General features: G+C 40.1%; 93 protein-coding genes and 1 pseudogene (1 of these 94 only partly in view). 39 read left to right on the forward strand and 55 right to left on the reverse strand.

Annotation, left to right across the window (positions count from 1 at the left end; all coding sequences use genetic code 11):
- Positions 1–964, forward strand: partial view of a pyridoxal-dependent aspartate 1-decarboxylase PanP gene (panP, locus tag AC1EU0_RS15350; protein ID WP_480303443.1) — the 3' portion only. The gene continues 680 nt to the left of window position 1, outside the view; only the last 964 of its 1,644 coding nucleotides appear in the window; the start codon falls outside the window, past its left edge; its stop codon occupies positions 962–964.
- A 60-nt stretch (positions 965–1,024) separates the two neighbouring features.
- Here the strand turns inward: panP and AC1EU0_RS15355 are convergent, their stop codons facing one another.
- The 13 genes from AC1EU0_RS15355 to trmJ all read right to left on the reverse strand — a co-directional run bounded on the left by AC1EU0_RS15355 (position 1,025) and on the right by trmJ (position 14,684).
- A complete protein-coding gene (locus tag AC1EU0_RS15355; RefSeq protein ID WP_480303444.1) occupies positions 1,025–2,404 on the reverse strand; it encodes a hypothetical protein in 1,380 nt (459 codons plus the stop codon).
- 351 nt (positions 2,405–2,755) lie between these two features.
- Positions 2,756–3,751, reverse strand: coding sequence for a hypothetical protein (locus AC1EU0_RS15360; protein WP_480303445.1), 996 nt, complete (start codon positions 3,749–3,751; stop codon positions 2,756–2,758).
- A gap of 129 nt (positions 3,752–3,880) precedes the next feature.
- A complete protein-coding gene (locus AC1EU0_RS15365) occupies positions 3,881–4,888 on the reverse strand; it encodes a hypothetical protein (protein WP_480303446.1) in 1,008 nt (335 codons plus the stop codon).
- Between the two features lie 543 nt (positions 4,889–5,431).
- Positions 5,432–6,703, reverse strand: a complete 1,272-nt coding sequence (locus AC1EU0_RS15370; RefSeq protein ID WP_480303447.1) for an O-acetylhomoserine aminocarboxypropyltransferase/cysteine synthase family protein — start codon at positions 6,701–6,703, stop codon at positions 5,432–5,434.
- A 782-nt stretch (positions 6,704–7,485) separates the two neighbouring features.
- A complete protein-coding gene (fdx, locus tag AC1EU0_RS15375) occupies positions 7,486–7,824 on the reverse strand; it encodes an ISC system 2Fe-2S type ferredoxin (RefSeq protein ID WP_121839902.1) in 339 nt (112 codons plus the stop codon).
- Positions 7,825–7,836: 12 nt separating this feature from the next.
- Positions 7,837–9,699 (reverse strand): Fe-S protein assembly chaperone HscA, encoded by a 1,863-nt coding sequence (hscA, locus tag AC1EU0_RS15380; protein ID WP_480303448.1) that lies wholly within the window; start codon positions 9,697–9,699, stop codon positions 7,837–7,839.
- 124 nt (positions 9,700–9,823) lie between these two features.
- Positions 9,824–10,351 (reverse strand): co-chaperone HscB, encoded by a 528-nt coding sequence (gene hscB, locus AC1EU0_RS15385; RefSeq protein ID WP_480303449.1) that lies wholly within the window; start codon positions 10,349–10,351, stop codon positions 9,824–9,826.
- Positions 10,352–10,371: 20 nt separating this feature from the next.
- Positions 10,372–10,695: an iron-sulfur cluster assembly protein IscA gene (iscA, locus tag AC1EU0_RS15390; protein ID WP_480303450.1), complete on the reverse strand. Its 324-nt coding sequence runs from the start codon at positions 10,693–10,695 to the stop codon at positions 10,372–10,374.
- Between the two features lie 15 nt (positions 10,696–10,710).
- Positions 10,711–11,106 (reverse strand): Fe-S cluster assembly scaffold IscU, encoded by a 396-nt coding sequence (gene iscU / locus AC1EU0_RS15395; RefSeq protein ID WP_480303451.1) that lies wholly within the window; start codon positions 11,104–11,106, stop codon positions 10,711–10,713.
- Positions 11,107–11,118: 12 nt separating this feature from the next.
- Entirely contained in the window at positions 11,119–12,333 is a 1,215-nt protein-coding gene (locus AC1EU0_RS15400; RefSeq protein WP_480303452.1) for an IscS subfamily cysteine desulfurase, read from the reverse strand.
- Positions 12,334–12,420: 87 nt separating this feature from the next.
- Positions 12,421–12,882: a Fe-S cluster assembly transcriptional regulator IscR gene (gene iscR, locus AC1EU0_RS15405; RefSeq protein ID WP_480303453.1), complete on the reverse strand. Its 462-nt coding sequence runs from the start codon at positions 12,880–12,882 to the stop codon at positions 12,421–12,423.
- Between the two features lie 252 nt (positions 12,883–13,134).
- A complete protein-coding gene (gene cysE / locus AC1EU0_RS15410) occupies positions 13,135–13,956 on the reverse strand; it encodes a serine O-acetyltransferase (RefSeq protein WP_480303454.1) in 822 nt (273 codons plus the stop codon).
- 8 nt (positions 13,957–13,964) lie between these two features.
- Positions 13,965–14,684, reverse strand: coding sequence for a tRNA (cytosine(32)/uridine(32)-2'-O)-methyltransferase TrmJ (trmJ, locus tag AC1EU0_RS15415; protein ID WP_480303455.1), 720 nt, complete (start codon positions 14,682–14,684; stop codon positions 13,965–13,967).
- Between the two features lie 298 nt (positions 14,685–14,982).
- On the opposite strand from trmJ, the gene nirK reads away from it, so the two are divergent.
- From nirK to AC1EU0_RS15450, 7 genes are all read left to right on the forward strand, one after another.
- Positions 14,983–16,143, forward strand: a complete 1,161-nt coding sequence (gene nirK / locus AC1EU0_RS15420; protein WP_480303456.1) for a copper-containing nitrite reductase — start codon at positions 14,983–14,985, stop codon at positions 16,141–16,143.
- Between the two features lie 71 nt (positions 16,144–16,214).
- Positions 16,215–17,090: a hypothetical protein gene (locus AC1EU0_RS15425; RefSeq protein ID WP_480303457.1), complete on the forward strand. Its 876-nt coding sequence runs from the start codon at positions 16,215–16,217 to the stop codon at positions 17,088–17,090.
- 13 nt (positions 17,091–17,103) lie between these two features.
- Entirely contained in the window at positions 17,104–17,748 is a 645-nt protein-coding gene (locus tag AC1EU0_RS15430) for an SCO family protein (protein WP_480303458.1), read from the forward strand.
- A gap of 11 nt (positions 17,749–17,759) precedes the next feature.
- Positions 17,760–18,218 carry a copper chaperone PCu(A)C gene (locus tag AC1EU0_RS15435; RefSeq protein WP_480303459.1) on the forward strand — a complete coding sequence of 153 codons (459 nt, stop codon included), beginning with the start codon at positions 17,760–17,762 and terminating at the stop codon, positions 18,216–18,218.
- An 85-nt stretch (positions 18,219–18,303) separates the two neighbouring features.
- A complete protein-coding gene (locus tag AC1EU0_RS15440; RefSeq protein ID WP_480303460.1) occupies positions 18,304–19,056 on the forward strand; it encodes a Crp/Fnr family transcriptional regulator in 753 nt (250 codons plus the stop codon).
- A gap of 106 nt (positions 19,057–19,162) precedes the next feature.
- Positions 19,163–19,966 (forward strand): inositol-1-monophosphatase, encoded by an 804-nt coding sequence (gene suhB, locus AC1EU0_RS15445; protein ID WP_480303461.1) that lies wholly within the window; start codon positions 19,163–19,165, stop codon positions 19,964–19,966.
- Positions 19,967–20,082: 116 nt separating this feature from the next.
- Positions 20,083–21,255: an NnrS family protein gene (locus tag AC1EU0_RS15450; protein ID WP_480303462.1), complete on the forward strand. Its 1,173-nt coding sequence runs from the start codon at positions 20,083–20,085 to the stop codon at positions 21,253–21,255.
- Between the two features lie 92 nt (positions 21,256–21,347).
- Here AC1EU0_RS15450 and AC1EU0_RS15455 read toward each other — a convergent pair whose 3' ends face one another.
- Together AC1EU0_RS15455 and AC1EU0_RS15460 are read right to left on the reverse strand one after the other, a co-directional pair.
- The gene (locus tag AC1EU0_RS15455) at positions 21,348–21,782 is read right to left on the reverse strand and encodes a hypothetical protein (RefSeq protein ID WP_480303463.1); all 435 of its coding nucleotides are present in this window, start codon (positions 21,780–21,782) and stop codon (positions 21,348–21,350) included.
- 147 nt (positions 21,783–21,929) lie between these two features.
- Positions 21,930–22,442 carry a hypothetical protein gene (locus tag AC1EU0_RS15460; protein ID WP_480303464.1) on the reverse strand — a complete coding sequence of 171 codons (513 nt, stop codon included), beginning with the start codon at positions 22,440–22,442 and terminating at the stop codon, positions 21,930–21,932.
- A 162-nt stretch (positions 22,443–22,604) separates the two neighbouring features.
- Between AC1EU0_RS15460 and ggt the strand changes: the two genes are divergently transcribed.
- Positions 22,605–24,338, forward strand: coding sequence for a gamma-glutamyltransferase (gene ggt, locus AC1EU0_RS15465; RefSeq protein WP_480303465.1), 1,734 nt, complete (start codon positions 22,605–22,607; stop codon positions 24,336–24,338).
- A 6-nt stretch (positions 24,339–24,344) separates the two neighbouring features.
- Here the strand turns inward: ggt and AC1EU0_RS15470 are convergent, their stop codons facing one another.
- Together AC1EU0_RS15470 and AC1EU0_RS15475 are read right to left on the reverse strand one after the other, a co-directional pair.
- Positions 24,345–25,601 (reverse strand): NAD(P)/FAD-dependent oxidoreductase, encoded by a 1,257-nt coding sequence (locus AC1EU0_RS15470; protein WP_480303466.1) that lies wholly within the window; start codon positions 25,599–25,601, stop codon positions 24,345–24,347.
- A gap of 14 nt (positions 25,602–25,615) precedes the next feature.
- Complete coding sequence (locus tag AC1EU0_RS15475; protein WP_480303467.1) at positions 25,616–26,656, reverse strand: proline racemase family protein; 1,041 nt, start codon at positions 26,654–26,656, stop codon at positions 25,616–25,618.
- A 175-nt stretch (positions 26,657–26,831) separates the two neighbouring features.
- On the opposite strand from AC1EU0_RS15475, the gene AC1EU0_RS15480 reads away from it, so the two are divergent.
- The 6 genes from AC1EU0_RS15480 (at position 26,832) to AC1EU0_RS15505 (ending at position 32,830) form a co-directional block, all read left to right on the forward strand.
- Positions 26,832–27,743, forward strand: coding sequence for a dihydrodipicolinate synthase family protein (locus AC1EU0_RS15480; protein WP_480303468.1), 912 nt, complete (start codon positions 26,832–26,834; stop codon positions 27,741–27,743).
- Between the two features lie 38 nt (positions 27,744–27,781).
- Positions 27,782–28,780 carry a 4-hydroxyproline epimerase gene (locus AC1EU0_RS15485; protein ID WP_480303469.1) on the forward strand — a complete coding sequence of 333 codons (999 nt, stop codon included), beginning with the start codon at positions 27,782–27,784 and terminating at the stop codon, positions 28,778–28,780.
- A 187-nt stretch (positions 28,781–28,967) separates the two neighbouring features.
- Positions 28,968–30,503, forward strand: a complete 1,536-nt coding sequence (locus tag AC1EU0_RS15490; protein WP_480303470.1) for an aldehyde dehydrogenase (NADP(+)) — start codon at positions 28,968–28,970, stop codon at positions 30,501–30,503.
- A 116-nt stretch (positions 30,504–30,619) separates the two neighbouring features.
- The gene (locus tag AC1EU0_RS15495; protein WP_480303471.1) at positions 30,620–31,291 is read left to right on the forward strand and encodes a GntR family transcriptional regulator; all 672 of its coding nucleotides are present in this window, start codon (positions 30,620–30,622) and stop codon (positions 31,289–31,291) included.
- Positions 31,292–31,320: 29 nt separating this feature from the next.
- On the forward strand, positions 31,321–32,397 hold the full coding sequence (locus AC1EU0_RS15500; RefSeq protein ID WP_480303472.1) for a beta-ketoacyl-ACP synthase 3: 1,077 nt from the start codon (positions 31,321–31,323) through the stop codon (positions 32,395–32,397).
- A gap of 145 nt (positions 32,398–32,542) precedes the next feature.
- On the forward strand, positions 32,543–32,830 hold the full coding sequence (locus tag AC1EU0_RS15505) for a hypothetical protein (protein ID WP_480303473.1): 288 nt from the start codon (positions 32,543–32,545) through the stop codon (positions 32,828–32,830).
- Positions 32,831–32,914: 84 nt separating this feature from the next.
- Here AC1EU0_RS15505 and AC1EU0_RS15510 read toward each other — a convergent pair whose 3' ends face one another.
- Entirely contained in the window at positions 32,915–33,400 is a 486-nt protein-coding gene (locus tag AC1EU0_RS15510; RefSeq protein WP_480303474.1) for a hypothetical protein, read from the reverse strand.
- A 188-nt stretch (positions 33,401–33,588) separates the two neighbouring features.
- Here AC1EU0_RS15510 and AC1EU0_RS15515 point away from each other — a divergent pair, with 188 nt between their 5' ends.
- Positions 33,589–34,644, forward strand: a complete 1,056-nt coding sequence (locus AC1EU0_RS15515) for an ankyrin repeat domain-containing protein (RefSeq protein ID WP_480303475.1) — start codon at positions 33,589–33,591, stop codon at positions 34,642–34,644.
- 18 nt (positions 34,645–34,662) lie between these two features.
- Positions 34,663–35,673: pseudogene (locus AC1EU0_RS15520) on the forward strand (ankyrin repeat domain-containing protein); the annotation flags it as partial.
- A gap of 207 nt (positions 35,674–35,880) precedes the next feature.
- Here AC1EU0_RS15520 and AC1EU0_RS15525 read toward each other — a convergent pair.
- The 5 genes from AC1EU0_RS15525 to nadE all read right to left on the reverse strand — a co-directional run bounded on the left by AC1EU0_RS15525 (position 35,881) and on the right by nadE (position 40,223).
- Positions 35,881–36,498, reverse strand: a complete 618-nt coding sequence (locus AC1EU0_RS15525; RefSeq protein ID WP_480303476.1) for a thiol:disulfide interchange protein DsbA/DsbL — start codon at positions 36,496–36,498, stop codon at positions 35,881–35,883.
- Positions 36,499–36,512: 14 nt separating this feature from the next.
- Positions 36,513–37,334, reverse strand: coding sequence for an NAD-dependent epimerase/dehydratase family protein (locus tag AC1EU0_RS15530; protein ID WP_480303477.1), 822 nt, complete (start codon positions 37,332–37,334; stop codon positions 36,513–36,515).
- A 10-nt stretch (positions 37,335–37,344) separates the two neighbouring features.
- Complete coding sequence (locus tag AC1EU0_RS15535; RefSeq protein ID WP_480303478.1) at positions 37,345–38,547, reverse strand: cyclic di-GMP phosphodiesterase; 1,203 nt, start codon at positions 38,545–38,547, stop codon at positions 37,345–37,347.
- A 360-nt stretch (positions 38,548–38,907) separates the two neighbouring features.
- Positions 38,908–39,381: a DUF2919 domain-containing protein gene (locus AC1EU0_RS15540; RefSeq protein WP_480303479.1), complete on the reverse strand. Its 474-nt coding sequence runs from the start codon at positions 39,379–39,381 to the stop codon at positions 38,908–38,910.
- A gap of 8 nt (positions 39,382–39,389) precedes the next feature.
- Complete coding sequence (nadE, locus tag AC1EU0_RS15545; RefSeq protein WP_480303480.1) at positions 39,390–40,223, reverse strand: ammonia-dependent NAD(+) synthetase; 834 nt, start codon at positions 40,221–40,223, stop codon at positions 39,390–39,392.
- Positions 40,224–40,470: 247 nt separating this feature from the next.
- On the opposite strand from nadE, the gene AC1EU0_RS15550 reads away from it, so the two are divergent.
- Positions 40,471–41,145: a response regulator gene (locus tag AC1EU0_RS15550; protein ID WP_480303481.1), complete on the forward strand. Its 675-nt coding sequence runs from the start codon at positions 40,471–40,473 to the stop codon at positions 41,143–41,145.
- A 47-nt stretch (positions 41,146–41,192) separates the two neighbouring features.
- Positions 41,193–42,482 (forward strand): ATP-binding protein, encoded by a 1,290-nt coding sequence (locus tag AC1EU0_RS15555; protein ID WP_480303482.1) that lies wholly within the window; start codon positions 41,193–41,195, stop codon positions 42,480–42,482.
- A gap of 3 nt (positions 42,483–42,485) precedes the next feature.
- Here AC1EU0_RS15555 and AC1EU0_RS15560 read toward each other — a convergent pair whose 3' ends face one another.
- The 11 genes from AC1EU0_RS15560 to sdhC all read right to left on the reverse strand — a co-directional run bounded on the left by AC1EU0_RS15560 (position 42,486) and on the right by sdhC (position 56,547).
- Positions 42,486–43,184, reverse strand: coding sequence for a 2OG-Fe(II) oxygenase (locus tag AC1EU0_RS15560; protein WP_480303483.1), 699 nt, complete (start codon positions 43,182–43,184; stop codon positions 42,486–42,488).
- 101 nt (positions 43,185–43,285) lie between these two features.
- Positions 43,286–44,233, reverse strand: coding sequence for a magnesium/cobalt transporter CorA (corA, locus tag AC1EU0_RS15565; RefSeq protein WP_480303484.1), 948 nt, complete (start codon positions 44,231–44,233; stop codon positions 43,286–43,288).
- A 192-nt stretch (positions 44,234–44,425) separates the two neighbouring features.
- Complete coding sequence (locus AC1EU0_RS15570) at positions 44,426–46,774, reverse strand: hypothetical protein (protein ID WP_480303485.1); 2,349 nt, start codon at positions 46,772–46,774, stop codon at positions 44,426–44,428.
- A gap of 105 nt (positions 46,775–46,879) precedes the next feature.
- On the reverse strand, positions 46,880–47,752 hold the full coding sequence (gene sucD, locus AC1EU0_RS15575) for a succinate--CoA ligase subunit alpha (RefSeq protein WP_121838966.1): 873 nt from the start codon (positions 47,750–47,752) through the stop codon (positions 46,880–46,882).
- Positions 47,752–48,918, reverse strand: coding sequence for an ADP-forming succinate--CoA ligase subunit beta (sucC, locus tag AC1EU0_RS15580; RefSeq protein WP_480303486.1), 1,167 nt, complete (start codon positions 48,916–48,918; stop codon positions 47,752–47,754). Before sucC ends, sucD begins: the two co-directional genes overlap by 1 nt.
- A gap of 194 nt (positions 48,919–49,112) precedes the next feature.
- Positions 49,113–50,297 carry a 2-oxoglutarate dehydrogenase complex dihydrolipoyllysine-residue succinyltransferase gene (odhB, locus tag AC1EU0_RS15585; protein ID WP_480303487.1) on the reverse strand — a complete coding sequence of 395 codons (1,185 nt, stop codon included), beginning with the start codon at positions 50,295–50,297 and terminating at the stop codon, positions 49,113–49,115.
- Between the two features lie 27 nt (positions 50,298–50,324).
- Positions 50,325–53,144: a 2-oxoglutarate dehydrogenase E1 component gene (gene sucA, locus AC1EU0_RS15590; RefSeq protein ID WP_480303488.1), complete on the reverse strand. Its 2,820-nt coding sequence runs from the start codon at positions 53,142–53,144 to the stop codon at positions 50,325–50,327.
- 179 nt (positions 53,145–53,323) lie between these two features.
- A complete protein-coding gene (locus AC1EU0_RS15595; protein WP_480303489.1) occupies positions 53,324–54,031 on the reverse strand; it encodes a succinate dehydrogenase iron-sulfur subunit in 708 nt (235 codons plus the stop codon).
- Positions 54,032–54,043: 12 nt separating this feature from the next.
- The gene (sdhA, locus tag AC1EU0_RS15600; RefSeq protein WP_480303490.1) at positions 54,044–55,810 is read right to left on the reverse strand and encodes a succinate dehydrogenase flavoprotein subunit; all 1,767 of its coding nucleotides are present in this window, start codon (positions 55,808–55,810) and stop codon (positions 54,044–54,046) included.
- Positions 55,811–56,158, reverse strand: coding sequence for a succinate dehydrogenase, hydrophobic membrane anchor protein (gene sdhD, locus AC1EU0_RS15605; RefSeq protein WP_121838972.1), 348 nt, complete (start codon positions 56,156–56,158; stop codon positions 55,811–55,813).
- Positions 56,152–56,547 (reverse strand): succinate dehydrogenase, cytochrome b556 subunit, encoded by a 396-nt coding sequence (sdhC, locus tag AC1EU0_RS15610; RefSeq protein WP_480303491.1) that lies wholly within the window; start codon positions 56,545–56,547, stop codon positions 56,152–56,154. The genes sdhD and sdhC overlap by 7 nt, the downstream gene beginning before the upstream one ends.
- A 447-nt stretch (positions 56,548–56,994) precedes the next feature.
- Here sdhC and AC1EU0_RS15615 point away from each other — a divergent pair, with 447 nt between their 5' ends.
- Positions 56,995–58,281 (forward strand): citrate synthase, encoded by a 1,287-nt coding sequence (locus AC1EU0_RS15615; RefSeq protein ID WP_480303492.1) that lies wholly within the window; start codon positions 56,995–56,997, stop codon positions 58,279–58,281.
- Positions 58,282–58,342: 61 nt separating this feature from the next.
- On the opposite strand, the gene AC1EU0_RS15620 is transcribed toward AC1EU0_RS15615, so the two are convergent.
- From AC1EU0_RS15620 to AC1EU0_RS15645, 6 genes are all read right to left on the reverse strand, one after another.
- On the reverse strand, positions 58,343–58,486 hold the full coding sequence (locus tag AC1EU0_RS15620; RefSeq protein WP_480303493.1) for an ABC transporter permease: 144 nt from the start codon (positions 58,484–58,486) through the stop codon (positions 58,343–58,345).
- 162 nt (positions 58,487–58,648) lie between these two features.
- Positions 58,649–61,057 carry a hypothetical protein gene (locus tag AC1EU0_RS15625; RefSeq protein ID WP_480303494.1) on the reverse strand — a complete coding sequence of 803 codons (2,409 nt, stop codon included), beginning with the start codon at positions 61,055–61,057 and terminating at the stop codon, positions 58,649–58,651.
- Positions 61,058–61,436: 379 nt separating this feature from the next.
- Positions 61,437–61,613 carry a Trm112 family protein gene (locus AC1EU0_RS15630; RefSeq protein WP_480303495.1) on the reverse strand — a complete coding sequence of 59 codons (177 nt, stop codon included), beginning with the start codon at positions 61,611–61,613 and terminating at the stop codon, positions 61,437–61,439.
- 10 nt (positions 61,614–61,623) lie between these two features.
- On the reverse strand, positions 61,624–62,601 hold the full coding sequence (gene lpxK, locus AC1EU0_RS15635) for a tetraacyldisaccharide 4'-kinase (protein WP_480303496.1): 978 nt from the start codon (positions 62,599–62,601) through the stop codon (positions 61,624–61,626).
- Positions 62,602–62,614: 13 nt separating this feature from the next.
- Positions 62,615–64,423, reverse strand: a complete 1,809-nt coding sequence (gene msbA, locus AC1EU0_RS15640) for a lipid A export permease/ATP-binding protein MsbA (RefSeq protein ID WP_480303497.1) — start codon at positions 64,421–64,423, stop codon at positions 62,615–62,617.
- Between the two features lie 116 nt (positions 64,424–64,539).
- Entirely contained in the window at positions 64,540–66,804 is a 2,265-nt protein-coding gene (locus AC1EU0_RS15645) for a DNA internalization-related competence protein ComEC/Rec2 (protein ID WP_480303498.1), read from the reverse strand.
- 40 nt (positions 66,805–66,844) lie between these two features.
- Between AC1EU0_RS15645 and AC1EU0_RS15650 the strand changes: the two genes are divergently transcribed.
- Positions 66,845–67,351 carry a DUF2062 domain-containing protein gene (locus tag AC1EU0_RS15650; RefSeq protein ID WP_480303499.1) on the forward strand — a complete coding sequence of 169 codons (507 nt, stop codon included), beginning with the start codon at positions 66,845–66,847 and terminating at the stop codon, positions 67,349–67,351.
- A gap of 13 nt (positions 67,352–67,364) precedes the next feature.
- On the opposite strand, the gene AC1EU0_RS15655 is transcribed toward AC1EU0_RS15650, so the two are convergent.
- The 4 genes from AC1EU0_RS15655 to AC1EU0_RS15670 are packed head-to-tail and all read right to left on the reverse strand — an operon-like array spanning position 67,365 to position 71,038.
- Entirely contained in the window at positions 67,365–67,847 is a 483-nt protein-coding gene (locus tag AC1EU0_RS15655; RefSeq protein ID WP_480303500.1) for a GNAT family N-acetyltransferase, read from the reverse strand.
- 5 nt (positions 67,848–67,852) lie between these two features.
- The gene (lolE, locus tag AC1EU0_RS15660) at positions 67,853–69,100 is read right to left on the reverse strand and encodes a lipoprotein-releasing ABC transporter permease subunit LolE (protein WP_480303501.1); all 1,248 of its coding nucleotides are present in this window, start codon (positions 69,098–69,100) and stop codon (positions 67,853–67,855) included.
- On the reverse strand, positions 69,097–69,795 hold the full coding sequence (gene lolD, locus AC1EU0_RS15665; protein WP_480303502.1) for a lipoprotein-releasing ABC transporter ATP-binding protein LolD: 699 nt from the start codon (positions 69,793–69,795) through the stop codon (positions 69,097–69,099). The genes lolE and lolD overlap by 4 nt, the downstream gene beginning before the upstream one ends.
- Before the next feature lie 16 nt (positions 69,796–69,811).
- Entirely contained in the window at positions 69,812–71,038 is a 1,227-nt protein-coding gene (locus AC1EU0_RS15670) for a lipoprotein-releasing ABC transporter permease subunit (protein WP_480303503.1), read from the reverse strand.
- A gap of 82 nt (positions 71,039–71,120) precedes the next feature.
- On the opposite strand from AC1EU0_RS15670, the gene AC1EU0_RS15675 reads away from it, so the two are divergent.
- Positions 71,121–71,693, forward strand: a complete 573-nt coding sequence (locus tag AC1EU0_RS15675) for a hypothetical protein (protein WP_480303504.1) — start codon at positions 71,121–71,123, stop codon at positions 71,691–71,693.
- A gap of 8 nt (positions 71,694–71,701) precedes the next feature.
- On the opposite strand, the gene AC1EU0_RS15680 is transcribed toward AC1EU0_RS15675, so the two are convergent.
- Positions 71,702–71,986 carry a hypothetical protein gene (locus AC1EU0_RS15680; protein WP_480303505.1) on the reverse strand — a complete coding sequence of 95 codons (285 nt, stop codon included), beginning with the start codon at positions 71,984–71,986 and terminating at the stop codon, positions 71,702–71,704.
- 544 nt (positions 71,987–72,530) lie between these two features.
- Here AC1EU0_RS15680 and mfd point away from each other — a divergent pair.
- Together mfd and AC1EU0_RS15690 are read left to right on the forward strand one after the other, a co-directional pair.
- On the forward strand, positions 72,531–76,007 hold the full coding sequence (mfd, locus tag AC1EU0_RS15685) for a transcription-repair coupling factor (protein ID WP_480303506.1): 3,477 nt from the start codon (positions 72,531–72,533) through the stop codon (positions 76,005–76,007).
- Between the two features lie 3 nt (positions 76,008–76,010).
- Positions 76,011–77,111, forward strand: coding sequence for a peptidoglycan binding protein CsiV (locus AC1EU0_RS15690; protein ID WP_480303507.1), 1,101 nt, complete (start codon positions 76,011–76,013; stop codon positions 77,109–77,111).
- A 123-nt stretch (positions 77,112–77,234) separates the two neighbouring features.
- Here AC1EU0_RS15690 and ycfP read toward each other — a convergent pair whose 3' ends face one another.
- Positions 77,235–77,771 (reverse strand): alpha/beta hydrolase YcfP, encoded by a 537-nt coding sequence (ycfP, locus tag AC1EU0_RS15695; protein WP_480303508.1) that lies wholly within the window; start codon positions 77,769–77,771, stop codon positions 77,235–77,237.
- Between the two features lie 133 nt (positions 77,772–77,904).
- Here ycfP and AC1EU0_RS15700 point away from each other — a divergent pair, with 133 nt between their 5' ends.
- Genes AC1EU0_RS15700 through AC1EU0_RS15710 form a run of 3 tightly spaced genes read left to right on the forward strand, consistent with a single transcriptional unit; the run spans position 77,905 to position 80,164 of the window.
- Positions 77,905–78,408 (forward strand): 6-pyruvoyl trahydropterin synthase family protein, encoded by a 504-nt coding sequence (locus tag AC1EU0_RS15700; RefSeq protein WP_480303509.1) that lies wholly within the window; start codon positions 77,905–77,907, stop codon positions 78,406–78,408.
- A gap of 2 nt (positions 78,409–78,410) precedes the next feature.
- Positions 78,411–79,115 (forward strand): SDR family NAD(P)-dependent oxidoreductase, encoded by a 705-nt coding sequence (locus AC1EU0_RS15705; protein ID WP_480303510.1) that lies wholly within the window; start codon positions 78,411–78,413, stop codon positions 79,113–79,115.
- Entirely contained in the window at positions 79,115–80,164 is a 1,050-nt protein-coding gene (locus AC1EU0_RS15710) for a glycosyltransferase family 4 protein (protein ID WP_480303511.1), read from the forward strand. Before AC1EU0_RS15705 ends, AC1EU0_RS15710 begins: the two co-directional genes overlap by 1 nt.
- On the opposite strand, the gene nagZ is transcribed toward AC1EU0_RS15710, so the two are convergent.
- Positions 80,151–81,164: a beta-N-acetylhexosaminidase gene (gene nagZ, locus AC1EU0_RS15715; protein ID WP_480303512.1), complete on the reverse strand. Its 1,014-nt coding sequence runs from the start codon at positions 81,162–81,164 to the stop codon at positions 80,151–80,153. The genes AC1EU0_RS15710 and nagZ overlap by 14 nt on opposite strands.
- Before the next feature lie 209 nt (positions 81,165–81,373).
- On the opposite strand from nagZ, the gene AC1EU0_RS15720 reads away from it, so the two are divergent.
- Complete coding sequence (locus AC1EU0_RS15720) at positions 81,374–82,750, forward strand: L-serine ammonia-lyase (RefSeq protein ID WP_480303513.1); 1,377 nt, start codon at positions 81,374–81,376, stop codon at positions 82,748–82,750.
- A gap of 56 nt (positions 82,751–82,806) precedes the next feature.
- On the opposite strand, the gene cysB is transcribed toward AC1EU0_RS15720, so the two are convergent.
- Positions 82,807–83,781, reverse strand: coding sequence for an HTH-type transcriptional regulator CysB (gene cysB / locus AC1EU0_RS15725; protein ID WP_480303514.1), 975 nt, complete (start codon positions 83,779–83,781; stop codon positions 82,807–82,809).
- 345 nt (positions 83,782–84,126) lie between these two features.
- On the opposite strand from cysB, the gene AC1EU0_RS15730 reads away from it, so the two are divergent.
- Complete coding sequence (locus AC1EU0_RS15730; RefSeq protein ID WP_480303515.1) at positions 84,127–84,915, forward strand: hypothetical protein; 789 nt, start codon at positions 84,127–84,129, stop codon at positions 84,913–84,915.
- A gap of 354 nt (positions 84,916–85,269) precedes the next feature.
- Here AC1EU0_RS15730 and ompW read toward each other — a convergent pair whose 3' ends face one another.
- The 5 genes from ompW to tesB form a co-directional block, all read right to left on the reverse strand.
- Positions 85,270–85,926, reverse strand: coding sequence for an outer membrane protein OmpW (gene ompW / locus AC1EU0_RS15735; protein ID WP_480303516.1), 657 nt, complete (start codon positions 85,924–85,926; stop codon positions 85,270–85,272).
- Positions 85,927–86,192: 266 nt separating this feature from the next.
- Positions 86,193–86,756 carry a nucleotidyltransferase family protein gene (locus tag AC1EU0_RS15740; protein ID WP_480303517.1) on the reverse strand — a complete coding sequence of 188 codons (564 nt, stop codon included), beginning with the start codon at positions 86,754–86,756 and terminating at the stop codon, positions 86,193–86,195.
- Complete coding sequence (locus AC1EU0_RS15745) at positions 86,746–90,180, reverse strand: putative bifunctional diguanylate cyclase/phosphodiesterase (protein WP_480303518.1); 3,435 nt, start codon at positions 90,178–90,180, stop codon at positions 86,746–86,748. The genes AC1EU0_RS15740 and AC1EU0_RS15745 overlap by 11 nt, the downstream gene beginning before the upstream one ends.
- A gap of 308 nt (positions 90,181–90,488) precedes the next feature.
- A complete protein-coding gene (locus tag AC1EU0_RS15750) occupies positions 90,489–90,869 on the reverse strand; it encodes a YbaY family lipoprotein (protein ID WP_480303519.1) in 381 nt (126 codons plus the stop codon).
- Entirely contained in the window at positions 90,866–91,735 is an 870-nt protein-coding gene (tesB, locus tag AC1EU0_RS15755; RefSeq protein WP_480303520.1) for an acyl-CoA thioesterase II, read from the reverse strand. The genes AC1EU0_RS15750 and tesB overlap by 4 nt, the downstream gene beginning before the upstream one ends.
- Before the next feature lie 159 nt (positions 91,736–91,894).
- Here tesB and menA point away from each other — a divergent pair, with 159 nt between their 5' ends.
- Positions 91,895–92,767: a 1,4-dihydroxy-2-naphthoate octaprenyltransferase gene (menA, locus tag AC1EU0_RS15760; RefSeq protein ID WP_480303521.1), complete on the forward strand. Its 873-nt coding sequence runs from the start codon at positions 91,895–91,897 to the stop codon at positions 92,765–92,767.
- A 230-nt stretch (positions 92,768–92,997) separates the two neighbouring features.
- On the opposite strand, the gene gndA is transcribed toward menA, so the two are convergent.
- A complete protein-coding gene (gene gndA, locus AC1EU0_RS15765; RefSeq protein ID WP_480303522.1) occupies positions 92,998–94,530 on the reverse strand; it encodes an NADP-dependent phosphogluconate dehydrogenase in 1,533 nt (510 codons plus the stop codon).
- Positions 94,531–94,990: 460 nt separating this feature from the next.
- Between gndA and AC1EU0_RS15770 the strand changes: the two genes are divergently transcribed.
- The 8 genes from AC1EU0_RS15770 (at position 94,991) to AC1EU0_RS15805 (ending at position 103,546) form a co-directional block, all read left to right on the forward strand.
- On the forward strand, positions 94,991–95,380 hold the full coding sequence (locus AC1EU0_RS15770; RefSeq protein ID WP_480303523.1) for a MerR family transcriptional regulator: 390 nt from the start codon (positions 94,991–94,993) through the stop codon (positions 95,378–95,380).
- A gap of 67 nt (positions 95,381–95,447) precedes the next feature.
- Positions 95,448–96,617, forward strand: coding sequence for an isovaleryl-CoA dehydrogenase (locus tag AC1EU0_RS15775; RefSeq protein ID WP_480303524.1), 1,170 nt, complete (start codon positions 95,448–95,450; stop codon positions 96,615–96,617).
- A 74-nt stretch (positions 96,618–96,691) separates the two neighbouring features.
- On the forward strand, positions 96,692–98,299 hold the full coding sequence (locus tag AC1EU0_RS15780) for a carboxyl transferase domain-containing protein (protein WP_480303525.1): 1,608 nt from the start codon (positions 96,692–96,694) through the stop codon (positions 98,297–98,299).
- Between the two features lie 16 nt (positions 98,300–98,315).
- Positions 98,316–99,125 carry an enoyl-CoA hydratase-related protein gene (locus AC1EU0_RS15785; protein ID WP_480303526.1) on the forward strand — a complete coding sequence of 270 codons (810 nt, stop codon included), beginning with the start codon at positions 98,316–98,318 and terminating at the stop codon, positions 99,123–99,125.
- Between the two features lie 2 nt (positions 99,126–99,127).
- Positions 99,128–101,122, forward strand: a complete 1,995-nt coding sequence (locus AC1EU0_RS15790) for an acetyl/propionyl/methylcrotonyl-CoA carboxylase subunit alpha (RefSeq protein ID WP_480303527.1) — start codon at positions 99,128–99,130, stop codon at positions 101,120–101,122.
- Positions 101,123–102,013, forward strand: a complete 891-nt coding sequence (locus tag AC1EU0_RS15795) for a hydroxymethylglutaryl-CoA lyase (RefSeq protein WP_480303528.1) — start codon at positions 101,123–101,125, stop codon at positions 102,011–102,013. It abuts the gene before it with no gap.
- Between the two features lie 165 nt (positions 102,014–102,178).
- On the forward strand, positions 102,179–102,877 hold the full coding sequence (locus AC1EU0_RS15800; RefSeq protein ID WP_480303529.1) for a CoA transferase subunit A: 699 nt from the start codon (positions 102,179–102,181) through the stop codon (positions 102,875–102,877).
- 12 nt (positions 102,878–102,889) lie between these two features.
- A complete protein-coding gene (locus AC1EU0_RS15805; RefSeq protein ID WP_480303530.1) occupies positions 102,890–103,546 on the forward strand; it encodes a CoA transferase subunit B in 657 nt (218 codons plus the stop codon).
- A 67-nt stretch (positions 103,547–103,613) separates the two neighbouring features.
- Here the strand turns inward: AC1EU0_RS15805 and AC1EU0_RS15810 are convergent, their stop codons facing one another.
- Positions 103,614–104,579 (reverse strand): integron integrase, encoded by a 966-nt coding sequence (locus AC1EU0_RS15810; RefSeq protein ID WP_480303531.1) that lies wholly within the window; start codon positions 104,577–104,579, stop codon positions 103,614–103,616.
- 273 nt (positions 104,580–104,852) lie between these two features.
- Between AC1EU0_RS15810 and AC1EU0_RS15815 the strand changes: the two genes are divergently transcribed.
- Positions 104,853–105,011: a hypothetical protein gene (locus tag AC1EU0_RS15815; RefSeq protein WP_480303532.1), complete on the forward strand. Its 159-nt coding sequence runs from the start codon at positions 104,853–104,855 to the stop codon at positions 105,009–105,011.
- The last annotated feature ends 990 nt before the right edge of the window (positions 105,012–106,001 follow it).

Consider the following 106,001-nt stretch of genomic DNA (forward strand, 5'->3'; position numbering starts at 1 on the left):
ATTGGGCAAAGCTGCCGATTTACTTGGCATCGGTAGAGAAAACATTATTGCTATCGAAACTGATGGTAATAACAAAGTTGATGTTGAGCTAATGCGTAACAAGGCCAATGAATTGGCTAAACAAAATATTAAGGTAATGGCTATTGTTGGCATTGCCGGCACTACCGAAACCGGGAATATTGATCCACTCACTGAATTAGCGGCTCTTGCAACAGAAATTGATTGTCATTTCCATGTCGATGCTGCTTGGGGTGGGGCTACTTTACTGTCTTCTAAATACCGTCATTTACTCAAAGGCATTGAATTAGCCGACTCAGTCACTATTGATGCTCATAAGCAAATGTATGTGCCTATGGGTGCAGGAATGGTGCTTTTTAAATCCCCGACTCATAGCCAAGCAATAACCCATCACGCAGAATATATTTTACGTAAAGGCTCAAAAGATCTTGGTCGACAAACGCTTGAAGGTTCTCGCCCAGGGATGGCCATGCTGGTTCATGCTTGTTTAAAGATCATTGGCTTAAATGGCTATGAAATATTGATAAACAATAGTATTGAGAAAGCTAAATACTTTGCACAGCAGATCGAAGAACACTCAGACTTTGAGTTAATCACACAGCCTGAATTATGCTTGTTGACTTATCGATACGTGCCACAAGTGGTACAAATCAGGCTCGCACGAGCAATCACTGAAAATGATTTAACCAAAATTGAAGAAATCAATACGTTACTTGACGGTTTGACTCGGTTCATTCAAAAGCACCAAAGAGAACAAGGTAAATCTTTTGTTTCTCGTACCCGTATTCGACCTCAACAGTATCAAAGACGACATACTGTTGTGTTTAGAACCGTACTGGCAAACCCTTTAACTACTGAGTCTATCTTAAACGACATTTTACAAGAGCAAACCGAAATTGCGGTACTCGATACCCAATTTTATCCCAAACTCATATCTTTAAGGTAAATTGAATAGCTCCTTATACCAAGGAGCTAACATCAAATAACGATTTCTCTTATCTGAGCTTTAATATCTAGGTGCAATATCTAGAAATGATGCAGAAAGCTCCACTACACTTCCCACAGTTGGAAGCTTAGAGTTTGGATCAGCCTTTTTGACAAACACATAACTGTTATCAGGTGCTCGCCAACCCAAAGTACCTTGATTAACTGAGTCATATCCATCTACATCTGTTGTTAACCAGCGAAGAGCCTGTAAGCCATCTTTCGAAATGATGTGAAAATTAAAGTCTTTGCCAATCACAGTTCCTTCACCATCAGAGTTGTAATGCCAATACGCCAGTTTAAGTCGACCATCTGAATCAATTGATTTCACAACATAAAAGCTATTATAGGCTTGGCTAGCTTCAACACTTGGGACTTGTAAAGCTGGACCATTTGTTAGAATTTCACTGGCTTGATGATCAAGTTTACCGTCATTCACAATTCCCTTATCTGAAACCAATGGATAAGAACAATCAGCGTTATCATCACTACAGGATAAATTTTCTTGCTTTGAAGCTTTGTAATGCAAGCTGACGTTATACCAGCCTGACTCAGGTGATTTACTTTCTAAAGGTATATTTTGGTTATAATACTTACTTTGGAAATAACCCGGTACAAAGCTAATACTTGAATCTTGATCACTTCGCTTTGTACGGCTTCCAACATTCACATACATTCTATTATTCGTTAACTCAAAACTATTAGGAATTGTATATGCCGTATAAGCATTTGCATCACCATATCCACCGTGATATTGCTGTAACGCATTCCCAAACAAGCCAAAGCCTGTGTCTTCGAATCTATTGTAAGGAATCGTTAAATCTTTATTTTGAAATACAAGATAGTAATTATTATTAGGGTATTGGTGAGAATCGTCATCGGGGAAAGTTAGATTTTTAAACGTCATTCCTTGCTCGAGTAATACAGTTAATACACCACCATCACCACCTTTGAACTCAACAGGGATGCTATTAGCATCAATGACTTGAGCTTTATCACTGATAATATTTTCATTCGAATCAATCAGATAAACATCATAATTACCTAGCCCAATAGGTAATGAGGTATTGGTATATACGGTAGGCGTCATTTTGCCAAATTGTACTTTGATTCGGCGTACCTTTTCGTTATCACCGCTGAAATTATTCACAACTTTGTTATAAAGGGTTTGCTGCTTAAAGCCATCTACCACTTTGAATGAGATGTTATTTTTTGGGTCTTTGATCATCAGACCATAAATTTTCGAGCTTTCATTAGGCTGAACTTTGAAAAAACCTAATACCGAATTGATGCTGATGGTTAGAGGCTGATTTAGTCCACCCTCAATATCAACAGGAACAGCATTGGCCACCATTGGAATTGTGACTAAGAAGGGTAAAACTAAATGTAAGATGCGTTTCATGCATTATCTCCGACTTCTTATTTCAGCAAGCCGAAAATAATACCAATTTGCATTCAATAGTGATCGCAAATTGGTATCAACCTCCAATGTTGCATAACCAGCTGCTGAACTTGTTATGTGTTTGAATAATTATATCTTGCAACAACAATAAACATTGAATGTGAATAAATTTTAATTTTAAACCAATTACTAAATAGACTTCGAACGCCTGCCGAGTGCACCTGTATTGATAGTTTATGAGCCATGGTATTTGTGGCTAATCAACAGACAATGTTAGGAAAACTAAAAAACAAAAGCCAACACTGAAATGTTAAATCCCGTCATAATTCACCGACCTCAGCTCTAACAAGACTATTGCCAGCATGAATTAATAGACAATTGACACTCTTGCGTTAAATGGTTCGTCTTTAAAGATGTCACCCAAGACAGAAAATTGCACACGCCTTTACAATCAATTAGTTTTGAGTCATTCGGTTTGTTATAGACAATCGTAAGCGTTTTACTTGGGATATTGTGAATAGGATCCAAAGGAATAATATTTGATAAACCAGAAACTGAAGTTAAAGAATCATTATCACTAATATTGATGCTTTCCTCTACATTGGTTAACGTGCTTAGCGCATCAACATTGGTCAGTTTTGGATTATCGACTATAGCTAAAGCCTTAATGTGTTTCCTCTGTACATCAAATCCATTTAAACTGGTTAAATTGTCATTAGAACTCACCTCTAAATAACCGTCAAATTGTTGGTACGATGGCAACCCTGATAAGTCGTGTAGCAATGGATTACTTTGTATGGTCAAGTTGTTAGCATAAAAAAGTGATGGTATACCAGTAAGAGAAGTTAAATGTGGATTGTTTGCTATAGCAAAGGTACCAGCAACGATTCCTAACGCATCTAATCCACTTAGATTTGATAAATTGGTATTATTTGAAATATCGAAGTCTTTTCCAACAAATGACAAGTTTGCTAATCCACTCAAATTGCTGAGGCTTGAAGCGCCAGATATCACCAATTTTCCACTCATAGTAACTACATTCAGAAAGGGAGACAGATCAGTAATATCGTTGCCATCAATATACATGTCACCTGATAACGATACTTTCCCTTCACAGCCCTTTGGAATTGCAGTAAGGAAGTTATTGACATCGTTCTGACTGCTTATGTGAGATATATATTTAACAACACAAGCCGATGCAATTTTCGGTTGTTTTATTAGGGTTTCCGTAAAATTACTATTTTGAGATGATTGATGAATTGCCTGGTATGGCTGGGGTGTTTCCGCAAATGCAGGAACAAGGAATACAACGATCGATAAGAGTAACAACCAGCAAGGCAAACGCATAAATACTTCCTCATATCAAATCTTGAAGTTTATACCCACAGTAATACAGTTCATTTTCTAAGAAGAAGGTAATCTACTGTATTACCAATGTTCTCCTAAAGTGGTTCTCTTGTACTATTTCTTACGACTTTACTGCCAGCATTGACTTATGGTGCTTTGGCACTGCTGAGTTAAATTATTCGTATTTAAAGATTTCACCCAAGTTAGATAGTTACAAGCACCTTTACAATCTGTAAGTTTCGAATCACCTGGTTTGTGATAGTCAATCGTAAGGGTTTTGCTTGGAATGTCTCTATCCGGCTTCATTGGCTTAATGTTTTCTAGACTTGAGAGCGACGTTAACGCATCGTTGTCACTAATATTAATGCTATCATCAACGTCGCTTAGGCTGGCTAAAGCATCAATATTAGTCAGTTTAGGGTTATCCACTATCGCTAATGAGCCTACTTGTTGGTTTTTGACATCCAATCCACTCAAGCTGGTTAAACTGGCATTAGAGCTCACTTCAACATATCCAGAAATTGATTGAAATGAGGGTAACCACTTCAAATTTGGTAACTGATCATTTCTTTGAATGTTTAAATTCTTCACAGTTGCAAGCTTTGGCATGCCAATGAGTGATGTTAAGTTGGCATTATTTGCGATAGACAGCGTACCATCAACTTGTTGCAACTCATTTAACCCATCTAAACTCGTCAACTCTTTATTTTGAGCAACAACAAAGTTTAATCCCACACTTAGTAACTCTTTAAAGCCCGTTAAATCCTTTAAGCTTGAAGTATAAGAAATGATTAATTCCCCCTGAACAGATTGAATAACGCCTAATGGAGATAGATCATTTATATCACTATTATTCGCTGAATCCCCACCAATGAATAAATCACCATCAATAGCGACATTTTGACAGCCCTTAGGTAAGGTGCTAGGAAATGAATTGATATCATTTTGGTCTTTGAGCTCAACATTGCTTTTGACATCACAAGACGTGGGGTCTCCACTCACTTTTAACCGAGTTTCAGTAAAATTACTGTTAGAAGAAAGCAGTACACTTGATTGATTTAGCGGTGCTGATTCTGCGGCGGCAGAAACAGTACAACTAACGATAAAAAGCAAAAGAAACCAACGAGTTAGATGCATGGGTATAACCTCAAATAATAATGGACTACCCTATATTCACATTGATGGTATACAACCTCTAATAAGAAAATGATCTATTACATAGCTGGAAATGAAATATCCTACCAACCGATATGATTGGTCATTACTCGACATACATTTTTAACTGCGACAGATATTCATTGGCAAATTCATTTAATTCGAAAAACAAGTACGTGATTACTCGTTTAAACGTTGATGATTAAGACACTATTTCAGTTGCAGTAATGATAGTAACTCCATTTTCAAAGCTAAGTGCTGCAATACTTCCCATACTTGATTAATTGGTGCATTTATTTTTTTGGTTAACTATCACTTTATGCTTTTCTGGTAAAGTACTTCCCCATACCACACAACAAGAAACACAACAAAGATGAGTCCAGTAATAATGAGTAAAGCTTTCATGTTGTACTTTGCTGCGATTAACTTTCTGATACAAAAGAATAGAGAAATACCTCATAATAAAAAACCAGAGATGAACAATATGCCACTCTCTGGTTTTTTATTGGCCTTTAACAACCAAAATTAAGCTTGTTCTAACGCTTGTGACACATCAGCAATAATGTCTTCGATGTGTTCTATACCGACAGAAATACGAACCAAATCTTCACTCACACCTGCTTTAGCCTGTTCTTTGGAGTTTAATTGCCTATGAGTTGTTGAAGCTGGGTGACAAGCAAGCGACTTAGCATCACCAATATTAACTAAACGCAAAATCATCTGTAAGGCGTCTATAAACCTAGAGCAAGAATCGATTCCACCTTTAATGCCAAAACAAATAATTCCAGAAGCTTTGCCACCAGTTATTTTGATACTATTTGCATGATAAGGGCTATCAGGGAGTCCAGCATAGTTTACCCACTCTACTTTTGGGTGTTGTGATAAGTATTCAGCTAGCTTTTCTGCATTCTCGCAATGCCTCTCCATTCTTAAACCTAACGTCTCTAATCCCTGCAAAATTAGAAATGCATTTTGAGGTGAAAGCGAAGCACCTGTATTTCGAAGTGGAACTACTCGGCAACGACCAATGTACGCAGCATCTCCCAAAGCTTCGGTATAGACAACACCATGATATGAAAGATCAGGTTCATTAAGTTGGGTAAATCTATCTTTATTAGCAACCCAATCAAACTTACCAGAGTCAACGATAATGCCACCAATGGAAGTACCATGGCCTCCAATATATTTAGTCAATGAATGAACAATAATATCAGCCCCATGCTCAAACGGTCGGCACAAATATGGGGTTGCTACTGTATTATCAACAATGAGTGGAACTCCATGCTTATGGGCAATTTCGGCTAAACGAGCAATATCTACAATATTACCAGCTGGATTACCAATGGATTCACAAAAAACAGCTTTGGTTTTTTCATCAATTGCAGCATCAAACCCTTCATAGTCATCATGAGAGATCAACTTTACATCTACTCCTTGGTTAGGAAGAGTATGTGCGAATAGATTATAAGTTCCACCATAAAGTTGACTGGTACTGACGACATTATCTCCAACGCTAGTAATGGCTTGAATAGCATAAGTAATTGCAGCCATACCCGATGATACAGCCAATGCTGCAATCCCCCCTTCTAATGCGGAAATACGTTTTTCCAAAACATCATTAGTTGGATTCATAATACGAGAATAGATATTTCCGGGTACTGCTAAATTAAATAGATCCGCACCATGTTGCGTATTATCGAAGGTAAAAGAGGTTGTTTGATAAATAGGTACAGCAGCAGACTTGGTTGAATCCTCTGACTGATAACCTTCATGAAGCGCAATTGACTCTAATCTCATTTTATTTCCCTTTAAATGCATAACCAATCAAAATAGTAAGATAAATAACACTTTACCTAATAATTAAACAAATGCATTACAAAAGGAGAAAAAATAGTTAAAAATATAGACGTTTTTTACATAAGTTATAACTTTGATATATCTTTTAGACATTTCACCTTTAATCAGAATCTCTGATGCTTCTAGCGATTAATTGGACTTCATCACCAAAATGATATACTTCTCCAGAGACGGCTAATCGCTGATGTAGTTTCACTAAGGGAATATTTTTGCTTTCTTTTTTACCTAAATTAGGGATACTGACAACAAGGTTATAGGTTAGACCGTCATTCCCTCTAAACTTCCATACAGTACCATCTTTTCCTTGTTTGCTCTTACCTACAATAACTCCATAAATCAGTTGACTGTTGTCTGAAATACTCTGAATTTCTGAATTAGAGATATTAGCCGTTTCCCTTGACGTAAAGCCATCGCAAGCAGGTAGAAAACGGTAACCCCTAATAGTAAAAAATAATGTATCGCTTTCATATTATGTAGTCTAGAACTGTCACTTAAAACGTCATCATCCCAGATAGCATAACGAGTTACAATAAACGGCATTAATTCGAGCTTCCGAATGCTTTTGGTTCTATCAATACGATTGGACTTGATGTGGTTTTTAACTTTACCGATGAATATTAGAGGTAATAAAATAAAACTTTTACTGCGACTGTTGTAACACTCAAAGATTGCCGAAAACAAAAAGGAGGGCTAATGCCCTCCCTGTTGTAATGAAAAGCGGTTTAATGCCCTTCACTCACGATATTAATCGTGTATTGTGGAATATCGACCACCATATCACTATCAACAACTTTTGCTTGGCAAGAAAGACGACTTTCTGGCTCCAAGCCCCATGCTTTATCTAGCATGTCATCTTCTAGATCATCGCTTTCTTCAAGTTCATCAAACCCTTCACGGATCACGACGTGACAAGTAGTACAGGCACATGACTTTTCACAAGCATGTTCAATATGAATGCCATTTTTTAAAGCAACATCAAGAACTGTTTCACCAACTTCAGCTTCTACAACTGCTCCGTCTGGACAAAGCTCTTCGTGTGGAAGAAATACAATTTGTGGCATAGCGTTTACGTCCTAAAGTTCATCTACTGAGTGGCCAGTCAAAGCGGCCTTAATTGAATTATCCATGCGTTTAGCGGCAAAAGCTTGCGTTTGTGCATCTACGGCTTCAATCGCTTTTTCAATGGCATCGACATCATCGGCCGCAGCGCACTGTGCCAAACTTGTCATTCCAGACTCTACTTGCTGACGCTCTTCTTCAGTAAGTAAATGTCCGTCTTTTTCTAATGCTGAATTCAGACTTTCTAACACACGTTGCGCCTCAACTTTCTGCTCAGTCAGCATACGACGTTCGATGTCTTCTTTTGCATGTGCCATTGAGTCTTTAAGCATGGTAGCGATTTCAGTATCAGACAGTCCAAACGATGGCTTAACTTCAATGCTTGCTTTTACTTCGGTAGACTTTTCCATGGCTGTCACACTAAGTAAACCATCGGCATCCACTTGATAAGTTACTCGAATATGCGCAGCACCAGCAGCTAAAGGTGGGATATCGGTTAAAGAAAATTTAGCCAATGAACGACAATCATCAACTAACTCTCGTTCACCTTGAACCACATGAACCATCATGGCAGTTTGGCCATCTTTAAAGGTAGTGAACTCTTGGGCTCGAGCAACTGGAATTGTAGTATTTCTAGGTACAATTTTTTCGACAAGGCCACCCATGGTTTCAATACCAAGCGATAATGGAATAACATCAAGCAATAATAAATCCGACTCAGGTTTGTTACCCACTAGGATATCAGCTTGAATGGCTGCACCAATGGCAACAACGCGATCAGGATCGATTGAGGTTAATGGCACTTTACCGAAAAACGTTTCAACTTGTTCACGAACTAACGGAACACGAGTTGAACCGCCAACCATCACGGTTTCTAACACTTCATCAACACTTACATCTGCATCACGAAGAGCACGACGGCAGCTTGCTACGGTCTTTTTCACTAACGGAAGAATGAGCGCATCAAAATCAGTTTTACTGATTTCAGCCTCTAGTTGTTGTTCATTGTCTAATGTTAGTGATGCTGTTACTGAATCGGTATCGGTTAACGCTTCTTTAATACGACGAGATTCAATTTGTAAGCGACGAGACTCAGTCGAACTCAGATCTTCAAGTTGCCAATGTTTGACAAGATGATCTTGTAATAAATGATCGAAATCATCGCCGCCAAGCGCAGAATCACCACCTGTAGCGAGCACTTCAAATACACCTTTGTTTAAGCGTAAGATTGATACATCAAAAGTACCACCACCTAAGTCGTATACAGCAATTACGCCTTCTTGCTTAGTATCTAAACCATAGGCAATAGCCGCTGCCGTTGGCTCATTTAGAAGACGCAAGACGTTAATTCCCAACAAAGAAGCCGCATCTTTAGTGCCTTGGCGTTGAGCGTCATCAAAATAGGCAGGAACAGTAATTACTACACCTTCTAAATCACCACCCAATGTTTGTTCAGCCGTTTTAATCAAAGGCTTTAGAATTTCTGACGACACTTGTATCGCGTTAACTTGACCTTGTACCGTATTGAAAACTGGTAAACCTTGTTCGCTTGATGATAAATCATAGGCAAGGTTTGGGTACTTATTTTGTACGTCGGCAAGACTACGACCCATAAAACGCTTAACAGAAACAATGGTATTTTTAGGATCGGCTGCCGATGCTTGTGCAGCTTCTTTGCCAACAAGAATCGATTCTTGTGAGTAATGCACAATTGAAGGCAATGAGTGCTGACCTTGTTCATTACCCAAGGTTTGGGCTTCACCACTACGAACCGCAGCGACTAGCGAGTTAGTCGTACCTAAATCAATACCAACAGCTAATCGATGTTGATGGGGTGCCGCGCTCTGTCCCGGCTCGGCAATTTGCAAAAGTGCCATAAATTCTCTTTAAATGATTTATAGTTTTTCCCGTCACTTCTGCGTAGGCAGAAGTCTAGTGCCTTTAGAAATGTTATAGAAAAGTCACTGGATACCTGCTTTCGCAGGTATGACGTATTCAAAATCAAAGATCGAATAAATCGTCTTCAATGCGTGTTAGTTCATCCTGCAATTTTGCCATAAATTTCAGCTTACGTATCTGATCTGCAGCCGCTAAATTGGCATCATCGCTATTAATTTCTAATTTAGAAACCAACACAGAGGAATATTCCGCTTCATGCTGTTTAAATGACGTTTGGAGTTCATCAATACCTTGGTGAGGATCGGCAGCTCCAGAAATATCTTCCAACGCTTCACGCCATTCCATTTGCTGCATTAAAAAGCTGGTATCTTTAACCGTTGCTGTTTCATGGCTTAAGTCAATACCACGAAGTTGCAAGATATGCTCTGCACGACGAATAGGATTTTTAAGGGTTTGAAAACCATCGTTAACCTGTGCTGTTTTTTGCACGGCCAGTAACTTTTCTTGTTCGCTACTGTTAGCAAATTTGTCAGGATGGACGGTTCGTTGAAACTCTCGATAACGCTCAGAGAGTTGAGCGCTATCGATTGAGAAGTTTGTTGGGAAGCCAAAAAGCTCAAAATAATTCATTATTTGAATAATTAGGTGTGTTACACGGTAAAGCTTTCACCGCAACCACACTCTCCCTTCGCATTTGGGTTATTAAATTGAAAGCCTTCGTTTAAGCCTTCTTTAACAAAATCTAATTCAATACCTTGCAGGTAAATAAAGCTTTTCGCATCAATAATGATGTTCACGCCTTCAACTTCATAGATTTCATCATCGTCATTAAGCTCATCAACGAACTCAATAACGTAAGACATTCCTGAACAACCAGATGTCTTTAGACCTAAACGCAGCCCAATACCTTTACCGCGATTGTTTAAAAATGCCTTTACACGATCTGAAGCCGCAGCTGTCATGGTAATAGCCATTCAATACTCCAATGACTAACCTTGTGCTAGCTCTTGTTGCTTAGACTTAAAATCTTCTAAAGCTGCTTGAATTGCATCTTCAGCCAAAATTGAGCAATGAATTTTTACTGGTGGTAAAGCCAGCTCTTGCGCAATTTGGGTGTTTTTAATTTGGGCAGCTTCTTCCATAGTCTTACCTTTAACCCACTCTGTAACCAGTGAGCTTGAGGCAATCGCACTACCACAGCCATAAGTTTTGAATTTAGCATCTTCAATGATGCCTTCTTCATTTATCTTAAGTTGCAGCTTCATTACGTCACCACAAGCTGGTGCACCCACCATACCAGTTGCAACGTTTGGATCATTCTTATCCATGGAGCCAACATTACGAGGGTTTTCGTAATGGTCAATTACTTCTTCACTGTACGCCATAATTAATACTCCTTAATGGTGAGTCCATTGAACTGAATTTAAATCAACACCGTCTTGATACATTTCCCATAATGGAGACATATCACGTAACTTGCCAATAGACTTATTAATGATGTCGATGGCGAAATCAATATCTTCTTCAGTGGTGAATCGTCCGATTGAGAAACGAATTGAGCTGTGAGCCATTTCATCGTTCAAGCCTAACGCACGAAGCACATAGCTAGGCTCAAGGCTTGCTGATGTACAAGCAGAACCAGAAGACACAGCTAGATCTTTAAGTGCCATCATCAACGATTCACCTTCAACAAAGTTGAAGCTTACGTTTAAAGCACCACAGTAGCGGCTGTCGAAGTCACCATTGATATAAGTTTCTTCGATGTCTTTAATACCAGACCATAGTTTGTCACGTAAGTGGCGAATGCGGTCGTTATCTTTATCCATATCTGCTTTAGCAATCGCCGCTGCTTCACCTAAACCAACGATTTGGTGAGTTGCTAGTGTACCTGAACGCATACCGCGTTCGTGTCCTCCACCATGAACCATAGCTTCTAGACGAATACGAGGCTTACGACGAACATAAAGTGCACCGATACCTTTAGGTCCATACATTTTGTGACCTGAAATTGAAATCAAATCAACTTTCATGTCTTGTACGTCGATTGGCAACTTACCAGCACTTTGTGCAGCATCTACGTGGAAAATGATTTTCTTTGAACGGCAAAGCTCACCAATGGCTTTAAGATCGTGGATCACGCCAATTTCATTGTTAACGTGCATTAAGCTAAGAAGAATCGTGTCTTCTCTCATTGCACCTTCAAGGCGTTCCATTGGAATAATACCGTTAGCGTCTGGCTCAAGATACGTAACTTCAAAGCCTTCACGCTCTAACTGACGGCAAGTATCTAATACTGCTTTGTGTTCAGTTTTGCTGGTAATAATGTGCTTACCTTTCTTGTGATAGAAGTGTGCAACACCTTTAATTGCAAGGTTGTCTGACTCCGTAGCACCTGAGGTAAAAATAATTTCACGAGGATCGCCGTTAAGCAAATCTGCGATTTGATTACGAGCGATATCCACCGCCTCTTCGGCTTGCCAGCCATAGCGGTGAGAACGTGAAGCAGGATTACCAAAGACTCCGTCCATGGTCATGTACTGCATCATCTTTTCAGCAACACGAGGGTCAACCGGCGTTGTTGCTGCATAATCCAAATAGATAGGAAGCTTCATTACACACTCCGTACACATTTGTCGTTACTTCGACACAAAAGGTACAAACATCAATTATTATTACGCAAAAATCTTAGAACTAGATCTCTACAGAGAAAGCCTATGTTCTTGCTGCATTTTATCTTGCTTTACCGAGATATATTGAACATCTCTTTTATTCATCAAACCTTCTAGACTAATTCCATCTAGAAAATCGGAAATCTGTTTACTTAAATCACCCCAGAGTGAATGGGTTAAGCATCGGGTGCCACTTTGACAGTTGCCGACACCATGACATCTAGTTGCTTCGACTGATTCATCAACAGCATGAACTACCATTCCCACTGAAATATCAGCCGCTTCTAGACCTAAACGGTAACCACCGCCAGGACCTCGAACGCTGGCAACGAGCCCTTTCTTTCTTAATTTTGCAAAGAGTTGTTCGAGGTAAGACAGTGAAATCCCCTGTCTTTCGGAAATGTCGGCCAACGGAACAGGACCGCTTGCGGAATGAATAGCCACATCAAGCATCGCTGTGACGGCATAGCGTCCTTTTGAGGTAAGTTTCATAACTAAACCAGTTCCTATTAATCGTATGACATTAATTGAAACATACCTGACTAAATTAGTCAAGTATTCCAAAGTGTGATCTGGAAGTAGATTTAAAGAGAAGAAATGGGATTTAAGCCGCGTATTTAACCTTGTTCGTACGCTAAATTCAATGAAAAAGTGGATTTTCTTTTGATTTAGCAAAAAGATGTTAAATTATGGTTAACAATACGGGAGTTAAAGGCTTCTATCCCCTTAGAAGCCTTGTGAAAATTAGATCATTGGATCAAACTCATCCAACTGTTTTTTACGCTTTTCAGCGGCAGCGATCTCATCTTCTGAGAATTCTTCAATATTCAATTCAGGTAACTTATCAGTGCAGACTTCACCACCCATTTGCTGTACTTCATGGCAAACATCTTGGAGCTTAGAGTCCATCAAATGCATATGATCCATCAATTGACCAATAGCATTGGCAACCGGATCAGGGTTATCAGGCGATACCGCGTAAGCATCAAAACCGTATTTCTTAGCCATTTCACTTCTACGGCGTGTGGTTTCTTCAGCTTGTTCGGTTTGTGCGGCCACTTCCCTGCCCGGAATTCCCACCACGGTTCTTTCTTTATTGACGGTTTTAACCACTACGGAATTAGAACCAACTCTAGCACCGTCATCAATCAAAATAGGGCCAAGAACTTTTGCCCCCGCACCAATAACCACATTGTTGCCTAGCGTTGGATGACGTTTGCCGCTATTCCAGCTCGTTCCACCTAGAGTCACACCGTGGTACAAAGTGCAATCGTCACCAATCTCTGCCGTTTCACCAATCACGACGCCCATACCGTGATCGATAAAGAAACGTCTTCCAATCGTAGCACCTGGGTGTATTTCAACCCCAGTCAGCCAGCGAGAGAATGTTGATATCACTCGCGCTAAAAGATGCCACTCTTTTTTCCATAATTTATGGCTTGCGCGATGTAACCAGATCGCATGCATTCCAGGGTAATTGAGTAGTATTTCCCAAGTGCTTCTTGCAGCAGGGTCTCTATGGTAAATAGAAGCGATATCTTCTTTGATTCTAGAAATCACACCCATACTAAAAACTAATCCTTTTTCGTCGCTTTATCGATTGAGGTTAGAATACCTCTCAATATGTTCATCTCTGGAGCTTCAATTCTCGCTCTGGTGAACAATCTACGCAATTTCGTCATGATCTGCCCAGGGTGATTCTTAATAATAAAGCCTGTATTTGAAAGTGTATTTTCAAGGTGCTCAAAAAATCGTTCTTGATCTTTTTGTAGAGGATATTCTGGAGTTTCTTGTGGTTCGCGAGTCGCATTTAACATCGCCATACGAGTTTCATAACACACAATTTGAACCGCTTGAGCAAGATTCAAAGAGCTGTAATCAGGGTTAGCAGGTATCACCACGTGGTAATGACATTTTTGTAATTCGTCATTACTTAAGCCATGATTCTCACGACCAAACACAATTGCCACATCATGATTCTGCCCTTCTGAAACCAGCTTTTCACCTGCTTCTCTTGGCTCTAAAACAGGCCAGTCGAGCGTTCGACTACGAGCACTTGTAGCAACAACTAATCCACAATCTTCAATGGCTTTATCGAACGAATCTACCGTTACAGCATCTTTTAAAATATCCGCTGCACCGGCAGCTAAGGCTATAGACTGCCCATCAGGCTCAACTCTTGGCTCGGCTAGATATAACTTAGTTAGCCCCATGGTTTTCATTGCTCTGGCTACTGAACCAATATTTCCCGGATGAGATGTTCCGACAAGAACGATACGAATATTATCAAGCATGTGGATTCGGCTTTACTTCTAAAAGAATATAAAGCGGGATAGTAACATATAGAAGATGTGCGTGTGTATATCTAAGATATTGTTTGTTTTTATAAGGGTCATGATAACATTAACCTCATTTACGATTTCTCCCTCAAAACTGTACCAAGGTAACTAAATTATTTAATTTTCGTTATTAAAATTGACAAAAGTCAATTCAATTTTACTTGCTGCGAATATTCTATACACAACAGCGCAAACAGGCATCAATTTACTTTTTTTGTTTGCGTCGCGTTACAAACAATATTCGGAGCAGGTCATGGAAAAGAAAACAAACGATATCAACACCCAACGTCGTAACTTCTTAGGCGGTTCAGTAGGTGTAGGTCTAGTAGGTGCAGGTTTAGCAGCAGGGTTGGTATCAACCTCAGCGTCTGCAAGTCATCATAAAAAAAGTGACCGTATGGCAAGGTATACGGCCGACCAACTTGAGCGTGTTACTCAAGAACTCGTTCCCCCACCATTCGTGCCTAAGCATGACCAAGTGGCAAAAGGAAAGCCAAAGGTTGTTCAAGTAACTTTAACAGTTGAAGAAAAACAAGTTGAACTTGAAAACGGTGTTAAAGCTTGGGTTTCTGCATTTAATGGTAGCGTTCCTGGCCCTCTGATTGTTTGTCACCAGCACGATTATGTTGAGCTTACTCTTAAAAATCCAAAAACAAACGCACTAGCACACAACATTGATTTACACGCATCTACAGGTGCTTTAGGTGGTGGTGAGTTAACGCTAGTTTCTCCGGGTGAAGAAGTTACTTTCCGTTTCAAAGCTACAAAAGTAGGAACCTTTGTTTATCACTGTGCGCCGGGCGGCATTATGATCCCTTGGCACGTTGCAATGGGGATGGCTGGTGCAATTATGGTGCTTCCACGCGACGGCTTAAAAGATGGCCATGGCAACCCGATTACCTATGACAAAGCCTACTATGTTGGAGAGCAAGACTTCTACGTACCTACTGATAAAAACGGCAAATACAAAGAGTATTCAACCGTTACCGGTAGCATGAATGACACCTTAGAGGTAATGAAGACCCTTACTCCATCACACATCGTATTTAACGGAGCTGTAGGTGCACTAACAGGTAAAAATGCTATGACGGCGAAAGTGGGTGAAACGGTCATGTTCATTCACTCTCAACCAAACAGAGATACTCGCCCCCACATTATTGGTGGTCATGGTGATTATGTATGGCCAACAGGTTCATTCAACGATGCACCACAAACAGACTTGGAAACTTGGGGTATTCCTGGTGGTTGCACAGGTGCAGCCATCTACACCTTCTTACAGCCTGGTTTATACGCTTATGTAAACCACAACCTGATTGAAGCCATCATGAAAGGTGCAGCAGGTCACATTAAAGTAGACGGCGAGTGGGATGACGACCTAATGGTTCAACTTAAAAAACCAACCAAAATTGCGTAATCACAACTCCTAGCCAATGAGGGCGGTAACGCCCTCAATTATTTATTGTTACTACGAAAAGGGAGCCAACCATGGTTAATGTTCTCAAGCATTGGCGGCGATTCACTCTTCTCACTGTATGTCTATTGCTCACCCTCACCCCAACCTTGAATGCAGCCGAAAAGCGAATCGACTACCCATTAAACAGTGCCGTTTATCAATGGTATGGTTTCCTTGACTCTCAAAATCTCACCAAAAAAAAACAAGCTCAATATCCCAATGTGGATTTTCAAGAACTAAAAGATGCAAAGGTAAGCCTAGGAGCGCATCACCTATTGTCTATCGTCCCTGTAAAGCAAAATAGTAAAATTACTGAAGTTGAAGTGGAATTGGAATTCTTGCCGAAAATAGTGAATAGCGATGAAGTTTATGGCTACTACTTAATTCAAACACTCAAACTGGATAAAGAATCTGGAAAAGTACTGGATAGCAAAACTGTTACCAATGAAAAAGACAATTTTACTTCAAAATTTCGAAGTGCCAGTGGACCCAATTTAATTAAAGCGTTCATTTATCAATGGACACAACACCTAGACAACTTAAGTGTAAATCAACCGAACAGCCATATCCCTTGGGATAAACATTTTACACCTAATACAAAATTTAAAGCAGAAGAGGCTTCAGCATCTTCTCTTGCGAGTTACTTCAATCTTTTAGCAAATACAAAAGCCAAAACCAGCAGACGAGCGATTCGAAATCTGAACATAAAGCCAATGCAAGGAACCAATCAGTTTCAAATTGATTTTGAATATCAATGGAGCCTTCTCAATCAATACGATGAAAATGAACTTGCGCAACTGGGTGTCACTCTTCTAGTCAGCATTAAAAATGGAGTGGTGATTGTGCATGAATATAAAGCAAAATATTTACCGCCTGTTACCGACCTTGGCGCTGAGATTCGTTGTTAATAAGGAACTTTAAATGAACACTTTCATTAAATTATTTAAGCAATCTTCACTTATAGCAGCGATTGCACTATCTGTCTCAATTATGCCAGCACAAGCTAAGATGCCAATTCTCAAAGGTATTGGTGGTGATTTCACTCTCAATAGCAGTAAGGGACAACAGGTCAGTCTTTCTGATTTTCGTGGCAAAGTCGTACTCATGTTTTTCGGTTATACCAACTGTGCCGATATTTGCCCTACTACTATGGCTCATGTCGCCCAAATGGTGAAAAAACTTCCAACAGAGCAACAAGACAAAGTTCAAGTTCTATTTGTCAGTATCGACAGTGAGTACGATACCCCGAAACATCTTAATAAATACCTCAGCTATTTCGACCCAAGCTTTATCGGCTTGGTGGATGACAAAGAAAAAATTGATCATGTCGCCAAGTTATACAGTGCTGAATATTCAAAATTGGCGGATGAGCGAGTTACCACTGAGTTTAAAAAACTCAGCTTAGAAGACAGTAATGCGCCAAAGAAAAAAGGCTATTTATTTTCACACACAGCCAAGATTTTCGTGATAGATGGCAAAGGTCGTATGCGTGGGTATTTCTACACTGGTACACCTTTAAAAGAAATGCGTGATGATGTCTCACAGTTGTTGGCAACTAATAAATAAAGGTAATAACAATGAAAAAATCCCTTTTGATTTCCTTAGCCGTTTTAATATCTATTTTTAGTCACTGGACTATGGCTCAGCAAGTAACTGTAGAAAACGCATGGATCAGAGCTATGCCCCCTACTTCTAGAGTTGTTCCAATTTATCTAACGATGAAAAACACTGGCGACCAACCTATCAAGTTATTGGCAATAAATAGCGCCAATGGCAGAATCGAACTTCATCAAACCATAATGAAAGACGGGCTAATGCGAATGACACCAGTTCAAAAAATCACGGTGGATTCGCAAGGGCAAACAACAATGGCTCCTGGTGGCTACCACGGTATGATGATGAATTTTACTCAAGGTGTTCCAGCTAAAGGCGATTCTGTTCCATTAACACTTACCCTTAATAATGGTGAGAAGTTAAAAGTGATGGCTGTTGTAAAAATGAATGATGATGAAGGTATGCACCACCATCATCATTAATCAATAACTTTGATCTATACGAGTGTTTTTTGTAATTAATTAGTTTATGTTACGGGGCTAATAACTAGAACGATATTAGCCTCTTATGATTTCTGAACCATACATTCACCGTGTCGTCCACCAGCATCACTTATTTTCGAATCTGGCCGAAAGCGAGCTTTCAATGCTGATGGGTAATGCTGCCTTGATCAATTTGAAAGCACACGAAAATCTATTCTTTCAAGGTGAACCCGCTAAACGCTTTTACTTACTCTTGCACGGTAATCTTCAGCTATATCGTACCAACCCTCAAGGACAGGATAAAGTTATTGATGTGGTTAGAGAAGGTCATACTTTTGCTGAAGCTTTAATGTTTAATAAGCAGTCCATGTATCCTGTTTCAGCTCAAACCGTATCGGAATGTCAACTTATCAGTTTTGATTGCGAACAATACCTCCACATGCTCAAGCATAATACCGAAGCCTGTATGGCTGTTATGGCCAATATGAGCATGCGCCTTCGTAAAAACATTAATGAAGTAGAAGTCCTTTCATTACAAAACGCACAATCTCGATTACTGCTGTTTTTAATGCACCACATGAAGCCAACGGCTGAGAATCAAGGACAAGTTTATCTGGATATACCTAAGCGTGTCTTGGCTTCTAGACTGTCTATTCAGCCAGAAACTTTCTCTCGTTTGATCAAAAAAATGACGAACAATGACCTTATTGAAGAGTCTGGTCACGACATTATCATCAAAGATGTTCGTAAACTATACGCAAGTGTGAACGTGCCATTTGACCCTTTGGTTTCAACTGATTCGAATGACAAACAAAGCATTCCCATCATTAATATGTAAATTTTGAAAGTAATTCAATTTTGCAATAATTTAGGTTGCTGTCTTTGGGCAGCTTACGTATAATCCGCTCGCTATTTTTTCGTTCTTTAACATCCAGGGGATTGCAATGCATCCAATGTTGACTATTGCCGTTCGCGCTGCACGCGCTGCCGGTCAAACTATCATGCGCGCTTACGCGGAATTAGACCAAGTTGAAGTTACAGCTAAAGGTCTAAATGACTTTGTGACTAACGTAGACAAAGAAGCCGAAGCGGCTGTTACATACCAAATCCGTAAATCTTACCCTGATCACACAATTGTTGGTGAAGAAGGTGGTGAAGATCGCGGTAAAGATAAAGATTACATGTGGATTGTTGATCCTCTAGATGGAACGAATAATTTTGTCCGTGGCATCCCTCACTTTGCAGTATCTATTGCACTTCAAATTAAAGGCAAAACTGAAATTGCCGTAGTATTTGATCCTGTGCGTAACGAGCTATTTTCTGCCGTTAGAGGTCAAGGTGCTAAACTGAACGATTACAGACTTCGCGTTACTGACGCAAAAGGCCTAAATGGCACTATTCTAGCAACAGCATTCCCATTCAAAGCTCGTCAACATACCGAAACTTACATGAACATCGTAACGGAAGTATTTAATGAGTGTAACGACATCCGTCGTGCAGGTTCTGCGGCGCTTGATTTAGCTTATGTAGCTGCTGGTCGTGTTGACGGTTACTTCGAGATTGGATTAAAGCCTTGGGATATCGCAGCTGGCGATCTAATTTGTCGTGAAGCTGGCGGTACAGTTACCGACTTTACAGGCGGCCATAATTATCTAGTATCAGGTAACATTGTTGCTGGAACGCCAAAAGTTACCACAAATTTAGTTAAATTAATGCGCCCTCTTCTTAATGAAGGTTTAAAGCGTTAATAAACAAGTATTATTTACTATTAAGCGGACTTTATGTCCGCTTTTTTGATCTTCATTAAAGTTTTTATTGTCATCCCATGTAAAATATCCGAGTAAAACACTCAGGTACTGATGTTATGATCAATATTGACGAACCAGCACAAAATCAATTCCGCCCGGCTCTCTTCAGACTCGGCTTTCGCCCTTTCTTTTTATTTGGCAGTATTTTCAGTGTGTTTGCCTTAGGATTATGGGCAATGACATTATCAGGAAAAATCCACTTTCAGCCTCATGGCAACCCTATCTGGTGGCATGGCCATGAAATGATTTTTGGTTTTGTTTCAGCCATTGTTGTGGGTTTTTTATTAACTGCCGTTCAAAATTGGACAGGACAACCCGGGATAAAAGGCTGGCCACTGATTGCTTTATTTACTCTCTGGTTACTCGGACGAATAGTCTTACTCAGTTCAACTTTATTACCGCTTTCTGTAGCCGCTACTATCGATCTACTGTTTTTACCAATGGCGAGCTTAACGCTCTTTCTATCCGTTTATAAAGTTAAGCAGTGGCGTAATATGATCTTTGTTCCGGTATTACTGTTATTAACTCTAATGAATGCCATTTCATATGTCGGTGTTTATCTCTCAGATATAGAGCTTATGAATACGGCTCTGTACGGCGCAGTAATTATCATTACTTTCATCGTAGCTTTGCTTGGTGGCCGAGTTATTCCATTTTTCACAGATAGAGCTAGTGATTGGGAAAGAACTCCTAACTTGCCTGCTTTAGAACTTGCGACAATTGGGACTCTTGGTCTAACCCTAGCCGCTTTCTTTTCTGGCAGTGAATTATTTCTTCAAATTGCATCCACTCTTGCTGGGTTAGTTACATTTATCCGATGGAGCCGCTGGGGCTGGAAGCACACTTTTAAAGTGCCATTACTTTGGTCATTACATTTCAGCTTTATCTTCATCCCTATTGGATTATTTTTAATTGCAACAGGCCTCCCAATAAGCATTGGTCTTCATTCATTAACTGTTGGCGGTATGGGCGGAATGATTTTAGCCATGATGGCTAGAGTAAGTCTGGGTCACACAGGCCGACAATTAGTCCCTCCCAAACCTGTAATTCTCGGTTTTGCATTAATGATTTTAGCGACCATTGCAAGGATCACAGCAGGTATTATCCCAGACCTATATCTACCAATGATTGCAGCTGCTGTTGTTTTCTGGTGTGTCGCATTCGGGCTTTTCATTATCTTTTATGCCCCTATGCTTATGCAGCCTAGAGCAGATGGTAGACCGGGGTGATTTGAGAAAATAATCTACGATATTTAGAGAAAATGATGTTTATCTTACTAGAGGACGTATATGGCCTCTAAGATAAACATCATTTTTTGAAATTAACTATTTTTACTACATACACCACTTTGGCAGCTTATCCCGGTTTTATTTTCAGCCGTTCCCTTGAAGATGTATTTATTGGAGTCGCTAGATTGAACCGTGACTCCAACACTTCCTATCAAAAAGGTATCATCAAAAAATGACGCTGTTTCCCCCTTAGGCACTTTTGCACTAATGCCATAATCCGGAAAGTTGACGTTCACATCACCCGAAGTTTGATTAACAATAGGTATGCACGTTTTAGCCGTCCCTTGGGACTCGCAACCACCTTTCCCTACTCGAGCATAGATTGCAAAATAATTACTTGAGAATTTAGAAGCTATTACAGTCGAGCTTGTGCCAACATTTTCATGATTTAATGCAGCGCTAGCTGCGAATGAAGCAATGCTCATAGTCAATAAGCTTAGCGGAATAGCAAAATATTTCACCTTCATAATCAACTCCTAAAGAATTAGTTAACGCCCTATTTTAATTATAAAAAATTGATTCATATAGAATATAAACTAATAACTTATAGCCTTGAAAAAAATGCCGCTTTTCTATTTTAGAATTATTCTTAATTTGCAATTCAAACTGAAGCGTTAAAGCTTAACATTAGGCTTTACATGTCTTGATTTTTGCTTTTGATAGTTGGATGTTCTTTGGGCTCTGTCAGCATTTAACAACGAGAAAACAGTATGCTCTTGCCTTATAAGGGATAATTTATATCGATGCTCTGGTGATATATAGTCCTCAGGGTGCATTCTTCTAAGTAAAGGGTCGCGAGTAAAAAATGTATGAACAACTTGATATTGGGACTTTTCATCCGGTTTAAAGCTGACCCTCACTTCACATCTTCGACCACTTGAATCTTTTACGATAACGTCATTGAAAACAAAATACTTAAACCGTGAATTGTGGGGTAATGACCAAAGAATTCGACTAGTAGACTTACGTACTGAAGCACGACTTCGGGCAGTATGCAACTCTTTCAGGCCTTCTGCTAATCCTCTTTTACTACTGTTTTTTTGGGCTCCCGCTTTTTTTGTAACTTCTTGATATTTTTTAATATCTAAATAGTCGTAAACTGAATTTTTTGATGTTGCTGTAGCCATATAGAACTATCATAATCGGGTAATTTGACGAGTATAAAAAGTTAAGCTGTATTTACCCTGAAGACATTGCATTCATCAAGCATGCAATCCTCTTTTCATTGAGTGACAAAAGCCGCTCGATATGGCACATTCACCTGAATATAAACAATACAGGGACTTATCATGCGCACATCTAAGCTGCTAAAAGTATTTTCATTTGCTTTAGCCTGCTCCCTAACTCCACTTTCACAATCCGTGCATGCCAATCAATCTGCCATCTACAGCAACATGTCTGTAGCACAGCCTGTTTGGGCAAAACATGGAATGGTTTCTAGCCAAGAGGCATTGGCTAGTAAAGTTGGCGTCGATATTCTAAAAAAAGGCGGTAACGCTGTAGATGCAGCCGTTGCCGTTGGTTTCGCCTTATCCGTAACTTTACCTCGTGCAGGAAATATTGGTGGTGGTGGCTTTATGCTCGTGCATCTGGCTGACAAAAACAGAACTATTGCCATCGATTATAGGGAAACTGCACCAATGAAAGCTCATAAAGATATGTATCTTGATGAGCAAGGAAACGTAGTTAAAAAGCTCAGTAGAGAACATGGGCTGGCTGTTGGTGTACCAGGCACCGTCATGGGCTTGTCTCAAGCACTTGAAAAATACGGTACCATGTCTTTAAAAGAAGTGATTCAGCCTTCAATAGACTTAGCTAAAAATGGTATCTCAGTCACTGCAGATTTAGCTACTTCATTAGCAGCGCTTAAGCGTCGTATATCTCAATGGCCAAGTTCTGCAGAGATTTTTTATAAGGCTGATGGTAGTAATTTTCAACCGGGTGATAAATTAATTCAAAAAGACCTCTCGCATTCTTTGCAATTAATTGCAGATAGAGGCGTAGATGGTTTCTATAAAGGCGAAACGGCAAAAAAAATTGTCGACGCAGTAAAAAATGCAGGCGGCAACTTAACCATGCAAGACTTTGCTAACTATAAAGTTGTCGAACGTAAACCCGTTATAGGTACATATCGAGGATATAACGTTGTTTCAATGCCGCCTCCTTCATCCGGTGGAATTCACTTACTTGAAATGCTCAATGTGTTTGAGAACTTTCCAATTAAAAAATATGGAGCCAATAGTGCACAGACAATTCATTTGATGGCTGAAACCATGAAACATGCATATGCTGATAGAAGTGAATATTTGGGCGATCCAGCATTTTATAAGGTTCCTGTTAAACAACTAACAAGCAAAGAGTACGCAAAGCATATCGCCAAGCAAATTTCAATCAACAAGGCAACGCCCTCTTCTGAAATTAAGCCGGGTAATTTAACTCCATACGAAAGCGACCAAACCACTCATTACTCTGTTGTTGATAAATGGGGAAATGCAGTTTCGAACACATACACCCTTAACTTTAGTTATGGATCAGGTTTAGTTGCTAAAGGGACTGGAATTTTACTCAACAATGAAATGGATGACTTCTCGGCTAAACCAGGTGTACCAAATGGCTATGGATTAGTTGGCGGAGAAGCAAACGCTATTGAGCCTGGCAAGCGTCCGTTAAGCTCGATGACTCCAACAATTGTATTCAAAGACAATAAACCTTTCTTAGTAACCGGAAGTCCCGGCGGTTCTAGAATCATCACTACTGTTATGCAAGTCATTATGAATGTCATTGACCATGATATGAATGTGCAAGAAGCGACAAATTCACCTCGTATTCACCATCAGTGGTTACCTGATGAAATTCGAACTGAACGTAGCTTAAATGGAGACACTATTCGTATACTGGAGTCCATGGGACATAAAGTATCGATAAAATCCTCGATGGGTAGTACTCAGTCCATTGAAGTAACCGACCAAGGTTTGTTTGGTGCCAGCGACCCAAGGCGTGGTGGTTCTGCTGTGGGTTATTAATGTGTGTTAAAACCGATTAATATTATAAGGTGTCAGGTCAAAATCTACTTTTTGGTCTGACATTTTTTGAGCCACCAGCTTGCCAGTAATGGCCGACCAAGTTAAGCCTAAATGTTGGTGGCCAAAATTAACAAAAATACTTTCATGTTTTGTGCTACCCAAAACAGGTAAGCTATCTGGTAAAGAAGGACGAAACCCCATCCACTCTTCCTGTTCATCGGAGCATGATATACTTTCCAACTCTGGTAAGAGTGCTTTCCCGTGAATGAGAAACCGATTAGAAATTCCTTTAGTTGCTTCTTGCTCCATCCCACCAAACTCAACCATTCCGGCAAGTCGTGTTCCTTTTGTCATTGGTGTGATGATGCACTTTCTTTCGTAAGAAGTTACCGGGCGCTTGAGTTGTGAATGATGATTCAACATGAGATGATAACCTCTCTCTGTCTCTAGTGGCACTTTATACCCCAAATTTTCGAGTAAAGATTTACTCCATGCACCTGAAGCGACTACGACTTTTTCAGCTTTTAACGTAACTCTTTTCGCTTTATAAGACGCTTTACCATTCAATAAAACTGGTTGGTGTCGAAAATTAATTTCTGTGACGTCGAGCTGTCTGATTTCTCCACCATTTTCAATTATCTTCTCAGCCAAAGCCTCACAAATTAACTTAGGATCTGGAGTATGTGCAGTATCAGTAAAATACAGAGCAAACTGAATGTCGTGGGATAAGCTTGGCTCTAGCTCATGTAAGTCCTTGGATGTTAAGAAAGTCACAGGGATCCCTGCACTTTTATAGGCTTGGTATTTTTTTTCGACTTCCTTTATAGGAGTTGATTCAAATACTAAAAGACTACCATTCTGTTGTATAAGTTCAGGTCTTTTACAATATTCAAGCAAGATTTGCATTTCTTTAATCGCTTGGCTATTGAGTACGGCAATACTTGTAGAATTTTTAATTCTTTTTTCAGGTAGCATTTCCATCATAAACCGGACAAACCAAGGTATTGCCTTGTAAAAGTAATTGCGTTTTATCCTGAAAGGCCCGAGAGGATCGCATAGCATCTGTGGAACTTTTAGCAATAATTCAGGATCAGCCAGAGGGAATACTTGTTCTGTTGCAAAGTGACCTGCATTACCGAATGACGCCCCTGCACCTATACCATTTTTATCAACGACTGTAACTTGATAGCCTATTTTTTGTAGGTGTAACGCTGTTGCCAACCCTACAATCCCTGCTCCAACTATTACTACTTGATTTTCCATTTATTCGTCATCCATTAACGCAGTAGAAACCCATATTTAAACGGGTCATTCTCATCGATCATGAATTCGTGTCGTCCCGTTATATAGGCAGTTCCAGTAACTTCAGGTATCACCGATTGCTTTCCAAAGAAGTCAGTTTCAGAAATTGCAGTCACGGTCATAGAACCACCTACAATGCTTTCTATTGATAAAGTTTGATTAAGCGTTATCTCATTTCTCGCGTTGAGCAAAGCCATTCTTGCTGACACGCCTGTTCCGGTTGGCGAGCGATCAACTTCACCATCGGCGAAGATACATATATGTTTGGAGTGGCTTTCTTGTTTATCTGTTATTTCTGAAGTAAAAATCGTTCCGTAAAGAAAGCTTAGATCTGATTCTAAGGGATGACAGATGTGATACTTTTCACTCGCCGCCTGTTTGATTTTTTTGCCAAGTTCGATCAGCGTTGTAATATTGTTAGAAGTACATTCGATTCCATACTTATCGGCATCAACGAAAGTGTAATAAGCGCCGCCAAAGCCAATATCAAACTCAATGACTCCGATGCCTTCAATCTCAATCCTGCAATCGAGAGCCTCAGCCCATGACTCTACATTTTTGAATTTGGCCAAAATATTACCCTGCTGATCTTTCACAGCCCTAGCTATAACTTGACCAGCAGGAGTATCGACTTTGTAGTGCTTTTCTCCGTTTACCCATCCATGATTGTCAGCTTGGCTCGCAACAGTAGTTAACGCCAAAATAGCATGACCACACATGCTACTGTAACCTTCGTTATGGATAAACAGAACGCCGTAGTCTGAATCTTTTCGCTCAGGCTCCGTGATTAAGGCACCATACATGTCAGCATGACCTCTTGGCTCAAATATGAGCGCTTGCCTAAGATGATCTAGATGCTCTTTAGCATAACGGCGCTTCTCTAATATTGTCTCACCTTTTAAAGTTGGGAAACCCTCGGTAATTATTCTTAGAGGTTCGCCTTCGGTATGCACGTCTATGGTCTTGATACTAAGTAGATTCGACTGCTGAGTTCCTGAAATTGAAAACGAAACCATAATTCACCCTAACTTTATTTTTTAACTAAAAGGACTTAATGTTATCTACTTGCCTAGCCATCTCAAACAAAAATAACATTAATTTAACTATTGCAATTGTGTTGCAAATAAAAACAGTGCATTATTGTATACAATATTCAAAGTGTAAAACAAATATTTATCCATGAGGCATAAAATGACTGTTAATTGGCAAGGGGTTTATCCTGCAATTTCTACCCAATTCAATGAAGATGGCACCATTAATTTTTCATCTAACGCAGCTATGTTAGAAGCACTGATTGCCGATGGTGTCGATGGCATCATTGCACTAGGAACTATCGGTGAAAACGCTTCTCTCTCAGCTGATGAAAAACGTCAATTCATAGAGCAAACTGTAAAAACGGTAAATGGAAGAATAACTGTAATTTCTGGCTGTACCGAATACACAGCAGAGCTCGCAACTCAATATGCAAGAGATGTTCAAAAACTCGGTGTTGACGGATTAATGCTCTTACCTGCCATGGTCTACCATGGTACCGACCGAGAAGTGGTCACTCATTACCAAACTGTGGCTAGAGCTGTACCAGAGCTGCCAATCATGATCTACAACAACCCCGTTGGTTATGGTGTCGATATCAACCTCGATATGACCGAAGTATTAGCAAACGAAAGCAACATCATTGCGATAAAAGAGTCCACGACTGACACTCGCCGCTTAACTGAACTTCAAAGCCGTTTTGGTGATCGGTTTATTCTATTTTGTGGTGTAGATGATATTGCTTTAGAAAGTATATTGCTTGGCGCAACAGGCTGGATTTCTGGTTTAACGAATGTGTTTCCTAGAGAGTCAGTAACATTATATAAATTAGCCAGACAAGGCAGAATAGAAGAAGCAAAAGAGATTTATCGTTGGTTTATGCCTTTATTGCGCTTAGATACCATTCCAACATTAGTTCAATGCATTAAATATGCAGAACAATTAGTTGGCAGAGGGAGTGAAAACGTTAGATTGCCACGACTTAAGCTAATTGGCGAAGAACGTACTTATGTTGAAAAAGTGGTTTCTGAGGCACTTCAGAATCGAATAGATTTGAACAAGTTTCAATAATAAAAAGCCACAATGCGCTTAATTTAGGAGTTGTAGCAATGATCCAAGGAACATTTACTTGCATTGATGCTCATACTTGTGGAAACCCTGTAAGACTTGTCACAAGTGGCCATCCGAACCTGATTGGGGATACCATGAGTGAAAAGCGCCAGGACTTTTTGCGCCATCATGACTGGATTCGTACCGCTCTCATGTTTGAGCCTCGTGGTCATGACATGATGTCTGGCGCATTTCTGTACCCAGCATGTAACCCTAACTCAGATGCTTCAATTTTGTTCATTGAGACGAGTGGATGCTTACCAATGTGTGGGCACGGAACAATAGGTGCAGTGACAGCGGCCATTGAAGCAGGTTTGTTGAAACCTAGAATGCCTGGAAAACTAATTTTAGATACTCCGGCAGGCCAAATTCAGGTTGAATATAAACAAAATGGCAATCGAGTCGACTGGGTAAAAATATTCAACGTTGGCTGTTATCTCGCCCACCAAGATGCTGAAATCGAAGTAGCAGGCTTAGGAAAGCTCATAGTTGATGTCGCTTATGGAGGTAACTTTTATTGCATTGTTGAACCACAAACTAACTTCCCAGGGCTAAGGGAGTGGACAGCCAATGATATTTTACACTGGAGCCCTTTAGTACGTGAAGCCGCAAGCTCACTACTATGTATACACCCAGATGACCCTACCGTTAGTGGTGTGAGCCATGTACTTTGGACAGGAACAACGATTAATAAAGACTCTGATGGTGCCAATGCCGTATTTTATGGCGAAAAAGCCATCGACCGCTCTCCATGTGGAACGGGCACTTCAGCTCGACTTGCCCAACTCTATACCAAAGGAGAATTAACCGTTGGTGATACTTATAAACACGAAAGCATTATTGGTAGTCAATTTATCGGAAAAATAGAATCAAACACTCAAGTAGGAGCATACTCAGCAATCATGCCGAGTATTCAAGGTTGGGCAAGAGTCACGGGGCAAAATACCATAATCATTGACGATGACGACCCTTACGCCCATGGCTTTCAAGTAGTTTGACAATTCGCATAACAAGCTTTTTATTTCAAAGTGCTCAACTGATACGAATAGAAGCAATAGAGTGGTGAAGAAAATGTCTGTGACAGGATGTTACAGATTTAAGCACATGGATGTACAATTCTATTGGCATCCACACTATTTAGCTAAGAGCATATGTACATATAGAGTATTAATAGGAAAGATTACAATGACAAGGTTATCACAGGACATTTTAGGTCAGCATTTTATCAATCAAGTATGGATTGGCGAAGGAACAACTTTCCGAAGCTATGATCCTATTGCTAACCAAGAAAGCCCTTGGGCTTTCTTTCAGGCAACTGAAACATTGATAGACCAAGCTGCACAGGCTGCACATTCCGCTTTTACAAAATATAGACAAACTACTCCAAAGCAAAGAGCTCACTTTCTTGAAGCCATTGTAAAAGAAATCGAGGCAACTAAAGACGAAATAATACAAGTTGCCATGAAAGAAACCGGACTTCCAGAGGCTCGGTTAATTGGTGAAACTGGCCGTACTTGCAACCAACTATTAATGTTCGCAAACTTTTTGCGAAAGCCTAATGATAACGTAGAAATTGATTATGCCGAACCGAATCGCAGCCCGTTGCCCAAACCTGATACTCGTTTAAGTCATTTACCTTTAGGGCCTGTAGTCATTTTCGGAGCCTCAAATTTCCCACTCGCGTTTTCAACCGCTGGGGGAGATACTGCATCAGCATTAGCCGCAGGCTGCCCAGTTATAGTAAAAGGTCACCCGCTTCATGCTGCGACATCTGAATTAGTCACCAAAGCCATTGAAAAAGCAATAATCGAAACCCAAATGCCTGACGGCGTATTTAACTTAATTCAAAGTAATGAACCTGAAATTTCTGCCGCTCTTACTAAGCATCCATTAATTAAAGCTGTTGGGTTTACAGGTTCATTGAAAGTTGGAAGAATTTTGGCTGATTTATGTGCCCAACGTCCTGAACCGATACCTTTTTATGGTGAGCTAGGTTCAATTAACCCTCAAGTGTTGTTACCTAACCAATTAGAAGCCAATGCTGAAACATTGGCAACAACACAAGTAGAATCAATGATGATGGGACATGGTCAATTCTGCACTAGCCCTGGTTTAATTATCGCGCTTAAAGGCAATAGCTTAGAGCGCTATAAAGAGAGAATTGCCACTGTTATAAAGAAACAAGTTTCAGCGCCTATGCTTTCCCTTGGTATTGCTACTCAATACCAACAGCAAACTAATGTATTAGCAAACCATCTTGCCACTCTAACCATCGCCGAGGGAACCCAACCTGCAGAAGAGCACCATGTGCAACCAAAGTGTTTTTGTGTATCTAGTAAAGCCTTACTTCAAGATAAAGAGCTACAACAAGAAGTATTTGGCCCTTGTTGCATTATTGTTGAATGTTGCGATGATGACGAACTCCTCCACATTATCACTAAACTCGAAGGTCAATTAACGGCCAGTGTCCACGGGGATACAGAAGATCTGGAACAATATTCGAATATTATAACTGAGTTGAGTTATAAAGTAGGACGCATTATTTTTAACCAAATGCCTACTGGTGTTGAGGTTTGTTATTCTATGAACCACGGTGGTCCATACCCTGCTAGCACTGATACTAAATCAACGTCTGTAGGTATTAAATCCATCAATCGATTTTTAAGACCAATTTGTTTTCAAAATGCTCCATTTTCAGCATTACCTCTTGAATTGCGGTAAAATGCTACGAGTTTAAAAAAATATAAAGGGAAAACTGGGGTTTCCCTTTATTTATTATTTTTTAAGGGGTATCTTGGAAAGAATGATATAAAATATGTAAAAAATAAAATTACCTCATGAGTCAAAAAACACCCATCGTTCATAAAACCAGAACCCAAGTTGTCGTTGAAGTACTAAGAGAGAAAATTTTATCCGGTGATATTGCGGCAGGCGAACCATTAAGACAAAGCGCTTTAGCTGAAGAACTTAATGTTAGCCGTATACCTATTCGTGAAGCATTATTGCAATTAGAAGCCGAAGGCTTAGTCAAATTTGAAGCACACAAAGGTGCAACGGCAACCTGCCTATCTGTTGATCAAGTAACAGAGTTATTTGAACTAAGAGCTATGGTTGAAACTGATTTGCTCGCAAAAGCGATACCGAATATGCAACGCACTGATTATGCTGAAGCTGAACAAGTTTTAGAGCTATTGGAATCTGCGTTTAAACAAGAAAACGCTGTTGCAAGTTGGAGTGAGCTCAATACTCAATTTCATACTTGCTTATACCAAGCTGCAAATCGTCCACACACATTAGAAGTGATTCAATCTCTGAACACCAATTGTGACCGTTATATTAGATTACAATTATTACTTGGTGGTGGCATACCTAAAGCTGAGCAAGAGCATAGAGAACTGCTTGAGTTTTGCAAGAATGGCAATATTGATGAGGCCTGTGAGCTTTTAAAAACACATATTCTTCATGCAGCTGATGCCATAAAAAACATGGTTGCACAACAAGTTAACTAATACTAAGACCGTAGTAAAGAGAACCTAATATGCCAAACGCTATGATCACAGGATGGGGGAAATGCGTTCCTCCTGCCGTACTGACAAATGATGATTTAGCCACATTCATAGAAACTTCAGATGAGTGGATCAAAACCCGAACAGGAATTAAGCAACGTCATATCAGTCATGTCAACACATCTGAATTAGCAACTGTTGCAGCCAAAAGAGCACTAGCTGCGGCGGGTATTGATGGAAGTGAGCTTGATATGATCATCCTTGCTACAGCCACTCCTGATACTTTAGTACCCAATATCGCAGCTACAGTTCAAGCCAATGTAGGAGCAAGCTGCGCCGCTTTTGACATCAATGCAGCATGTAGTGGCTTTCTATATGGTTCAGGTCTTGCAACTGCACAAATTGAAAGTGGTCAATGCAAAAAAGTATTGGTCATTGGTGCAGAACGCCTCACTTTCATGATTGACTGGTCACGCCGTGAAACAGCTGTATTATTTGGCGACGGAGCTGGTGCTGCTGTATTTGAAGCGACAGAGAGCGACAGAGGCGTGCAAGCATACGCACTTAATAATGATCCTGAAGGAAGAGAAATTCTTAAAGCTTCGTTCGGTACAGGAATGGATCGCTTCGACCCTAAATCTTTGGATTTTTACATCCAGTTTGATGGTCAAGAGATCTTTAAACGCGCAATCAACGGAATGAAAAATCTGAGTGCTCAGGTGTTGGAGCGCTGTGGTGTTGAAAAAGATGACGTTGATATTGTGATCCCACATCAAGCCAATGAAAGAATCATTGATACACTTGTTGCTAAGATGCGCATCCCTAAAGAAAAAGCATTTGTTAACATCGCTAACTACGGTAATACTTCTGCAGCAACAATCCCAATCGCCATCTGCGATGCAATTGAGCAAGGCCGATTAAAGCCGAATCAAACCATCTTATCTTGTGCGTTTGGTGCAGGTCTGACTTCTGCTGCAATGCTTTTAAAGTGGGGAGATAGAGTTACTCCTATCAATGAAAGTGATGCTGAGTTACCACCTTGTGACCAAACAGGTTTGGAACTAGCTAAAAAAGCTGTTGACCATTTTTGTAAGAAGAATAAAGAGTAAAGATTCTACTCTAAAAAGCCCTGAATTTCAGGGCTTTTTTATATCAACGGATGCTTGATATGGCATTATTTCTGAGCTAAAGTTTTTAAGAATGAAGTGAAAGTTGTAGAGGTAAACTAAAACAAACAAAGATTAGGGATAAGCTATGAAACGACTAAAAGAATCACAACTAACTCTAGAGCAAGAAATCCAAGCCTACAATAAAAAAGCCAAGCGCCCTATCGACTTGCAAGACAATAATGACCCAGTCGAACTTGAATCAATTCTCGATAAAATCACTCTAAGTGAATCAAATCACCATCGCCGTACAGGTAAAAGCTCAAAAGAGCACGCCACAATAAAAGCAGCTATTGCTGATGTGCTACTACTGCTTGATGGTTTTGATCTAAAAGATAAAAAACCAAAAGAAATGACAGAAGAAGATGAAGTTTAGGCGTTCAATTTACAAGAAGCTCATCCCAATAAATATCTTGTTGGAAATATTTCGCTAGTTTTTCGTTTAGCGCTGTAAAGCTACTTATTTGAGTTCTTGTCCACTCAAACAAAACCAGATGAAACGATAGCAATTATTAGCAAGTAATTCATACTCTCGGTAATGGTAAACCTGCTCCTTAGCCCGTTCTGCTGCTGAGGCGCAAGATATTGGCTCAGCCATATTGTTACATGCGACATAAATAGTTTCTCCACTTCTTTGCCTCAAAAACCGTTCTGTAGAAACCACTCTAACTAAGCCAGAACCATGAAGTTCAATAATGGCATCATCGCACCAAATGCCAACGTGACAAACAACCCCATATACATGACAACACACGATTGCGCCTTGGGTGGGCACAACTTTTTTATTTGAAGAATGAATTAGACTTGGAGAAAACTTTAACTCTGGCTCACCTAAATTCATGGGTGAATCTATCCGATTAAGCAAAGTGTCTTTTTTATATTGTTTATATTCAGCAAGTGCAAGTGCGCCCACTGCCCCACCTAGTAAAAAGAAAGGTATTGGCATTTATTTGTACCCATCAAAGGAAGCTCTGTTAACACTCTAGCCTTCAATAACAAATCATAAAAGTATTGAAATGTAACCATTTTTATCTTTGGTTCAGTCAAATCACAGCATCAATGTATGAATATTAATGAAATTTTTTAAAACATATTTTGTCAACTGATAACATTAATTTGAATTGAGTTAAATCTATGACTGAAGCAACAAGGCGCTCCACGTTAACCCCTACTACAGAACTTGTTTTAGTTTACGAACAAACACAAGCAGCCTTTTCATTGGAATGTGGTGATAAAAAATACGGAATAAGTCATGGGCTATCTGAATTAGCCAGTAACTCTATAAATGGACACCAAGCGGTTCTTCAGTTTCATCAATTTGAACAAGGTGCGCTTGAACCTGCGATAAGCCTACTTGAAGTAAAAATTGAACATACCACTAGCGCAGGAAAATGTTGGAAAGTAAGTCAACTAAATAGGAGCATGCGCGTATTTGCAAATACTGAGGATAACGCTATCAGTCATCTCGAACAAGAAATGAATATGCTTCAAAAAGAATTAAAAGCACAACCTGTTGGGGTGGCCTTTACGCATGCGATTCTATCAAAAAACCTGAAACTGCTTGAAGCTTATCTACAAGCAGATATAAACCCAACCTGCTTCATAGATAGAAAAAACTACACTTTAAAAGAAAAAGAGGCTGCGCCAGAGCAAGGGTTTACTATAAAATGGAGTCGGCCTTATGCTTGTGAGTGTTATACCAGGCATAACATTGCTGATCACACCTGTCGAAATGATGTAAAAAAATACTACTGGGGTTCTACTGCCCAGTTTGAGTTCTCAGCACTTTCAACAACTCAAGTGACCCCGCTCCACATCGCAGTATATCAAGCACATGAGCCAACTATAGCTTTGTTAGTCGCAGCTGGAGCCAGACCTGTTTTAAAAAACTCAAGTGGAAATACTGCTTTACACTTGGCTTGCACTAAAGAGCGACACCACCTTATTCCAGAGCTAATAAAATCTTGTAAACCCGATGATCTAGATATAACGGACTTCGAAGGTAATAACGCTATACGCAAATTGATAGAGCTAGGCCAACTTCAACGCGTTAAAGAATTGGGGGATGCAGGAGCTAATTTAGAAATACCATCAAAACTAGGTACTAGCCCTTTACAACTTGCCTGCCACTGCAATAAACACCTTACGTCGGGATATTTATTGGAAAAAGGAGTAAATGTTGACTATTAAAATCCACAAGGCCACGCAGCTTTGCATCATGCAGCAACCTCAGGCAGCGTCGATTGTATCGAAACATTACTGAAATACGCGCCACAAGTTGATATACAAGATAATAACGGTTGCACACCTTTATACCTATGTTTAAAAAATTGCGATAATCCGAAGGGAATAGATGAACACTTAATAAAGCATGGAGCCAACCCATTTATAAAAAACAACAAAGGAGTTAGCCCTGCAATGTTAGCGGCTCAAAAGGCCAATCATTCAAAAGTGTTAGCAAGGTTTTTAAAAACCGATACTGAATTTAAAAGCCCTGAGACTCGAGAAAGTGCGATAGAAGAGTTATACAAAGAAGCAACGAAAGCCAACAATATGGAAGCTATTCTCATACTGATTGATGAGATGCCAGAAAATGCTTTCCAAGAGAGAGTTCTCGGGGTTTTCGACGTAGCCACTTCCCGCCTTGACCAGCAAACAATCGATAGATGTATAGAACGAATGAAAAAGGCAAAAATTATTGTGCCTGCACATGTTGTTGCCAAAGCGATAATTAAGGGACCATCTGATTTACAAGCACACACAGAAATGGTGAGTTCCTTACTTAGCATTCCTGCTCAATTGACAAATGTAAAGGAAGGTAAAAGCGCTTTGCTCCTGGCTGCAATGCATTGGTCAAAAAGACCAGAATTAGCCAATGCTATATGTAATATCATCATTACCTCACGTGAAAGAGAGCTGGACTTAGAACCAATGCACGCTTATTGGGGAGGCACATCAACTCAGCGAGTCATCATTGATAACCTAGGCTATGTAGCAGCAATGGATTTTATGGCTCAATATCGCGGCATTCGAAAAAGGCTAAGCCAAGCAAGTAATGTAAACGTAACAGAGTTCGAACAAAAAGAATCTGAGGGGTGGGCTGAACTTGAACCAAAAGGTGTATACCCTTCTGTCACTAACACTCCCAAACAGCTACTAAACTCTAAGAATATCCCCCTTGAGGACATGACTTCTATAACGAAAAAAGACGATAAATAACCTAATCCAAGAGCAATGCAACTCTATTATATATAAATAAAGGGTTAAGCCCTGTAGCAGAAGGTAAAATATATTCTTCTATAAATATGACATTCCACTTCAGTCTCTATCAAACCATAAAGAAGATAAAGCAAAAGAAGTGGAAGAAGTTAGCTAAACTCTCTATAGGAGTACCTACTTGTTCTTATTGCAAGCAGATAGTTGCCATTACTTAACTTTCAAGCTGACTAAGTAATTTACAATATCAACTAACTCGTCCGCAGACTTACCTGCTGGATTAACCTCATAAATCCCATTAATCAAAAACGTTGGAACGCCGCTTATTCCAGATAGCTGAACCTGAATCCCATATTCACTTAAAGCTGCTTTTTTATTTGCAGAATTATAAACTTTATCAAAATCCGCGGCCGTTACTCCTTGAGAAATAAAAAAGGCTCTCAGCTGGGCTGAAGAAGTAAACGGACCAGCTTCTTCATGAATATAGTGAAAAATTTGACTATGAATTTGGTTGGTAATTTTAAGTTTTTGGGCAACAAAGTAGGCTTCTTGACCTAAGATCCAACTAGAACGACCCGCTCCAACAGGTGTTCTTACAAAAGCCACCTTACCTTTGAGCATTGTCGCCATTTTTTCAATACTTGGATCAGCATGATAGCAATGCGGGCAATTGTATGAGAAGAATTCTCTTATCACTGGCTTATGCGCCTCAGGTATACCCTCGACTTTGATGTAATCTTTACCTTCCAAATAATGCCCTGCAAAGGCTGGGTTACATAACATAGACAAAACGCAGAACAAAGCAGTAGCATAGAGCTTCTTAATCACAATATTCTCCTCAATTAGCAAGCATCAAGTGCTAAATATAGATCGTAAAACTGGTAGGAAAAATCCAATTCATTACTAATTTTCTCGCCACTCACTTCTTTTCCACGAATTCCATCCCCTAAAAACCTTGGTCGCTCTCCACCAAAGTGAAGAGTTGCTCGCGTATAGAACTCACTGCGAGAAGGATGGTGAGGCGAACAGACATTATAAACTTTGCTTGCTGAATCAGCTGTTAACAATGCCCTCATAGCCGCAATACAATCTTCTAAGTGGACGAGATTGACGACTTTATCACCCGCAGGAATGTCCGACTTCCCCGCAAAAAAACGTCCTGGTGGACGATTAGGCCCGATTAACCCCGAAAATCTAAGAACATGTCCATTTGCATGTTGTAAAAATAAATTTTCAGCCGCTAACATGGTTTCACTAGATGCAGAGTGAGCAGATGCATCAACTTCTTTCATAACGCGATTGTCATCAGGATAAACAGATGAGGAACTAACAAAAATTATCTTTTTGCATTTATCAACATCAACTAAACGCATCAACTTTTTAATCTGGATTAAAAAAGAACTTGAAGTCTGCTTTCGTAATCCAGGTGGAATACAAACAATCAGATAATCAGACTGTAACAATGGCTTAATGGCTAACTGTTCAACCTCTGTCAAATTCAGACTTAAATCTAAAGCGAAAGCGTTAACACCAGCACGATTTAGTTCATTAAGCGACGATGAAGCACGTTTACTGCCAGAAACCTGATAGCCAGCACTCAACAAACTTTGTGCTAGAGGGAAACCAAACCAACCACACCCAACAATAGTTACGCTGCTATTCATATTTTACCTCTTAAGAGTCAGCACAAAAGTAAAAGCTTACAGCCTCATCTCCACCAAGACTGTGCAAAACATTTTCTGCCAAATCATCTTTACTGACTACGCTTTCAATAGATACTTGCTCACTCTCTAAACAGCGCATTTTGATCTGTTTACCTGAGGCCGTACAACTTAAAACATCAGGAAAGTTACTATGATTTTTATTCACTAGAACTTTAGCAAAACTCCCATCTTGTAATTTCACTATCGTACCAGGTGGAAAAACACCTATGGTTTTAATTAAAGCGGCTAATAATTCAGGTGCATGTCGCTTAGCACCATATTTATATAGATAACCTAAAGCCAACTTAGAAGAGCTGAATTTAGGGTCATTTAGTAAAATATCAAATTCATTAGCCAGACTCACAACCTGTGTCGTTATTGGAATTTGATCACCTTTTAACTGTTGAGGAAAACCACTTCCATCAATATATTCGTGGTGTGAGCCTACTATACTGAGCACCGCATCTGACCATACGCCTTGTGGTTTTATAATATTTACGCCATAGGTCGGGTGTAAATTCAAAAAGTTTTTTTCACTTTTAGTCAACTCCCCAGTTTTTCTTACAATGCTATCTGGGACTTTGCTCTTACCATAGTCGTGTATTAATGCACCCTGAGCCACATCTCTTATTTGTTCTTCACTTAGTCCTATCGTTTTCGCCAAAATCATTGATATGACCGCCACGGAAACACAATGCTGGCTAACATCTCTATGTGACTCTGGCTTTTTAACCGAGCACAGACGAGTGTTTTCTGCTTCTGTTAGATGTTGATATAACTGTTCAACAACTGCGGTGGAAAGACGATACGCGCCTTCAGGATCAGTCAGCATTTTATTTTGGATGGTCTGATTTTGATCTATGTTAAACGAAAACCTTTTCTGACTTCGTTGAATGGCTTGCTTAATTTCTTTGCTAGGATCAAAAATAGACTGCTCGGGCAACGGTGTTGGACTTTCCGCTGTGCTAGATTCCATCTTCAGGTCTTGAGTTTGATAATGCCCATCAAGTAAATACACATAAGGCAGAGATAAGCCTTTAATTACTTGGAGTTCTTTCACCGTTTTGACGCGAACACTGCTTCTAAAAAAGGGGTGATCTTTCCAAGCAGAGGGGATCTTAATTTTCATTCCTAATTGAATATCAGAAACGGGAATTTTTACTGAATTCGACATCTGCAACAACCACATCCATTATGGGTAACTATACTCGTGATACTTGAAGATACAACTTTCAGGGCTTTTCAGCGTTGAATTATTCGAGGCGTGAAAGTGAAGAACTAGCGGGCTAATTTAAGCTTTCACAACAAAGAAGAATCAACGCTGAAAAGCCTACAAAGTGCAAGTTTAATTGCCATTTAGACTGTGTTACTTACCCTTGAAATAGAATAACTATGACCGACATACAAAACTGTCGTTACTTTGTTTACTGCGGATAAGTGCCTTGTCTAAATGGCAATTAATTCTCGCTGAAATCCTGCATCTTCAGGTATCACGAGTATATGCTATTTTGTATGACTGATTGACAGAATACCGCTATTCTCTGTCAGGTGTCCAGTTTTTGACATAATACTCTAAATGTTGTGACTTAAAGATAAACAACCCACACCAAAACAGCCCTAAAACCTCTAATCCATTTTGCCAACTGAACTGAAATTTAAGATAAGACAACTTGCCATAGATAAGATAAACCTCTGCTATTAAGGTAACAAAAAGCCCCCATTTGATACGCTGAAATAGTGGTATCAAAAAGATAGGCTTCCCTCTTCGCTCAAAAGTAATAAGAAAAAAAACCACTGCAGCTATTGAGCCAGCAATCAGACTTGAAATAAAGTCGGTTTTTTCTGGATAAAAGAGTTTGACTAATGCATCGCGCTGGCCAGTTTGAGTCAAAGACATGGCAAAAATACACCAAGATCTTGCTAGAAATGCCAATACGATATACAGAGATAAAGGCGGCTTTACACGACCTTTATCATCTAACCAGCGGATATGAGAGAAATCTAACACAATAAAATTTATAGATCGTAAATGGTTGGAATCGCTTTACGCTTATGTTGAGTTCTTTTATAAATCCCAATCAATTTATTTTCCACTTCGGTATCTACTGGCTTTCCTTCTAAAAAGTCATCGATTTGTTCGTAAGTTAAACCCAGCGCGACTTCATCCTCTAGCTGAGGTTGGTCTTCCTCTAAATCTGCCGTAGGAGCTTTATGAACTAAAATATTCGGTGCACCTAAGTAACTCGCTAATTGTCGAACTTGCCGTTTACTTAAACCAAATAAAGGCGCTAAATCACAAGCACCATCACCCCACTTTGTATAAAAGCCAGTTATGTTTTCAGCACTATGATCAGTTCCAACAACCAAACCATTGACCAAACCTGCGATTTCATATTGTGCAATCATACGTTGACGAGCTTTAACATTACCCTTTACAAAATCCACATTTACGTTCTGAGTAACATCAACTTGTGCTGAAGTTAGTCCAGCTAATACTTCTGAGTGAATTCCATCAGCACCACCAGCAATATTTACCGTGATTTGCTGAGACGGTTTAATAAATTGACAAGCGAGTTGTGCTTCGTCTTCATCTTTTTGAACTTTGTAAGGCAAACGCACAGCAAAAAATTGGTAATTATTTAATTTTTGTTCATCATTAAGCTGCTCAACCGCGAGTTGACAGAGGCGTCCTGCAAGAGATGAATCAACACCACCGCTGATCCCAAGAACCACACTTTTACAGCCAGAATTGAGCAACATTGTCTTAATAAACCCTACTCTGCGCTGAACTTCCTGCTCCGAATCGATTTGAGGTTGAACCTTCATTTCCTCAATGATCTGTGCCTTCACGCTTGCTCCAAAAATCAAATAATCTGAAAATAGAACTGAAATCTAACATTTATTTAAGATTAAAAGTAGTCAATTTTTACTTCCAACCGAACTCTATTTTGTATATAAATCACTCTGGCGCATAAAAATACATCACTTTTCTTTTGCTTAGGTAAACACTGATCTAGATTTAAATGTAGAAATGGTTTTGCAATTGCAAAATTGACTTTAGCTAGATTGGTATTTGATTCACTACTGGAAGATCACAATGCGGATATTGGTTGTAGAAGATGACCCACTTTTGTCACACCACCTTAAAGTTCAGCTATCTGAACTAGGTAATCAGGTTCAAGTTGCATTAAATGCAAAAGAAGGCCACTATCAAGCTATAAACTACCCGATAGATATCGCTATCATTGACATTGGCTTGCCTGACTTTGATGGTATTAATCTAATCAAAAAGCTTAGAGATGATGATCTCAAAGCCCCCATTCTTATTCTTACGGCTAGAATGCATTGGAAAGATAAAGTTGAAGGCCTAAACGCAGGCGCCGATGATTATCTTGTAAAGCCATTTCAAAAAGAAGAGTTGGTGGCAAGGTTAGATGCGCTTGTTCGTCGTAGCGCAGGTTTTGTTAAACCATTAATCACCAGTGGCGATTTAGAAATTGATCTCGCCGCTAAACAAGTCAGTTTATGTGGTTCTGCTATCGATGTAACAGCATTTGAATATTTAATTTTGGAGTATTTAATGCGCCATAATCATGAAGTAGTAACCAAACGACGTTTGCTAGATGTCATTTATGCAGACCGTGAAGGCGACCCAAATACAATTGAAGTTATGGTCAGTCGATTACGCAAAAAACTGTCTCTACATGGATTAGATAACCCCATTAGCACCATTAGGGGCCAAGGCTACAAATTTAACCAAGCATGCAATTAAAAGCGAAAACTAGCCCCAGCTTATTCAAACAGCTATTAGCAGGGGCCGTGATAATCATAACCTTGCTCACTCTTTCCTTAGCTTGGTTATTTAACCAATTGCATGTTCAACAAAGTTTTAACCAACAAACAGAAGCTTTAATGGCAGATATTCCGACTGCCATTGAGTCATTAAAGAAGCACATAGATAATCCAACAGAAGGAGTCTTAGACACACCAGAAAACCCCATCGACTTTATGATGGTCAGTTGTGATAAAAACCATAAACAAATTTGGTCATCTCACCTTGCGAACAGAAGGAATTTGACCAACACCTGTGATGAATACCATAAAGTAAAACACAACCAGCCTCCTTATTACGTCAATTTGACTGACGGTAACACTTATTTAATTTATCCATTAGAACTCCAAACCAAAAGAAAACACGTGACTCTATTAGTGCTCAAGGATGCCAATGGATTCAGCCTTGAATATCAAAAATTCAGTCACCAAACCTACTTACAGCTTGCACTCATTTTAGCCCTCACAGGTTTGTTTTTGATAGCGATGACATATTGGGGGATCCGTCCTTTTAGGAAAATGATCAAGGAACTGAATCAAATTAAAAAAGGTCAGTCACAACATTTAAACCAAAGTTATCCAAGAGAGTTCAAAGGCACAGTTAATGCACTAAACCAACTGATTCAACAATCCTCTGCTCAACAGGAGCGATATAAAAATACCATTAACGATTTAGCACATAGTCTCAAAACTCGTTTATCGTCTATTCGAGCACTTATCGAGGGAAAAGAAAGCGAGACTAAAGACAAACAGGAACAAGTTTTAGAACAGATTTATCAAATGGATGATATGGTCAATTATCATTTAAAACGTGCTTTGTTAGGTCGACGTTCTATTATCGAAGAATCTACAAAAATTTCCGAGGTCATAGAACAGTTAGTTCCTATATTGCAAAAGCTATATCAAGAAAGGGACATTCAATTCTCTTCAGACATTGACGACAAACTCACCTTCCCTTGCAACAAGGATGATCTAACAGAACTATGCGGAAACCTATTAGAAAACGCATTTAGACTTTGTTTGAACCAAGTGCATTTTAAAGCTACGCACACTCGAAAGTCATTGTACCTCTGTATAGAAGATGACGGACCGGGAATCCCTGATGAAATAAAGTCCAAAATCCTAGAGCGTGGTTTTCGGGCAGATACCCAACACACAGGCACAGGTCTTGGACTGGCAATTTGCAATGAAATTGTCGAAACCTATGGGGGTAAGTTATCTATTAGTCGCTCGGAATTAACAGGTGCAAAAATAGAGATTGAAATACCTGTTAACTAGCCATCATTTTGATATTGCCGCATAAAGCTGTTCGGCTCGATTAAACATGATCCAAGAAGTCGCAATATACTTGTCACTACTTAACGGCACATGCCCTTTGTGAGTATGGGTGAAACCCGCTGGAGCGATTATCATTGTGCCCTTTTTAGGTTTGATTTTACGCTGTTGATAATAAAATTCTGTCTCCCCTCCCTCTTCTACATCATTTAAATAAAACATATACAAAACTACTCTATGTAATGCTTCATTATGTTGTAATTGTGGGAATTGTTCAGAGTGCCAGTGGTGATAACCACCTTGCCCTTTTAGGTAATGCTGGATGTTAATCGTGCCACTACGGTATAAGTATTTAACCAAAGGCATAGCTCTCGGTTTACCTAAAGTTTCAAAATTTTCTGAGGTTAATGTAACAGGCTTGTTGTGTTCATCCATTACTTGGACAGATACCGCTCCCATCAACGCCATAGAATATTTATTAAAATAGTCCGTTGCGCCATTTAGGGTGTAACCGAGTAATTCATTTTTGATGGATGCTAAGTCGGGAAAGTTATCTAAGGTCAGATCTGTACTTTGTTTTTTTTCACTATCAACGCCGTTTCCAGTCTCGCCCAACCGAACACCTGAATGTTTAGAAAAAGTCTCGATTAAACGGTCACAAAACTCATCAGGCAATGCATTGGGGTAAACTTCAATAAAGTCCATTTCGATTCTCAGGAGGCACAAAAACCTAACTATACCGCCTAAAAATCAACAAATCGATAACTTTATCAGGGCTGTTATATAGGAAAACTGCTCAAGTATCACTACAACCAGCGCTTTCTTTTGAAGAACACATAAGTCCCCACTGCACTTGCCAACATCATGGCTATAGCCATTGGATAACCTAGCGTCCATGAAAGTTCAGGCATGTCATGGAAATTCATCCCATAGCTACTTGCGATTAACGTTGGTGGCAGAAACACAACCGCTGCAACTGAGAATATTTTAATGATTCTGTTTTGTTGCAATCCACTGAAGCCCATAGCGGCATCCAATAGAAAGTTTAACTTATCGAAGATAAACTGGCTGTGAGGCATTAAGGACTCAATATCCGCTAACATTTCACGAATATCCTTCATTTCCTCATCCGACATTTTTCCACGATAATAGCGTTGCATATACCGGAGAGAACGTTGGGTATCAAGCAAACTCAAACGGATCTTTCCATTTGAATCTTCTTGCAAAGTGATGAGCTTGAATACATCATCTAACTCTTCACTTTCAAACACTTCTTCAGCCATATTTTCTAATACGGTGTAAACGTCCTCAATCAAGTCAGATAGGTAATCAACTTTTAAAGTAAAGAACTCAAGAAACAGCTCTTGTGGAGTCGCGATTTTAAGACGCCCTAAGCGTAAGTAGTTCCGGAGAAGGCGAACTAAGCCAACATCTTCTTCTCTGATGGTCAGTAAAAAGTTTTTACGAAGGTTGAAAGAAATGTTAACACCACGAACATCCTGACCTACGCGTTGAGGAAATAATGAGTTGATATGCAAGCCATCTTTATTTTGATAAAAACGTGCCGAGGCCTCAATTTCATTGATGTCTTCTTCTTCCGGTACTTCTTCTACCGAAAATTTACTTAACCAGTCACGCTCATCGTCTTCCGGTTTATACAGATCAAGCCAAAGGGTGCCTTCTGGAATATCGTCTTTGGTACTCAGCTCTTGAATGGTTAAGCGGCGATTTTCATAGAGATATGCAGTGATCATAAAAGTCCCCTTGAACTTACAGCCATTTCATGTCCTTGAGATGACTTGGATGTAATTTTGCGCTAGTTTACCTGATAAAAGAAGAAGATAAAGCTTTAAGCTTTAAACCAGCGTAATTGACTGAATTATTGCTTATTCTGTATTCAGTCTACACCATATACCAATTATTTTTGTAAAGGTTAAAATAAAAAATCATTCATACCTTAGAGGGCTTCGATCTCTTTGAGAATCCCGCTTTGAATCAAAGTTCGGTCTGAAGCTTGTATGTTTCCGAGAGCTATCACGACTTCTCTCTTCGGAAATTTTTATACGTCCTCTTGAACGCTCACTATCGCTACGACGACTAACTCCATTAAGTTCAGAAGAAACTGCTAATGGTTGTAAAAATACCGTAACTTTCCGTTGCAATGCATTGAATTTAACACTGTCAAATCTAGGAAGCTCGTTGGCTTTGATCAATTCAAAAAAATCATAAGCTGTATTCGGTGTGTTTCTACATCTAAGTATGCACTCTATCTTTGTAACTTTAGAATAAGTTGAAGTAGTTAACTTATTTGAAATCCACCAATGTAAGGCAACATACGCAAGTTCTATTTTAACTACACTCATCGAGATGTTAAAAAAAAGGTGTATCTGGAAATCTAACGTTAAACATGAATCGGAGGAAGCATGACGATCGAAACCGGGTTGACTGCATATCATATTCTTTGCTTTAGCTGTTTCGAAAAGTCTATGTGACACAGCATATTGCCTTTGTTTAACACCTGCTTGAATCAACGGTTGCAGCACCAAAAAGTCTTCTTTTGTTATCAAGCTTAAAATTCTTTCTTCAAACTTTTCTATTTCAAAGTGCTCACACTCAAATAACGTTGCTGTCATATGAGAAGCAGCTAAAAGCTCAGAGCTATCTGGTGATACCAACATATCGGCTAACAGTTTTTCCGCCAATTGAAGGTATAAGTTATCTCTTACCGCTAAGGATGCATTGAATTGTGCATAAAGCGTGGCATAAGAATCATCAGGGTGCGTTATTTGATTTTTAATAGCTCTAAATTCACCGAAGAGAAAATTTAGATCCATCTGAGGCAACTTTAAACATTGTGTTAAGAATCCAATGTAGCCTTTATAAAGCGCCCCTTCTGAAGGACCATATTCTAGAGCACATTTCTTTGCGCATCCCAAAAATGAGCATAGCTGCTCTTTATAATGTGCTTTAAAATCTTGACAAGGAGAATTCACTAGGGCTTTAGTCCACTCAAGGTATAAGTAAAGCAATTCTTTGTTGCAGGATCTACCTTCAAACAGACTCAAGTCAATATAATCAATAAAGTCAGTCTGCTTTGTTAGCACCTCTTTATATGCCCTGATTAATTGTACTTCAATATCCTGCTTATCCGATACACTCGATGTTATCGCCTTTTGACAAGTAAGATGTAAATTAGCAACATAATGTAAAGGCACTTGATATGGTTTAAAGTGTTTAACAAACCCTTTTAATAATTGTAGAACAGTACCTACTGGAATTTTTGCACGCAATGAAGCAAGTTGATGAACGTCAATATACCATTTAAAATCAGAGCTTAGGTTCTCGATATACATTATCATTAATATATCTTCTAATTCAGCTACACGCCCCCCCCATTGGATCAATTCTAAATAGACGGCCTTTACTATTCGAGGATATGCCTTATGTGAAACGATAAATGAATCCATATCGTTTATTAAAACTTTTTTTAAAGATTCATCACTCAACGAAGCAATTGTCTCAGCCAATTCTGCAATAGAACAATAATCTTGATACATTGCGGAGTTGGGAAAACAAACTTTGTATAGCTCACCATTTGAGACCAAAGCAATGTATCCAGATTTAAATAAGCAATCATCTTGTAATTCAGATGAAAAATACAAATCTTCCCCATTTCTGACGGCAACTATTGCAGCCATCATCCAATGCTGTAATTCAATGGGAGAGCAATGTGCTAGAAAATGAACCCCATACTTGTCCAAAGCTTTATCATGTATTTCTTTATTCTTTGGTACCAGCTCACCATAGAGTGGATAAACAGCAAGCTTCTCGTCATTAGGCGTCCAAAACAAACCACCTAACTGCAAAAATGAGGAATAGTAAGAAGCTATTTCTTGAATTGCATCGTGAACTGACTCATTCTCTCCCGTGTACTCAGTAAAAGTAACTTCACTACTTTGTTCTTTACGGTATTGTTCGTCTGCACAACAAACTCGTTGAGCATTAACTTTAGCCTTATAACCTCTCAAGCAACCATTAGATGAATTTGATTTTGTTTCAGAAGAATTAATTGGTAGTTCATCACTAAAAAAGTCTTTATGAATTGGCTTGTAGCCATTATTAACGGTTATTTTGGCTGCTATACAGTATGTCGAAAAAGGAAGAATTTTTTTAGGTTCGTCAAGCTCATCACTCTGTGCCATAGGAGATGAAGTGGGGCTTGGAGATAAAGTGGAGCTAGGAAATAAAGCAGCATCTGGAGCAGTATTTGAAGTTGTTGATAATAAAGCAGACATATAAGAACAAATGATTAAACGTTAGTTTTTTATACCACACATTTCATTAATAGAACTTGAACAAAAAAGGCCGGCAATGCCGACCTTTATATGAAAATCAGGTAGTTACCAACCCGTTTTCTCGCGTAGTGCTTTACCAATGTCAGCTAAAGAGCGAACAGTAGTTACACCAGCAGCTTCTAGAGCAGCAAACTTCTCATCAGCAGTACCTTTACCGCCAGCGATAATTGCACCAGCGTGACCCATACGCTTACCAGCAGGAGCAGTAACACCAGCAATGTAAGAAACAACAGGTTTAGTTACGTGGTTCTTGATATATTCAGCCGCTTCTTCTTCAGCTGTACCACCAATCTCACCAATCATAACGATAGCTTCAGTACCTTCGTCGTTTTGGAACATTTCTAAAACGTCGATGAAGTTAGTACCTGGGATTGGATCACCACCGATACCAACACAAGTAGATTGACCGAAACCTTCGTCAGTTGTTTGCTTAACCGCTTCGTACGTTAGCGTACCAGAACGAGAAACAATACCCACTTTACCAGGCTTATGGATGTGACCAGGCATGATACCAATCTTACATTCACCAGGAGTGATAACACCTGGGCAGTTAGGACCGATCATGCGAACGCCAGTTTCTTCAAGCTTAACTTTAACTTCAAGCATATCCAGAGTTGGAATACCTTCAGTAATACATACGATAAGCTCGATACCAGCGTCGATTGCTTCTAGGATTGCATCTTTACAAAAAGGTGCTGGGACATAGATAACAGTCGCAGTTGCGCCAGTTTCAGCTACAGCGTCTTTAACAGTGTTAAAAACAGGTAGACCTAGGTGAACTTGACCACCTTTACCTGGAGATACACCGCCAACCATCTGAGTACCGTAAGCGATAGCTTGCTCAGAGTGGAAAGTGCCTTGACCACCAGTGAAACCTTGGCAGATAACTTTAGTATCTTTATTAATTAAAACAGACATTATTTGCCCTCCGCAGCAGCAACTACTTTAACTGCAGCATCAGTTAGTGACTCAGCAGCGATAATGTCAAGACCAGAGTTAGCTAGAACCTCACGGCCTTTTTCAGCATTAGTACCTTCAAGACGAACAACAACAGGTACTTCAACGCCAACTTCTTTAACAGCGCCAATGATACCTTCTGCGATCATGTCACAACGTACGATACCACCAAAGATGTTAACAAGAACGGCTTTAACATTGTCATCAGAAAGAATGATCTTGAATGCTTCAGCAACACGCTCTTTCGTTGCGCCACCACCTACGTCTAAGAAGTTAGCTGGTTTGCCGCCGTGTAGGTTTACGATGTCCATAGTACCCATTGCTAGGCCTGCACCGTTAACCATACAACCTACGTTACCGTCTAGAGCAACATAGTTTAGCTCGAACTTAGCGGCGTGAGCTTCACGAGCATCTTCTTGTGAAGGGTCGTGCATTTCACGGATTTTAGGCTGACGGAACAATGCGTTACCGTCTACACCAATCTTGCCGTCAAGACAGTGGATGTTACCTTCTTCAGTGATAACAAGCGGGTTGATTTCTAGAAGTGCGAAATCATGATCAGTAAACATGTTGCCAAGGCCCATGAATACTTTAGTGAACTGCTTCATTTGTGTTGGGTTAAGACCCAACTTAAAGCCTAGATCACGTGCTTGGTATGTTTGAGGTCCAACTAGAGGGTCGATGATTGCTTTATGAATCAACTCTGGAGTTTCTTCAGCAACAGTTTCAATCTCAACACCACCTTCAGTAGAAGCCATGAATACAACTTTACGAGTTGCACGGTCAACTACAGCACCTAGGTACAATTCGTTAGCGATATCAGTGCAGCTTTCTACAAGGATTTTAGCAACGGGTTGACCATTCTCGTCAGTTTGGTAAGTAACCAAGTTTTTGCCTAACCATTTTTCAGCAAAAGCTCTGATTTCTTCTTTGTCGCCAGTTACTTTAACGCCACCAGCTTTACCGCGGCCGCCAGCATGTACTTGGCACTTAACGACCCACATGTCACCACCAATACGTCCAGCCGCTTCAACAGCTTCTTGGGCTGTGTCACAAGCGTAACCTTCTGATACTGGTAAACCATATTCAGCAAAAAGTTCTTTTGCCTGATACTCATGCAAATTCATGATGATCTATCCGTTTACTACAAAATTGAATTAAATAACCGCTTCTTTAACTTCAGAAGCGGTCGCTAGGGTATTGTCTTATTTCAACCTTTATCTAATCTGTCATTCCTAAGAAAACAGGAATCTAGTGACTCTTATCTAAGAACTCTAAAGCCACTGGGCACCTACCTTCGTAGGTGCGACAAAAATACAAATTAAAGGTCTAGCAATAGACGAGTTGGGTCTTCTAAGAAGTCTTTGATAGCTACTAGGAAGCCAACTGATTCACGACCATCGATGATACGGTGGTCATAAGATAGTGCTAAGTACATCATAGGTAGAATTTCTACCTGTCCATTCACTGCCATTGGACGATCTTTAATGGCGTGCATGCCTAAAATCGCACTTTGTGGCATGTTAAGAATTGGAGTCGACATTAGCGAGCCGAATACACCACCGTTAGTAACTGTGAAGTTACCGCCAGTCATGTCTTCAACGGTTAGTTTACCGTCACGACCTTTAATCGCTAATTCACGAACTTTGTTTTCGATGTCAGCAAGGCTCATTTTGTCAGTATCACGTAATACTGGCGTTACCAGGCCACGTGGAGTCGATACTGCGATACTTACATCAAAATAGTTGTGATAAACAATTTCATCACCATCAATCGAAGCGTTCACTTCTGGGAAACGCTTAAGCGCTTCGGTTACCGCCTTGATGTAGAAAGACATAAAGCCTAAACGAGTGCCATGGCGCTCTTCAAAGATATCTTTGTATTTCTTACGGATATCCATGATTGGTTTCATGTTGATTTCGTTAAACGTCGTCAACATTGCAGTTGAATTCTTAGCTTCAAGAAGACGGTTAGCAATGGTCTTACGAAGACGAGTCATTGGAACACGCTTCTCGCTGCGCTCTGCTGCTACTTGAACAGGAGCTAGCGCTGCAGATGAACCTTGAGACTTAATAAACTTCTCAACGTCTTCTTTAGTGATACGACCACCAACGCCTGAGCCTTTCACTTTGCTAGCATCAACATTATGCTCTGCAATTAGGCGACGAACTGATGGGCTTAGCGCATCGTTGCTTTCTTCTTGCGCTGGCGCAGCTTCTGCAGCAGGAGCTGCATCCGCTTTTGGTGCTTCAGCTTTCGCTTCAACAGCACCAGGAATTAGAGTCGCAATCACTTGCTCGCCTAAAACGGTTTCGCCTTCGCCAAATTGGATTTCTCCAATTTGACCATCAGCTTCAGCAACAACTTCTAAAACTACTTTATCAGTTTCAATGTCAACCAAATTTTGGTCGCGAGTTACTGACTCACCAGGTTGAACGTGCCAAGTCGCAATTGTTGCGTCTGCAACTGACTCTGGCAATACGGGTACCTTAATTTCGATACTCATAAAAAACTATCCTTTCTATAAACGATACTAAAGTTTTAATGCGTCTTTGATTAATGCTTCTTGTTGACGCATATGTAAGTCAGCATAACCGCATGCAGGAGCAGCGGACGCTTCACGACCGGCATAAGTCAAATCAGCACCTGCAGGGATTGCGGTTCTGAAATGATGTTGGCTACAGTACCAAGCACCTTGGTTTTGAGGCTCTTCCTGACACCAAACAAAATCGGTAACGTGCTGATAATCCGCAAGCGCTTTTGCCATTTCCTCATGAGGGAATGGGTACAGTTGCTCAATACGAACAATCGCCACGTTCTCAATATTTTCTTTACGACGCTTATCTACTAAGTCGTAGTAAACCTTACCACTACAAAGTACAACACGGTCTACTTTCTTAGCGTCTAGCTCATCAATCTCACCAATCACATTTTGGAAAGTGCCATTCGCCAGTTCATCCATTGATGAAACAGCAAGTGGGTGACGAAGTAGAGACTTAGGAGACATAACCACAAGTGGACGACGCATTGGACGTACAACTTGACGGCGTAGCATGTGATAAACCTGTGCAGGTGTTGATGGAACACACACTTGCATATTATGGTTAGCACAAAGCTGTAAGAAACGTTCTAGACGTGCACTTGAGTGCTCTGGTCCCTGCCCTTCATAACCATGAGGAAGAAGCATCGTTAGACCACACAAACGTCCCCACTTCTGCTCACCAGAAGATAGGAACTGGTCAATCACAACCTGAGCACAGTTAGCGAAATCACCAAATTGAGCTTCCCAAATGGTCAAACCGCTTGGCTCAGCTGTTGCATAACCGTATTCAAAAGCTAGAACTGATGCTTCAGACAGTACTGAGTCAGTTATATCAATTGGTCCCTGCTCACCTTCTAAATTGCGAAGGGGCATGAAAGTACTAGCCGTCTTTTGCTCATGCAAAACAGCATGACGGTGGAAGAAAGTACCACGACCTGAATCTTGACCAGTAATACGAATACGTTTTTGGTCATCAAGAATGGTGGCATAAGCTAAGTTTTCAGCCATACCCCAATCAAGCAGTTTTTCACCGTTCGCCATTGCAACACGATCTTTGTAGATCTTCGCAACACGAGATTGAACAACATGACCTTCAGGAATCAGCGCAACACGATCGGCAAGTTGTTTTAACTTGTCAGCATCAATGGTAGAAGCGTAATCTTCTTCCCACATGCGATTTAGGTATGGACTCCAATCAACGGCATACTTTTCCATTTGACGCCATTCTTTTACCACGCACTCACCAGCATCAAGGACATCACGGTAGTTGTTTACCATGGAAACAGCTTCATCTGAAGCGATTACGCTATCTGCAATAAGCTTGTCAGCGTAGATCTTACGTGGTGTTGGGTGCTTTTTGATTTTCGCATACATCAACGGCTGAGTTGCACTTGGCTCATCAGCTTCATTGTGACCATGACGGCGGTAACAAACCAAATCAATCACAACATCACGTTTAAATTCATTACGGTAATCAACAGCAAGCTGAGCCACAAAAGCTACGGCTTCTGGATCATCGGCATTCACGTGGAAGATTGGCGCCTGAACCATCTTAGCGATGTCAGTACAATACTCAGTAGAACGGGTATCTTCTTGCTTTGAGGTTGTAAAACCAACTTGGTTATTCACAACAACACGAATGCTGCCACCAACCTTGAACCCATGTGTTTGAGACATGTTAAAGGTTTCTTGAACAACACCCTGCCCTGCAATTGCGGAGTCACCGTGAATAGTAATAGGCAATACTTGGCTACCATCTTCACAACCACGACGGTCTTGGCGAGCACGTACAGATCCCATAACCACTGGGTTTACAATTTCAAGGTGAGACGGGTTAAACGCAAGCGCTAAGTGAACTAAACCAGCTGGAGTTTCAAAATCAGAAGAGAAACCTTGGTGATATTTAACGTCACCAGAGCCGCCGCTTTCAGCGTGCTTACCTGCAAACTCGTCAAATAATTCACCCGGACGCTTACCTAAAACGTTAACCAAAACGTTTAAACGACCACGGTGAGCCATACCGATAACGACTTCTTTAGTGGAAGACTCACCAGCACGGTAAATAATTTCACGTAACATAGGAACTAACGAATCACCACCTTCCAGTGAGAAACGTTTTGCACCTGGGAATTTAGCGCCAAGGTATTTTTCCATACCTTCTGCGGCGTTTAGACCTTCAAGAATACGAGTCTGAACGTCTTTCCCATAATTACCTTTACCTAAAGATGGCTCAATGCGCTGTTGGATCCAACGCTTTTCATCTGTATCGGTAATGTGCATGTACTCAGCACCGATAGAGCCACAATACGTTGTTTTAAGTGCATTAACCAACTCAGAGAGCTTCATGGTTTCACCACCGAAGGCAAATGAACCAGTATTAAACTCACTGCTCATGTCTTCGGCCGTTAACCCATGATATGCAGGGTTTAATTCAGCAACAGCTTCACGCTTCCATAATTCCAATGGATCTAAGTTAGCATTTTGGTGTCCACGGAAACGGTGAGCATTGATAAGTTGGAGAACTTTAACTTGTTTTGCATCAAGCTCAGGATCAGCGGCTCTTGCTGACGTGCCGCCACGACTTTCAAGTGCCAAACTACGAAAGTAATCTCGAACTTTAGAGTGTGCAACTTCTGGGGTACCGAATGCTTCACCATTAACGGAAGGAAGGTTATCAAAGACAGTTTTCCAATCTTCTGAAACTGACTGTGGATCTTCTTGGTAGGCCTCGTACATCTCCTCAATGTAGGTGGCATTGGAGCCATACAAGTGAGAGGATTCGAGCCAGGCTTTCATCGTGCCTTGGTGCATTTCCATTCCTTTCAAACTTAACCTCAATTAGTAGCATAGACTGTATCAGGGAAAGCGCATTTCCTTAATGTACAATTTTGCTTTTCTAAAAGAATTTTTCACAGATAGAAAAAGCCACCTCTTTTATAAGAGGCAGCTTTTTAATATCACACCGTTTTTAACAAGTGGCATTGGTCCATCTAAACAGCTCGCTTCAATAGCATTGACTTAATATGACCAATTGCTTTTGTTGGGTTCAATCCCTTAGGGCAAACATCAACACAGTTCATGATACCGTGACAACGGAAAACGCTGTAAGCATCATCAAGTTCTGCAAGACGCTCTTCTGTTGCTGTATCGCGACTATCAATAAGGAAACGATAAGCATGTAGAAGACCACTTGGACCTACGAACTTGTCTGGGTTCCACCAGAATGACGGACACGCTGTAGAACAACAAGCACACATAATACATTCGTATAAACCATCTAAATGAGCACGATCTTCAAGAGACTGAAGGTGTTCACGAGCAGGTGTTCTTTCATCGTTAATCAAATATGGCTTGATTTTTTCGTACTGTTTGTAGAATTGAGTTAGGTCTACAATCAAGTCACGAACGACAGGCATACCTGGTAGAGGGCGGATTTCAATTTTCTTACCTTTGAAGGTAGAAACAGGCGTAATACACGCTAGGCCGTTTTTACCATTCATATTGATACCGTCAGAACCACATACACCTTCACGACACGAACGACGGAATGCAAGTGTTGAGTCTTGTTCTTTAAGAAGGATTAGTGCATCCAATACCATCATATCGGAGCCTTCTTTCACTTCTAGCGTGTAATCCTTCATGTAAGGCTTAGTGTCTACATCAGGATTATAACGATAAACTGAAAAATTCAATTTCATCTTGGCAACTCCTTAGTAGGTACGCTTTTTAGGCGGGAATGCTTCACGGAACTTAGGCTCCATGTTCACATCACGCTTATTCATGGCTTCAGTATTCGGATCGAAGATCGAGTGACATAGCCAGTTTTCATCATCACGCTCTAGGAAATCTTCACGTGAATGCGCACCACGGCTTTCGGTACGGAAGTTAGCTGCATACGCAGTAGCCAGTGCCGTTGCCATTAAGTTATCTAATTCTAAGCACTCAATACGCTGAGTGTTAAACTCTTTAGAGTTATCAGATAGTTTAGCGTTTTCTAGGCGCTTACGAATCGCTTTAAGCTCTTCTAGACCTTCAGCCATTGAGTCACCGCTACGGAATACCGAGAAGTTTAGCTGCATGCATTGCTGTAGATCTTTCTTAATTTGTACAGGGTCTTCACCGTCTTTGTTGCTTTCCCAACGGTTTAGACGAGCTAGACTCGCATCGATTTGCGCTTCAGTTGCTGCTTTAGGATCTGGCGTTTCATCTAACGCTTTACCTAAGTGCTGACCAGCCGCACGACCAAATACTACAAGGTCAAGTAGTGAGTTACCACCTAAGCGGTTTGCACCATGTACAGATACACATGCAATTTCACCTACTGCAAATAAACCAGGAATATCTTGCTCTGTGCCATCTTCATTTTGGTGAATAACTTGACCAGAAACTTTAGCTGGTAAGCCACCCATCATATAGTGACAAGTTGGGATTACAGGAATTGGACCATCCGCAGGATCTGTGTGAGCAAAAGTACGAGACAATTCGCAAACACCCGGTAGACGCTCTTCAAGCGTTTCTTTACCTAAGTGATCAAGCTTCAAATAGATGTGCGGACCATGCGGGCTATCAACACCACGACCTTCACGGATCTCTGTCATCATAGAACGAGCTACAACGTCACGAGATGCAAGGTCTTTTGCGTTCGGTGCATAACGCTCCATGAAGCGCTCACCGTCTTTATTTAGAAGGTAACCACCTTCACCACGACAACCTTCAGTTACAAGTACACCTGCACCAGCAATACCCGTTGGGTGGAACTGCCACATTTCCATGTCTTGTAATTGAATACCAGCACGAGCTGCCATACCAACACCGTCACCAGTATTGATGTGAGCGTTAGTCGTCGATGCGAAGATACGACCTGCACCACCAGTAGCTAAAACGGTTGCTTTAGACTTAAAGTAAACCACTTCACCGGTTTCGATTTCTAGTGCAGTACAACCTACTATTGCGCCGTCTTCGTTTTTAACAAGATCCAGTGCATACCACTCAGAGAAAACCTCAGTCTTGTTCTTAACGTTTTGTTGGTACAAACAGTGAAGCAATGCATGACCAGTACGGTCAGCTGCCGCAGCAGTACGTGCTGCTTGCTCGCCACCGAAGTTCTTAGACTGACCACCGAATGGACGCTGATAAATTTTACCATCCTCAAAACGTGAGAAAGGCAGACCCATGTGCTCAAGCTCAATAATCGCTTCTGGGCCTGTTTGACACATGTATTCAATTGCATCTTGGTCACCGATGAAATCAGAACCTTTAACAGTGTCATACATGTGATATTCCCAGTTATCTTCGTGCGCATTACCTAGCGCAACTGTAATACCGCCTTGAGCAGATACAGTATGAGAACGAGTTGGGAATACTTTAGATAAAAGCGCGCAGCTTTTACCTTCTTTAGAGATTTGCAATGCGGCGCGCATACCTGCACCGCCAGCACCGATTACTACGGCATCAAATTCGCGAACTGGAATATTCACTTACACACCCCACACTGTAATTGTGCCAACCGCTAGATAAGTAAAAGCGGTGATGACAAAAATAAACTGCAATAAGCCACGAAGTTTTGTGCACTTAATATAGTCAGTCAGAACCTGCCAAGTACCAATCCAAGCATGGATTAGTAATGCAATTAAGGCAATCAAAGTAAATACTTTCATTCCTATGGTACTGTATAAACCAGACCACGCCTCGTAAGTCATCGGCGCATTGCAGGCAAAAAAGCCAACTAAAAAGAGTGTGTAACAAGCTAGGATGATTCCGCTTGCACGAATAAAAATGAAGTCATGAACACCGCTGCGTCCAAAACTTGCTGCATTGGTTACCATACCCAAATCCCCGCTACGATAGAAACAACAATCGTTAACGCAAAAGAAACTTTTGCTGATGTTGCACCTGAGTTCAATTCTTCCCAACGCCCAGTATCCATGATCAAGTGACGTACGCCACCAATCAAGTGGTAAGCCAAGGCTGTCAATATGCCCCAAACAACGAACTTAGCTAAAGGGTTGGCAAATAATTTTTGCAATTCGGCGAAACTTTCTGCTGATGCTAATGAAGAATGTAACATCCACAGCAAGATGCCTGTGGCAAAAATCATAATCACACCGGAAATACGGTGAAGAATGGACGCAATCGCTGTTGCAGGAAAGCGGATTTGTTGTAGATCTAGATGGACAGGTCTTTGCTTTTTCACGTTCTGCTCACTCAGCCTCATTGAGTTTTATTTAATTATACGATGCTTGCCAAAATTCCGATCTTTTTTTTAACAACCGATACTCTGGCAAAAAACGTTATTGAAAGTATTTGCTCTTTGAAGCCACTAATTTTACAAATAGAGATCAATCTTATTATTTTTACTTTTGAAACTCTTCCAAAAGCCAAAAAGAGTATACTCGCGGGAAAAGTCAAATACAAACATCACATAACGTAAAATATCAATTTTCCGAAAATTAGTGTCCACCTGTATAACTTACGAGCATTGTGAGTCAGATCACTGTAACAAAAATTAACAAATTTGAATAAAACATCCATTTGAATTGCAACCTCCCACTAAATGCGGTTAAAGTATTGCACCTTTTATATATTCGACATTGCATCTTTATGCACTAATATGAATATACATACCACTCTCATGTGAAGATTGAAGTAAGGAGAACGCGGTATGGCTGAATTAAAAGCCACATTAAACTTACCGGAAAACGATTCGATCGATTTGCCAATCAAACAAGGAACTGAAGGTTTCGATGTAATCGATATCAGCAAGTTGGGCAGTAAAGGCTACTTTACATTTGACCCAGGCTTTCTTGCTACAGCGTCGTGTGAATCAGCAATAACATACATTGACGGTGCGCAAGGCATTTTGCTTCATCGCGGCTACCCAATCGATCAATTAGCTGTAGACTCAAACTACTTAGATGTTTGTTACTTATTGCTAAATGGCGAATTACCAAATAAAGCACAGCACGATAACTTTGTTGAAACCGTAACTAAACACACTATGGTTAATGAGCAACTGGCAACCTTCTTCAAAGGTTTCCGTCGTGATGCACACCCAATGGCAATGCTTTGCGGTGTGACTGGTGCTCTTGCAGCTTTCTATCAAGACTCTCTTGATGTAAACAATGAAAGACATCGTGAAATTGCAGCGTATCGCTTAGTTTCCAAAATGCCTACATTGGCCGCAATGTGCTACAAGTACTCTATGGGTCAACCTTTTGTTTACCCAAAAAATGACCTTAGCTATGCGGGTAACTTCTTAAGCATGATGTTTGCTGTTCCTTGTGAAGAGTACACAGTAAACCCTGTAATCGAGCGTGCTATGGATCGTATCTTCATCCTACACGCTGATCACGAGCAAAACGCATCTACTTCTACAGTTCGTTTAGCTGGTTCTTCAGGCGCTAACCCGTTTGCATGTATCGCAGCAGGTATTGCTTCACTTTGGGGCCCTGCACATGGTGGTGCTAATGAAGCTTGCTTGAACATGCTTGAAGAAATTGGCTCAGTAGATCGTATCCCAGAGTTCATTGCAAAAGCCAAAGATAAGAATGACCCATTCCGCTTAATGGGCTTCGGTCACCGTGTTTATAAGAACTTCGACCCTCGCGCAAAAGTAATGCGCGAAACCTGTCATGAAGTTCTTAAAGAACTTAACATTCAAGATCCACTATTAGATGTAGCTATGGAACTTGAACGTATTGCTCTTGAAGATGAATACTTTGTATCTAAGAAGCTATATCCGAACGTAGACTTCTACTCAGGTATTATCATGAAGGCTATCGGTATTCCGACTAGCATGTTCACCGTAATGTTCGCACTAGCGCGTACTGTCGGTTGGATTGCTCACTGGAAAGAAATGCTAGACATGCCTGGTCACAAGATCAGTCGTCCTCGCCAGCTATACACTGGTGAAAAAGCGCGTGACTTTGTGAAGTTGGGCGATAGATAAGGTTCTATTTCATATATTTATAAGCCTGCTTTACGCAGGCTTTTTTATTGTAATTAACTTATCAATCTCTTTGTAATGCTACTATTGGATCTAGCTCAGCCGCCCTTTTTGCTGGGTAATAACCAAACCCCACACCAATGAGCATACACATTCCAAAAGAAATCACTATCGAAAATACAGACCAAGCAACAGGCCAATCTGCCACACTCGAAATAACAATGGCAATTAAAAATCCAATCAGAACCTAACTCTACCTTTAAAAAGCACATCAAGCTTGAAAACTTCACATTAATTCAAGCTGGTGATATGTCTAAAGCCAAGCTTTAATCTTTTTACATGGTATAGCCTTACTCAAATTTGAGTTTGGTTATACCATTGTCCCTCCATCTGAGGTTTTAATTGGATCTTGTTTTGGTGCATGTTTTTTAGCGCACGCGTAGCAACAATCATCACCCGTTGTATCACAGTGATACCAAGGCTGAGAAGGAATTTTTTCATGCTTTCTATACTGATCTGTTAAATCATAATTTAACCTAAACCTACCGTTATAAGCATCACGACAGATATCACACGTTCCCTGTGCAGCTTTTTGAAAATAACTTAAATTCTGCCTATTTGCCGAGCTTTCCATATGCTGGTAATAACTTGGGCCTAACATCCCGATTCCAATAGCTCTAAACCTACGACTTTTACCATCACGAGTAAGGGTAAATTCCCATTGGTCTTGGCGGTCTTTAGTTTGAATTGGCTTGATGTGTAGAGTATCAACTAAAGCTCTTTCATATACACTTGTGCAACCCTTTGACTTTGGTTTGTAGGCTAATTCAAAGTCTAACCACATGGCACCGACTGTTGTCTCATTTCTTAGAATTCTCTTTGTAGGATGGTTATCTTCAGCACGTTTTAGGTACTCTCTTAATAATTGCGGTGTAATTCCAAGTTTTTGCAATTTATTTATATGCTCAGTATGCTCTAATAGAGTCTTGCTAAGATCATATTTTGAAAACTCAGGATCACTTGTAAATGTTTGAGTTCTCAGTCGTTTCGCTTTTGCAAACTCATTCCTGTCTCGTACAAGTTCCTTATACGATGATTCTTCTGTACCTGTAAATGATATTGGTAACTTGCTTACTGCCTCTTCATTTAGTTGCAGCAACTGAATAAAATCAAGAATATCAAATAAATAAATATAATCGGTACTTGGTGCAAGTTTCAGCAAAAGTTCAAGTTCTGGAATATCATTTTTTGCATATGTTAATAAACCTCTATTTACTTTTGTTTTTGCGATCGCTATTGGGTATTGAGTTTGTAATTCTGCTTGAGCTAGTTGTTGTTGCTTTATATGTGTATTACCTAAATCCGTACACAATACGCTTAGAAGTTCAGCAACTGCAAATGGTTCACCCAAAATGTTTCCTAACTCTGAAATAAGATGTGCGCCTTTCAGCTTGAGGTAAGGTCTTTGCTTGCTTTCGTCATTTGTAACATTTTCAGCTAGAGTGGCCTTCCATGTAGTCATACATTCCTTTGCTTCTGCACTGTCAACTTCATACGCCTTAGATATTTGTAATGCCATATGATATAAAGAAGTATTTTGCAAAAAGCTTTTCTCTGTGTGGCCAATACTACACAAGCAGAACAAATAACAAAGATGAGCAAATGCATCAAATGCACTCTTATATCGCTCAGGGATGTTTAGAGTTGTAGTTAGTGTCGCAGTAGATGGTTCAATACAAGCAAAAAAGTAACAACCGAGGGCATTTGTTATAGAGCCGTTTTCATCTCTGATTAACGGCTTTTGAGCTAAAAGCAGTTGATAACTACCTAGGTATTTTGAATTATTAAGATCCCTTATTATTCTTGATAGTGCGTCTCTAGTATTTGCGAGTAGTAGCTTAGCAGGCATGTTTTTAATTTGCTCTATAGTGTCAGAGGTTCGAACATTAAAACGCTGTGGTGCTTGAGACATAACGCCTAAAAACGTTAATGTGTAATTAAAATTAACTGTTACACCTGGTTTTTTGCTCTTCAGACAGCACGCGTGCGCATAATCAAATGGTGTAACAGGGTTTGCTCGCCCAATCACAAAGTTGACATGGTTAGTTTGTCCAGCTTCTATGTATGTTTGAGGGTTTTGCACCCAAGTGTCTATAACTTCTTTCTCTCGGCACATTCGTGTATGGCCATCGCCAATCACTTTAACTGATGTAACAACTCCATTAACACCACCACCTTGTTGCATTAAAACTGGCTGTATTAAAACCGGAATACGAATAACAACTGGTAAAGGTGAATGTTGGTTAGCTTGAGGGGGCATATCAGAGCGATGAGCATAAGGATTTGGATTCGGCCGGTAAGGTTGTCCGGAATAACATTCTGAAAATTGTGGGTGATGGTAATTATAAGGTCGGAGAAAAGGGTTATCACCATCTGATTGCTTCCCTGCTGACACTGAAGTATTTTGCATTTGCGTAGTTAGGCTTGGAACACTTGTCGCAGCTTGCTTATTAGGGGAGCTAGAAACGTCGAATTGGCTTAGTAGTGAATTAGGCGGAGCCGCTGGAGTAGCCGCTCCAGAATTATGCGGTAAACTTGGATTCAAATGGTCCTGCCCTTCTGGTTCGCTTACACTCCAATTTTGACCTCTAAAATCTACAGGAGTTGAAGCACCAGTTTGTGAACTCCCTCCCCTGTTTCTATCTCCATATCCAGCAGAATACAAGTGATGACTGCTGTAGTGTGGATCCCAATGATTTGAACCGTTAGCCCCAGACATAAAGCCCCCTTACCCAGTACTATCCATATAAAGAACAGTTTGTTAGCGGATTTTTTAATCCTTGAGTAGTTATATCAAATATCTTGGAACACGAGTTGAGAATGAAGAATAATTAACTTTCTTATAGCAACCTTGATTAGCAGATACACCTCAACCTTAGAATCATATATGTAAATAACCTGAGCTCTGCATAAGCCAACCTCTGCAGTACAGCTACTTATGCGTATTTCTGTGTTAGAACAGCCCGTAATAGGCTGGCTATTACGAACGGTTCTGCCTTGAATTACATAAAATTAGCAGCACTGTAGATAAAAGTTTAATATTTGTATTGTAAATACATAATGTTATTGATTTTGTTATACAGAGCTGAGGTTAAATATTATTGCTCTTGCCAATGTTCAGCACGATCTGCTAGTAAAACAGGAATACCCTCTGTAATGGGATAGGCTAATTTATCCGCTTTACAAATTAGCTTTTGAGCTTCTTTGTCATAATCCAACTTACCCTTACATACTGGGCAAGCTACAATTTCCAATAGTTTTTTATCAAGTGACATAGTTGTGTCCTTAAGCGGTAACGTGCTGAAGTTTATCCAGCAATTTTTTATCAAATTCAGTTTCTAAACGAGCAGTAACGGGAAGATACCACCAGTTGTTTTGCGAAAAATGGAAGCACTTTATGGCGTCTTTTTCAGTCATAATCAAAGGATATTTGTCACTTAACTTTTCTAATTCATCTGCTGAAAAAGTATGATGATCAGCAAATTCGATTTGACGTTCAATGTTATATCCTTGAGCTTTCAGGGTATCGAAAAATCGTTGAGGATTACCAATCCCAGCCATTGCCACTGTCGATTGAGTAATATCAAACGTTTTGTTATCACCAATTAAGGAAACTGGTGAACTCGGCTCAAGCAACATTGAAAATTCATCTTGTTGATTGCTTCCACCATTGATAACCGTAAAATCAACAGATTGTAAACGACTACTTAATTCTCGTAATGGCCCAGCAGGGAGCAAACAACCATTCCCTAAACGACGTTCACCATCAATAATAGCAATTTCGATATCACGTTCTAATGCATAATGCTGTAAACCATCGTCGCTGATAATGATATCAATATCATGTTCATCAATGAGTTTTTGAGCAGCCTTAACCCGCTTAGAACCTACCACCATAGGCACTTGAGTACGCGCTTTTATCATCGCAGGTTCATCACCTACCTGCTCTGGAGTATGTTCAGACGTAACGGTACGCTCCCCTTCGAACTCAGCGCCATATCCACGACTAATTACTCCGGGTTTATAACCATTAGCTCGTAACAGTTCGATAAGATGAATCACCATCGGGGTTTTGCCGCTTCCACCTGCCGTAATATTTCCAACAATAACTACTGGAACAGGGAACTTGCACTGCTTTATAAAACCAATGGCGAACAAACCTTTTCGAATCGATGATAGCAACCAGAATAATCCACTCAATGGAAGTAAAAACCATTTTAGCCAGTGGTTGCGATACCAAATTTTATTAACGAGTGAATGCACAAACTTTCCCTAATTAGCTACTAAATTGCATCGAGTACAATTTGGCATAATGACCGTCTTTTTCCAGCAATGATTGATGGTCACCTCTTTCAATTACCTCACCACTTTCAACAACCAAAATTTCATCGGCATTTTCAATTGTGGATAGGCGGTGGGCAATGACAATAGAGGTACGATTTTGGCGCAAATTCTCTAAACCTTTTTGGATAGCCTTTTCTGATTCAGTATCCAAAGCAGATGTCGCTTCATCTAGAATCAATACTGGTGCATCACGCAACATTGCACGAGCAATAGCGATACGCTGTCTCTGACCACCAGATAATAACACTCCGTTATCACCAACTACTGTCTCTAATCCAGCAGGTAATTTTTCAATAAATTCCATCGCATAAGCCAATTCAGCCGCTTTTATTATTTGTTCCCGAGTTACCTCTCCCGGATACGCATAAGCGATGTTATTAGCAATAGTGTCATTAAATAATGTAACTTGCTGAGATACTAACGCAATTTGGTTTCGCAATGATTTGAGCGTGTAATCTTCAACATTAACACCATCCAGAGTAATTTCCCCTTGCTCTAGCCCACCATAAAATCGTGTCATTAAACTGGCAATTGTTGATTTACCAGAACCTGAACGACCAACCAATGCTAAGGTTTTACCTGAAGCTACAGAAAAGTTCACATCGGATAACGCTAGGTTTTTTTGTTCAGGGTAGCGGAAGTTAACGTGATTAAGCTGGATATCACCTTTAGCACGTTCGACAGTGTATGTGCCCTCATCTTTTTCTGGCGCAGTATCTAACAAGTCAAAAACGGTACTACAAGCGGCAATGCCGCGTTGAAATTCTGCATTAACACGTGACAAGTTTTTAATGGGTTGCAGCATAGAAAGCATGGCTCCGATCACTGCTGCAAAAGTACCTGCGGTTAAATCTGCTTTTAACACATCGAAGCTGGCTGCAAACAACACAAAAGCCAAAGCAAAAGAACCTATGATCATGATCACTGGTTGACTAATGGCTTGCGCCACTGCCAGCTTCATGTTTTGCTGCCTATTGGAATTGTTGATCTTATTAAAGCGCTCTTTTTCTGTATCCTGTCCGCCGAAAGCCAGAACGTTTTTATGCCCTTTTAGCATTTGTTCTGTTGCCGCCGTTACACCACCCATGGCCGTTTGAATTTGTTTAGATACCTTACGGAATCGTTTACTAACGACAGATACTACTAATCCAATTAAAGGACCAATGATTAAGATACATAAAGATAACTGCCATGAGTAATAGAACATCAAGGTCAGCATACCTAGAATCGTAACGCTATCTCGGACAATCGTGATGAGCGCACTTCCTGATGCTCTTGCAATTTGTTCAGTGTCAAAGGTAACGCGAGAAATTAGATTACCCGTATTTTCACGGTCAATATAACTGACAGGCAATACCAAGTAATGATCAAAAACTTGTTGTCGCATCTTCATAATCAATTGCGCACTCATATAAGAGACACAATATGTCGACACAAAGTTTGCTATACCTCTCAAAGTAAACATGCCGATAACAAATAAAGGAGCCACCATCAGCATATCGTTGTCGCTATTGAAACCTTGAGAACTAGGTAAAATATCACCCGCAACGCTGCTCACGGCTGCTGGTTGTGAGAAGCCCTCATCAATAAAAGGTTTAATGAAGTAAATAAAGCTGGCATCGACAATGCCATAGGTAATAAGAGCTAATACCGCCATAATAAACATGGCTTTCATTGGAGCAAGATAAGTAAGCAGACGTTTAAAAACGGCTCCAACAGAATATTCAGAAGATGTTGTCATTCAATAATCCTAATAGCGTCTATCGCTGACATGACATAATTGCGTCAAAGTATACTAAAAAGCGGCTGATTAGGCTCAGATTTAGTATTTTCATCAATTTTAAAAATTGCGGTATTTTACCTAAGTTCGCCAAAGTTAAACAGTTGATTATACCAATATGGCGCAATTGAGCGGCGATAAGTGTGTGTTTTTATAGCACTTGCAGAAAATACAACACTAATTTGACCATCAATACCTGTTTGTAATTTCTCTGCACCAATATTTGTATAGCGAGAAACCACATCAGGCTTTGGAAAACCATATCGGTTTTGATATCCCGCAGTAAAAATTGCCAATTTAGGGTTAACGCTTTTTATAAACTCTGGTGTCGATGATGTTCGACTTCCATGATGAGGCACAACTAATACATCTGACTGCAAATGCTTATTCAGATTCACTAATGAATATTCAGCTTCTTTTTCAATATCACCAGCCAACAACAAACTGTTGTGTTTATCACTCACCCTGATAACACAGGAACCATTATTTCCCTTTTCAGGTTTTAGAGGCCATAAAAATTCGAGTGAAAGCCTTTGCCAAGTAATTGTCCCTATATCACAAGGTAAATCACTATTATCAATATTGCCTATCAATTTAGCATCAGTAAATTGCCGCTTAATAGCTCCAAGTCCACCAGCATGATCATTATCCCCGTGACTTACAACGATATAATCTACGTCGGTTAACCCCTTAGATTCTAAAAATGGTATAACCACAGTTTTAGCATAACTAAAATCTTGCCCATACCTTGCACCAGTATCATAAAGAAGTGCTTTGCCCTGTTTTTCAAGTACGATTGCCAAGCCCTGCCCTACATCAAGAACATGCATTTTCCACTCAGTTTCATTTGTCCTGTTTGAGCTCAAAACTTGTATTATCAGAGGCAAAAACAAAACCACTGTTATCCAATACTTTTTCTTTTGATTTATGAGTAAAGCCAGAGTAATGCCTAAAAATACATAAGCAGTTGCTATCACCCATGAGGGTTGAATATGAATCCAACTTAAAGGCAAATGTACAACCTGATTAACCAATATTGAAAATGGTTCGAGCAGCCAATTCGTTAATTGCAGACCAAAATCAAATTGAAAACCTAATGGTTGCCCTATCCACCAAACTAAAAAACCAATAAAAGCTAATGGAATCACGACCAAGCTGAACCAAGGTACGGCGAGTAAATTAACCCAAACACTATGAAAACTTAAACCACCAAAAAACAAACTACCTAGCAATCCAAGACCAAATGAAAGTCCGAGCTGGATCATTATGAATATCTTAAATTTTGAGACTAGCCCTTCTACTCCATTCAATTGCTCATCGTTTATTACTCGGCTAATACACAATAAGATAATGGATAGCGCTCCAAACGATAGCCATAAACCCGCACTTAATATCGCAAGGGGATCTATCAATATCACCACAAACAAAGCGATCAATAATCGCTCCCAAGGCGATGAGATTCTCTTCCAGAGAGTCAAACCCATAACTGTTAGTAACATAATCAATGCGCGTTGGGTCGCAATTGCGAATCCTGCTAGATAGGCATAAAACAAAGCACTAGCACAGGTCAATACAATCGCTATTTTCAGATTACGTAACCCTTGCGATGGCGTTAACCAACTCAAAATCGTAATCGTCAGCAAAAAGCACCAGACACTGATCACTGATAAGTGCAAACCTGAGATTGCCACTAAATGACCTGTTCCGCTTGAGCGTAATGCTTGCCATCGTTGCTCTGTGAAAGCTTGCCGTTCTCCCATCAACAATGCTAATAATAAATCCCGATTAGATAACCGTTTGGTGTGTTGTATTAATTCCTCAATCAAATTAGCTCGCAAACTATGACTACTACTTAATTGTTTTGCTTCAACCACATTAGCCTTACCAATGATATGTTTGCTTAATAAGTTTTTTTGCTGGTTAAAGCTGCCTTCATTTGACACACTAGTGACACTTTTGGGTCTTAGGCTAAATAGGTATTTATCACCAACTTTAATGTCTTGTTCTGTACGCCAATAAATTCGAAGGTATTGATATGGATATGAAATTAAACTTGATTTAATTATCCTAATATCTGCAGAAAGAAAGTCGCTGTTTTGTGAAACTAGTGATATGATTTCCGCCTTTGCGTTAATGTTCTTGCTTTTGGAATCATATTGATAATCGAGCAATAGCTCGGTGAAACCTGATAACCATAAGACAGCACAAATGGCTCCAAGCAAAATATAGTTGCGCAGATAAAGTAAAATTAGAGCAATTACCACTCCTGGGATCAGAAACTCCAACGGCAGTAGTGATGGCCAGAAAATCGCTGATAATGACGTGGCACAAAAGCCAGACATAAACCGATTCATAGCTATAAGTTAACTAGTATTTCAGTCTATGCCAAAGAAATTTATAAAAAAATATATGCCAGACCCGAATACCATTAGAGAGCATAAGCATCTAAAGATATTTGGCAACTTACTCAATAAACCTAATTTATGGTTATTAAATCGAAAGTCAGCACCAGGTGCTTTTGCTGTTGGTTTATTTTGCGCATGGGTTCCTATCCCATTTCAAATGGTTTTGGCGGCAGGTTTAGCCATACTATTTAACGTCAATATTCCGGTTTCGGTCGCTTTGGTGTGGATCACCAACCCAATAACAATGCCGATTTTTTTCTATGCAGCTTATTGGCTTGGCACAAAAATTTTAAATACTCCGACTCATGATTTTACATTTGAGCTTACTTGGCATTGGTTAGAAAGCTCACTTGCTACGATAGGCCCGCCATTCTTATTAGGGTGTTTTGTTATTGGCGTGACGTTTTCAATCGTAGGCTATTTTACCATTAAACAATTATGGTTTAGCTCGATTAAAAAACGTTGGAAGAAACGAAAAGCTTAAATGAAAAGCAGCTTTACAGCTGCTTTAACATCCAAATATCACAACCATTGTGAGTTGAATCAATATGGGGTTGTTCAAGCTGAACAAACCCCATTTTTTTATATAAAGCTATGGCTGACTCCATATTAGATAATGAATCAAGATAGCACTCTCGAAAACCTTGCTCTTTGGCAAAATTCAGGCACGCTTCCGTTAGCCCTTTACCAACACCCAATCCTCTGGCATCAGGCAGAATAAAAAGCTTTTTTAGCTCGCAAGTTTCATTACTATGATGAAATGAAGCAATACCACTTCCACCAATCACTTTCCCGTTCAGTTCAGCCACAAAATATTGACTCTTATCTTCAGTCTTATAATGACTACTCATTGCATATACTTCATCATCTGAAGGGCCAAAACCATCACCAATAGCGCCAAACTCAGCTCCCACTGCGTGAATGATCGACTGAACGATTAAGTCGTCTTTAGAAGTGATAGCCCTGATTTTATATTCCATTCTATTTAACCCATACTTAATGCTCTTGCAGGATGAACTTTACTTGCCATCCAAGCCGGATAAATGGTTGAAACCAAACTTAAAAGCAAAGCAAGAAAAACCGATAAGCAGACATCCTTCAAGTGTAAATGTGAAGGCAAAAAATTAATAAAGTAGACATCACCAGCAAGAATCTTAAAACCAAATAGTTTCTCCAGCATTAGCGCTAGTTCAGTCAGATTAAGCGCAACCAGCACGCCAACTGTAACGCCCAAAGCACAACCAAGTAGACCATTAAGCACGCCTTGAATCATGAATACTTGCATCATTTGATATTTCTTAAAACCCATGGTGAGTAGAATCGCAATTTCCGATTGTTTATCCCTTACAGACATCACCAATGTCGAAACCACATTAAAACAAGCAACAGCAATGACTAATGTTAATACCAAATACATCACCATTCGAACGAGTTGAATATCGTTGTAAACATGACCTTGAGAACGAGTCCAATCTGTCATATACACCGGCTGTTCTTGCATAAAGCCTAATTCACGTGAAATCCGATTGGCTCTAAATACGTCCTCAACTTTTAAACGAATACCTGAAACACCTTGCTGATAATTAATGGCTTTCTGTAAGTAATCCATTGGAGTATAGGCCGTCATAGCTTCTAAATCGCCACCTAACTTATACGAGCCTGAAATAGTAAACCGTAGACTTTTAGCAGAAGATAAATGCGTTTTATCAGTGGCTTGATCTAGCACGTAAAGAGAAACAATATCCCCTATTTTCAAATTCAGCTTGGTTAACAAGTTTTCGCCAACAACAATATGATTACCCTTTCCCATTGCCAATGACGACCACGCTTTAGCAGACATAAATTTTGGAATTGCCGATACTTTTGATTCTTGCTTAGTATCAATGCCAACAACTTCTAATCCTTGAAATCCATCCTGCTTCTGAACTAAACCATGAACTTTTACAAAAGGAGCTGCATCAACAACACCATCAAGCTGTTTGGCTTGTTGCAATATTGGCTGCCAATGCTGGAGTGGCTGATCAACACCACCTATCTCAGCTTGCGGGATCACACTCAGCAATCGATTTTCTAATTCTCTTTCAAAGCCATTCATCGCAGACAGCAAAATAATAAGAACCGCAACACCAAGAGCTATGCCCGCCGTTGATGCAAACGAAATAAAACTAATGAAAGAATTAGACTGGCGCGCACGGTAAAAACGCCAACCGATTGTTAACGCTAATCGACTCATGCGACACTTCCATCTAGCTCTGTTAATCGGCCATTTACCATTGTCACTTGTCTATCCATTCTGTTGGCAAGGTTTTGATCATGAGTCACCACAACAAATGCTGTCCCTAGCTGCTTAGCAAGATCTTGTATCAATTGATAAATCACTTCACTGCTATTTGAATCCAAGTTTCCGGTTGGCTCATCTGCCAATACTAGCTTAGGTTGATTAATTAACGCTCTAGCGATGGCAACACGCTGCCTTTCGCCACCAGACAATTCAGCTGGCGTATGAGTTAAACGATGCGATAAACCAACTTTTATTAATAACTCTTTTGCGGTTTCAAAAGCGGCACTTTTGTTTTTGCCTTGAATAAGCGCAGGCATTGCTACATTTTCTAACGCAGTAAATTCAGGTAAAAGATGATGAAACTGATAGATAAAGCCAATGTCAGTATTTCTTAATCGACTGTGTTTGCCGCTAGACATTTGATACAGATCTTCGCCATCAAAGAATACTTGCCCTGCCGTTGGTTGATCTAATGTACCCAAAATATGCAATAAAGTACTTTTACCAGAGCCAGAACTACCGACTATGGCCAATTGCTCTCCAGAATACACTTTCAAATTAACCTCATGCAGCACTTGGGTCTCGACTTCTCCGTCATCAAATACCTTGCTAAGGTTCTCAACATTTAATAATAATTTTTTTTCCATGGTGTATGTATTCTCGTTACTCATAGCGAAGTGCATTGGCCGGCTCGATTTTGGAGGCTTGTAGCGCGGGATAGATAGTGGCCACAAAACTCAGAATTAGTGTACCCACTGCGATAGTTATGACGCGTTGCCATTCAAGCTCAACTGGGAGCGCCATTCCTGGCCCTAAAATCGATAATCCCAACGTATTTAAGATGGAATTAATATTAAGGCTCAATATAACGCCAACAATTAAACCACCCAAAAGGCCAATCACAGCATTAAATGTCCCTTGAACCATAAACACAGCCATGACATTTGAGGAGGAAAGCCCTAGTGTTTTAAGTACTGCCACATCGGTGGTTTTATCCGTCACCATCATCACCAATGCGGAAATAATATTAAAGGCAGCAACCAATACAATAAGGCTTAACATCAGCGACATCATATTATTTTCCATACGTACAGCTCCAAAGAAACTGCCGAAAACCTGCCGCCAATCAGTCACTTGAATTTTTTGTTCAGGAAAAATAGGCACAAGTTGAGACTCAATCTCAGGGGCATTAAATGGATCTTTCATAAATAGTCTAAGTTCGCTGACCTTAGACGGTGAAAGTCGCATCATTCTTCTTGCATCTTTGTAATGAATATAGGCTACGTTAGCATCAACTTGGGAGCCAGTTTCAAATACACTCGCCACGACAAACTTACGTTGACTAGGTACTGGGCCAATGGGTGAATAAATCACTCCTTTACTGCTTACCAAGCGTATTTTGTCCCCTATCCGTACTTTTAATTTTCGAGCCAGTTCCTGCCCTAAAATAATGCGATATTTTCCTGATACTAAATCAGAGAACGCGCCGGGGTAAACGTTATGGCTAACGGTTGGAATATGATTATCATCACTAGGGTAAACACCAAATATTTGCACTGCGGTTAGATCAGCACTTGATTGGAGCATTCCTTGAATAGAGGCACTTGGAATAGCCGTATTTACACCACTCAATTGTTCCACTTGTTGAACTTTTTGCTTCCAATCCTGCATTGGCTTAGTTGTGCTTAGCGTTACATGCGGAATTGTCCCCAGCAATTTGTTTTTTAAATTACCTTCTAAGCCATTCATTACTGAACTGACAAGAATTAACGCTGCTACTCCCAAAAAAATACCTGATACGGCAAAAAAGGTAATAAACGAAGCGAAGCTATTAGATTTTTTAACGCGCCAATATCGATAACCGATAAAAAAGGCAATTCCAAAATTCATAAATACGATCTTAAGTGCTTGCTAAATCATAAAGATAGGCACGATAATAGGTGGAATAAGATTATAAATAAAGAGGCAAATAATGTTAGATGATTCAAATTCCTATTTTATGGTGCCTCATTCATTTAAAGCTTACCTTGAAGAATGGCCAGCAGACAAAGACATTCCCTCTGAGCATGATCTCGAAGGTTTGCAATCAATTGGACTAAAACTGCTAAGTGAAGTTAAAGGTATTGAGTCATCATGCTTGTTACAGCTTCGTAAGTTAGATGGCGATAGCAAAGCTGTCATTGACTACCTCAAGTTACAATCAAAAAAAATCGACCTGATACTGCAATACGTGCTTGAAAGTGAACATCAAGATGGCCGCCAAGTTGCAGGTTATAAATTTGGTGGCGATGGGATTGAGGTAATTTCTAATGTTGAAGCCGAAGTTAACACTCAATACAAAACATCTTTATTTATTAGAGATCAATTAATTGCCATCTTAGCCATTTGTGAAGTAAAAGCTTGCCATCCGCATCCTAAGCATCCAAATCGCTACTTACTTAAATTAGCATTCAGTCAAATTTTAGAAGCAGATGTTGAACTGTTGATTCAAGCAAGTTTAAGTGTTCAGCAAAAGTTATTGAAAGCAAGAAATAACAGGCAGTAGCGATTGAATTAACTGGTAAGTTCATAAGCAGTACTTTCTAATAAGTACTCCTGTAAAGTACGAGTTAGCGTGTCCGCTATCTGTTTCTTACTATATGATTTAACGCCTGTTGTTTTAATACAAGAGAAATAAGTAATAACAACTTTAAATGTAAGTAGTTCTTCTGATTTTTTTACTTCTTCTGAATCCGATTTTGGTACGATTTGAAATTTTGCTAGCCGCCCTCCTACTACGTCACTATCATAAAACTCAAGCTGTGCCATAAAAGACTCTGTTGTAAATGCTCCTGTCATTGTTATCAATGACCGAACAGTTCACCCTGAAAAGTTTACTTGCCCACCTAAAGTCTATATAACGCTCTGGCACAATATCAGATGGAACAAACCCTTCAATGAAATTAGCTGCTTGAGAATGTAAAGCTATATTTATTGTATCGAAATTTGCCACATACATTGATAACTCCTACAAGCTTAAACCAATGATACTGATCTCATTCATTAACCATTTATGTTCTTCGTATCTATACTCGTGATACTTGAAGATGCAGGATTTCAGCGAGAATTAATTGCCATTTATACAAGGCACTTATCCGCAGTAATAGTTGCTCTATTTTAAGGGTAAGTAACGCAGTATAAATGGCAATTAAACTCGCATTGCGTGGGCTTTTCAGCGGTGATTTTTCTTTGTTGTGAAAGCTTAAATTAGCCCGCTAGTTCTTCACTTTCACGCCTCGAATAATGCAACGCTGAAAAAGCCCTGAAAGTTGCATCTTCAAGTATCACGAGTATAAGTATACAATAAGGTAATTTTTGCGTTTTATCAGATGATTAGTTTCTAATGTCCGTTTTTTCAGTTTTTACACCTCCCGTCAATAACAAACCGTCTTTCGTTCAGTACATGTCTACTTTAGGTGGTGTTTCACAAGCATTAACCTTGCAACATATTGTGAATCAGCACCAAAGCACCACATTATTGGTAACAGCAGACACTCCGACGGCACTCACACTAGAAGCTGAACTCAACTATTTATTTAAGCAATCAAACATTGGTGTTTGCCTATTTCCAGATAGAGAAACGCTGCCATACGACAATTTCTCGCCACATCAAGATTTGATCTCACAACGACTGACCTCTCTTTCTCAACTTGCAGAAGCCAAACAGCGTGTAGTGATTGTTCCTGTTAATACCTTAATGGTTAAGCTGCCACCCAAGTCATTTATTACTAATCATGTGTTCGAGCTAGAAAAAGGCTCAACCTATCATTTAGATTTAGTCAAAAAGCAGTTAATTGATTCTGGCTATCACATAGTAGATCAAGTCTATGAACATGGTGAGTTCGCTGTTCGTGGCTCAATCATCGATATCTTCCCTACTGGAACTAAACAGCCATTGCGAATTGAATTGTTTGACGATGAGGTTGAATCGATCCGATATTTCGATGCTGAAACCCAGCGCTCAGAAAGCCCAATAGATAAGATTAGTTTATTACCCGCTAAAGAGTTTCCAACTGATGATGCGGCTATCGAAGTTTTCCGTCAAAATTATCGACAAGCTTTCGAGAAAGTTTCTAACGCAGCAGAGTCTGTCTATCAACAAGTCAGCAAAAAGTTGTTTCCATCCGGTATTGAAAACTATTTACCCTTGTTTTTTAACGAAACCGCGACCTTATTCGATTACTTACCGGATGACACACAACTGATCACTGTCGGTGATATTGAAGCTTCTACTAGTAAGTATTTAACGGAAATTGAGCAAAGGTTTGATAATCATAATATCGACCCTCAACGGCCTTTACTTCCTCCAAAAGATTTATATCTATTACAAGACCAGTTGTTCTCTGCTTTTAAAGCACAACCAAGATATCAAGTTTCAGTTGCAGAAAAGCAAAGCAAGTTTGCTCAGATTGATGCTAAGTCGTTGCCAGATATCAGCGCCAACCACAAGCTTAAACAGCCACTATCAGCACTGGCAAAATTCATTGAAGCCAATACTAAACAATGTTTCTTATTCATCGTGGAATCTGAAGGACGACGAGAAGCTCTAATCGATCTTCTTAGCTTGATTGATATCAAGCCAAGCAAGTTAGAGCACCTCTCTGAATTCATTGGGCAGCCCAACAACTTTGCGGTTTGTGTCAGCCCGTTAACTCAAGGCGTGGCTTTTGAACACAAAGGCAAAATACTGAACATCATCTGCGAAACTGAGTTGTTCGGGCAACGTATTAGCCAACAACGTCGCCAAGACAAGCAACGACAAATCAGCAGCGATGCTTTAATCAAAAACCTTGCAGAGCTCAAAGTAGGTCAATCCGTAGTTCATCTCGACCATGGCGTTGGTTTGTATCAAGGCCTTGAAGTCTTGAATACCGGTGGTATGGACAGTGAATATTTAAAACTTGAATATGCTTCTGGTGACAAACTGTATGTACCTGTAAGTTCGTTGCATCTGATCAGTCGCTACTCAGGTTCTGGTGAAGCAACACCACCACTTAATAAACTGGGCAATGAAACTTGGGCTAAAGCCAAAAAAAAGGCCATTGAGCGAATTCGTGATGTCGCCGCTGAATTGCTGGATGTATATGCCAGACGACAAGCCCGAACCGGAGAAGCTTGCGATCTCGATCAACAAGAATATGCTCAGTTCTCTCAGGGCTTTCCATTTGAAGAAACCTTAGATCAACAAAATGCCATTGATGCCGTCGTTACTGATATGACCGCCAAAATATCAATGGATAGATTAGTGTGTGGTGATGTTGGTTTTGGTAAAACCGAAGTCGCAATGCGAGCCGTATTTGTGGCGGTGAATGCAGGCAAGCAAGTCGTGGTACTTGTCCCGACTACCCTACTCGCCCAACAGCATTACGAGAACTTTAAAGACCGTTTTGCAGATTGGCCGTTCCGCATTGAAGTGCTTTCTCGTTTTAAAACAGCCAAGCAACAACAGCAAATCTTGGATGATTTAGAAGCGGGTAAAGTTGATGTGGTGATCGGGACTCACAAACTCCTCAATGCCGAAGCCAAGTTCGAGCAATTAGGACTCTTAGTCATTGACGAAGAACACCGCTTTGGGGTTCGTCAAAAAGAAAAGATCAAAGCGCTTAGAGCCAATGTCGATATTCTCACTTTAACGGCAACACCGATTCCTCGTACCTTGAATATGGCCATGTCAGGCATGCGTGATTTATCAATTATTGCCACGCCACCAGCCAAACGTTTAGCCGTAAAAACTTTTGTACGAGAATACGATAAAGCAACGATTAAAGAAGCCATACTGCGTGAAATTCTACGTGGTGGTCAGGTGTACTTTTTACACAATGACGTAGCCACAATTGAGACGTGTGCAGAAATGATCCGTGAGTTAGTACCAGAATCTCGAGTCGTTGTCGCTCATGGTCAAATGCGTGAACGCGATCTTGAACGCGTAATGTTCGATTTTTATCACCAAAAATTCAACGTCTTGGTGTGTACCACCATCATTGAAACCGGTATTGATGTACCCAGTGCAAACACCATTATCATGGAACGTGCTGATCACTTCGGTTTAGCGCAATTACACCAATTACGTGGACGTGTTGGTCGCTCACACCATCAAGCTTACGCTTACTTGATGACACCTCACCCTAAGCGAATGACCAAAGATGCCAAAAAGCGTTTAGAAGCGATTGATGCATTAGAAGACCTAGGCGCTGGTTTTATGCTCGCAACTCAAGATTTAGAAATTCGTGGTGCTGGTGAATTGTTAGGTGAAGAACAAAGCGGTCATATATCTAAAGTTGGGTTTACGTTATACACCGAATTACTGGAATCTGCGGTTGAATCGTTAAAACAAGGTAAAGAGCCATCATTAGAACAACTCAACAAGCAACACAGTGAGATCGAGCTTCGTATTCCGGCTCTTTTACCAGAAGATTATGTACCAGATGTCAATATGCGTTTATCACTCTACAAACGTATAGCCAGCTGCAAAACTGAAGCCAAATTAGACGAAATGAAAGTAGAGCTTATCGACCGCTTTGGCTTATTACCTGATTCAACCAAAAACTTAATGGACTTGACGTTACTAAAACATCAAGCCGCCAGAATTGGCGCCAGTAAAATAGATATCCACGCTAAGGGCGGCAGTGTTGAATTTGCGGAGCATCACAGTGTCGATCCCGGTTTTATCATTAGTTTGTTACAAACTCAGCCACAAGTTTATCGAATGGAAGGACCAAATAAATTAAAGTTTGTCTTGCCAGCAGCTGAGAGTAAAGACAGAATAAAACTAGCAAAACTGATGTTAGATCAATTTTCTCAACACCGTCATGGAGAGTAATCTGTGTTACGCACCGCTAAACTTGCACTGTTATCATTAATCATCTCAACTAATGCCTATGCTGCACCTGAGCGTTGGTTTGAGGTCGAGGTGTATATTTTTAAGCGTGACTCAGCCACAACTGAGCATTGGTCAGAAACGGTGCCTCCGGTTAAGTTGAGAGGAAACGTAGATTTGATCACACCGATTGTTCATACTGAACATGTGATCGAACCTGCAGTGGATTGCGAGCCAGCCTTTCCGGTGATTGGCGAGGATTTTACTCGTTCTCTAATGAATGACTGTGTACCACAAGATGCAGTAACTGAAATCACTTTCCCTGAAGTTACACCGGTGAACATTAGTGCCGATGAGATCCCTGAAGTTTATCAAGGTGATCCTGCAACGTTATTGTCCTATGAGCAAAATCAATTTACAGACATCATTAATAAAATTCGGCGCCAACGTGGTGTAACGAGCCTACTGCACCTCACTTGGCAGCAAGCTATGTTGCCTAAGCGGCGTTCAAAAGCGCTGCATTTATATGGTGGAAAAGATTTTAGCAAAGAGTTTCAGGCTGATGGTTTTTCGATAAAACCTTCTGAGCCAGAACTGTTAGAAAATAGTGATGATGTAAACCCATTAACCTCAGACACTAAAAACAATCTTGTTCAACAAAACACGCCTGAGCTCGATTCAACGGTAGAGCAGGACTTCACTCACACAGAACAAGTCCCGAGTAAGCCAGTATCTCCATCTCCAATATGGGAGCTCGATGGAAAACTCAATATCTATTTACAGCATTATTTGTATATAGAAACGGATTTAAGACTGCGTGACCCAGAAATGTTACTTGCCAAGCCTAAACCAGAATCGGATCAAATTGCTTCCAACCTACTTTCGGAAAGCTCTGAAGCTGACATAGAACCACAAAAGCCTCAGGAGTTTTTATTTTCCATTCCGATGATCCAAAATCGCCGAGTTAGAAGCACGGAGATACATTATTTTGACCATCCTAAAATGGGTATGGTGATTCAAATACGAAAAATGGAAGCGCCAGTGGAAAAGCCAGTTCAATCTGAAGATACAACATCAGAAAGCAATATAACTTCACAACCCCGTTAGCTGGATAATGTCAGGTAGATAACTGACATTATCCAGCTAAGTCCCCAGCCTTCGTTGGAGCGACGATAAGTTGTTTGGTATTTATCTTAGCATTACCCAGTAACGGGACAAGTTACCTTAAAGTTATCCTTTAAATGCTTTAATAGACTTTAAATGAGCCCCTAACGCCGGAAATTTATGCGGCTGTTTTTCATCCCAAATAATGTCATAAAATTCAGCTAATGCTTTTTCTGTATCAGCGCTATCTAATACTTCATCTTCTCTAGATAAGATACATAATGACTTGCTTTTATTTTTGGTTCGGAACTCTGTAACACACTTTTCCGCGATATCAGTATATTCCTCAGGGCGGTCTATTTTTCCCTGCATGTTATTTTCAGGGTATAAATTAGGATTAATCATTACACTTCGAGTTTGGGTTAGAAAGCCAATACGTTCCACCCAATAACCACCTAGCCCTACTCCAATAAGTAAAGGCGTTTCATCGCTAGACATCGACTTTTGTTTTACTACTTCTTTGAGTAACTGTTGCATATCATGTCGCGGATGTTCTGTGCTATAACTAATTAAACGCACGTCTTCATCTATAAATTGTAATTGGCGCATTTTTTCGTGATTACCAGGGCTCGTTGAGTCAAAGCCATGAAAATATAAAATCATGAGTCAGTTACCACTTTGAATTGTCATAAATTACTGTCAAGATAACAGAGAAACGTTCCTCGCAGTTTGAGGTGAGTCAAAATACAACAAACTGGTTAAAGTGGGTTTAAACATTCCCGCTAAATAGGTAACGATGACACAGACTAATCAACGCTTAACCCATTTAGTGCTTGCCAAAGAATACATGAAATTTTCAGCAGCGCATTTCACCATTTTTTCTGGTACTGAACGTGAAAGGCTTCATGGCCACAATTTCCAAGTCTCATTAGAATTAACGCTTCCTGTAGGGAATGACGGCCTATCACACAGTTACCGTTTATTTAAAGACCAAGCCAAAGCCTTATGCGAAAAGTTAGATGAATATTGCTTATTGCCTAACCACTCTCCATATTTAGATATTCATCAGAATAACGATGAGTACCATGTGAAATTCCATAATGAAACATTACGTTTTCCAGTTTCAGACACCTTGTTACTTCCGATCAAAAACACAAGTGTTGAGGAGTTTTCTTTTTATCTGCTAGAACAGATTATTCAAGCTCTTCCGCCTACAAAATACGGTATTGAACACATTACTGTTTCGGTTTCATCTGGTGCAGGACAATCAGGTTCAAGCTCTTGGAAAAAAGAGGAGTAACAATGCAAAAAGTCATGATAGTTACAGGTGGAAGTCGTGGTATAGGTTATGCCGTCAGCCAACACTTTAAGCAAGCCCAGTTTAAGGTCATTAACTTATCTCGCTCCCCAAATAACATCCAAGATACTTTAAATCTAGAAACAGATTTATCATCACCAACTAATATAAAGGAACATCAAGCGCGTTTGATTCAAGAGTTGAAAGGTGCAACTCAAGTCGTCATCGTTCACTGTGCTGCTGGCCATACTGCTGATACCATTCTTACTGCAAATACAGAGAGCTTAAACAAAGACCTAGCCATCAATATAATAAGCCCTACGATGCTCACTCAAATGTTGTTGCCACACATGCCTGAAACTTCATCGATCGTATTTATTGGTTCGACATTAAGTGAAAAGGCGGTTCCTGGATGCTATTCCTATGTAACAAGTAAACATGCCGTTATTGGAATGATGCGTTCTGTCAGCCAAGATCTAGCTGGTAAAGGAATACACACTGCCTGTATTTGCCCGGGTTTTACGGATACAGAAATGCTTAGGGAGCATTTTGGGCATGAACCTGAAGCTGAAAAATCCATTACTGACATGGTCACTTTCGGTCGCTTGATCACTCCGGAAGAAATCGCCAAAACGGTATTTTTTGCAGCGAATACTCCGGTCATTAACGGATCTGTGATTCACGCTAACTTAGGGCAAATTGAGCGCTAATGAAGATCTTAATTATCTCAACGCCGGTTCAAGCCATCGGGCAAGGTGAAGGTGGTGGCATAGATATTACCTTACTGAATATTATTAATGCACTATCACCGTTAGGTCACCAATTTACGGTTTTAGCACCCACAGGCTCAACGCTTTCCGCCGATGATACTATATTGATAGAAATTTCAGGTCAGCTACAAACCAGCGTTCAAACTGAATCAGCATCAACGCCTGTCACTTTGAGTCACGACAGTACCATTGTTTCCATGTGTCGATACGCTCAAACTCATCAGTATGAATTTGATGTAATTCTCAATATGGCTTATGACTGGTTGCCGATTTGGTTAACACCGTTTTTTACCACTCCGATGTATCATCTGGTTTCTATGAGTAATGAGAATCAAACGGTTGCTGGTGCCGTAGAAGAACTGAATAGAATGATGCCTCAACGACTCGCTTTTCATACCCATGCATCTGCCAACACATTTAACCTTGAGAACCCAGTATCCATTATTGGTAATGGCTTTGAATTTAAAACATTTCCTTTTTGTGAAAGTCCAAAGCAGCAACTGGCTTGGGTTGGGCGCATATCTCCAGAGAAAGGCTTGGAAAATGCACTAGAGGTTGCCAATAAAGTTAACCTACCTATTCATATTTGGGGGAAAGTTCAGTCAGAGTCATATCAACAACAACTTATAGGGAAATTTCCAAAAGTTGATATTCACTGGCGCGGCTTCGTACCACAACATCAACTATTCGAAGAAATGAGCCAATCGGCATTGATGTTAATGACACCTACATGGATAGAAGCGTTTGGTAACAATGTCGTGGAAGCCAATGCCTGTGGCGTTCCAGTCATTGCATACAATAAAGGTGGACCTACAGAAACAGTAATTTCAGGCGTTACAGGTTACTTGGTTGAAAACAATGAAGATATGGCAAATCGAGTTGATGATGCTTTAACGTTATCTAGACATCACTGCCGAGACTCAGCTCAGCAGCGATTCTCAATTGAGCAATATGCTTTGAAATTACAAAGCTGGCTTAATATTGATTAACCTTTTCAGCAATGGCTTTTGCCGCTTGCCATCGCGTTTCATTTTCTAAAGATTGCATCACATTGGTTTGGTCTGGCTTTAATAACCTAGCAGGATACAAAGGGTCTGTATCTGGCCAATGATAGTCTGTCAGTAATATATTAACAGCATCAGGGTTATTACACACCAAAATCATATCGCAACCTGCGGCAAGCGCTGATGTCACTCTTTCTTTAAATCCACCAGCAACGCTGGCGCCTTCCATGCCTAAATCATCAGAAAAAATGACACCTTTAAATCCCAATTCACCTCTTAGAACTGTTTGCAGCCAATATTTTGAAAAACCTGCAGGTCGCTCATCTACTTGAGAATAAATGACATGAGCAGGCATGATCCCTTGAACTTGTTCATCAGCAATTAATTGCTCAAATGGAATTAAATCGTGATCGAAAATTTCCGTTTTTGAACGTTCATCAACAGGTAAAGCAATATGTGAATCTGCTTTCACGCTACCATGTCCAGGAAAATGCTTTCCGACAGCCGCCATCCCAGCTTGTCTCATGCCAGAGCTGAACGCATTTGCTAGGATCATAACCTGTTCAGGGTCTTCACTAAAACTGCGCGCCCCTATCACCTCACTTATCCCATCAACATCTAAAACTGGAGCAAAACTTAAGTCAATATCACAAGCCAATAGTTCAATAGCCATTAAAAACCCTAATTCTAGAGCCCAAGTTTTTGCTTGTGAAAGATCACCACTTGCCGCAGACAATATTTTCCCCATTGCAGGGATATCAGTGAACTCGCCACGAAAACGCTGAACTCGCCCTCCCTCATGATCAACAGCAATAAGAATATTGGGATTACATTTTCGAACTTCTTTTACCAGAGCCATTAGTTGAGTTTTATTTTGATAATTACGGGTAAATAAAATTAATCCACCAACCATTGGATGAGCCAATAGTTTTTTTTCATGTTCGGTGACTTCGAGCCCCGCTAAATCCATCATTAAATAACTCACTCAAAACCCTTTTCATAGAGATACATTCAGAGCCAATTAAGTCATAAACCATAGGTAAATTCAATCAGAGTAAGGAATGTTATCGGTAAGCAGATTTAATTCGAAATTGACACATTAGAAATTCTAATGTATCGAAACAATAATTATGTGTGATACTTATGTTCATATTAAAAAGAAGGAATCATTCCTCATAACTAGGCTTTTATAAAATGATCAGTGTGTTTGACATGTTTAAAATCGGTATCGGACCATCAAGTTCTCATACCGTTGGCCCTATGAAAGCGGGCAAAATTTTTATTGACCAAGTTTCGACAAAAGAGCTTCTAGGCGAAGTCGATGAGTTGCGTGCTGATTTATTTGGCTCTCTTGCACAGACAGGTCAAGGACATGGCACTGGCAAAGCGGTTATTTTAGGATTAATGGGAGAAGACCCTGAAACCGTAGATACTGATGCAATTGACGGCATTTTAAAGCACGTATCGGATTCTGAGACCTTAAAACTCGCCAACGGTAAAGTTGTCAATTTTACCCGTGAACATGGGGTTGTTTATAACCGTCTTATCAATCTAGACGCTCATGCAAATGCAATGACACTATATGCCTATGCTAAAGGCGAATGTGTTTATAAGCGAACCTATTATTCTGTAGGAGGTGGCTTCATTCTTGATGAAGATGAAATCGCTCAACAAGATGCATCTCTAGCCTCTCCCATCGTCTCAGCGCCTTATGATTTCCATAGTGCAAATGAGTTATTGGAGCTTTGCCGAGAAAATGGTTTATCAGTCTCTTCATTAATGATGGAAAATGAAAAGTGCCTAGCAAGTGACAAACAGATCAAAGACGGCTTATGGCAAATCTGGCAGACCATGAAAACCTGCATTGAGAAAGGTTATCAAAAAGAAGGATTGCTGCCGGGTGGTTTAAAGTTACGTCGTCGAGCCCCAGCTCTTTACCGTCAATTAAAAGCGGAAAGTAAAACTTGTAATGACCCATTAAAAGCAGTGGACTGGGTAGATTTGTTCGCGTTATCCGTTAATGAGCAAAATGCAGCAGGCGACCGAGTCGTCACAGCACCGACCAATGGTGCCGCAGGCATTATCCCTGCAGTGCTTTGTTACTACGATACTTATGTTGAACAGGTCGATGTAGAAATAGCCTCTCGCTTTTTACTGACAGCTGCAGCTATTGGCATTCTATATAAGAAAAACGCTTCGATATCTGGCGCTGAAGTCGGTTGCCAAGGTGAAGTTGGAGTAGCATGTTCTATGGCCGCTGGCGCATTAACAGAAATAATGGGCGGCACAATTGAGCATGTCGAAAATGCCGCTGAAATTGGCATGGAGCACAACCTAGGGCTAACTTGCGATCCTGTCGGTGGCCTAGTTCAAGTACCTTGTATTGAACGTAACGCAATGGGCGCAATGAAAGCCATCAATGCTTCTCGTATGGCACTTCGTGGTGATGGCAATCATAAGGTGTCATTAGATAAAGTGATTAAAACCATGATGGACACAGGCATGGATATGAGAAGTAAATACAAAGAAACCGCACAAGGCGGTTTAGCAGTGAATATTGTTGAGTGTTAAAGCTTAAAGGTGATGAGTGCATATCGCGCTCATCACTTCTGAGTATGCTCTAACCTCTACTTCATGGGTAATTTCATGTTATCGAACATATGATCTATTAACTCTTGATCTCGCAACGCAATCGCTTTTTCAACCACATCTTTGGTCAAGTGTGGCGCAAAGTATTCGATAAAATCATACATGTAAGTTCGTAAGAAGCTGCCTTTCCTAAAGCCTATTTTAGTCGTGCTATGTTCGAATAAGTCACTGACATCAATCGCTACTAAATCATCATCAATAGCAGGATCAACGGCCATTGATGCAATCACTCCTACTCCAAGCCCTAAACGCACATAGGTCTTCAACACTTCTGCACTTGTAGCGGTAAATACTACTCTTGGATCTAAGTTTGCTCGTTTAAAAGCTTTTTCGATTGCAGATGATTTATCGAAACCAAATACATAGGTAACTAACGGGAATTGGGACAACTCTTCAATAGAAATTTTACTTCGAGAAGCTAAAGGATGGTCTTTTTTAACCACAACTGAACGATTCCAGTGATAGCAAGGTAACATCACTAAATCGGTATAAAGGTGCATAGCTTCTGTTGCGATGGCAAAATCAGCATCGCCACGAGCGGCAAGTTCACTAATCTGGTTTGGCGTTCCCTGATGCATATTTAGGTTCACTCGAGGATAGCGGTCAATGAACCCTTTGATGATAGGTGGCAATGCATATCTTGCTTGAGTATCCGTTGTAGCAATGTTTAACTCCCCCATATCTGGTTGAGTATATTCTTCTGCTACCTTTTTGATGCCTTCTACTTTACTCAAAATATCATTAGCGATATTGATCACTTGCTCACCGGCCGGTGTGACATGAGTAAGATGCTTTCCACTCCTACCAAAAATTTGGATCCCTAATTCATCTTCCAGCATACGAACTTGTTTACTGATCCCTGGTTGCGATGTATACAAGTTCTCAGCCGTTGCTGAAACATTCAGGTTATGGTTGACAACTTCGGCAATAAAACGGAGTTGTTGCAGCTTCATAGTAGGGCCTCATCTCGTGGCGTCTCAGGTAAGTTATTGGTATCGAAGCAATTCAATACCGTTAAATTTCTATCTAGATTTAAGCGTTATAATATATCCTGTCTCTTATTGCAAAAGAATATATATAGAACGATAAACGTTAAAAAAAGTTATAGCAATGTACACTTGTTAACCACAAAGACTTAGACTGACGTTTTATTGCACTTTTAAGTGTTAATTTTACCAATAATTGGCCGAAAACTGACTATAACGCTTAACAGTGACTAGTTAGATAGCGTAAAATCAAGGCATAAATATGTTGATTTTTGATGAAGTTCTATCAATTGCTTTTAATATGGGAACACAATGATTTTTACAATTTCACTTATCGTGATCAGTGCATTATTGCTACTTATCATTGGGATCAACCTTTACCAACAACATAAAGAAAAGCAAAACGCTGACCGTCGTGTACAGCACCAACAACAACGCTCAAAGATTGATGAAACAGCTAGAGTGTTGGAGCATATTTCATTATTTCCTTGCTCAAACCAAGTTATGTTAGTGTTGTATAAACGCTTGGTAGATGAAATAACCCAAGCAGCTAATGTAGCCCCAAGCTCCTTACAAAAAGATTACGAAAGACAGTTGATTGATTTTAATGCTCAAATTAAGCAGCTTGAATCAAGTCCTTCAGCCACACCATCATTGGATGCAATTCAGATACCTAATGACGACAAACAACTTGTACTAATGGTACAAACGCTTAAAAAGCTCAAGGCAATCATACGCAGTGAACATAATAAAGGAAAAATAGATCCAACCGTGTTTACTGAAGAAGAAAACCGAATCAATAGTATGCAACTTAGAATTAATGTTGATGCGATGCTAACTCGATCTCAAAAAGCAAAAGATATCAAACAATATGGCTCAGCGAAGCAATTTCTAAATAAAGCAATCGCAACACTTAATGCTATTAAGTTAAATAATCCTGAAGATCATTTTGCTCAATCCAAACTCAATTTAGCTCATTCTCTTAGTGCAAGTATTGATAATTCCCAACAGCAAAAAGCCCTAGAATCTATACCTACAGCCAAAGCTGCTAATGGTGAAGATGATATTGACGTGCTGTTCCAACCAAAGAAGAAGTGGTAATAAGCTGAATCAAAAGTGCAAGTATTCATCTTGCACTTCATGCCCTTAAGTGATTTTATTTATTTTTCTCTATTAAATAATGCTGGTTTCGTCATACCACCAAAGTGGAAATCCAAAACGGCTAGATTTGCTCTACAGATAAAGATGTTCTTTGACAAAAATCACAAACAATAAAACTTTAAATTCTGTATTACAAAGGCTGGTACTACTGAGTACTAAAATAACTAATAGAAAATCAGATAAGATTGCTTAGATGTTTTTACCTGCTCATTCGCTGCAGCATTTTGCACGAATTTAGTCCATAAAAAATGCCGCTAGTGTTAGCGGCATTTTTAGTGATTTCATTAGAGGGTATTAGAACTTGTAACCTACTGAAACCATGTAAACCATTGGGTCAACGTCTGTTTTGATTGTGAAATCTTTATTAGCTGCAGCAGAGTTAAACTTCACATCAGTACCAATATCCGCATACCAAATTGAAGCATTTACTAACCAGTTTTTATTAACTTGATAATCGAAACCAACTTGAGCAGCAAAACCTAACGAGTTTTCAATGCTTAGGCTGTTAAGCTTCAAACCTGCAGCCTTTGGGTTACCCGTAAATTCATTATCAAAAAAGTTAGTGAAGTTAATACCTGCACCTACATATGGGCGGAATTTAGATTGTGCATCACCAAAGTAATACTGAGCTACCAAGGTTGGTGGTAAGTGTTTAGTTTCAGCAATAACACCTACATCTTTTAAAGATACTTCATGGCTAAATGGAGTTGCTGCTAGTAGCTCAACACCAAAGTTATCGGTAACCATGTAACCGAAGTTTAAACCAAGTTGAGTGTTATTATCGATTTGGAACTCACCTAGACCGGCAACATCTTGGCTCGACTCATTTGGAGCAACCATTACAGCACCAGCACGAACAATGATATCACCCGCTTGGTGAGCTTGAGCGCCAAAACCAGCAGCAATTAGACCTGCAGCAACTAGACCTTTAACAAAACGCTTGTTCATCATCTTTCTCCATTTAAGATGTTTACCACTCATTAATTTATTTTTTGAGTGATATGAGTTAACTGGCTTCTTTGAATTATTAGGTTTTCAATACGAACCAGTAGTTTTTTGTGTCGCATCACATTTAGGTGCTAATTTGCCAGATGAATCAGATAATAATATTGATCTAAATCAATCGAAAAACGCCTCAAATGGAACATCGTTTCATTACATGATCTCGATCATAAAACAAAGTCAAAATAACAACAGAACGTTGTTATTTTGAGCATTTAATGAGAGCAAATGACGGTAAGTTTGGGATAGGTTAAAAGCCAGTGTTTATCTTTAACTCTTTGATTAAAGACTGACTTACTTCTTTTGGGGTTATGTGTAACTTCTAAGGAGAACAGTGATTGCAAATCAAATGCAGATTTTACAATTATCTTATTAGTTTCAAGTCTTACTCCTACAGCCGTTTCTTTCTCAGGCCAATAAGACATAGCATCAATAATGGATACATAAGGGTTATCACCATTTCTAATATGCATTCTCGCTTGATTCTTGACAGACCAAGGTAAACGCAGCTGATCATTAAGCATAGCTTCTAAACTTTTATCTTTATCTTCAGAAAGCTCATTCGCTTCATAATAAATTACATCTATATCAGACAAAGATGATATAAGCTCCTTTGAATGGAGCTTATCCCATACCAAGTTTCTTACAAAACCAGCCGCTAATAGATAATCTTTTATTCCTTGAGCTTGCATCACTTGCTCAGCAACCTCTAACGCCTTCATACTACTAGGATCTTGATACAACCACTCTATAATTTGTCGCTGATGTTTACAGTTCAATGCTCTCCTCTCCTTGAGCAATTGTTACAGGGGCTGAAGCCAAGTTTTGTTTTTCACAAAATGGAAGAACGTCATCAACTGCTAGTGGACGTGAAATATAAAAACCTTGAATAGCCGAACAGCCCATTTGTTGCAAGAAATCGAGCTGTTCCTTGGTTTCTACGCCTTCTGCAACGATTTTCATACCTAAGCTATTCGCCATAGACAAAATCGCGTCTACTAACTGTATCGCGTCCTTTTCATGAGGAACATCTTTAATGAATGAACGGTCAATTTTTAAAGTGTCAAACGAAAAACGTCGTAAGTAACTTAGCGATGAATAGCCAATACCAAAATCATCCACAGCTAAATGCACGCCTAAATTATGGAGCTTGTTGAAGATCTTTTGATTTTCTTCAGAGTTTTCGATTAATGCTGATTCAGTCAATTCAAGCTCTAACGCTGATGCAGGTAACTCATGCAATGCGAGCCCTAATTGAACATCGTCAAGAATCACATTATTTCGAAGCTGCCTACTCGAAACATTTACAGATACATAACGAGGGCCATGTTTATGTTGGCGCCATTGTTTTATTTGAGCACATGACTGCTCTAATACCCATTCTCCAATAGTACTGATCAGGCCAAGTGACTCAGCTAATGGAATAAATTCATCAGGCGGCACTTGGCCTAATTTTTCATTCTTCCACCTTAGTAAGGCTTCCACGCCTATCACAATGCCTGTATCCCCAGAAATAATAGGTTGATAGACAACGTATAATTCATTGCGCTTTAGTGCTTGCCTTAGTTCATTTTCCATTTCAAGACGCGACTGAACAGCGTTACTCATAGCATTAGAATAGAACTTTAATGCATTTCGACCAGCCATTTTACTTTCATACATGGCAGCGTCGGCATTTTTCGTTAACGCTTCATAATCACTACCGTCTTGTGGGAAAGTAGCAATTCCAATGCTACAACCAACGACTACTTCATGATGCTGAATCAAAACTGGTTGCGAGCAAGACTTATTTACCTCTTCCGCGACTAACTGGGCATTAGCTACTGACTGAGGTTCCGTTAAAATAATCACAAATTCATCACCACCAAGACGTCCCAAGGTGTCATTTGGGTTGATCAAATGACCAATACGTGTAGATATTTGCTTCAGTAACGCATCACCAGCGTTGTGACCAAAACTATCGTTAACTTTTTTAAAGTCATCCAAATCTAACAACATCAACACTACGGATGTGTTATTTAATTTAGCAATGTTAATCGCACTGGTTAAACGCTCAAACGTCATTCCTCTGTTAGGTAAACCTGTTAGCTCATCAAAATTAGCTTTGCGATACAATTGATCTTGATATGTCCGCTGCTGAGTCAAATCAGTAATTGAAGTAATGACCGCTTCGCCATCAGTATATTCAACAACTTTTGATGATAATGAAGCCCAAATCAAGTTCCCTGCATCCGATTTTATTTGCACTTCAAAGCCATCTACACGATTTTGAAGATTCAAGTATTCTACAAATAAGTTTCTATCTTTTGGGTTAACGTAAAATTCGGCAGCATGTCTGCCAGACAACGATTTATCACCTGATGTGAGTAACTCTTTCGCTCTCAAATTCCCATATAAAATTTTACCTGTTTGGGGTTGAGTAATGAGCACAGCAATTGGTGCAGAGTGGGCGATTGAATGAAAATGGTTTTGTGATTCAGCGAGCGAGCGCCCTTTTTTCCATACCAATTGATTTTGTTTATATTGCAGCCATAAACTAACAGCAACTCCTGTGATAAATAACGATAATAAAAATACAAACAATTGCATCCCTTCACTAATTGAAGAGGGTTTAGTGGCTACATTAAGCCAAAGTAAGTTATGTAGTTTAGGGATAGGTGCGTTATGGGCTAAATGATATGAGCTAAAATCTGTATCACCTTGGTACAAAAGTTTATGTTTATTATCCTGCATTGAAACCTGATATTGCTCAGAGAAATTCTCCGCAATTAAGGTATCAACTAATTTGGGAATCGAATAAATCGCCCCAAGATTGCCAATAAACTCCTCACCCGAAAAGATAGGCACAAATAAAGCAAAAACAGGCTGTGCTTGTTCAAGCATAAAAGGTTTAGTGTAAACTACGGCACCATACTTTTTGGAAAGTTGAGCTGCTTTTTCCAATTCAGTCAATGCCAGTTTTAGCGCAACACTGCTTTGTGTTTGACTAGAGGATACTCGTTTAACAAGTTTAAAGTTACTGTCACTGAGGGAAAAATGCAGCAAACTTGAGTGAGGAAGTAAATAATCCTTCAAACATTTTTCTATCTCTTCACTTTGTAACCCTACTTGCGGGATTTCCGTTGCAAGGAGGTACAAAAAGTTTTCATCTAGCGACAATTGAGTCTCAATTTCACTGACAGAATGAGACAATTTAGTAGTTAGAAGCTTGCTATCCGCTCCTCGGTCTTGCTCTTTAATAAAGTAGTGTAAAGCAGCTAAAGAAAGCGTGATGGTAGCCGTAGCGATAAACGGCATAACAAAGCTTGATTTACGTTTCCTTAAAAAATAGTTAGTAGGCTCAGAGCCAAATGAAAATATCTGATCAGTTTGCGACTTATTTGAACGAAGCTCTGTAAAAACCAAAAAAACTTGGTGATAAAAAATATACATAGCCCCTAATAAAAGGAACATAAAAGCGGCAAGGAATACTCGAAACAAATCAGCTTTATTTTCAACTTCCGAATTTTTGATAATGGTGTCAGCAGCAACTTCCCAATGTCGCGATGGCAAGTTAACGGTAAAACGAAGTAAACTGTGATCAAACAATTCTGGATCACCAATAAAGACTTTTCCTAAGTCTGTTCGAAATGCCATTTGTAATTCTGGATTACTATCTATCAGTTTCGAAGCCAATACTGAAGATGTTAAATTAACAATTATAGAAGCACGGCCCCAGTACTTACCTTCCCTGTATATCGATTTCGTTAACGTTACCCCTTTTCCACCTAACTGCAAGTCAAAAGGTTCAGATATCACTAACTGATTTGTTTTAGATATAGAGTCAAGACCGACAATGTAGGAAAACTCATTAGAAGGAACAGTAATATTTAAGCCATATCGATTAGTAACTTGCAATGATTTTAGCCCTGAATTGAGTTCAAGCATGGCTTTCATTACTAGTTTGACATGAGCTTTATTGACAGTTTCAAGCTTAACATCATCTTTGATTTCACTTTCAACTATCGAAGCCAAACTGGACACTAAGAGTCCATGCCGGCTCATTATATCTTCAAGCTTATCGACCTTCTCTTTGAATTTTTTTGAAACAGAGGCACGATAATTTTCATATAAATAATTTTCATACCAATCAGTGGTTTGCCACCAAATAGTCGCGCAAGTCAGCAAGATAAAGACAATTGCGATTGTTCTTTTTGTAAACATAAACGTATCTTGGGGCAGCTTTCAACTAAGTAACCTGAGCTCTGCATAAGTAAACCTCTACAGCACAGCTACTAATGCGTATTTCTGTGTTAGAACAGCCCGAAATAGGCTAGCTATTACGAACTGTTCTGCCTTGAACTACACAATATTAGCCGCACTGTAGATTGAATTTATATTTTATTATAAAAACAAAACAGTAATGATTTCTTTATACAGAGCTCAGGTTAAGTAAGTTTTTGCCACCCTCTTATTTTATTAAATAACAACCGACTTTCTATCGGCCCTAACCTCTAAAGTGAATTTGTACTTTACTTGGCAGGTTGCATAATAACTTCAACCGTGGTTTTACCATTATTGATAATTGGGTAGCGATTATAAGTCTGAAAAATCACTCGATCTTGGTTCTTGATCAAAGCAACAACGCCATAGTTCACTTTTTTGTCAATTGTCTCAGCAGGCAAAATAAACTTAAACGGTATCGGTTGAGTCGCCACATTAAAGGTCTTTTGAGCTAAAATGACGCCCGGTGTATCTAAATCAATAATGGCGACAGTAAACATGCTATCCATGGGTAACAACATTTTTTGCAAATAGCCCGCAGCGCCATTGATTATTATCGGTTTAGGTTTTTGAACCGTCACACAAGCTGTTAAACTCATAACCATTAATAGTATTAGTAGTTTTCTCATTTATGTTTCCCGCTCATTCTCATTAACCCCTCTTGAGTAGCCGAAGCCACTAACTTACCTTGCTGATTATAAAAGTGACCTTTAACAAATCCTCGACCACCACTGGAACTTGGACTTTCGATACTAAACAAAAGCCAATCATTCATATTGATCTCATGATGAAACCACATTGAATGGTCAATCGTAGCCATTTTCATTCCAGGAGTTAAAAAGCTTACTCCATGAGGTTGAGCCGCTGTAACTAAAAAGTTGAAATCTGAAGCATAAGCTAATAGATATTTGTGGATTCGAGGGTCATCAGGTACTTCCCCATTTGCACGAATCCATACATGCTTTGATGGTTCAGACTTTTCTGGTTTGATAGGATTTAGGGGATTCACTACCCTCATCTCGAAAGGAGATGGCTTGGTGAACGTAGATACCAAACTTTCTGGTATTGAGCCCGCTAAACTTTTTGCGAGTTCTTGATGACTTAGCACACCTTCAGGTCCCGACACATTTGGCATCGAAATTTGGTGTTCTAAACCACTTTCTTGCGACTGAAATGAACAGGTCATCATAAAAATGGGGCGACCACTTTGAATCGCATGAACACTTCTAGCACTAAAACTGCCACCATCTCTTAAGTTTTCTACTTGATAGATAATGGGCTTTTTAGGATCGCCAGCTCTTAAAAAATAAGCGTGTAACGAATGACTTGAACGAGCATTGGAAACAGTTTGTTTAGCAGCATTTAGTGCTTGCCCCATAACATGACCACCAAAAAGGTGTCCAAATCCTATATCCTGTGGTTGTCCGCGAAATAAATTATCATCAATCTGCTCTAAAGATAATAAAGATAAAAGTGAATCTAAGATGTTACTCATAGCACCCTTCATTTATTTGATAACTAAATAAGGTTATCTTAAAAAGATTAAAGAAACTATATACTAAATAGGATAAGACCTATCATTATTACGAAAATTAACTTTCAAAAGTACAACTAAACGCTAGAATGTCGACTTTTGTGATTTATTAAATAAACAATGAACCCTTGGATAATCGCCATTCGGCCCAAAACTCTTTTTGCAGCAATAAGTCCTATCATTTTAGGCAACACAATGGCTGCCAGTTCACCTTATTTCGAGTGGTCGATTGCAATACTTTGTTTAGCTTGCGGCGTGTTTTTACAAATCACGGTCAATCTGATTAATGATTATTCTGATCATAAAAATGGTATCGACAACCAGCAACGACTTGGCCCAATTAGAGCGTGTCAATCCGGTATAATCACGCCTAATACAATGGTAATCGGCATCGCCATCAGTACACTGTTTTCGATTGTTTCTGGCTTATTTTTAGTCTTTCATGGTGGTATCGGCTTTCTTTATCTTGGTGCCGCATCGATAGCCTGTGCATTCGCCTATAGTTTAGGCTCAAAATCATTGGCCAATCTTGCATTAGGCGAACTAGCAGTATTCATCTTTTTTGGATTGATTGCCGTTTGTGGCAGTTATTACTTGCAATCACATGCCTTACATACCGACATCATGATCATGGCTGTATGTTTAGGATTATTAAATGCTGCAATAATGTTTGTTAATAACACCCGAGATAGACTGACCGATGAACAAGCTGGAAAGCTAACGCTAGCGGTTCGAGTAGGAAGTACAATGTGCTCACCAGTCTATCGAGCATTGGTTTTTGGTGCTTATGCGATTATGGTAACAGCTTACTTTATGGGGGCGTTGCATGGTTTGCCAGTATTACTTGCGGGTTTGAGTTTTATTTTAGGTAAAAAGCTAACCCTAGACTTTGAAACCGCCAAAGGTACTGAGTTTAATACTATTTTACATAAAACAGCATTGCTAACTCTTATATTCAGTCTATTGTTTTGTGTTGGCACTATTCTTAGTTAACCTCAGCTCTGCATAAGCCAACCTCTACAGCACAGCTACTTATGTGTATTTCTGTGTTAGAACAGCCCTAAATAGACCAGCTATTACGAACTGCTCTTCCTTGAACTACACAAAATTAGCAGCACTGTAGATAAAAAATTACCGTTTATGTTGTAAATCAGAACGTTATTGATTTCGTTATACAGAGCTGAGGTTAGTTAAGTCGGGAGCCAAATGGCTCCCAATTAACATTAAACTTCGTTTTGCTCCCTGCTTGGGCTATTCCATTCCAAATGGAATTTTTTTCCGGTCTCCTTATCAGTGCGTTCATAGGTATGAGCACCAAAATAATCTCGCTGACCTTGTAGCAAATTGGCTGGCAACGTTTCGCTTCTAAAGCTGTCATAATACGCCAACGCTGAACTAATACATGGAATAGGAATCCCATTAAGCACTGCAAAGCTTGTTGCTTGACGCCAATTTTGCTGAAGCTGAGATAATTGTTCAGCAAAGCTGCCGGCTAAAAATAAATGAGCGAGATCAGTTTGCTGCTGATACGCCTGAGTAATTGATTGCAAAAATGAAGCACGGATAATACAACCAGAACGCCAAATTTTTGAGATTTCAGCAAAATCTAAGTTCCAGCCTTGCTCTTTAGCTGCCATAGCCATTAATTGGAAACCTTGAGCATAACTGGCTATTTTGGCGCAGTACAAAGCATTTTCTAATTGGTCAATGATTTGTGATTTCTGATCATCTGAAATTTCAGTGGCTTCTTGCCCCGATAATTTAGGGCTTAACTCTATACGTAATGCTTTTTGAGTACTTATCGCTCGAGCTGAAACAGCTTCAGCAATCGTAGGTGCAGGACAACCTAGCTGAAAACTACTGACTGCAGTCCATAAACCAGTACCTTTTTGTCCAGCTTTATCTAAAATCATTTCAACTAAAGGTCGATTGGTTTCTGGGTCAACCTGCTGAAGAACATCGGCACTGATTTCAACAAGGTAGCTATTCAGTTTTCCTTGATTCCATTTTTCAAATACCTTACCTATTTCAATAGCTGTCATTCCACAGCCCTTAGATAAAATATTGTAAGCCTCACAAATTAATTGCATATCAGCATATTCAATGCCGTTATGCACCATTTTTACGTAATGACCAGCTCCTGCGCCACCAATATAAGTCGTGCATGAATCACCATTTTCTACAATTTCGCCTGCAGAAATTCTTTCTATTGGCAACCCCGTTTCAGAGTCAACTTTCGCAGAAATAGCATGCCAGATAGGTGCAATACGTTCCCAAGCATCAGCGTCTCCACTTGGCATTAAACAAGGGCCAAATCGCGCCCCTGTTTCGCCACCAGATACAGCAGAACTAAAAAAGCTAAATTTTTCTTTATATCGTTTTTCACGTTCAACTGTGTCCGTCCATAAGCTATTTCCTGTATCGACGACGATATCTTCAATTTGAATACCAGCTTCTATAAGCGCATGACAAACACCATCGACAGGCGCTCCTGCTGGAACAGAAAGTACAACAATTTTTGGACTAGCTAGCTGATCTAAAAGATGCTGGATACTCTCACAGCCAATGACTTGAGATGGATACTTACGAGTCGAAGACTCAGCATTGAATTGATTCAAAAACTGGCTAACTTTGAGAGCATCAAGATCGTACGCTGCAACATTAAAACCATTGTCAACTATATTAAGAGCAAGGTTTTTTCCCATTACTCCAAGTCCAATGACCCCAATATCCATCTGCTGCGTTTTTTCTGGCATGTGATTCTTTTCCAAATGATCTTATACCGTTCCTACTTATCAAGTATCGATAAATATAAATAGTATGTTATAAAAATTCGCGCGATTATATCTGTAATAATTATGCAAAACTATAGAGTAAGAACTGGAAAGATGTTTCGTATTTTAGAACAATAGAAGTGGCTGGGGCCAGTTGAACATACAGCGTTTGATTTTTGTGCTATTTGAGCTTCCTTTGTATAAACCGCAACCGATAAAGTCTTTTATTGACGGCTTCCAATAAACTTTGAGTTGCAAAAGTTGTACAACTTTCAGCATAGAAATTTCAGTATGAAGAAAACAGTTACAAAGTGATAAACTCTATATTTATTATCTCTTTCAATTTTTTTCACTTGGATTCTTAAAATCACGCCTCCTTAAAACTTTACCTTTACGTCAACTTCCTGTACCTTTTTGATAAATTGTTTTGCTAGGTACAATAATGAGCATCAAAAGCAACTCCCCAACCAGTTACTCGATTAGTGATCTCTCCAAAGAGTTTGATATCACCACTCGTAGTATTCGGTTTTATGAAGATCAAGGCTTGCTAAAACCGAGTCGTCGCGGACAAACCAGAATTTATAGCCTTAAAGATAAAGTGAGGCTAAAACTGATATTACGAGGTAAGCGATTGGGATTCTCACTAGCAGAAACGCGACGCTTATTTGAGCTTTATGACGCAGATAAATCCAGCAACAGTCAATTAGATACCATGCTCAAGTTGATTTCGGATAAAAAAGCCGCATTACAACAGCAAATGGATGATATTCAGGTGGTATTGATGGAACTCAGCTCAGCTGAACAACAATGCCGCGATGCTTTACAAAAATAATAATATTAAACAATTAATGATGTAGTAACTCGTTACTGCATCAATACATCATGCAAAGGACCTTACAATGAGCGCAATATACTCAAGCTTAAATTTTGGATTAGGTGAAGATGTGGATATGCTGCGTGATGCAGTACAGCAATTCGCTACCAATGAAATTGCACCACTGGCAGAAAAAACGGATCAAGAAAATGCCTTCCCTAATGAACTTTGGCCTGTCCTTGGTGATATGGGCTTATTAGGAGTAACCGTTGATGAAGAATTCGGCGGTGCCAACATGGGTTACCTTGCTCACGTTGTAGCCATGGAAGAAATTTCTCGTGCATCTGCTTCAATCGGCTTGAGCTACGGTGCTCATTCAAACCTGTGTGTTAACCAAATCAATCGCAATGGTAATGCAGCGCAAAAGGCTAAGTATCTGCCTAAGCTGATTTCTGGTGAGCATATTGGTGCACTAGCAATGAGTGAGCCAAATGCGGGTTCTGACGTTGTATCGATGAAGCTATATGCCCGTAAAGAAGGCGACAAGTACATTCTAAATGGCAATAAGATGTGGATCACCAATGGTCCTGATGCTCATACCTATGTTATTTACGCTAAAACGGATTTAGAAAAAGGCCCTCATGGCATAACCGCTTTCATCGTAGAACGTGGCTTTAAGGGGTTCTCAACGGCTCAAAAGCTCGACAAATTAGGTATGCGTGGTTCAAATACCTGTGAACTTGTTTTTGAAGACTGTGAAGTACCAGAAGAAAACATTCTTGGTAACCTAAACGAAGGTGTAAAAGTCCTAATGAGCGGACTTGACTATGAGCGTGTAGTACTTGCAGGTGGTCCACTTGGAATCATGCAAGCCTGTATGGATATCGTTGTGCCATACATTCACGACCGCCAACAGTTTGGTAAATCAATTGGTGAATTCCAACTGGTTCAAGGCAAACTAGCCGATATGTATACCCAAATGAACGCCGCTCGTTCATATGTATATGCAGTGGCTAAATCGTGTGACCGTGGCGAAACAACTCGTAAAGATGCCGCAGGTGCGATTTTGTACAGTGCAGAATTAGCGACAAAAATGGCATTAGATGCGATTCAACTACTTGGTGGTAACGGTTACATCAATGAGTACGCTACTGGTCGCCTACTTCGTGACGCTAAGCTTTATGAAATCGGCGCAGGTACTTCAGAAATTCGTCGTATGTTGATTGGACGAGAGCTATTCAACGAAACTAAGTAAGAGCCAAACATTATGCCTGCCTTTGCAGGCATTTTCGTTTCTAATCCTACTGCAACGATTTTGAGGAATTAACCGTGACGCAAATTACCAGTCGTATTAATGCTCGCAGCGACGAGTTCAAAACAAAACATAATGATATGTCTGAGCTCGTTGCTGATTTACAACAAAAGCTTGAACAAATCCAACAAGGCGGTGGCGAAATAGCCATGCAACGTCACCTATCACGTGGCAAGTTAGCACCAAGAGATCGCATCGAAAAACTGCTCGATCCAAGCTCCCCTTTTATTGAGCTATCACAATTTGCAGGTTACGAAGTCTATGACGATGTTGTGCCAGCTGCAGGGGTAATCACAGGAATCGGCCGTGTTAGTGGCGTAGAATGTATGATTGTGGCTAACGATGCGACAGTGAAAGGTGGTACGTACTACCCTATTACAGTAAAAAAGCATGTTCGTGCACAAGAAATTGCTGAGCGCTGCAATTTGCCTTGCATTTATCTTGTTGATTCTGGCGGAGCCTATTTACCACTGCAAGATGAAGTCTTCCCAGACCGTGATCATTTTGGTCGTATTTTCTTTAATCAAGCGAAAATGTCAGCAAAAGGCATTCCTCAAGTAGCAGTAGTAATGGGATTATGTACCGCAGGTGGCGCTTATGTTCCTGCTATGGCTGATGAATCCATCATTGTCAAAGAACAAGGAACGATTTTCCTTGCTGGCCCTCCATTAGTTAAAGCTGCAACAGGTGAAGAAGTTAGCGCGGAAGAGCTTGGTGGTGCTGAGGTTCATACAAAAATTTCAGGTGTTGCCGATCATCTTGCACAAAATGATGAACATGCCTTAGAAATTGCCCGCAATTCAATAGCTCGTTTGAATCACAACAAACAAATAGAATCAACAGTGGCTCAAGTTAAGCCACCGAAATATAGTATTGAAGAACTGTATGGCATTGTCGGCACAGACTTGAAAAAGCCATTTGATGTAAAAGAAGTGATTGCTCGTATTGTTGATGACTCTGATTTTGACGAATTCAAAGCCAACTATGGTGCCACGTTAGTCTGCGGCTTTGCCCGTATTCACGGCTACCCTGTCGGTATTGTAGCTAATAATGGGATCCTATTCTCTGAGTCAGCCCAAAAAGGCGCGCACTTTATCGAGCTGTGTTGCCAGCGAAAAATTCCACTGCTGTTTTTACAAAATATCACTGGCTTTATGGTCGGTAAGAAATATGAACATGAAGGTATCGCCAAGCATGGTGCAAAAATGGTAACCGCGGTTTCTTGTGCCACAGTCCCTAAATTTACCGTGCTAATTGGTGGTAGTTATGGTGCGGGCAACTACGGTATGTGTGGTCGTGCATTTGACCCAACTATGATGTGGATGTGGCCTAACGCTCGAATTTCTGTGATGGGCGGAGAACAAGCTGCAGGTGTTTTATCTACTGTAAAAAAAGACGGTTTAGCTCGTAAAGGGCAAAGCTGGACTGAACAAGAAGAAGCAGATTTTAAAGCACCAATCGTAGAACAATACGACAAAGCGGGTCACCCTTATCATGCCAGTGCACGCTTATGGGATGATGGCATTATCGATCCAACTCAAACTCGTGATGTTGTTGGCCTAGCGCTTTCAGCTGCCTTTAATGCACCTGTAGAAGACACCAAGTTTGGTGTGTTCCGCATGTAATTCGGAGACAAAAATAATGACTACCGTCTTTGAAAACGAACAATTTCAGCACATTTTGTGCGAACTAGAACAAGGTGTCGGCAAGCTGATTTTAAACCGTGTCGAAAAACACAATGCCTTTGATGAAGTCATGATTGCTGAAATCATCAAGGCATTAGCTTTGTTCGCTGCAAATAGCCATTGCCAAATATTAGTATTAAAAGCGAATGGTAAACACTTTAGCGCTGGTGCAGATTTAAATTGGATGCGCAAACAAGCACAAATGGATTTTGAGCAAAACTTAGCAGATGCCAATGAACTTGCTCGATTGATGCACGACTTGGATAAATTCCCAAAACCTACTCTGGTTCAAGTTCAGGGTGCTGCTTTTGGTGGTGCATTAGGTTTAATTTGCTGTTGTGACATCGCTATTGCGACACCAAAATCCAGTTTTTGCCTTAGCGAAGTTAAACTTGGTCTTATGCCGTCCGTCATTAGTCCTTATGTAATTCGTGCGATGGGCAATCGTGCCTCACGTCGATATATGTTAACCGCAGAACGCTTTGGTGCAGAAAAAGCGCTTGAACTACAAGTGCTTCATGAAGTTAGCGATGATTTAGATACTGCCAGCCAGCCGTTGATTGATGCATTACTTTCCAACAGTCCACAAGGCATGAACTGGTGTAAAAAGCTCATTGCTCGTATGGAAAGTGGTGAAATTAATCAAGATACCCTCGACTACACCACCGACAGAATTTCTAACATTCGTGTATCTGAGGAAGGTCAAGAAGGCCTAAACGCCTTTTTTGAAAAACGTCAGCCTAACTGGCATAAGGCAGAGGAATAATAATGATCACAAAACTACTGATTGCCAACCGTGGTGAAATCGCCTGCCGCATTATGGACACCGCCAGTAAAATGGGCGTTAAAACCGTTGCTGTTTACTCAGATGCAGATGCAAACGCTCGCCACGTAGCAATGGCCGATGAAGCTTTTTACCTTGGTGGAAGCGCGCCAGCGGAATCATATTTACGTGGCGATGCCATCATCGACGTAGCTAAACGAGCGGGAGCACAAGCGATCCACCCCGGCTATGGTTTCCTTTCAGAAAATGCCGAGTTTGCCAAAGCCTGCGAACAAGCCGGAATCGAATTTGTTGGGCCGGGTTCAGCTGCCATTGATGCAATGGGCAGCAAAAGTGCAGCAAAAGCCATTATGACAGAAGCCAATGTACCACTGGTTCCCGGCTATCATGGTGACGATCAATCAGATGCTTTATTAAATTCAGAAGCAGAAAAAATTGGCTACCCACTGTTGATCAAAGCAGCTTATGGTGGCGGTGGCAAAGGCATGCGAATTGTTGAAAGCAAAGCTGAATTGCAAGGTGCTATCGACTCTGCACGTCGAGAAGCCGCTTCATCATTTGGAAACGATAAGCTGCTGATGGAGCGTTACTTACGTCAACCTCGTCATATTGAAGTACAAGTATTTGCAGACAAACACGGCCACTGCGTTTATCTATCGGATCGCGATTGTTCTGTTCAACGTCGTCACCAAAAAGTAGTCGAAGAAGCCCCTGCGCCGGGTTTAAGTGACGAGCTTCGCAAGCAAATGGGTGAAGCCGCTGTTGCGGCAGCTAAAGCAATTAATTACGTCGGTGCAGGTACCGTTGAGTTTTTGTTTGATACTGACAATAGCTTTTACTTCATGGAAATGAATACTCGTCTTCAAGTAGAGCATCCCGTCACTGAATTGGTCACAATGCAAGATTTGGTTGAATGGCAACTTAAAGTAGCCGATGGCCAACCGCTGCCACTTCAACAAAATCAAATTGAAGTTACAGGTCACTCTTTTGAAGTGCGTATTTACGCAGAAGACCCACAAAACGAGTTTTTACCTGCAAGTGGGAAGTTAGATTACTTACAAGAGCCAGCGCCCAATCCTTATGTACGTATTGATTCTGGCATTCGTCAAGGTGATGTGATCAGTAACTTCTACGATCCAATGATTGCCAAACTTATCGTTTGGGACAAAGACAGAAAACTGGCATTACAGCGCATGTCTAAAGCCCTTGAAGATTACAAAATCTCTGGCCTTAAGCATAACATCCGTTTCTTGCATGCGATCATCGAGCACCCTGCTTTTGCAAGTGAAAACTTCAGCACAGACTTTATTGATCGTTATAGTAACGAACTACTGACTCTAACATCAGCCGATGCTCAGACTATTCAAGCTTTAGCTGGTTTGTATCAAGTGCTTTATCGCAAGCAGCAAGCCAATGCTAAATTACCAGAACACTCTGACTGCACTTCGCCTTGGTCAGCACTTTCTGGTTTTAGACTCAATAGCCCCAAGCAACACGCGGTAAGATTGCTTGATGACGAGCACCTACAAATTGATTTGCGTTTAACAGAAGTTGCTCATGGCTACCAAGTAACTATTGGTGATAATAACTATCAATTGAATGGTTTATTGACGGGTAACCAGTTTAAAGTACAGCTCAATGATCACCGGTTTACTATACAAGTAGCTCAAGTTGGCGATGACTTTACTCTCTTCACTGGTACAGGGCAGTTCCATTTCAAAGCGATACAAGCTCAAGAGCTAGATCAGCAAGATGATGCTGCTGACAAGCTTAAAGCACCAATGAACGGCACCATTGTGACTCACCTAGTTAACGCTGGTGATAGCGTAACGGCTGGTCAAGGGTTACTTGTCATGGAAGCCATGAAAATGGAATACACGATTGAAGCTCCATTTGATGGCACTGTCACTGAGTTTTATTTCCACCCTGGGGATCTGGTCAGCGATGGTTCACTACTCTTAGATGTTGAGGAAGCTTAAATGAGCAAAGTAAGCATTTTTGAAGTAGGCGCACGCGACGGTTTGCAAAATGAAAAAGCCGTCAACACCCAAGACAAAGTGACGTTGATAAATGAACTCGCAAGCTCAGGCGTACGCCGTATAGAAGCGGCTAGCTTTGTTTCGCCGAAGTGGGTACCGCAAATGGCTGACTCATCAACGGTAATGGATCAAATTGAGCGTAACCCTAGTGTAAAATATAGCGGTCTTACCCCTAATCTAAAGGGCTTAGAAGCTGCTATTGCAGCAAACGTTGATGAAGTTGCCATATTTGGTTCGGCTTCGGAAGCTTTCAGTCAAAAAAACATCAATTGCTCTATCGAGGAATCAATTGCTCGCTTTAAACCTGTAATGGAGCTAGCTAAAGAACATAACTTACTCGTTCGAGGTTATGTTTCATGTGTTTTAGGTTGTCCTTATGAGGGCGAAATAGCCGTAAGTGAAGTCGTAAGAGTAACCGCACTTCTCAATGAATTAGGTTGCTATGAAGTATCATTGGGCGACACGATTGGAGTGGGAACACCAGCTAAAGCTAAGGCAATGCTAGAGGCTGTTATGCAAAGTGTACCAGTAGAAAAACTGGCCTTACATTTTCACGATACTTACGGTCAAGCCTTAGCCAATATCGCTACTTGTTTAGATACAGGAATAAAAACGTTTGACTCTTCTGTAGCTGGGTTAGGTGGCTGCCCATACGCTAAAGGAGCCTCAGGAAATCTTGCCACTGAAGACCTGATATACATGCTGCATGGCTTAGGGTTAGAGACTGGTATTAATCTTGAAAAATTAGCTCTTGCCGGTGACAAAATTTGTAAGGCTCTGGGTCGAAGTAACGGTTCAAAGGTAGCACTCACCTTACTCAAGCAACAATAAGTGGGATATATCCCATTTATTTTGACTAGGATCATTGAAAAATTTAATATAAATGCATGATTTGTGAATTCAAAAAACAGAGGCAACACGAGTACGGAACATCACTTCCTCTCTCACTTTAGCGTTTCATGCATAAATAAAGAACAAATACTAAAAGGAACAAACATGGCAGGATTGAATAAATTAGTCGGTAGCTATGAAGAAGCACTGGCTGGCCTACAAAGCGATATGACAATAATGGTCGGAGGCTTTGGTCTTTGTGGTATTCCTGAAGGTCTCATCAATCAAATGACTAACATGAATATTAATGGACTAACTGCAATCTCAAATAATGCAGGTGTTGACGACTTTGGCCTTGGCTTACTATTACAAAAGCGCCAAATTTCGACCATGATTGCCTCTTATGTTGGTGAAAATGCTACTTTCGAAAAACAGATGCTATCTGGCGAGCTTGAAGTCATTCTTACTCCTCAAGGAACTTTAGCAGAAAAGATCCGTGCAGGTGGCGCTGGTATTCCCGCATTCTTTACTGCAACTGGCTATGGTACTCCTGTGGCTGAGGGCAAAGAAACTCGTGAAATTGATGGTCGTCACTATGTTCTAGAAGACTCACTAACAGCGGATTTTGCATTAGTAAGAGCATGGAAAGCTGACACCATGGGTAACTTAGTTTTCCGTAAAACGGCAGCAAACTTTAATCCTATGATGGCAACGGCAGGTAAAATTACGGTTGTTGAAGCCGAAATCATTGTGGAGCCGGGTGAGTTGGACCCTGATCATATTCATACATCTGGTATTTATGTTGATCGCCTTATCCAAGGTACATTCGAAAAACGCATTGAGCAACGCACGGTTAAAGCATAAGGGAGAAAGAGCATGTCACTAACAAGAGAACAAATGGCTCAACGCGTCGCCAAAGAATTACAAGACGGCTTTTATGTAAACCTCGGCATCGGCATCCCTACCCTTGTTGCGAACTACATTCCTGAAGGTATTCAGGTAATGCTGCAATCTGAAAATGGTCTATTAGGTATGGGAGAGTTCCCAACTGAAGAAACGATAGATCCAGATTTGATCAATGCAGGCAAACAAACGGTAACTGCAGTTGATGGCGCTTCTTTCTTCTCATCAGCTGAAAGCTTTGCCATGATCCGTGGCGGCCATGTTGACCTTACTGTGCTTGGCGCCTTTGAAGTAGATGTTAACGGCTCAATCGCATCGTGGATGATCCCTGGAAAACTCATTAAAGGCATGGGCGGCGCAATGGACCTAGTTGCAGGCGCTGAAAACATCATCGTTACTATGATGCACGCTGACAAATACGGTAACTCTAAACTATTACCTCAATGCGAGCTGCCATTAACTGGCTATGGTTGTATCAAGCGTGTTGTAACCAACCTTGCTTATATGAAAATTAAAGAAGGTGCATTCCATCTAATTGAACGTGCACCGGGTGTATCTGTAGAAGAAATCAAAAACATGACTGCTGGTGAATTAGTCGTACCAGAACATGTACCAGAAATGGACTTATAAAAATTAGGTCCAATTGTCGCTCCTGCGCAAGCAGGAGCCCAGCGACTTTCCAGCTTATCAAAAAACACTACAAATCACTTAAAGGACTTCTCACTCCACTCGCCCCCGCTTGAATCACATGCGTGTAAATTTGAGTTGTTCTCACATCTTGGTGCCCTAACTGCTCTTGTACAGTTCGTATATCAGCGCCACGCTGTAAAAGATGAGTCGCAAACGAATGCCGTAAAGTATGACAATTCACATCTTTTGAAATTTTAGCTTTTATCGCCGCGACCTTAACAGCTTTTCGTACCGAAGTTTCATCAATGTGATGTCTTCGTAATTGACCTGAATGAGGATCAACACTCGTTCTTGTAGAAGGAAACAAATAATGCCATTTGAAACTAGTAGCTGCATTAGGATACTTTTGCTCTAACGCATAAGGAAGCCAAACACCTCGATAGTTTTCTAACTCACTATCAACAATAAAAAAACTTCTAGCTTGCTCAATCTGTTGTTTTAATGGTTCAACTAATTCGGGCGCTAACGTTACCCTTCGATGTCGCCCCCCTTTACCATTCCATATCAATAATGAGTGATAGTCAAAATCAATATCTTTTACTCTCAGTCGAACGGCTTCCATCAACCTTAGTCCACTCCCATACATCAATTTCGCCACAAGACTTCTGTTTGCTTGAACGTGTTTAAGTAAACTTGCTATTTCAGGCTTAGTTAAAACGACTGGCAATTTTGCTTCACGCTTTGAGCGATTAAATTGCAAGTCCATTGATAAGGGTTGCGACAAGAAGTCATTATATAGAAAGTGCAAAGCGTTAAGCGCGAGCTTTTGAGTCGCTGGAGCGACATTTTTTTGGTTCGAAAGGTAGCTCAAAAACAGCTCTACGTCCTTTTCTGCAAGTTTTGAGGGATGCTGCTTGTCATTAAAAATGATAAAAGCTTTGATCCAATGGAGATAAGTTTCGATAGTTCGTTTGGCAAAATGGCGAGTAACCATAAACTCAGAAATATGAGTGAGAAATGGCGAATGTGACATGAGAATCATCCTTGATTACACTGTATCAAAAAACAGTATTGCAGTTTTTCCTTCTTTCTACAAGAAATGAGGATTTTTTCCTCTTTTCACGCAAACCAGATTTTATATAAACAATAAAAGTGCTTGATTTTGTAGTAAAACATGGATAATTTAACGGAATGTTAAGATAATTAACAGGCGGTAGCGTGCCTGTAGAAAGAAGGACTTTTTCCTTCTAATAAGCTGTTATAGGCTTATCTGGTTAATATCGAATGTTATCTATGGAAAGGGAATATGGAATACATTGATTTTTCGTACGAAATACTTATTTTTGGAATCATTTTCTGGCTTGCAGGCGGTGCAAAATGGCTTTCAGAAAAAACTCGAAAACTAAAAATTGAAAACGATTTAAGAGAAAAAGAAATATCAGAAAGCTCTAAAAACCGCCTCTAACAAGCGCTTCAACAGGACAAATATTCGTTGGCTTTTGTCGCTGCGCTCCAAATTTTAGCCAACAATTATTTGCCTGTTAAGGCGGGCGTTAGCCGCTTTGGTGTATATTCAGTTTCTTGTTGAAAGTTGATCGCAATCAAAAGCCAGAAAAGAGTTTACCGAAAGCTGGCGTTCTTGTTTGGTCGTATTTTCCTTCGTACCATGCCAGCATAAGTTTCAGAATTTTTGGCAGGATTTCCAAAGGCTGGCAGTTGAGGTTGGCAATCCAGCTTTCGTGCAACGCCAGCACAAACAATGTGCCCAGCAAAGGTTTGTCATGGTTTTCAGGATTGCCGTAAACTTCGGTTTTTCTTGCTCATCATGGCTAAAGATTCATGATATTAATCAACCGAAAATAGTTGGTCGCAGGCTGGCGTAGCTTTCATCATTTGGTTTCATTCGGTGTTTGCCAGCTTTCAAGCATTTGTCCCGTTGGGCTGCGGCTAACAAGTAAATCCAGGTGACGCCTACGGCGCACCTGATTTAGGCGTTATGCGTTGTAAAAACTTCATTGCTTTAAAAGTTGTACCATTCAAGGTTCAACTGCGGTAGCAATGAAAATTCAGCTTAAATTCTGATACTGTAGATCAACCACGAAACTGCCCTATTCAGTGTTATTTCTGGTTGTTTTATAAATTTCAGTAATTGCCAAAATCATTGGCTGTTTTGCTAAACAAATTTGGGCACACTCCAAAACGTCTGTAATATCAAAACGTAATTGGTGCGCCTAACAAGCAAATCAACAGGGACAAATACTGTTTGGCTTTTGTCACTGCGTTCCAAAAATATAGCCAAACACTATTTGCCCGTTATTTGGGCGTTAGCGGGTCACGATTGAGTAGAAATCATTGTTCTCAGGTTCAACAAAGGTTTCGAGAACGTTCAGTGTGTTTTGACAGTTCAAAGAAAAACTCTGGGGAAGAAACCCAGCAAATCATCAGGCTTTTAAGG

The organism is Parashewanella sp. 2210YD4-3, from assembly GCF_056591735.1.

Bases quoted from the DNA above. Each gene is read 5' to 3' on its own strand.
- AC1EU0_RS15355 (WP_480303444.1), bottom strand. From the start codon at position 2,404: ATGAAACGCATCTTACATTTAGTTTTACCCTTCTTAGTCACAATTCCA.
- AC1EU0_RS15360 (WP_480303445.1), bottom strand. From the start codon at position 3,751: ATGCGTTTGCCTTGCTGGTTGTTACTCTTATCGATCGTTGTATTCCTT.
- AC1EU0_RS15365 (WP_480303446.1), bottom strand. From the start codon at position 4,888: ATGCATCTAACTCGTTGGTTTCTTTTGCTTTTTATCGTTAGTTGTACT.
- AC1EU0_RS15370 (WP_480303447.1), bottom strand. From the start codon at position 6,703: ATGAGATTAGAGTCAATTGCGCTTCATGAAGGTTATCAGTCAGAGGAT.
- fdx (WP_121839902.1), bottom strand. From the start codon at position 7,824: ATGCCACAAATTGTATTTCTTCCACACGAAGAGCTTTGTCCAGACGGA.
- hscA (WP_480303448.1), bottom strand. From the start codon at position 9,699: ATGGCACTTTTGCAAATTGCCGAGCCGGGACAGAGCGCGGCACCCCAT.
- hscB (WP_480303449.1), bottom strand. From the start codon at position 10,351: ATGAATTATTTTGAGCTTTTTGGCTTCCCAACAAACTTCTCAATCGAT.
- iscA (WP_480303450.1), bottom strand. From the start codon at position 10,695: ATGGCTATTACCATGACAGCTGCGGCTTCAGATCGTGTAAAGGCATTT.
- iscU (WP_480303451.1), bottom strand. From the start codon at position 11,106: ATGGCGTACAGTGAAGAAGTAATTGACCATTACGAAAACCCTCGTAAT.
- AC1EU0_RS15400 (WP_480303452.1), bottom strand. From the start codon at position 12,333: ATGAAGCTTCCTATCTATTTGGATTATGCAGCAACAACGCCGGTTGAC.
- iscR (WP_480303453.1), bottom strand. From the start codon at position 12,882: ATGAAACTTACCTCAAAAGGACGCTATGCCGTCACAGCGATGCTTGAT.
- cysE (WP_480303454.1), bottom strand. From the start codon at position 13,956: ATGGGTGTGATTTCTAGAATCAAAGAAGATATCGCTTCTATTTACCAT.
- trmJ (WP_480303455.1), bottom strand. From the start codon at position 14,684: ATGCTTGATAATATTCGTATCGTTCTTGTCGGAACATCTCATCCGGGA.
- nirK (WP_480303456.1), top strand. From the start codon at position 14,983: ATGGAAAAGAAAACAAACGATATCAACACCCAACGTCGTAACTTCTTA.
- AC1EU0_RS15425 (WP_480303457.1), top strand. From the start codon at position 16,215: ATGGTTAATGTTCTCAAGCATTGGCGGCGATTCACTCTTCTCACTGTA.
- AC1EU0_RS15430 (WP_480303458.1), top strand. From the start codon at position 17,104: ATGAACACTTTCATTAAATTATTTAAGCAATCTTCACTTATAGCAGCG.
- AC1EU0_RS15435 (WP_480303459.1), top strand. From the start codon at position 17,760: ATGAAAAAATCCCTTTTGATTTCCTTAGCCGTTTTAATATCTATTTTT.
- AC1EU0_RS15440 (WP_480303460.1), top strand. From the start codon at position 18,304: ATGATTTCTGAACCATACATTCACCGTGTCGTCCACCAGCATCACTTA.
- suhB (WP_480303461.1), top strand. From the start codon at position 19,163: ATGCATCCAATGTTGACTATTGCCGTTCGCGCTGCACGCGCTGCCGGT.
- AC1EU0_RS15450 (WP_480303462.1), top strand. From the start codon at position 20,083: ATGATCAATATTGACGAACCAGCACAAAATCAATTCCGCCCGGCTCTC.
- AC1EU0_RS15455 (WP_480303463.1), bottom strand. From the start codon at position 21,782: ATGAAGGTGAAATATTTTGCTATTCCGCTAAGCTTATTGACTATGAGC.
- AC1EU0_RS15460 (WP_480303464.1), bottom strand. From the start codon at position 22,442: ATGGCTACAGCAACATCAAAAAATTCAGTTTACGACTATTTAGATATT.
- ggt (WP_480303465.1), top strand. From the start codon at position 22,605: ATGCGCACATCTAAGCTGCTAAAAGTATTTTCATTTGCTTTAGCCTGC.
- AC1EU0_RS15470 (WP_480303466.1), bottom strand. From the start codon at position 25,601: ATGGAAAATCAAGTAGTAATAGTTGGAGCAGGGATTGTAGGGTTGGCA.
- AC1EU0_RS15475 (WP_480303467.1), bottom strand. From the start codon at position 26,656: ATGGTTTCGTTTTCAATTTCAGGAACTCAGCAGTCGAATCTACTTAGT.
- AC1EU0_RS15480 (WP_480303468.1), top strand. From the start codon at position 26,832: ATGACTGTTAATTGGCAAGGGGTTTATCCTGCAATTTCTACCCAATTC.
- AC1EU0_RS15485 (WP_480303469.1), top strand. From the start codon at position 27,782: ATGATCCAAGGAACATTTACTTGCATTGATGCTCATACTTGTGGAAAC.
- AC1EU0_RS15490 (WP_480303470.1), top strand. From the start codon at position 28,968: ATGACAAGGTTATCACAGGACATTTTAGGTCAGCATTTTATCAATCAA.
- AC1EU0_RS15495 (WP_480303471.1), top strand. From the start codon at position 30,620: ATGAGTCAAAAAACACCCATCGTTCATAAAACCAGAACCCAAGTTGTC.
- AC1EU0_RS15500 (WP_480303472.1), top strand. From the start codon at position 31,321: ATGCCAAACGCTATGATCACAGGATGGGGGAAATGCGTTCCTCCTGCC.
- AC1EU0_RS15505 (WP_480303473.1), top strand. From the start codon at position 32,543: ATGAAACGACTAAAAGAATCACAACTAACTCTAGAGCAAGAAATCCAA.
- AC1EU0_RS15510 (WP_480303474.1), bottom strand. From the start codon at position 33,400: ATGCCAATACCTTTCTTTTTACTAGGTGGGGCAGTGGGCGCACTTGCA.
- AC1EU0_RS15515 (WP_480303475.1), top strand. From the start codon at position 33,589: ATGACTGAAGCAACAAGGCGCTCCACGTTAACCCCTACTACAGAACTT.
- AC1EU0_RS15530 (WP_480303477.1), bottom strand. From the start codon at position 37,334: ATGAATAGCAGCGTAACTATTGTTGGGTGTGGTTGGTTTGGTTTCCCT.
- AC1EU0_RS15535 (WP_480303478.1), bottom strand. From the start codon at position 38,547: ATGTCGAATTCAGTAAAAATTCCCGTTTCTGATATTCAATTAGGAATG.
- AC1EU0_RS15550 (WP_480303481.1), top strand. From the start codon at position 40,471: ATGCGGATATTGGTTGTAGAAGATGACCCACTTTTGTCACACCACCTT.
- AC1EU0_RS15560 (WP_480303483.1), bottom strand. From the start codon at position 43,184: ATGGACTTTATTGAAGTTTACCCCAATGCATTGCCTGATGAGTTTTGT.
- corA (WP_480303484.1), bottom strand. From the start codon at position 44,233: ATGATCACTGCATATCTCTATGAAAATCGCCGCTTAACCATTCAAGAG.
- AC1EU0_RS15570 (WP_480303485.1), bottom strand. From the start codon at position 46,774: ATGTCTGCTTTATTATCAACAACTTCAAATACTGCTCCAGATGCTGCT.
- sucD (WP_121838966.1), bottom strand. From the start codon at position 47,752: ATGTCTGTTTTAATTAATAAAGATACTAAAGTTATCTGCCAAGGTTTC.
- sucC (WP_480303486.1), bottom strand. From the start codon at position 48,918: ATGAATTTGCATGAGTATCAGGCAAAAGAACTTTTTGCTGAATATGGT.
- odhB (WP_480303487.1), bottom strand. From the start codon at position 50,297: ATGAGTATCGAAATTAAGGTACCCGTATTGCCAGAGTCAGTTGCAGAC.
- sucA (WP_480303488.1), bottom strand. From the start codon at position 53,144: ATGCACCAAGGCACGATGAAAGCCTGGCTCGAATCCTCTCACTTGTAT.
- AC1EU0_RS15595 (WP_480303489.1), bottom strand. From the start codon at position 54,031: ATGAAATTGAATTTTTCAGTTTATCGTTATAATCCTGATGTAGACACT.
- sdhD (WP_121838972.1), bottom strand. From the start codon at position 56,158: ATGGTAACCAATGCAGCAAGTTTTGGACGCAGCGGTGTTCATGACTTC.
- sdhC (WP_480303491.1), bottom strand. From the start codon at position 56,547: ATGAGGCTGAGTGAGCAGAACGTGAAAAAGCAAAGACCTGTCCATCTA.
- AC1EU0_RS15615 (WP_480303492.1), top strand. From the start codon at position 56,995: ATGGCTGAATTAAAAGCCACATTAAACTTACCGGAAAACGATTCGATC.
- AC1EU0_RS15625 (WP_480303494.1), bottom strand. From the start codon at position 61,057: ATGTCTGGGGCTAACGGTTCAAATCATTGGGATCCACACTACAGCAGT.
- AC1EU0_RS15630 (WP_480303495.1), bottom strand. From the start codon at position 61,613: ATGTCACTTGATAAAAAACTATTGGAAATTGTAGCTTGCCCAGTATGT.
- msbA (WP_480303497.1), bottom strand. From the start codon at position 64,423: ATGACAACATCTTCTGAATATTCTGTTGGAGCCGTTTTTAAACGTCTG.
- AC1EU0_RS15645 (WP_480303498.1), bottom strand. From the start codon at position 66,804: ATGTCTGGCTTTTGTGCCACGTCATTATCAGCGATTTTCTGGCCATCA.
- AC1EU0_RS15650 (WP_480303499.1), top strand. From the start codon at position 66,845: ATGCCAAAGAAATTTATAAAAAAATATATGCCAGACCCGAATACCATT.
- AC1EU0_RS15655 (WP_480303500.1), bottom strand. From the start codon at position 67,847: ATGGAATATAAAATCAGGGCTATCACTTCTAAAGACGACTTAATCGTT.
- lolE (WP_480303501.1), bottom strand. From the start codon at position 69,100: ATGAGTCGATTAGCGTTAACAATCGGTTGGCGTTTTTACCGTGCGCGC.
- lolD (WP_480303502.1), bottom strand. From the start codon at position 69,795: ATGGAAAAAAAATTATTATTAAATGTTGAGAACCTTAGCAAGGTATTT.
- AC1EU0_RS15670 (WP_480303503.1), bottom strand. From the start codon at position 71,038: ATGAATTTTGGAATTGCCTTTTTTATCGGTTATCGATATTGGCGCGTT.
- AC1EU0_RS15675 (WP_480303504.1), top strand. From the start codon at position 71,121: ATGTTAGATGATTCAAATTCCTATTTTATGGTGCCTCATTCATTTAAA.
- AC1EU0_RS15680 (WP_480303505.1), bottom strand. From the start codon at position 71,986: ATGACAGGAGCATTTACAACAGAGTCTTTTATGGCACAGCTTGAGTTT.
- mfd (WP_480303506.1), top strand. From the start codon at position 72,531: ATGTCCGTTTTTTCAGTTTTTACACCTCCCGTCAATAACAAACCGTCT.
- ycfP (WP_480303508.1), bottom strand. From the start codon at position 77,771: ATGATTTTATATTTTCATGGCTTTGACTCAACGAGCCCTGGTAATCAC.
- AC1EU0_RS15700 (WP_480303509.1), top strand. From the start codon at position 77,905: ATGACACAGACTAATCAACGCTTAACCCATTTAGTGCTTGCCAAAGAA.
- AC1EU0_RS15705 (WP_480303510.1), top strand. From the start codon at position 78,411: ATGCAAAAAGTCATGATAGTTACAGGTGGAAGTCGTGGTATAGGTTAT.
- AC1EU0_RS15710 (WP_480303511.1), top strand. From the start codon at position 79,115: ATGAAGATCTTAATTATCTCAACGCCGGTTCAAGCCATCGGGCAAGGT.
- AC1EU0_RS15720 (WP_480303513.1), top strand. From the start codon at position 81,374: ATGATCAGTGTGTTTGACATGTTTAAAATCGGTATCGGACCATCAAGT.
- cysB (WP_480303514.1), bottom strand. From the start codon at position 83,781: ATGAAGCTGCAACAACTCCGTTTTATTGCCGAAGTTGTCAACCATAAC.
- AC1EU0_RS15730 (WP_480303515.1), top strand. From the start codon at position 84,127: ATGATTTTTACAATTTCACTTATCGTGATCAGTGCATTATTGCTACTT.
- ompW (WP_480303516.1), bottom strand. From the start codon at position 85,926: ATGATGAACAAGCGTTTTGTTAAAGGTCTAGTTGCTGCAGGTCTAATT.
- AC1EU0_RS15745 (WP_480303518.1), bottom strand. From the start codon at position 90,180: ATGTTTACAAAAAGAACAATCGCAATTGTCTTTATCTTGCTGACTTGC.
- AC1EU0_RS15750 (WP_480303519.1), bottom strand. From the start codon at position 90,869: ATGAGAAAACTACTAATACTATTAATGGTTATGAGTTTAACAGCTTGT.
- tesB (WP_480303520.1), bottom strand. From the start codon at position 91,735: ATGAGTAACATCTTAGATTCACTTTTATCTTTATTATCTTTAGAGCAG.
- menA (WP_480303521.1), top strand. From the start codon at position 91,895: ATGAACCCTTGGATAATCGCCATTCGGCCCAAAACTCTTTTTGCAGCA.
- gndA (WP_480303522.1), bottom strand. From the start codon at position 94,530: ATGCCAGAAAAAACGCAGCAGATGGATATTGGGGTCATTGGACTTGGA.
- AC1EU0_RS15770 (WP_480303523.1), top strand. From the start codon at position 94,991: ATGAGCATCAAAAGCAACTCCCCAACCAGTTACTCGATTAGTGATCTC.
- AC1EU0_RS15775 (WP_480303524.1), top strand. From the start codon at position 95,448: ATGAGCGCAATATACTCAAGCTTAAATTTTGGATTAGGTGAAGATGTG.
- AC1EU0_RS15785 (WP_480303526.1), top strand. From the start codon at position 98,316: ATGACTACCGTCTTTGAAAACGAACAATTTCAGCACATTTTGTGCGAA.
- AC1EU0_RS15790 (WP_480303527.1), top strand. From the start codon at position 99,128: ATGATCACAAAACTACTGATTGCCAACCGTGGTGAAATCGCCTGCCGC.
- AC1EU0_RS15795 (WP_480303528.1), top strand. From the start codon at position 101,123: ATGAGCAAAGTAAGCATTTTTGAAGTAGGCGCACGCGACGGTTTGCAA.
- AC1EU0_RS15800 (WP_480303529.1), top strand. From the start codon at position 102,179: ATGGCAGGATTGAATAAATTAGTCGGTAGCTATGAAGAAGCACTGGCT.
- AC1EU0_RS15805 (WP_480303530.1), top strand. From the start codon at position 102,890: ATGTCACTAACAAGAGAACAAATGGCTCAACGCGTCGCCAAAGAATTA.
- AC1EU0_RS15810 (WP_480303531.1), bottom strand. From the start codon at position 104,579: ATGTCACATTCGCCATTTCTCACTCATATTTCTGAGTTTATGGTTACT.
- AC1EU0_RS15815 (WP_480303532.1), top strand. From the start codon at position 104,853: ATGGAATACATTGATTTTTCGTACGAAATACTTATTTTTGGAATCATT.